Here is a 112,250-nt window from a genome sequence, read left to right as displayed (position 1 = left end):
CCAGCTCGCTTCGGTCGCGATCGAGAACGCGCGCCTTTTCGGGCAGATTCGCGAACTGAATGCGAACCTCGAATCGCGCATCGCCGAACGCACGGCCGAACTCGTGCGTCAGAGCAGGCTCTACCGCACGCTCGCCGAGCAGGCGCCCGAGGTCGTGTGGAACACCGATGCGACCGGCACCAAGCTCACCTTTCTCAATCGCGCGTGGTACGACCTCGTGGGCGGCTGCGAGGGCGACTGGATCGGCCGCAGCGGCCTGCCGGCGGTCCACCCCGAGGATCGCGACGAGGTGGCCGCCAACTGGAAGCGTTCGCGCGAGACCCTCTCGACCTTCATGGGCGTGCGCCGCATGCGCGCGAAGGACGGCAGCTGGCACACCATGTCGTACAAGGGCGTGCCGGTATTCGACGAGAACGGCGAGGTCGCCTCCTGGGTCGGCATCGACTCCGACATCACCGGCTTCAAGGCGATCGAGGAGGCGCTGCGATCGTCCAACCAGGAACTCGAGGCGTTTTCCTATTCCGTGTCGCACGACCTGCGCGCGCCGCTCGGCGCCATCGACGGCTTCAGCAAGGCGCTCGCGAACAAGCTCGCGAGCGACGCCGACGAGAAGGCGAGGCACTACCTCGTTCGCATCCAGGCGGGCGTCGGCAAGATGGAGCAGCTCATCGACGCGCTGCTCGGCCTCGCGCGCGTGGCGCGCGAGCCGCTGCGCCTCGCGCAGGTGGACCTGGGCGCCATCGCGCGGGAGACGCTCGAAGGCCTGCAAGTCGCACATCCGCAGCGGCGTGTCGCAACGCACGTGCAGGAGGGGCTCGTGGTCGAGGGCGACTCGCGGCTGCTGCGCAACGTGATGGAAAACCTGCTTGGCAACGCGTGGAAGTTCACTTCGAAAGTCGCCGACGCGCGGATCGATGTCGGGCGCGACGAGGCGACGGGCGCGATCTTCGTGCGCGACAACGGCGTGGGCTTTGACATGAACTACGCGGGCAAGCTCTTTTCCGCGTTCCAGCGTCTGCATACCGAAGCGGAGTTCCCGGGCACGGGCATCGGGCTCGCGACGGTGCGGCGCATCATTTCGCGCCACCAGGGGCGCGTGTGGGCCGAGTCGCAGCCCGGCCAGGGCACGACTTTCCACTTCACGGTGAACGGATAGCTCACTCTCTGCGGCTGAAACGCCACACACCGTCGCTGCCCAGCGCGCGTGCGAGCTTGCCCTGGTGCCACAGCATGTGCAGGTGCGCCACCGATTCACCCATCGCGAAGGTGGTCTGGTGCAGGTCCAGCTCGCGCTTGAAGAGGATCGGCATCAGGTCGCGCGCCGAGCAGGCTTTCTCGCCGCAGGCCTGCATCACCTCGGCGAGCCGGTCGCGGTGGTGGTCGTGCAGCTGGCGGATGCGCGTATGCAGTCCGAAAAAGGGTTTGCCGTGCGCGGGCAGGGTGAGCGTGTCGGGCGAAAGCGCCTCGAACCGGTCGATGGATTCGAGAAAGAGGGCGAGCGAGTCGGCTTCGGGCTCGACGTCGTACACGGCCACGTTGGTGGAAATGCGCGGCAGCATCATGTCGCCGGAGATGAGCACCTTCAGCTCGTCGCAGTAGAGCGAAATGTGCTCGGGCGCATGTCCGTAGCCCACGATGCAGCGCCAGGCGCGGCCGCCGATCGCGATGCGGTCGCCATCCTGCATGCGGCGAAAGCTCTGCGGCACCGCGGGCACCATGCCCGGGTAGTAGTTGGCCCGCGCCCGGATGCGTTCCAGCGACTCGGGATCGTTCAGCCCGTGCGAGGCGAAGAATTGCGCCGCATGTTCGCCGCCGAAGGCGGTGGTGCTGTGCGAGGCGACGCGCGCGGCGTTGTAGTCCGTGGCGCTGATCCACAGGCGGCAGTCGTGCTGCGGCGTGCTGAAGCGCTCGCACAGCCAGTGTGCGAGGCCGATGTGGTCCGGGTGCATGTGCGTCACGACGACCCGCAGGATGGGCAGCCCCCGCAGTTCGTGTTCGATCACCTGGTCCCATTGCGCCTTGGCTTCGTCGCGCGTGATGCAGCAGTCGACAATGGTCCAGCCGGCGCGGCCGTCGAGTTCGTCGGCGAGCAGCCACAGGTTGATGTGGTCGAGCGCGAAGGGCAGCGCCATGCGTATCCACTTCACCCCGGGCGCCACTTCCAGCGCGCGGCCGGGCGCGGGCAGGGTGTCGCCGAAGGGGTAGTTCAGTTCGCGTTCGAGAGCATTCATTCGGAAGGGCGGGCGAGAGTGTGGAAAGGGAGTGCGGAAAGGGAGTGCGGAAAGGGAGTGCGGAAGGGATTACGGAAAGGAGTGCGGGATTGACGTTAACGTAAACGTCAGATGTAATCCGGCCATTCTAGGCAGGACGGCATGCCCCCGCAGTCTCCTGCGCTTCACGCGAACTTATGGCTGCGAGCTCCACCACTTACACGATCGGCGACCTGGCGCGCGAATTCGACCTCACGACGCGCGCCATCCGCTTCTACGAGGACATGGGGCTGCTGCAGCCGGAGCGATCCGGCCCGGGCGGGCGCAACCGCGTCTACAGCAGCCGCGACCGCACGCGCCTGAAGCTCACGCTGCGCGCCAAGCGGCTCGGCCTGTCGCTCACCGAGGCGCGGGACATCATCGACATGTACGACAGCCCGCGCGACACCGGCCCGCAGCTGCGCAAGTTCCTCTCCGTGCTGTCGGAACACCGCAAGCAGCTGGAAGAGCAGATGGCCGAGCTGCAGGCGAACCTGGACGAGGTGAAGACCCACGAGCGCGAAGCGAAGGCGCTGCTCACGCGCTTCGCCAAGAATCCCCGCGCCGAGTGACGCGTCGGATCGACGCTCGGTTGACGCTCGGTCAATTGACGTTTACGTAAACGTCAATTAAACTTTCGGCTTCCATCCAGATACCGGACGCTTTCTTGCCTGCGTTGCCTTCGCCCGCTTTCCAGCCTGCCGATGCCGCCTACGCGCAGCGCGTGCGCGCGAGTTTCGATCGCCAGGAGGCGATGCGCACCCTCGGCGCCACGCTCACGGCCGTGGAACCCGGCCGCGCGATCATCGAGCTGCCCTGGGCGCGCGCCCTGACGCAGCAGCACGGTTTCCTGCACGCGGGCATGGTGGCCGCCGCGCTCGACTCGGCCTGCGGCTACGCCGCTTTCAGCCTGATGCCGGCCGACGCGGCCGTGCTCACCATCGAGTACAAGATCAACCTCATGGCGCCGGCCGAGGGCGAACGCTTCCGCATGGAAGGCCTCGTCGTGAAGCCGGGCCGCACCATCACCGTCGCCGATGGCCGCGCCTATGCGGTTCAGGCCGGCCGAGAGAAACTCGTCGCCACCATGACCGCCACTTTGATGGCCGTGATCGGCCGCGACATCCAGCACTAGGAGATACCCCCATGCAACTACCCGGCCTGAACTTCCAGCTCGGCGAAGACATCGACGCGCTGCGCGACACCGTGGCCGCGTTCGCGGCCGCGGAAATCGCGCCGCGCGCCGCGCAGATCGACGCGACCGACCGTTTCCCGATGGACCTCTGGCGCAAGATGGGCGAGCTCGGCGTGCTGGGCATCACCGTGCCCGAGGAATACGGCGGCGCGAACATGGGCTATCTCGCGCACATGGTGGCGATGGAGGAGATATCGCGCGCGTCCGCCTCGGTGGGTCTCTCGTACGGCGCGCACTCCAACCTGTGCGTGAACCAGATCAGGCGCAACGGCAGCGAAGCGCAGAAGAAGAAGTACCTGCCGAAGCTGATTTCCGGCGAGCACGTGGGCGCGCTCGCGATGAGCGAGTCGGGCGCCGGCTCCGACGTGATCTCGATGAAGCTCAAGGCCGAGGAGAAGGGCGGGGGCTACGTGCTGAACGGCACGAAGATGTGGATCACCAACGGGCCCGATGCCGACACGCTCGTCGTGTACGCGAAGACCGAGCCCGAACTCGGCGCGCGCGGCGTCACGGCCTTCCTGATCGAAAAGGGCATGAAGGGCTTTTCCATCGCGCAAAAGCTCGACAAGCTGGGCATGCGCGGCAGCCACACGGGTGAACTCGTGTTCGAGAACGTCGAGGTGCCCGCGGACAACGTGCTGGGCGCACTGAACGGCGGCGCGAAGGTGCTGATGTCGGGCCTCGACTACGAGCGCGCGGTGCTGGCCGCGGGGCCCATCGGGATCATGCAGGCCGTGATGGACAACGTGATCCCGTACATCCACGACAGGAAGCAGTTCGGCCAGTCGATCGGCGAATTCCAGCTGATCCAGGGCAAGGTCGCCGACATGTACACGGTGCTGCAGGCCGCGCGCGCGTTCTGCTACACGGTGGGCAAGAACCTGGACATGCTGGGAACCGAGCATGTGCGCCAGGTCCGCAAGGACTGCGCATCCGTCATCCTCTGGTGCGCCGAGAAGGCGACGTGGATGGCGGGCGAAGGCATCCAGATCTTCGGCGGCAACGGCTACATCAACGAGTACCCGCTCGGGCGCCTCTGGCGCGACGCGAAGCTCTACGAGATCGGCGCGGGGACGTCCGAGGTTCGCCGGATGCTCATCGGCCGGGAGCTGTTCGCGCAAACGTCGTGAGCCGCTGTTGCATAGCACAATGGCGCTCATGGCCGACATCCAAGACCTCTTTTCGCACAACCGTGCCTGGGCCGCCGAGATGGAGCGCGCCCGGCCGGGCTTCTTCTCGAGCCTCGTGAAGCAGCAGAAGCCGAAATTCATGTGGATCGGCTGCAGCGACTCGCGCGTGCCGGCCAACCAGATCACCGGGCTCGAGCCGGGCGAGGTATTCGTGCACCGCAACGTCGCCAACGTCGTCGTGCACTCGGACCTCAACGCCCTCTCGGCGATCCAGTTCGCGGTGGAGATGCTGAAGGTCGAACACATCATCGTGGTCGGCCACTACGGCTGCGGCGGCGTCATGGCGGCGCTGAACAACCAGCGTGTCGGCCTCGCGGACAACTGGATTCGCCACATCCAGGACGTGCGCGACCGCCATCGCGGCATCCTCGAGGGCGTCTCCCCCGAACAACGTGGAGACGTCCTCGTCGACCTCAACGTGATCGAGCAGGTCGTGAACGTCTGCGTGAGCACGGTGCTCACCGATGCGTGGGCCAAGGGCCAGAAAGTCTCGGTCCACGGCTGGGCCTTCGGCGTGCACGACGGCCTCCTGCAGGACCTGCACATGACGGTCTCCAGCACGGATTCGATCGAGCCGCTTTACCGGGCGGCGATCGCGGGCGTCATCGACGCGAGAAGGTAAGGCGTGTTCCCGGCCCGTCTCGACTCCCCGCTTGCGTACGACATCGCCCGCGCGATGCGCGACGGGTTCGACCGGCACTACCAGCTCTTCCGTGCCGAGTCGGCTCGGGCCAAGCACCGCTTCGAGACGGCCGACTGGCACGGCCAGCAGCGCGCCCAGCGCGAGCGCATCGAGTTCTACGACCTGCGCGTGAAGGAGGCCGTGCTGCGGCTCGAAAAGGAATTCAAGGCGGGCGAGCAGCCGATGGAAGTGTGGCAGCAGGTGAAGCTGCACTACATCGGCCTTCTCATCGACCACCATCAGCCCGAACTCGCCGAGACCTTCTTCAATTCGGTCACGACGAAAATCCTGCACCGCACGTACTTCCACAACGACTTCATCTTCGTGCGGCCGGCGGTGAGCACCGAGTACATCGAATACGACGAGCCGGCCGCCAAGCCGACCTACCGCTCCTACTACCCGACGCGCGAGACGCTGCACGAGAACATCGTGCGGCTCGTCGACAACTTCCAGCTCGGCCGCCCCTTCGACGACCTGGAGCGCGACGCGCACTTCGTGCTGGAGGCGATGAGCGGCCGTCTCGCGCACGTGAAGCTGCGCGCGAACTTCCAGATCCAGGTGCTCTCGTCGCTATTCTTCCGCAACAAGGGCTGCTACGTGGTCGGCAGGATCATCAACGGCTTCAACGAACTGCCGTTCGCGCTGCCCATCCTGCACGGCAGGAACGGCAAGCTCGTGATCGACACGTGCCTCTTCGGCGAGGACGACCTGCAGATGCTCTTCTCGTTCGCGCGGGCCTACTTCATGGTCGACATGGAAGTGCCGAGCGCCTACGTGCAGTTCCTGCGCTCGCTCATGCCGCGCAAGCCCCGAGCGGAAATCTACAACGCGCTCGGCCTCGCCAAGCAGGGCAAGACGCTCTTCTACCGCGACTTCCTCTACCACCTGAAGCACAGCAGCGACAGGTTCCGCATCGCCCCCGGCATCAAGGGCATGGTGATGCTCGTCTTCGACCTGCCCTCGTTTCCCTTCGTCTTCAAATTGATCAAGGACAAGGAGTCGTACCCGCCGCAGAAGGACACTACGCGCGAGCAGATCCAGGAAAAGTACCACCTCGTGAAGTCGCATGACCGCGTCGGCCGCATGGCCGATACGCTGGAGTACAGTGAGGTCGCATTCCCCCGGGAGCGGTTCGAGGAAGACCTGATCGCGGAAATCCGCAAGTGCGCGCCGAGCCAGCTCGAGATCTCCGACCGCGACGGCGACGGCAACGAGGAAGTGATCATCAAGCACCTGTACATCGAGCGGCGCATGATCCCTCTGAACATCTACCTGCAAGAAGCGTTCGACGCGCTCAACGGCCCCGACGAGGCGGCCGCGCATGCGGCAAGCGAGCAGATCGAGCGCGCCGTGATCGAGTACGGCAATGCGATCAAGGACCTCGTCTCGGCCAATATCTTTCCCGGCGACATGCTCTGGAAGAACTTCGGCGTGACGCGCAACGGCAAGGTCGTGTTCTACGACTACGACGAGATCGAATACATCACCACCTGCAACTTCAGGAAGGTCCCCGAGGCGCGCACCGAGGAGGAGGAAATGTCGGGCGACGTCTGGTACTCGGTCGGGCCGCACGACGTGTTCCCCGAGACCTTCGGCCCCTTCCTGCTCGGCAACGCCGCGGTGCGCGACGTGTTCCTGAAGCATCACGCCGACCTGCTCGATCCCGCGTTCTGGCACATGCACAAGGAACGCATCCGCGCGGGCCACGTGAACGACGTGTTCCCCTACGAGCGCGAGCGGCGCTTCGCTCGCAGGATTCATCCTTTCTCGTCGGCCGAGACGCGGCCGCAGCCCGCGACGGCATGAGCGCGAACGGTGAGCGAAATGCGAATCGTGGGAACTGGCGAGCCTCATCGTGACCCCCCATACGCCGTGTCGCCGAAGAGGAGCACGGTCCCCTCATCATCCAGTCCACCTCAAGGAGAACCATCATGGCTGAATCGATCGTCATCGTCGGCGCCGCGCGCACCCCGATGGGCGCTTTCCAGGGCGACTTCGCGCCGCTTGCCGCGCACGATCTCGGCGGCGCCGCGATCCGCGCCGCGGTCGAGCGCGCCCGCATCCCCGCCGACTCCGTGGGCGAAGTGATCTTCGGCAACTGCCTCATGGCCGGGCAAGGGCAGGCGCCCGCGCGCCAGGCCCTTTTCAAGGCGGGGCTTCCCAAGAGCACGGGCGCCGTCACGATGTCGAAGATGTGCGGCTCCGGCATGAAGGCCGCGATGTTCGCGCACGACATGCTGCTCGCGGGCACGCACGAGATCATGGTCGCGGGCGGCATGGAAAGCATGACCAACGCGCCGTACCTCCTGCTGAAAGGCCGCGGCGGCTATCGCATGGGCCACGACAAGGTCTACGACCACATGATGCTCGACGGGCTGGAAGACGCCTACGAGCCGGGCCGCGCGATGGGCACCTTCGGCGAGGACTGCGCGGCGAAGTACAAGTTCTCGCGCGAGGCGCAGGACGCGTTCGCGACGGCATCCGTCACTCGCGCGAAGAAGGCGACCGAGTCGGGCGCGTTCGCGGCCGAGATCACGCCCGTAACCGTCAAGGACCGCGCCGGCGAGCGCGTCGTGTCGATCGACGAAGGCCCGGGCAAGGTGAAGCTGGACAAGATCTCGCAGCTGCGCCCCGCCTTCAAGAAGGACGGCACGATCACGGCCGCGTCTTCCTCTTCGATCAACGACGGTGCGGCGGCGCTCGTGCTGATGACCGAGTCGACCGCGAAGCGCCTCGGGGTGAAGCCGCTCGCGCGCATCGTGGGCCACGCCACGCACGCCCAGGAGCCCGAGTGGTTCACGACCGCTCCGGTCGGCGCCACGCAGAAGCTGCTCGCGAAGACCGGCTGGAAGGTGAGCGACGTCGACCTGTGGGAAGTGAACGAGGCGTTCGCCGTGGTGCCGATGGCGCTCATGGAAGAGCTGAAGGTGTCGCACGACATCGTCAACGTGAACGGCGGCGCCTGCGCGCTCGGCCACCCGATCGGTGCGAGCGGCGCGCGCATCATGGTGACGCTGCTGAATGCGCTTTCCCTGCGCGGCGGCAAGCGCGGCATCGCCACGCTGTGCATCGGCGGTGGTGAGGGAACGGCCGTCGCGCTCGAGCTCGTTTGACCGTCCTTGTCCTCGGCGCCTCGCGCGGCATCGGCTTCGAATTCGCGCGCCAGTACCGCGCGGCGGGCGAACGCGTGATCGCGACCGCGCGCGACGACGCGGGCCTGAAGCGCCTGCAGTCGCTCGGCGCGGAGCCGCTGCGCCTGGACGTCACCGACGTGGAGAGCGCAAGCGGCCTCGGCGGGCAGCTCGCGGGCGAGCCGCTCGGCGTCGCGATCTACGTGGCGGGCATCATGTCGCGCGGCGGCGCGCGCCAGGCACCGGCGCCCGAGGACTTCGACCGGGTGATGCACACCAACGTGCTGGGCGCGATGATCGCCATTCCCCAGGTCGCGCCGCTCGTCGCGGCCGCGAGCGGGAAGTTCGTGTTCATCTCGAGCCAGATGGGCCAGATCGGCGGCGCGTCGTCCAGCTACAGCTGGCTGTACCGGACGAGCAAGGCGGCGCTCAACATGGCGGTGGTGGCCGCGCAGGCCGACCATCCCGGTGCGATCATGGTGGCGATGAGCCCCGGCTGGGTCGCGACCGACATGGGCGGGCCGAGCGCGCCGCTGAAGGCGCAAGACAGCGTCTCGGCGATGCGCGCCGCGATCGCCGGCCTCACGCGCCGGCACCAGGCGGCATTTCTCGACTACGACGGCCAGCGGATGAAGAGCTGGTGAAGCGAAGATGATCCTCACGCAAGACCAGACGATGATCCGCGACGCGGTGCGGGATTTCGCGCGCCAGGAACTGTGGCCCCATGCGCCGCGGTGGGACCGCGAGAAGATCTTTCCGCGCGAGGCGCACCGGGGACTTGCCGCGCTCGGCGCCTACGGCATCTGCGTGCCGGAGGAATACGGCGGCGCGGGCCTCGACTACCTCACGCTCGCCGTCGTGCTCGAAGAAATCGCGGCCGGCGACGGCGGCACGAGCACCGCCATCGGCGTCACCAACTGCCCGGTCAACGCGATCCTCATGCGGTATGGCAGCGACGCGCAGAAGCGCAAGTGGCTCACGAAGCTCGCCTCGGGCGAGATGCTCGGCGTGTTCTGCCTCACCGAGCCGCACGTGGGCAGCGATGCCTCCGCGTTGAAGACGACCGCGCGGCGCGAGGGCGATGCGTACGTGCTGAATGGGGTGAAGCAGTTCATCACCAGCGGCCGCAACGGCCATCTCGCCGTCGTCATCGCCGTCACGGACAAGGGCGCGGGCAAGCGCGGCATGAGCGCCTTTCTCGTGCCGACCGACACGCCCGGCTACGTCGTCGCGCGGCTGGAGGACAAAGTCGGCCAGCACTCGAGCGACACCGCGCAGATCGGCTTCGAGGACTGCCGCATCCCGGTGGAGAACCGCATCGGCGAAGAAGGCGAGGGCTACCGGATCGCCCTGTCGGCGCTCGAGGGCGGGCGCATCGGCATCGGCGCGCAGGCCGTGGGCATGGCGCGCAGCGCGTTCGAAGCCGCGCTCGACTACAGCAAGCAGCGCGAGAGCTTCGGCACCGCGATCTTCAACCATCAGGCCGTGGGATTCCGGCTCGCGGAATGCGCGACGAAGATCGAGGTCGCGCGGCAGATGATCTGGCACGCCGCGGCGCTGCGCGACGCGGGCCTGCCCTGCCTGAAGGAAGCCGCGATGGCGAAGCTCTTCGCCACCGAGATGGCCGAAGAGGTGTGCAGCGCGGCGATCCAGACGCTCGGCGGCTACGGCTACGTGAGCGACTTCCCGGTGGAGCGCATCTGGCGCGACGTGCGCGTGTGCCAGATCTACGAGGGCACGAGCGACGTGCAGAAGATGATCATCCAGCGGGCGCTGTAGCTTTTCGCGAGCCTACGCGCGAAAGTGCAGGGTGAACGTCGCTCCCTGGCCGGGCGACGACTCCGCCGCGATCGAGCCGCCGTGCCGCTCCATGATCCGGCGCACGTTGGCAAGCCCCATGCCGGTCCCTTCGAATTCGCTCGCGCTGTGCAGCCGCTCGAAGGGGTTGAAGAGGTGCCCCGCGTGCGCCATGTCGAAGCCGACGCCGTTGTCGCGAACCCGCACCGTGTGGCCGCTTCCCACGTCGGTTTCCGCTTCGATCGTGATCGCCGCCTGGGCGGTCTTGCGCGAATACTTGATGGCGTTGGACAGCAGGTTGACGAACGCGAGCAGCAGCAGGGACGGGTCGCCCCGCACGGTCGGCAGCGCCGCTACCGACCAGGAGATCGTGCGTCCCGCCGACTGGGCACCGAGCGCGTTGCGCGCTTCCTGCACCACTTCGTTCAGGTTCACCGGCACGGTCTCGATCGTCTTCTGCCCGAGCCTCGCGAATTCGAGCAGGCCGCGGATCATCCGGTCGGCGCTGCCGGCGGCCGCCAGGATGCGCGTGAGGTGCGTCGCGTTGTCGGGCGAGAGCTGGTGGCCGCTTGCGCGCTGGATGATCTGCGCGAAGGCCGCGATGCTCGTGATCGGCTGCTGCAGGTCGTGGGCGAGGCCGCCCGCGAACGCGTCGAGGTCGCGATTGGCCGATTCGAGCTGCGCCACCGCGCGCGCCAGCGCGTCGCCCGCGCGCTTCAGGTCGGTGAGGTTGCGAACCCGGATGAGGAGCTCGGAGCGGTCGACGGGTTTGGTGAGGAAGTCGCGCGCGCCCGCCGCGAGCCCCCGCAGCCGCGCGTCGCGGTCGTCGATGCCCGTCACGACGATCACGGGCACCTCCGGCGCGATGTCCCTCAGCAGCTCCAGCATCTCGAAGCCGTTGAGCACCGGCATCATCAGATCGAGCAGGATCAGGTCGGGCGGGCTTTCTTCCACCAGCTTCAGCGCTTGCTGCGGGTCGGCGCACGTCACGACGTCGTAGGCTTCCGTGCGCAGGTAGGTGCGCATCAGCTTCAGGTTGACTTCCTGATCGTCGACGACGAGGACGCTTGCGCGCGCAGCGTGCGGAGGCTCACCGTTCATGGCATCGCGACCGGCTTCATGTTGACCGGGGTGCCTTCCACCGACAGCACGGCGGCCATCATGCGGGGATCCTCTGGCGCGAGACGGCGCGGCGCACTTCGGCCAGGAACTGGCCTTGGTCGAAGTCGGCCTTGTGCAAGACCACGGCCACGAGGCCGTTGAGCGTTGCGCGATCGTCGGCGTCGAGGGTCCTGGAAGTGAGCACGATGATCGGAGTGGCCGCGGTCTCGGCCCGATTCCTCAGGTCCTCCACCACGTCGAAGCCGCTTACCTCCGGCATCGTCAGATCCAGCACGATCAGGTCGGGCCGCTCGCGCACCGCGCACTCGATCGCTTCGCGCCCGCCGTGCGCGCGCAGTACGGTCCACCGGGGCCGGTCGAGATAGGTGGCGAGCAGTTCCACCGCCTTCGGATCGTCGTCGACGACAAGAACCTTCGTCTGCCGTTCGCCGCTCAGCACACCCACCTCCTCGAAGGCTGCGAGCAGGTCGTCGCGGCTGACCGGCTTTTGCAGCACCGCTCCCGCGCCGAGCGCGATGCCCTTCTGGGCGTCGGCCACGATCGAGACGATCACCACCGGGATGTGCGCGCTGCGGGAGCCGGGCTGCTTCAGCCGCGCGAGGAGGTCCCAGCCGTCCATGTCCGGCAGGATCAGGTCGAGGATGACGACCGCGGGCCGCAGCGCGGCGAGCAGGTCGAGCGCGAGCCGCGCCGTGCCCGCGCGCACGACCTCGAAGCCCTCCGGCTCGAGCTGCACGCGGATCAGCTCGCCGGCGCGCTCGTTGTCCTCGATCACGAGCGCGATGGGGCGGTCGGGCTCCTCCAGGCCATCGGCCGCGCGTGCCGCGCCGCCTGCGACCGGCGCGCAGGCCGTGATCGTCCCGGCTTCGCGCCAGGGCAGCCACGCGATGAAGTCGCTGCCCGAGCCGGGGGTGCTCGCGAGCGCCACCGTGCCGCCGTGCAGCCGCGCGAGACGTTCCACCAGCGCGAGCCCGAGGCCCGTGCCTTCGGCTTCCTTGCCGAGCGACGAGTCGAGCTGCGAGAACATCCTGAACAGCTTGGACGCATCGTCCGGCGCGATGCCGATGCCCGTGTCCTCCACTTCGATCTGCAGGTATTCGTCGCAGTCGACGGAGGGCTCGGCCATGCGCAGCAGCGTGGGCGTCGCGGCCGTCCAGGCGCGCATGGCCTCGCGGCTCACGCGGCGAGCCCGCAGCGTGACTTCGCCGCCTTCGCGCGTGAATTTCACCGCGTTGGACAGGAGGTTGTAGACGATCTGCTTCGTCTTGCGCGGATCGACCTGCAGCGAGCCGAGCCCGGTGGGCACGTCGAGCGCCAGCGTGAGGCGGCGGCGCGCCGCGCGTTCCTTCACGATCGAGAGGCTGTGCTCGAAGAGCGCCGAAGCGGCGGTCGGCTCGAGGTCGAGCGTCATCTGGCCGGCCTCGATCTTCGAGAGGTCGAGGATGTCGTTGATGAGCGAGAGCAGGTGCTGCCCGCCGTTGTAGATGTCGGTGATGTATTCGCGCTGCTCGGGCGAGAGCTCGCCGATCAGGCCGTCCTTCAGCACTTCGGAGAAGCCGATCACGGCGTTGAGCGGCGTGCGCAGCTCGTGCGACATGTTGGCGAGGAATTCCGACTTGAGACGGCTCGCCTCCTGCAGCTGCAGGTTCTTCTCGCCGAGAAGATCGTTGGCCGAGCGCAGCTGCGTGCTGAGCTCCTGCAACTGCCTCGCGCGTCGCCGCTCGGCTTCCCTCGCATGCGCGAGCCGCGCATAGAGCATCCCGTTTTCGAGCAGCAAGACGGCGAGCACGAAGCTGCCGGCGGCCAGCCCGTACACGCGTCCGAAATACCAGCCGACGTCGAATCGCGCATGATTCAGCACGGCGGAAAGCGCGGTGTCGGCGGTCCACACGACCAGCACCACCATCAGCCAGAGATCCAGCACCGAATGGGGCTTGCGCCGCCAGAGCACCGCCAGCGCCAGGACGCTCGCAAGCCAGGTGGCCGTGGCCACTGCCACCTTCATCGGCGCATCGGTGTCGCCCGCCATGAGAGGCGGCAGCGTCGCGGGCGCATGCACCGCGAAGAATGTGAGCAGCGCCGCGATCGCAAGCGCGGAGACCGAGCTTGTCGCGAAGCCGTGCGATGCGCTCTCGCGCATCTGCGGGGACGGCGCCGCTTCGTTCTTGAGCGAGGCATAGGCGATCACGAAGAGCGGAAAGCCGCCGTGCCACAGGAAGTAGATCCAGGCCGTGGTCTGCGGCCCCGCGCCCAGGAGCCCGCCGGGCGCGAAGAGGCCGGGAAAGCTCAGGGCATGCGCCACGGCCATCATCGCGCTGAAGATGTAGCCCGTGGCGAGCACGAGCAGCGCCCGATTTCGCACGATGCCGTATTGGCCGAGCAGCAGGACTGCGGTGACGAGGTCGCACACCACCAGCGCGGATTCGTATGCCGGCAGGAAGGCCGCGACCGGGGCGAGCGGCGTCCTCGCGAACGGCGCCAGCACGAAAAAAGCCGCGCCGCATGCGAGCGCGACCATGAGAGCCAGACGCCGCTCGGCGGCGCCCGGCTGAAGAACGGAGAGGAACAACGAGCGGCTCGGCATGCAACGCCTTTCCGACAGTTCACCGAAAGCCTCCCGCGCTCTCGGGGGCTCCGAAAACTATAGCTGCATTCGTGCAAACCGTGTGGCGCGCGGCTATCGAGCCTGCGGGGGCGGTTGAACTTTTCGAGAAGGACTTCGCTTAAATCCAACGGTCCGACGAACGGCGAATCCGACCAACTAATGATGTCGTTTCAGTTCACTTGTGTCACGGCGCGCGAATAGACTTGGCCGTCGATGCCCAAACATGCGCCCAAAAGTTTTCCCGTCTCCGCGGCAGCGGGCATGCCGGCGTGCCCTTGCGGCCGCGTCGATGCGAAAGGACGTGTACTCGACTTCGCGCGGTGCTGCGGGCGCTACATCGGCCACTTCGAGCAGTGCGCCGCGCCCGATGCGGAATCGCTGATGCGTTCGCGCTACAGCGCTTTCGTGCTGCATGACGAAGCCTACCTGCTCGCGACCTGGCATCGCGACACGCGGCCGCCGTCGATCGCGTTCGATGCGGCGGCGCGCTGGCTCGGCCTCGAGGTGCGCGAGCATCGCGTCGTCGGCGACGCGCATGCGGCGGTCGAATTCGTCGCGCGGCTTCGCGCCCGCGGCCGCGGCGAGCGGCTGCACGAGCGCAGCCGTTTCGTCCGCGAGGGGCTTCGGTGGTACTACGTGGACGGCGACTTGGGGCTATAGTGGCGGCCTGCCGGGCGGGCGCCCTCAGGAGAAGCGTGTGGCGGCTAACCAGATCATCTTCGAAGACGGCGCGGGCTACGAGCGCATGATGGGCGTGTGGAGCCGGCTCGCGGGCGAGCGGTTCCTCGACTGGCTCGCTCCCGAGCGGGGCTGGCGCTGGGTCGATGTCGGCTGCGGCAACGGCGCCTTCACCGAACTGCTCGTCGAGCGATGCGCACCCACCGAGGTGCAGGGCGTCGACCCGTCCGAGGCGCAGCTTGCGTACGCGCGCGGGCGCACAGCGGGGCGCGTCGCGAAGTTCCTGCAAGGCGGTGCCGAGGCGCTGCCCTTTGCCGGCGAACACTTCGACGCGGCGGTGATGGCGCTCGTCATCTTCTTCGTCGCCGATCCGGCAGCGGGCGTCTCGGAGATGGTCCGTGTGGTGCGACCCGGCGGCAGCGTGAGCGCCTACGCCTGGGACATCACCGAGGGCGGCTTTCCGCTCGCGTCCCTGCAGCAGGCGATGAAAGCGATGGACATCGAGCCCGCGAAGCCGCCGAGCGCCGATGCGGCGCGCCTGGACAACCTGCGGCAACTGTGGACGGATGCGGGGCTGCGCGATGTGGAGACGACGCAGATCACCGTGCAACGCGAATTTGCGGGATTCGACGAGTTCTGGGACATCGCGATGCTGAGCGCGAGCACGCGCTCGCGCCTGGCCGGGCTCGCGCCGGCGGTGCTCGAAGCCTTGCGCGAGCGGCTGCGCGATCAGTTGTCGCCGGGTGCGGTCGGGCCGCTCACCATGAGCGCGCGGGCCAACGCGGTGAAGGGACAGGTGCCGCACTAGCAGCCAACAGTTTGCCGTGGCAAAAGGGGATGTTTCTCCCTCTCCAGAGGGAGAGGGAGAAAGACAGAAACTTGCCGCGCAAACCGCGCTCACGCCATCCGTCGCCGGATTCTGCGGAAAAAGCGGCTCCAGGCGCGGTTCGTCGCATCCGGCAGCTGCATACGGCCGGGCTTGGTACCATCCGTTTCCCCACAAGGGAACTCGCTGACCCTCTTTCGGGGACAGCACGAGGAAAACGGCACACCATGCTCAACAATCCACAGGGACATCTCCGAGCGCGGCTTCTGCTGGCTGCCGCCGCGCTGGCGAGCATCGCCTCGCTCGCGGGCTGCGGCGGAGAAGCCGCCAGCGCCAGCGCCGCGAGCGCGGCGACCCAGCCGCTTCTCATCGCGCCCGAAGACGTGCTGGTGGTCCGGTCCACCCGCATGGCGGCCGGTCCGCTCATCACCGGCAGCATCCAGCCCGACCGCAAAGCCGACCTGCGTGCCGAAGTCCAGGCCGTCGTCATGGCCGTGCTGAAGGAAAACGGCGACGCGGTGAAGAAGGGCGACCTGCTCGTGCGCCTGGACGACACGGCGATCCGCGACTCGCTCGTGTCCGCCCAGGAAGCCGAGCGCGTGGGCGTGCAGGCCTACGACCAGGCGGAGCGCCAGCTGCAGCGCCTGAAGACGCTGCGCGAATCGGGCATGGCGTCCGCGCAGGCGCTCGAAGACGCCGAAATCCGCCGCAACGCGACGCAAAGCGACCTCTCGGCCGCCAAGGCCCGCGTGGTGCAGGCGCGCCAGCAGTTGCAGCGCACCGAAGTGCGCGCGCCGTTCGAGGGCATCGTGGCCGAGCGCAAGGCGTCCGCCGGCGACACGGCGCAGATCGGCAAGGAACTCCTGAAGGTGATCGATCCGACGAGCCTGCGCTTCGAAGGACTCATCTCCTCCGATGCGATCCAGTCCGTCGGCACGGGCCAGCGCGTCGGCTTTCGCGTGAACGGCTATGGCGAGCGCGAATTCGCGGGCCGCATCCGCCGCGTGAGCCCGACCGCGAACGCCATGACGCGCCAGGTCGAAGTGCTGGTGGACATCGAAGGCGAAGTGCCTGCGCGGCTCGCCGGCCTGTACGCCGAAGGCCGCGTCGAGTCGTCCAGCACCAACGCGCTCGTCGTGCCGGCGTCCGCCATCGTGCGCGAGGGCGACCGGGCATGGGTCTGGCGCATCCACGGCGGCGCGATCCAGAAAGTGGCGCTCGGCCTCGGCGAGCGCGACACGCGGCGCGGCGACTACGTCGTTCGCACCGGCGTTACGGAAGGAGACCGCTTGCTGCGCCATCCGATCGGCACGCTGAAGGACGCCCAGGCGGTGCGGGAAACGACGTCCGCCTCTTCCGCGGCCACGGCCGCCGCATCGAACCCCGCGATCGCGCGCTGAGGCGCGAGGAGGGCTTTCTGCCATGTTCCTGTCGGACTTCAGCATCAGGAAGCCGCTCGTCACGGTGGTGATCATCATCATGCTCATGGCGCTCGGAATCCTCGCGCTCGGCAAGCTGCGCGTGAACGAGATTCCGGACGTCGAGCAGCCGGTGCTCTCGGTGGAAATCGCCTACCCGGGCGCCGCACCCGAGACGGTGGAGCGCGAGGTGATCAACCGCATCGAGAAGGCGCTGCAAAGCATCACCGGCGTCTACGAGCTGCGCTCCACGGCCAAGGATTCGAACGCCACGCTCATCATCATCTTCAACTTCAACAAGAACATGGTGGAGGCGGCCGAGGAGGTGCGCAACGCGATCTCCACCGTGCGCTACAAGCTGCCCGCGGAAATGCGCGAACCGGTGATCCGCCGCCGCGATCCGAACGCCTGGCCGATCATGGAGCTCGCGCTCTCCTCCACGCGCCAGAGCCACGCGGAAATCTCGCGCTTCGCGGAAGACGTGCTTGCCGACAAGTTCCGCGCGCTCGACGGCGTGTCCATCGTGAACGTCACGGGGTCGCTCAAGCGCGAGCTTTCGGTGCTGCTGAAGGCCGAGCGCCTGCGCGAATACAACATCTCGGTGGCCGAGGTGGTCGCCGCGCTGCAAAACGAGAACACGAACGCGCCGGTCGGGCGCATCGTCGGGCCGCTGAAGGACCAGAGCATCCGCCTCATCGGCCGCATCGAGAACCCGGCGGATTTCGGCCAGATCATCGTGCGCCGCCGCGGCGACGAGGTGGTGCGGCTCGGCCAGCTCGCGAGCACGATCGACGGCTTCGCCGAGCTCGACAGCTACAGCGTGCGCAGCGCTCACCCGAACGTGAGCATCTCCATCACGCGCTCGCGCGAGGCGAGCACCGTGAGCGTCGCGAGGGATGTGCGCAAGCTCGTGGACGAGATCAACAAGACACTCCCCGAAGGCACGCACCTGGAAGTCACGCGCGACGGCGGCGAGGATGCGCAGGACAACCTGAACAACGTGATCCACGCGCTCACGCTCGGCGCGGGGCTCACGATCTTCGTGGTCTACCTCTTCCTCAATTCGTGGCGCTCCACGCTCATCACGGCGCTGTCGCTGCCGACTTCGGCCGTCGCGGCCTTCATCGCGGTGTGGCTGTGCGGCTTTACGCTGAACCTCATGACGCTGCTCGGCCTGTCGCTCGCGATCGGCGTGCTGATCGACGATGCCATCGTCGTGCGGGAAAACATCGTGCGCCACATGGAGCGCGGCGCGGACCGCCGCACGGCCGCGAGCCGCGGCACCGCGGAAATCGGCATGGCGGTGGCGGCCACGACGTTTTCGATCATCGCGATCTTCATCCCCGTCGCCTTCATGCCGGGCGTGGCGGGCGAGTGGTTCCGGCCGTTCGCGCTCACGGTGGCGTGCTCGGTGCTCGTGAGTCTTTTCATCTCCTTCACGCTCGACCCGATGCTCTCGGCCTACTGGGGCGATCCGCCCGGGCTGCACAAGATGGAGCGCAAGGGTTTCTCGCGCTACCTGAAGCGCTTCAACGAATGGTTCGACCACCAGTCGGACCGTTACGGCCTCGCGATCGCGTGGTCGCTGAAGCACAAGAAGTGGATGCTCGTCGCCGCCATCGCGAGCTTCGCGGGCGCGCTCGGACTGCACGCGTGGCTCGGCGGCTCGAGCTTCCTGCCCGTGCAGGACGCGGGCATGATCGCGGTGGAAGTGCGAACTCCCTCGTCGGCGAGCCTCGAGTACACGCGCATGAAGATCGAGAAGGCGGCCGAACTCGCGCGCACGCTGCCGGAGACCGTCGCGACCAACAGCGTGGTGAACATGGGCGGCGGCCGCGTCTACGTCGACCTGGGCAAGACGACGCAGAGAAAGCGCCGCGCCGCGGAGATCGCGGTGGACCTGCGCAAGCTCATGGCGCAGCTGGTGGGCGCCGAATACACGGTGATGGACGACCTCAACAACGGCACGCAAAAGCCCGTGCAGATCCGCTTCTACGGGCAAGACGCGCGCACGCTCCTGAACATCACCAACGACTACATGGCCCGCATGCGCGCGATCCCGGGCGCGGTGGACGTGGGCCTGTCGGAAATGTCGCCGAAAGACGAGCTGAAGATCGAGCTCAACCGCGGGCTCGCGAGTTCGCTCGGCATCTCGGTGAACGACGCGGCGCAGGCGCTTCGCGTGGCGTTCGCGGGGCTGGAGGTGGGCGACTGGATCGACCCGACGGGCCAGTCGCGCGACGTGGCGGTGCGGCTCGACCCCGCCGACCGCGTGGACGCGGAAAACATCGAGCGGCTGCCGATCGCGGTGGGCACGACCGGCATGGTGGTGCCGCTCAACCAGATCGCGCGAGTCTCGATGGGCGAGGGCCCGGCGCAGATTCAGCACCTGAACGGCCACCGCACGATCACGGTTTCCGCGAACGCGCAGGGCCGCTCGTCCGGCGAGGTGACCAAGGATGCGCTCGCGCTCGCGCAGCAGCAGTCGTACCCCGAAGGCTACGGCGTGGAGCTGGGCGGCGCGGGCAAGGACCAGAAGGAAGTGTTCGGCGCGATGCTCACGGCGCTCGTGATGGGCGTGGGGCTCATGTACCTGATTCTCGTCGTGCAGTTCCATTCGTTCACCGCGCCGGTGAGCGTGATGCTGTCGCTGCCGCTGTCGCTGATCGGCGTCGTGCTGGCGCTGCTCGCGACGCACGCGACGCTCAATCTCATGAGCTTCATCGGCATCATCATGCTGTGCGGCCTGGTGGCGAAGAACGCGATCTTGCTGCTGGAAGCCGCTCGCAAGCGCGAGCACGCGGGCATGGAGCGCGAAGAAGCGCTGATGGCCGCGGGCCGCTCGCGACTGAGGCCGATCCTCATGACGACCTTCGCGCTCATCGCCGGCATGATGCCGGTGGCGATCGGGCTGGGCGAGGGCGGCGACTTCTACCGGCCGCTCGCCATCGCGATCATCGGCGGCACGATCACCTCGACCATCCTCACGCTGCTCGTGATCCCGGCGTTCTACGACGGCATCGAGATCGGGCGCGACTGGTGCATGCGCAAGGTGCGCGCGTGGACGGGGCGCGCGGAAGAAGTACGCAGAGAAGGGCGCGCAGAAGAAGGACGCGGCGAATCGCCCGCCGCCGTGGCTGGCGCGGAATGAGCCTCGGCGCGCCGGCCGGCCGCCATGCCGCCCCGCCCGGGCCCGTCAACTCCCCGCCGGCTCCACGATCTTCTCGCGCCCGCCGGCCATCGCTTCTCCGTCGCCTGGCCGAAGCTTCCAGAACGACAGCGACGACAGCACCGTGATCGCCGCGAGCGTCGCGAAGGCCTTGTGCAGCGCGGCGGTCACGTGCGCGTGATCGGACTGCGGCAGCCCGTTCAGGAAGAACCCGGCCACGAGCGAGCCCGTCGCGAGCCCGAAGCTCATCGAGAGCTGCTGCATCGAACTGGCAAGCGTGCTGGCCATGCTCGTGTCCGGCCCCTCGATGTCGGCATAAGCGAGCGTGTTCATCGAGGAGAACTGAAGCGAGTTGAAAAAGCCGAGCGCGAGCGACAGCGGCACGATCGCGAACCACGGCGTGCCGGGCGCGACGAGCGTATAGAGGCCGATCATCGAGCCGATCATCACGGTGTTCACGGTGAGGACCCGCTTGTAGCCGAAGGTGGCGAGGATCGGCTTCGTGAAGGTCTTCATCGTGATCGCGGCCGCGGCCGTGGGCATCATGAGCAGGCCCGATTCCCAGGCGGGCAGGCCGAGGCCGAGCTGATAGAGCAGCGGCAGCAGGAACGGCATGCCGCCCATGCCGATGCGGGTGACGAAGCCGCCCACCACCGAAATGCGGAAGGTGCGCACGCGCAGCAGCGCCAGGCGCAGCAGCGGATAGGCCAGGCGCGATGCGTGCAGCCCGTAGGTGAAGAGCAGCGCGAGCGAAAGGCCGAAGAGCAGCGTGACCGTGGTCGGCTCGAACCGGTGTTCGCCGAAGATCTCGAGCAGCCACGAAAGCAATGCCACGCCCGAGCCGAAGAGCACGAAGCCCACCACGTCGAGCGGCCGCCTGCTCTGGGCGCGGTAGTCGGGCAGATAGCGCAGGATCATGGTCATCGCGAGCAGCCCGACCGGCAAGTTCACGAGGAAGATGAAGCGCCACGACACCACGTGCACGATGAGGCCGCCCAGCGTGGGGCCGAGCAGCGGGCCGACGAGTCCCGGCATCACGACGAAGTTCATGGTGGTGATGAGCTCCGCCTTGCTGAAGGTGCGGATGATCACGAGGCGTCCCACCGGCATCATCATGGCCGCGCCGAGCCCCTGCAGCAGGCGCGCGCCGACGAGCATCGGCACGTTCAGCGACAGGCCGCAGAGCACGGAAGACGCCGTGAACACGGCCACCGCCGAGAGGAACACGCGCCGCGTGCCGAAGCGGTCGGCCATCCAGCCGCTCACCGGAATGAACACGGCCAGGCTCAGGATGTAGCTTGCCACCACCGCCTTCAGGCTGAGCGGCGGCACCTGCAGGCTCGCGGCCATCGAGGGCACGGCCGTGTTGACGATCGTCGTGTCGAGCGTCTCCATGAAGAGCACGATCGCGACCACCCAGGGCAGGTAGCGGCGCGATGCGGCGGGATCGGGTGCGTTCTTCATGTGCGCCGGACGAAATCGATGAGCTTGCGAAGGATGGGATGCATGGGAGGCGGCCCGGAGGGAACGCCGCATGATGCACCGGATTCGCACGCGCGCTGTCGGCGCCGGCTGACGAAGCCGTGCTTCGCATTCCTACGGCTCAGCCTGGGGCTCGCGCGTTGATCATGTACCCCCATTTCAACGAAAGGTACCCGCCATGAAACTGCACATGATCTCGCTCGCCGTCGCGGCGGCATTCGCCTTCACGGGCACGTCGGCGCTCGCCGCGATGGGCAAGGCCGAATACAAGGCCGAGAAGGACAAAGTCAGCGCGGCCTACAAGGCCGACAAGAAAGCCTGCGACAGCCAGAACGGCAACGCCAAGGACATCTGCAAGGCGGAAGCGAAAGGCAAGGAGAAGGTCGCCAAGGCCGAGCTGGAAGCCCAGTACAAGCCGAGCCCGGCCAACGATGCCAAGGTCGCCAAGGCGAAGGCCGACGCCGAATACGACGTGGCCAAGCAGAAGTGCGAGGACATGAAGGGCAACGATCGGGACGTGTGCAAGAAAGACGCCAAGGCGAAGCACACGGCCGCCAAGGGCGAGGCGAAGGCCGAGAAGGCCGCCGCCGAGAAGGGGGCCGATTCGAAGGCCGCCATGAACAAGGCGAAGGACGCGAAGGAAGACACGAACGACGCGCAGTACGCGGCCGCCAAGGAGCGCTGCGACGCCATGAAGGGCGGCGACAAGGACAAGTGCATCGCCGACGTGAAGAAGCGCTTCGGCAAGAGCTGAGCATCGTTCAGCCGGGCACGGGCGGCTCGGCGCCGGGCCGATCCGGCGCCGAGGCGCTGTCCTCGCCCGGCAGCGGTTTCGCAGGCGCCTGCGTCCCGCGCAGGAGGAGCGCCCTCGGAGCGGCGAAGGAGCGTTCGCTCACGGCAAGCAGAGCCACGCCGTCGCAGCTGATTTCGCCCGAGAACAACGCCGGACCGTCGACATGCAGGCACCGGTCGAGCGAATCGGTCGCCTCGATGCGGACGCGGCCGAGCGACAGCGTGAGAGACACACGCAGCTCGAGCGTCCCGACGAATTGGCCGGCCGCGAGCACGTCCAGGCCCGGTCGCTGGACGCCTTCGATCTGCAATGCATCGCTTCGCGCAACGAAGATTCCAGCGCAGGCATCCTCGATGATTTCCCGCAGGCCCGAGTTGAATGCCGCGGGCAACTGATCCTGGATCGAACGGGCGACCTTCGGCCACGGCACGCCCGGTGCCATCCGGCGCAGCTCGTCCTTGATGCGGCCGATGGACTCGGACTCGATCGAAGCGAGGCGCCCCGGTGCAATCCGGTCGAACGGAAAGAGACTGGCCACAGTCGCGGCGCCCGTCACCGCTCATCCCCATCGGGTCCCGCCCGTGCGCTCAGTTCCCAGGCCGCGTGCCGCGCACGGACCTGGATGGCCAAGGTGGCGTGAACCGCTGGCGCTTCCACGGGCGCGAGCTCCGGTTCCTCCTGCGCGGGCGGCGTCGGCCGGCGGCCGATGCGGATCATCGAAGCGGCCAGGGCGCCGGCGGCCAGTCCGCCGATGAGCGCGGCCGGCGCGGGAATCGAAGAGGGTGCGGCAGCAGTCGTCTGCGAATCGATCGATACGAACTGGATCGAGCCCGGCGGCGCGACGCACGATGCGCACCGGGGCGATTCGGGCGTGCTTGCGGGTGCCGCCGCCGACGAGGCAGTGGCAGTGCCCGCCGGCGGCGTTCCCACGATGTAGACGGTGCTGTCGCGCGGAACCACCGTGCGGCCGGCCGGCCCCATGCCCGCGAAGCGCCAGGCATCGCCACCGCCGCCGAGCTGCACCGCGCGCAGTCCAGCCTGGATCAGGCGCGTTCTCGCCTCCGACAAGGTCATCGTGTTGCTCAGATCGGGGACTGTCGTCGTCGATGTCGATGTCGGTGTCGATGTCGCGCCGGGACAAGCCGGGGTCCGATCGATCGCACGCTCCGGCTCGCCTTTCTCGTCGCCGGAGTGAGGCTTCTCGCCGCCGGAGTTTCCATTCGGGGCCGGAGGATCGCGCCGCACCGTATACACGCGCACCTGCGTGCCGCGCCACAGGGCAGTGCCCGGCTCATAGGATTGCGCCGCGACGATGTCTTCCTGCCCTGGAGACTGTTGCGCAGGCATGGGCCCGATTGCCAGTCCTTCCTTCGCGAGCTGGCGTCCCGCCTCCGCGTAGGTGCTGCGAACCAGATCGGGCACCTGCGATACGGTGCAGGCTTCGGGCAGCGCCGAGCCGCCGCCTGCGCTCACGCAGTGCCCGCTCGCGGGCTCCACCAGAGCACAGGACGACGTCATCAGATAGCCCCTCGTCGGCCGTTCGCGCTCGGGGGACTGGGCGAGCGCCACCGAAGCGGCGAGCGCCGTCGCGACAGCGACCAGGGAAGCGGCGGATGACGCCATGCGATGCGCTACTTGGCGGGCTTGTCGCCCGAACCGCGCAGGTTCAGGAACTTGTTGATCAGGTCGAACCAGAAGGGTGCGCCAAAGGACACCGCCAGCGCCGTGATGAGCAGGCCCAGGAACTTCGCGACGTACGGCGGCTCTCCGGTCTGCAGCCAGAAGCCCTGGCGCAACTCGATCCAGTCGCTGCCGCCGCGCGAACAGTCCGAGGTCACGAGCGCCGCTGCCGGCGCCTGCGAGAGTGGAGCCGCCATCGCCGCGGAAAGAAGGCCGGCGGTGGGAGGCGCTTCATGGGCCGGCTTGGCCGTGACCGTCTGGGTTGCCGGCGCCGGGCGCAGCGAGGGGCAGGTGTTCCAGCCGATCGGGAGGCCCTCCGATTGCAGCAGCTTCAGTTGCGCATCGATGCTGACGAGTCTTGCCTCGACCTCCGCGAGATGCTTTGTGCAATCCTCCGACTTCGGATCGCACCGCGTCTTGTCGAGCGTGTAGAGATTGCGCGCGCTGCCCTGGGCCGAGGCAACGAGCGCGCTGCGAAGCTGCGGCGATTTCCAGAGCGCGGCCGCGATTTGCGCCGTGTCCACATTCAGGATGAGGGTCGCGAGCAGGCCCAGCCCGAGCAGAATCCATTGGATCCTGCGCTTGTACCAGCCCGACACGCGTTCCATCGAGTTGTCGAACCACTGCTCCACGTTGCGGCGCGCCTGATCGAGGTCGTAGTTCGCGGCGTCGAAGCACACGAGGAGTGCGCGGCGCAGCTCCGCCTCGGGAATCGGCAGCGCGGCGATCGCGGCGCGCACTTCGTCGAATGTGAGCACCGGCCTGGCGGCTGCCGCGCCCTGAACCGGTTCTCCGGCGGGCGCGACCGTGTCCAGCAACGCGAGCGAAAACGCCCGGGAGGGCACGTAGGAGGGGTGCAAGCTCGCGCCCGCCGTGGGCTTCAGCGCGGCGGCGATCCGCCCCCACCACCCCGTGGGCGCGATCTTGCCCAGGCTGCTGATGTGAGGATGCTCATAGAATTCGTCGAGCCTTGCGCCAAGCAGTGTTTGCAACCCCGCCCGAAGGTACCTCGCCCTGAGTCCGAGCAGCTGGGCGACGAATTCGCTGATCGAGGAACAGACGAGCGCGAGAATGAAATAGACGAGCGCCAGGCCGATGGCAACGTCGACGATGCTGGATCCGACCATGCACAGCCCTCCGAAGCACCCATGCTTCCCAGACGCTCTTGTAGTACGGAGCGTGCGGCTCGGCATCCCAAACATTGAGGAGAAAGCGCCGCTCGATGCGTTCGGTGCCGCGCGGCGGCAATCGGCACGGAAGCAAACCCGATGACGCATGCCAGCCTTCTCGCCGTCGAAACGGCGGAGCACCGCGCCGCCGCCGAAGCGCTCGTGGCCGAGTACCTGCGGTGGGTGGGTCACCTCGCGAAATCGGAATACGGTCTCGAGTTCGACATCGATGCCATGGTCCGCTCCGACATCGACGACCCGGCGAAGTTCTATCCGCCCACCGGCCGCTTCTACCTCGTGCGCTCGGACGGCCAATTCGTGGGCATCGGCTGCCTGAAGCAGCTTTCGCCCGGCGTGGGCGAAGTGCAGCGGATGTACGTGCGCCCGCAGGCGCGCGGTGCCGGTGCGGGGCGCCTCGTCGTGAACCGGCTGCTGGAGGATGCGCGCGCGCTCGGCTATCGCACGGTGCGGCTCGAAAGCCTGCGTGCCCTGCAGGCGGCGCACCGCCTCTATCGCTCGGTCGGGTTTGTCGAGATCGATCCGTATGCCGGCAACAGCATGAGCGGCTACCAGGACACGTCGGCGCACGCCGCCTATCGCGCGAGTGCCGTGTTCATGGAACTGCGAACCAGTTGACGCCCGGCCTGAGTTCCTCGAAGACGAAGTAGCGCTGCTCCTGCATGCCGAGCGCGCGGTAGGTCGCCTGCGCCGCGGCGTTCTCCCGTTCGACGTAAAGGCGCAATCCGCACACGCCCGGGTCGCCGAAGGCCATGGCCTTCAGCGATTCGTAGAGCGCGCGGAATACGCCCTGCCGGCGCGCCTCGGGCTTCACGTACACGCTCTGGATCCACCAGAACTGCGCGTTTCGCCAGTCGCTCCATTCGCTCGTCACCATGAGGCACGCGACCACTTCGCCCGCGCGCTCGGCGACGAGATAGAAGCCAAGGGAGGGTTCCCCGATGAGCCGCAGCACGCCGTCGCGCGCGCGCCCGGCATCGAGCCGCTTGCCCTCGGTCTCGAAAGCCATCGCGGTGTTGAATGCGCTGATGACCGCGGCGTCGCGCGCCTCGCCCTTGCGGATGTCGATGTTCATCGTCGTTCAGTACGGAGGCGCGAAGCCGTTGCGGCCGGCGGTGATGCGCGTGACGGTCGGCACGCCCTCGATCGCCTGCGCGGTGAGCGATACCTGCGCGCCGACCGTGAGCAGCTCGCGCGTGGCCGGCCGCAAGCTCACCACGGGCGCCTCCGCGGGCACGACGACGGTCTTCTCGCCGTCGCCGTAGCGCAGCTGCATGCGGCGTCCCTCGGGCGCACTCGCAAGGCCCGCGACGGTCGCGTTGGTCATCGTGCTCTGCGGCAGGAAGCTGAAGGGGCGATGCCCCTCGTTCGTGCCGCGCATCGATTCGGGAAACACCGTCACCGCGATGGCGCGCAGCGTCCCGTCGGGCTGCGGCATCGCGCCGACGCCGACGAAGCTGCCCGACTGCACCGTCTCGAACGACACGGGATAGACCTCGGTCACCGTCAGGTCGCGCGCGAGCGTGAGCTCGATACGCCGGCCGTCGCGTCCGCGAAGGCTCAGCCGATCGCCCAGGAGGGCTTCGATGGTGCCGCGCAGCCGCACGGTCTCGCCCGACGGTGCGAGGGCCTGCGCGGAGGCCTGTGCGGAGGACGGCACCCGGGATTGCGCGCGGGCCGTCGGCGCCGCGAGGGCGAAGCCAAGTGCCTCGAGAAACGTTCGACGTCCGAGCATCGCGGGGTCTCCTTCGCCGTGCGGCCGTCGAGGATAGCGCAGTTCGGGGTTGGTCATCGGTGGGCCGCTTTGGTAGGCTTTCGGGTTGAAATCCGGCATTCGAGGAGACGACCATGATCTCATCGGCTCGGCGCCAGACGATCGCCGACTTGCTGCATCGCACGGCCAGGCGCTACCCCGACAAGCCCGGGCTTCTGTGCGGCGTCGATACGCGCTGGAGCTTCGCGCGCTTCGACGCCGTCGTGGACCACGTCGCCGCGGGCCTCGCTCAGCACGGCGTGGGCCACGGCAGCCGCGTGGCGGTGCTCGCGCGCAATTCGCACGCGTTCGCCGCGCTGCGCTTCGCGCTGGCGCGCATCGGGGCGGTGCTGGTGCCGATCAACTTCATGCTGAAGCCCGAGGAGGTTGCGTTCATCCTGCGGCACTCCGAGGCGCAGATGCTAGCGACCGATTCCGGCCTCGCGGACACCGCGCGGCAGGCGGCGGCCATGGACACCCCGGTGAAACAGTTCGTCTGGCTGCCCTCGGAGGAGCTCTCGCACCCGGTGCAGGACATGATCCCGTTCGGCGAACTCGCGAGCGCGCGGGGCACCGCGGGCGCCGCGGCGCTATCGAGCACCGATCTCGCGCAGATCGTCTATACGAGCGGCACCGAGTCCAGCCCCAAGGGCGCGATGCTCACGCACGACGCGGTGATCTCGCAGTACGCGAGCTGCGCGGTGGATGCGGGCATCGCCACGGGCGACGTCATGCTGCATGCGCTGCCGCTTTACCACTGCGCGCAGCTCGACGTCTTCCTCGGCCCCGCGATCTACGTCGGCGCGACGAGCATCGTGACGGCCCGGCCCACGCCGGACAACCTGCTGCCCCTGATCGAGCGGCATCGCATCACGAGCTTCTTCGCCCCGCCCACGGTGTGGATCGCACTGCTGCGCTCGGCTCTTTTCGACAAGACCGATCTCTCGTCGCTGCGCAAGGGCTACTACGGCGCATCCATCATGCCGGTGGAGGTGCTGCGCGAGTTGAAGCGACGGCTGCCCGATGTGAGTTTCTGGAACCTGTACGGGCAAACCGAGATCGCGCCGCTCGCGACCCTGCTCGGCCCGGAGGATCAGTTGCGCAAGCCCGGCTCGTGCGGGCGTGCGGTGCTCAACGTCGAGACGCGCGTGGTCGACGACGACATGAACGACGTGCGGCCGGGCGAGGTGGGCGAGATCGTGCATCGCAGCCCGCATCTCATGCTCGGCTACTTCCATGACGAGGAGAAGACGCGCGCGGCTTTCGCGGGCGGCTGGTTCCACTCGGGCGACCTCGCCACCATCGACGACGAAGGCTTCATCACCGTCGTCGACCGCAAGAAGGACATGATCAAGACCGGCGGCGAAAATGTCGCGAGCCGCGAAGTCGAAGAGACGATCTATGCACTGCCCGGGGTGAGCGAGGTGGCGGTGATCGGCGTGCCGCATCCGAAGTGGGTGGAGGCGGTGGTCGCGGTCGTCGTCGTGAAAGAGGGGCAGCGGCTCACCGAAGCCGACGTGATGGACCACTGCAGTGCCCGCATCGCGCACTTCAAGGTGCCCAAGGCCGTCCTCTTCGTGGAGGCGCTGCCGAAGAATCCGAGCGGCAAGCTGCTGAAGCGCGAGCTGAGGTCGCGGCATCGGGCGACATTCGGCTGACTTTGCGCAAGGCCTGGGAGTTCAGTCTTCGAGGCCGATGAAGTGTTCGTGCGTTGCCTGCGCGATGAGGTTGTGTGCCTCATCCCCGGAGGATGCTGCTTTCGCCGCTGGCGTGGCTGCCGTTCGGCGGCGCGTGGGAACCTTGTGCGCGTTCGGAGTCAATAGAGGACATGGCACACATTCCGATCATCCCGCTGGCCGTGAGTGCGGACGGCACCGTGAGCGCCAGCACGCAGTCGGGCACGCTCGTCGTCGAACTGCGGCGTCGCGCGGGCGCCACGCCCGAGATCGTCACGCGACTGCAACAAAGCCTTGCAAGCCGGCCGGCCGAGGTCGCGCGCTATCCATTGCGAACGCTGCTCGCGCTCGCGTTGCGCGCGATGCGTGCAAGCCGCGGGACGCAGCCTTCGCCGCTCACGGTGTCGCTGCAGAAGGTGCCGCGTGCCTTGCAGTCCGCGCACGCGGCCGCGCTGTCGAAGTTCCTGTCGCTCAACTTCAGGAAGCTGTTGCGGATCGCGCGCGCGGCCCATCGCCCGCCGAGGCGCTGGCCGCAGCTGCTGCCGGACCGCGCCTGACGGCGAGCCCATCGCCGTACCCGCGAGCGGGCACGCTCGCGCGGCGCCGCCCGCCGAACGCTACCATGCGGGCCATGCTCCAACTGAACGGCCTGCGGCACCTCGAAGTCGGTCCTGTCGATCTGCGCGTCGAGGACAGCGAATGCGTCGCAATCGAAGGCCGTTCGGGCTCGGGCAAGAGCGTGCTGCTGCGAACCATCGCCGATCTCGACCCGCACACGGGCGATGCCTCGCTCGATGGCGTCGCCTGTTCGGCCATGCCCGCGCCGCGCTGGCGACAGCAGGTGACCTACGTCGCGGCGGATTCGGGATGGTGGGCCGACCGTGTGGAGGACCACTTCGTCGCCGGCGACGGCCTTCAGGCATTGCTCGCGCGCGTGGGTCTCCCCTCGGAGGCCGCGCAGTGGCCGGTGTCGCGCCTTTCGACCGGTGAGCGCCAGCGCGCGGCACTGCTGCGCGCACTCACACCCGCGAATCGCGTGCTCCTGCTGGACGAGCCCACGTCCGGCCTCGACCTCGAAACGCGCGAACAGGTCGAAGCGCTCCTGCGCGAGCGCATGGGGCAGGGCGCGTCCGTCCTTCTCGTCACGCACGACGCCGACCTGGCCAAGCGGCTCGCGCATCGGCGCTTCGAGATGGATCGCGGGCAGCTTCGCGAGATGAATCCGCACGACGGCCGGGCCATCCGCGGCGACCCGCGCAAAGAGCCCGGCAACGACGGCATGCAGCGCGATGCATGAGCAAACCGTCTCCGCGGCGAGCCTCGCGATCGTCGGCATGCTCGTGCTGCTGAACGGCGCGCTGTCGCTCTGGCTCGGCCTGGGCATCGCTCGCTCGCTCGTGATCGCGGGCGCGCGGATGGTCGTGCAGCTCCTTCTCGTCGGCCTGGTGCTTGGGACGGTCTTCGAGCTCGGCTCGCCCTGGCTCGTGGCCGCGGTGCTGGGCGCCATGCTCGCGAGCGCCGCGTGGGAAACCCGCTCCCGCCAGCAACTGCGCTTCGCCGGCCACTGGGGCTACTCGCTCGGCGCGGGCACCATCGTGATCGCGACGGTTCCCGTGACGGGCCTCGCGGTCGCGCTGCTGCATCCCGATCCGTGGTTCGCGCCGCAGTTCTCGGTGCCGATGTTCGGCATCATCCTCGGCAACGCGATGAGCGGCATCAGCGTGAGCCTCGATGCATTCAACACGGCGATCGCGCGCGAGCGGCGCTCGATCGAGGCGCGGCTCGCCCTCGGCGCGAGCCGCCATGAGGCGCTCGCGGGGATCCGGCGCGCGGCGCTGAAAAGCGGCATCATCCCGCTCGTGAATCAGATGTCCGCCGCGGGCATCATCACGCTGCCGGGCATGATGACGGGCCAGATCCTCGCCGGCATGCCGCCTTCGGACGCGGCGAAGTACCAGATCTTCGTGCTGTTCCTGATCGCGGGCGCGACCGGGCTTGGCGCAACCGCGGCGGTGCTGGGCGCGAGCTGGCGCGCCACCGACGCGCGCCACCGCCTGCGGCTCGACCGGCTTCAGGCGTCGTGGCGCGAGGCGAGGTAGTCGGCGACGGCCGCCCGCAGATCGCCGCATCCCTCGCGAAAGCGCAGCGCGACCCCGCTGCGGTCGAGGTGGCGTCGCGGGTCGTAGCCGCGCGAGGCGAGGATGTCCATGCGCTTGCCGTACTGCCGATCCTCGAGCAAGCCGTGCCACAGATGCAGGATGCGGTTGGCCGCCCAGCCGAGTCCGGCGGGCGCGGGCAGTGAGCGCTTCGTCCACGCAAGCATGTCCGCCTGGTGCGGCAGGGAGAAGTTGCGGTACCGGAAGAGCGCGTCCAGTTCGCCCGAGCAGGCGGCCGTGAGCACGGTGTCGCCTCCGCCCACGATGTTGTTCTCGTAGTGTTCGAAATGCGGCAGCGCATCCAGGCGGAAGGCCGTGGCCATGCCCGGATTGCCGGAGAAAGGCGGCAGCATCCCGACGGCCATGAGTTGTGCGAGGTCGGAATCCATCGAGAACAACGGCCGGCCTTCCCAGAGCGCGAAGGCCCGCGAGGGCAGCGACCTTTCGGCCGCGACCGCCGCGAGCGCCGATCGCGAGCAGCCTTCCAGCGGCACCTCGGGCAGGTAGTCGAGCCGCGAGTAGCACTGCACCACGGCGCAGGAGTCGAGCGCCTCCACCACGCGCTCGGCCCAGGCGTCCTCGGCGAACACCGTGTCCGCATCGAGGACGGCCACGCACGGAGCGAACTGCTCGCGGCGCATGCGCGCGAGCCCGAGATTGAGCAGGCGCTCTTTCTGCCACATCAGGTCGCCGCCTTCCACGCGGATCATGAGATCGGCATCCTCGGGCGAGAGATCGAACCGGCCGTCGCGCGACCATTCGACGGTCACGAGCGGCACGCCGAGCAGGCGGCGAAAAACCCGGTAGTTGCGAAGCCGCCGATTCCCGTGAAACGGATTGAAGTAGCAAGTGAGCGCTGCGAGCGCGGCGGCCATTTCAGGGGACTGCCCGTGCGATCGCTGTCTCTCCTGCATCCCGTGCGGGCGCGAGGCGAGACTCGAGCCGGCTCAGAACGCCCATCGGCCGCAGCTGCCGGGTCGTCTGCGCATCGAGCACCACTGAACCCTCGACGTGCGGCGCGAGCATGTCGAGGCACGCGGCGAGCGACGCCACATCGAACGGCCCGGGCCCACGCAGCACGTGGACCTCGTCCAGGTACAGCCACGGCAGCCCTTGTTTGAGCAGCGGCCCGGGCGTGAACGCGGCCACCACGGCGGTGGCTTCGCGTTCAGCCTCGGCGCCCGAGGCCGCGCGGTGCGGGTCGGCGGCCGGCGGCGCGTAACGCTCGTCGCCGAGCCGGCAGCCGTCGCTGCGCACCGCGAGCACCCGCTCGCCCGAGCGCGCGAGCCGGGCGGCGATCTCGGCAACGGCCGCGTCGCCGTCACGGTGGCCCGCCACCTCGATCAGCAGCACCGTGCGCATGCGCCCCGGCGCGGGGACCATGCGGCGCAGCAGGTCGCGGTAGACCTCCGGGGCGAATTCGGTGCTGATCTGCGGCTGGGCGTTCACTTCGCAGATCGCGGACTTGCAGTCGAGCCACGACACGGAGATGTCGGGGATGAGGAAGTCGATGCCCGCGAGGTCCAGGCGCAGCGCGCGCGCCGCGCGCACCGCGAGCCGGGCGTTGTCGGGGTGGAGCAGGTGCATGACGTCCTGGGCGGTGCCGCCGGTGGACATGTTCGCGCGCCGCCTGAGCGCGACGAACTCGCCTTCGGCCGGCACGCTTTCGGGCGTCATTGCGCGCTCGGCGAGCAGTTCGATCGCCTCGCCGTCCAGCGTGACGACGTTGGCGGCGAGCCGTCTGGACGCGGCGATCCCGTCCACGAGTTCCTTCACGCTGCGCTGTCCGTCGCCGAGCACGCCGCCCGGCACGCGCCGGATCGCCTTCACGACCCGGCCGTTGTCGACCGTGATGCGGTGGTCTTCGCCTTCCACGTGCGTTTCCACGAGCACCTTGCGCGACAGCGCGGCCGCGAGCCGATAGCACTGCCGCACCTGCTGCGCCGTGCGCAGCCCCGCATGCACGCCCTCGCCCTGGTCGCGGTCGTCCGGCTTCACGACGACGGGGTAGCCGAGCGCATCGGCCACCTGCGCGGCCTCGTCCTCGGAGGCGACGAGCCTGTGCCGGGGCACCGGCAGGCCCTGCTCGCCGAGTATCTGCACCGTGAGGGATTTCGAGCGCGCGAGATAGGTCGAGATCACCGGCGTCTGCTCGGTCATCGTGCTGAGGAACATGCGCCCGCAGTGGCCGGTGCCGGCCTGAAGGAACCCGCCGGGCAGCCACTTCGCCGGCAGGCCCAGTTCGGCGCACGCGCGGGCGATGCGCACGGTGTTGGCGCCGAACACCTTGGCCTGGTTCTTCAGGTCCTCATGGGCCTGCTTCAGCCGGGCGGGCATGGCCGCATCCAGCGCCTGCTGCTGCTCGGGGGGCAGGCCGCCCTGAGCGCTGTTGATGGCGCTCGCGAGGCATTCCGTGAGCGCGATGGTCACGTTCGTCTGGTAGCTCGGGATCGCGACGATGTGGAACTGCCAGCCGTTGCGCACGGCCGCCGGGCCGAGCTGCATGCCGGCCTGGATCACCGGGGTTTGCGCGCTCATCTCGAGCAGCCTCAGGATGGCGAGAAACGCATCGATGCGAAAGCCGCCCGACAGGCACCGATCCACCTCCTCGCGCGACAGGCGCAACGCGCGCACGACCGTGTCGGCGATGCGGCCCGTGTCGAACTTCGCCTTCGCGGGCCACCGCACGGAGCCGCGCAGCACCGGCCCGCGCAATCCGTGCGCGTGACCGGGGATCACTTCCCAGGGGGCGCCGAGCAGCACGGCCGGGCGGAGCGTCTCAGCCACGGGGCAATCCCGAGTAGTGCCACCAGTCGCCCAGCAGCGCGTCCCACTCGGGCGGGTCGAACGTGAGCCGGCCTGCGCACGGCGTGAACGTGAGCTCGCCGAAGCGCACGCCCTGCGTGCAGCAGTAGAGGTCGACCCGCACGAAATCGAACGGCGCGGACAGGCGCGCGGCGATGTCGAGCATCTCTTCGAGACGCCCGGGCCGCGGCATCTCCGGGGCTTCGTAGCGTTCGCGATAGGTGAGCCGCACGGGCTCCCAGCCGGGCGTGAAGAAGCGGTGGATCGTGTGCGAGCGGCTTCCGATCTGCACGAGGCGCGGCACGCCGTCGAAGCAGAAGAAGATGTAGTCGATCGGCCCGTCGGGGTGGCCGTCCGCGAGGCGTTCTTCCACGAGCAGCCGCCGGCGCACGGGCCAGTACTGGTATTCGCGCCGCCGCCAGTAGTAGGACTCGGCGAGCCACTGCGCCGCGCGCTCCCCGGCCGCGGCGCGGTCCTCGGGGCCGAGCAGGAGCGCGCCCTTGCCCGAGCCCTCGTTGCACTTCAGAAGGCATTCGCGCGGCAGGCGGTCCCAGGGGACCGCGAGTGGATCGTCGCCCGACCAGAGCACGGGCGTGAGGTAGCGCTCGCCGATGCGATCGGCGACGTATTCCTGCACCTGGAGCTTGTCCGAAAGGCGTGTGTAGGTGGCGCAGCCTTGCTCGTGCATGTCGAGCATGCGGCAGTAGAGCTTCTCGGTGAAAGTGCGCGGGTTCGCGCGGGGAAGCGGGCGGCCCTGTTCGTATTCGAAATAGGCGTTCAGGATCGCGGGGCCGCAGGCCAAGGCATCGGCTTCGTAGCCCGTGGCGCGAAAGCCCGCCGCGCGGCCGATCCAGTGGAGCAGCCGCGCGCACGACCCGGCGTGGCCGCTCGGGCCGCCGGACGGATCGGGTTGTCTGTCATTGGCGTTCACGGCCTGGCTGCGGATGCGCGAAGTCCCTTTGCTCGCTCGGCATCATAGACGAGCGGCCGGCCTCGCCACCGGACGGGCGGCGGCGCGCGCCCGCCGGGCGCGGGAGCGGTTCACACCGGCTCACACCGGCTCACACCGGTTCGCAGCGGTTCAATGCGCGTGGCGCGCGGGAGATTCGACGCCCTTGCGAAGCGCGAGCTTGTGCAGGTAGACCACCGGGTCGACGAAATACGGGTTCTCGTGCACGCGGCCGTTGATGATCACGTGCGAATGCGTGGCGAGCACGTCCGCGATCGTGCGGCCGCTGAAGCGGCTCACGTCGTAGGCGCACAGCAGCGTGCAGTCGTGATGCGGCGTGAGCTGGTTCACGCGCGCTTCGTAGACCATCAGCTCGTCCGTGCCCGGGAGGTTCTTCAGCGCCCACTCCATGTCGCCCATCGTGCGTACCGATTTGTAGGGGCCCGCGAGGGCGTTCTCGAGCACCTGCTCGAGCATCGCGTACATGCGTTCGACGACGAACACGCTGTCCTGGATGTACGTTTCCTCCGAAGAGAGCACCTTCAGCTGGCCCGACCCCATGCCGCGCGCCACGGCCACGCCGCCCTCGGTCATGCGCCGCATGTGCTCGCCGTGGTAGCTCGACTCGACGATGGTCACCACCTCGTCGCCCGTGTCGAGGCCTTCCTGGAAATACGGGTTGAGGATGTCGTACTGCTCTTCGCGCGAGTCGAAGAATGCACAGATGTGCTGCAGGCCGTGCAGCGGCTCACCGCAGAGGGTGACGGTTCTTCGGCGGGCGCTCATGGGTCTTTCCTTGTGGACAACGGGACAAGCGGCCCACTGTAGCGGGCGACCCGAGAGCGCGTGCGCGGCTGTAAGTCTTTGTGTAGAAGCGGATGAGAAGCGGGATGCCGACAAGGGCGCCGATCGCAGCCTCAGGCGGCGGCGCGACCGGCGCAGTGATTGAACTCGCGCACGAACTCGATGAACGAATTGCGCGTCTGCGTGACGCCGTCGAGCACGATCACCGTGTTGGGATGCTCCATCGCGCGGTTGTAAAAGCGGCGCAGCGCGTCGCCGAACTCGCTGTCCGGAACGTTCTCGTACGCCACCGGCACGCCGTACGGGTTGGCGATGCTGATCGAGTGGCCGTTGGATTCGCTTCGCTTGCTTCGCACGCTGGATTCGCTTCGCATGGAGTGCCCTTTTGCATCGTTGCCTCACACAATGCGCTCTCGCGAAGCCTTCCCACTACGGCCGGCGGCCCGAAAGCGCGACGGACCGCGCCCACAGGCTCAGCGATTGCGGCCGACGCACGCCTCGGCGCTTGGACTTCAACCCTTCTTCGGCGCGGCGCCACGCCGGGCCACGATTTCCACCATCGGCAGCGTGACGTGGCGTGCCTGCGTGAAACTGGCCGAAGCGCTTCGCACGGCCTCGTGGCTCGCCCAGCCGGAAGCGAGCCAGGCGGTCGCCACGGCCGCCGCGGCGACCGCCGCGGTGAAGCCGCGAAGCTGAGGGGTGAGAAGCGGTTGCGGTGCGGCGACATACATGGCGGGTTGCTCCGGATCGGTTGAAGTCTCTCGTGGTCGATGCACGCACTGTAGGCGGCCGATCCGGGCGCCGCGAGCGCGTTGCGATGAACTGCAGCCGGCCGCGACGAACCGCCGCCATGGCGGGCTGGCCGGTCGCCTGCGTGCCGCGTGCCGATGGTGCGATGATCGGCCGGATGCAGGACTCCATGCCCAGCCGCACGGCGATCGCCACGTCGCTCATGCGCGCGAGCCACACGCGGTGCGACCCGCACCGCATCTTCACCGACGACTGGGGCGACCGGCTGGTTCCCTCTCATGTGCGCGAGCGCATCGCGCAGGCCGTACGCGCCGACTCCCGGCCCCCGCCGCCGCCTGGCGCCTCGGTCGACGAGCTGATCCACCTGTGGGCGCGCCACAACCCGGCCTATGCGAACGTGATCACGCGCTCGCGCTATGCCGAGGACCGGTTGCACGAAGCCGTCGCGCGCGGCGTGCGGCAGTACGTGCTCGTGGGCGCGGGCTTCGACAGCTACTCGCTGCGCCGCCCGGCCGAGGGGCAGGACTTGCGCATCTTCGAGGTCGACCATCGCGCGACCCAGTCGTTCAAGCTCGAACGCATCGCGGCCTGCGGCGCCGCGGTGTCCGATGCCGTGACTTTCACGACCGCCGACTTGTCGAGCGAAAGCCTCGCCGACGCGCTCGGGCGCTCAGGCTTCGAGTTCGGCCGGGCCACATTGTTTTCGTGGCTGGGCGTCACGGTCTATCTCACGCGTGAGGCGAATTTCGCGGCGCTCGCGGGCATGGCGCGCTGTTCGGCGCCCGGCAGCGAACTCGTGTTCACGTATGCGGACCAGCGCGTGTTCGAGAGCGACCCGCGGGCCGGCGGGCAGTTCGCGAGGATGCAGAAAGAGGTCACGGCGATCGGCGAGCCGTTTCTCTCCGGGTTCGCACCGCAGACGCTGGCGCGGGACCTGGCGAGCGTGGGCTTCGAGCTGCTGGAGGACCGCGGCGATGACGAACTGCTCGCGCGCTACGACCCCCGGGGCGTGAACGGCCTGCGCGCCGGAGGCTACGGCCGGATCGCGCATGCCCGGGCGATGGGAAGCGGCGTGAAGACTTGACCTTCGACAACCTTTCGCGCGCCCGCGGCGCGCGGCCCGCGCGGCCTTGACTCCGGTCACGGCGCGCCGCGGCCCTCCAGGCGTCCAATGAGTCTCATGGAAGACTGCTTCGCCTGGACCGATGAAGGACGCCGCGTGGCCGCGGCCTTCGAACCCCTGCACCGGCAATGGTGGCAGGTTTGCGAGCAGGCGTGCCATGCCGAATCGGCCCTGGCCGTGGCGTGGGCCGTGCATCTGCATGCCGGGGGGCCGCGTCCCACGCAGGAGCAGGCCGACGAGGCGGATCGGCTGCGCGCCGTGGCGACGTCGCGGTTCAACGCCGCGATGGCGTATCTGCGATCCAACCCGATCTAGCCTGACGTCCGCGCTCCGCCCTGCGCAATGGCTCCTGGGCCACGCCGTCACTTCGAAGGTTCTCATCCATTGCCGGTAATGGGATGCCCGGTATTGCCGCCTCGCGGCCGATGCTCTAATGGGCGGGCCACCCGCAGGCGCGAGGAGTCATCCATGCCCGACCAGGCCGTCCACCCAAGTTCCATCGCCACCTTGATCGACGAAGCGGCGCGCGCGCTCGAGCCGCGGATGCTCGCCTGGCGGCGCGACATCCATGCGAATCCGGAACTGGGAAACCGCGAGGCGCGCACCGCCGCGCTGGTGGCCGAGCACCTGCGCGCCCTCGGACTCGACGACATCCGCACAGGCGTCGCGCACACGGGCGTGGTGGGCGTGCTGAAGGGCGCATTGGCGGGCCCGGTGGTGGCACTGCGGGCCGACATGGATGCACTTCCGGTGACGGAGCAAGTCGACGTGCCCTTCGCATCGAAGGTGCGCACGCAGTGGAACGGAGAAGAAGTCGGCGTGATGCACGCGTGCGGGCACGATTGCCACGTCGCGATCCTGATGGGGGTGGCCGAAATCCTCGCGGGCCTGCGGGCGCAGCTTCGGGGCACGGTGAAATTCATCTTCCAGCCCGCCGAGGAAATGCCGCCCGAAGGCGAGGATGGCGGCGCGAAGATGATGATCGCCGAAGGCGCGCTCGAAAACCCGGTGCCGAATGCGATCTTCGGGCTGCACGTGAGCTCGAAGTGGCACACCGGCACGCTCGCGTATCGGCCCGGGCCGGCGATGGCGAGTTCCGACCGCTTTCGCATCACCGTGCAAGGCCGGCAGACGCACGGCGCGGAGCCCTGGCGCGGAATCGATCCGATCGTGACTTCGGCGCAGATCGTGCTGGGGCTGCAGACCATCGTGTCGCGCAGCCTCGACATCACGAAGGAGCCCGCGGTCGTGACGGTCGGTGCGATCAAGGGCGGCGTGCGGGAGAACATCATCCCCGACGAAGTGCAGATGCGCGGCACGATCCGCGCGTTCGACGAAGGCATGCGCGACCAGATGCACGAACAGGTGAAGAACCTCGCCGAGGCGATCGCGCGCGGGGCGCGCGCCGGCTGCGAGGTGTGCCTGCACAAGGGCTATCCGGTGACGATCAACGATCCCGCGCTCACCGCGAGGATGGTGCCGACGCTCGAACGCGTTGCGGGTGCGGACAAGGCGATCCTCGTGGACAAGCTCACGGGGGCGGAAGACTTCTCGTACTTCCAGCGGGTGGTGCCGGGGTTCTTCTTCTTCGTCGGCGTCACACCGCCAACGGTCGCGGTGGCCAAGGAGGCGCCTGCGAATCATTCGCCGAAGTTCTTCGTCGACGAGACGGGGTTGCTGCTCGGGCTGCGCGCGCTCGCGCAGGTGGCTTGCGACTATCTCGAGGCGCGGTGATCAAGGAGGAATGCTATGTACTTGCGCGTACCCGTCGCAGCGCATCTGGCGAACGTTCTTCGCCTGGTTTTCGCAGCTGTCACCCTCGGCGCTGCGGCGATGTGCTGGGCGCAGATGCCGCAGTCGCAGCAGGATGCCGCTGCGCAGTTGCGTGCCCTTCCATGGGTTACGGCGCCCACAGCGGGAAACATCGCCGGGAAAGCCACGGTGGACCTCACCGGGATGCGGTTTCTGGACCCCGACGGCACGAATCGATTCATGACGCTCACGGGAAATCTTCCCCGCGCGAATTCCTATGTTCTGGGACGAACCGATCTTGGATGGTGGGCGGTCCTGGATTTCCTCCCCGAGGGGCTCGTGAAGGATGACGAAGAGATCGATGCCCCGGAACTGATGAAGGTCCTGAAGGATGGAAACGCGCGAGCCGCCGAGGAGCGCAAGCAGCGCGGCCTTCCGGCGTTGACGCTGGATGGCTGGGAACTCGCGCCGCGATATGACCGGGAGAACAAGCGCCTCGAGTGGGCGACGCTGTTGCACGACGGATCGGGCCAGCAGGTCGTCAACTACACGACGAAGCTGCTTGGCCGCAGCGGCTATACGACGGCGACGTTGGTGACCGAGCCCGCGACCTTTTCCAATGACGTCGCGGAATTCAAGCAGACCCTTCGTCACGTCGAGTATGTTCCCGGTGAACGGTACTCGGAATGGAAGGAAGGCGACAAGGTCGCGGCCTACGGCCTAGGCGCACTGATCGTTGGTGGCGCCGCTGCCGTTGCCACGAAGAAGGGCCTCTGGGCCGTGCTGGGCGGTCTGCTGGCGGCCGGCTGGAAACTGATTGCAGGTGTCGCCGTCGCGGCAGTGGCGGGTCTGCGGGGATTATTCGGTCGCAAGAAGAATGATCCTGTCTGAAGCATGGCTTCTGGCCATTCTGCTTCTTGCGCTCTACATCCACGATGCTGTGGTCCTCACGGGGCCTGCCGCGGCGTTTCTGGTGCGCTTGCCGGGCGGCACGTGGTCGGTCGCATTTCCCACCGCGCGGTTCACGCTCGCAGGGCGCCACCTGTTCTTCCCGTCCCAGATGCCTCCCGCGACGCCGGTCTTCGCATTGAACTGGGACGGACGCGAAAACGACGACGGGCTCTGGCAGCCTGAACTCGATGCATCGAGGCTGAAGCCGCTGTCCCTGATCAGCGGCTTTAGCTTCTTGCTCGTGCTCGTCGCGCTGCCACTGGCTCTCCTGACTCACCAGGCTACGTTTGTGGTTGTGCTGGCGATTGGGTGCGCGTATCTCTCGGTATTCGCAAGCATCACCGTTTTGTGGCTGGCCAGGAGCCGACTCGGGCTTTCGCAGAGATTCTGCGCGAACCTCACATTCGAGATGCTTCTATGCCCGCCTGTCGCCGCGAATCTGGTTCGGCGGGTTTCACTCTCGCTCGCCATCGAGTCCCACTTCATCACCCTCGCCCGGCGGCTTGCGGCTCCCGGTCGCTGGAGCGAAGCGCGTGACGAACTGGCTCGACGAATCGATATCCAGCTCGAGGCAGTCGAGCCTGGGTCCGTTGAAGACAGTTCCCTGAGGCGAGTGCGAGAACAGCTGATATGACATCCATCGAGATATTCGCCATCTTGTTCTTCGGGGTCATGGGGTATCTCGCGGTCAGTCACTTCCTGGACCGCCCGGCAAGTCGCAAGCCTTCACGGGGACGGGCGAACTCGGGGGCGGATGATGGAAGAGGCGAGCACGACAGCGCGAAACCCGAAGGCGATGCACCGCGCAGCTGGTGGGAGGTGCTCGCCATCCCGCCGAACGCGTCCGTCGACAACATCCGGCAGGCGTACCGGATTCAAGTGAGCAAGTATCACCCCGATAAGGTTTCCCATCTTGGGGAAGAGTTCAAGGCGATCGCTGAGCGCCGCGCCAAGGAGATCAATGCCGCCTACGATGAGGCAATGCGCAGCCGTGGCGCCGCGACTTGACTTGGGGTGGCGCGTCAAGTCGGCGGGCGCGTGTTCAAGGCACTCTGGCGTCTACCAGTAGCGCATGCTGCGTCGCCGTGTGATAGTCACGCCACACGCGATTGACGTCGGTGCGGGCGTCGGCGGCCCGCAGTCCGCACCAGGGATAGAGGCCATCGACCACCGAGCGTGATGCGGCAACGAGATCGAGCGAGGCCGCGTCGAGCGCGCTGCTCTCGCGGTCGGGCAGCGTTGCATCCGCTTCCACATGCGCCCACGCCGCGTCGAGCGTTGCAAGGAAGCGCTCGCGCGTCGACCCGAGATCGCCCTCGATCCGCTCCAGCAGAGCGCGCACCTTCGGCAAGTCGCCGAACGTGCCCGTGCTGCCGTGGCGCCGATGCGCAACGATCGGCCCAGCCAGTTCCAGAAAGTGCCGTGCCATGCCGCACAGATTGGCCGCGAGCGTGACGTACGCCAGCGTGAGAAACGGGAATCGGTAGAGCGGCCCCTGGGCAGTGGCCTTCGCCGCATCGATATCGAACGCATGGTCCAGAGGCAGCCACGCTTCGTCGATGCGAAAGGAATGCGATGCGGTGGCCCGCAGCCCGATGGCATGCCACGACTCGACGACCCGCACCTGGCTGGAGGGCGCGATGAACGCACGAATGCGTGGGCGGCCCTGTTCATCCGTGAGCGGCTCGTCGCCTTCCTGCAGCACGGCGTTGAACGTGAAGTGCGTGGCCAGGGGCGCGCCACTGGCATGGTCCCAGCGGCCCGTGATGCGCCACCCATCGCGCGCGCGCCGCGCGATGCCGGCCGGGGCGCCGCTGCCGGCGAGGCACACGCGCTTCGTGCAAATCACCTCCTTGGCCAGCACCGGCGGCAGGAAGCCTGCGAACCAGCCCGCGCCGGCGCAGAGCGTCACGACCCAGCCGCAGCTGCCGTCGGCGTGCGCGATGGCCTCTTCCAGCCGCACGGCCTCGGGCAGCGGCAACTGCCTGCCGCTCGCTTCGCGCGGAGCGAGCATCTTCAGCCAGCCGCGGTGGTGAATGAGCGCCCGCTGCGAGGGATGCAGCGTGCCGGCCGCGTCGGCGTCGGCCGCGTGGCTGCGCAAGCGCTCGACGTCGCGGCGGGACAGTGCGAAGGAGAGGGGAGCCGCCGAGGTCACGGCTTCGCGCCGGACCTGTTCAGTGGACTCGGCGATTTCTCACTCTTCATGGCACTCTTCATGGCACTCTTCATGGCACGAATGTAGCGCACGCACGAGAGACAATCCCCCAATGACCGACCCCGCACCCCGCCCCGAACTCCCCGATCACCTGAGTGTCGATCCGCGCAGCCCGCATCACGTCGCGGCGATCTTCGAGCACGAGATCGGCATCCGCTTCAACGGCCGGGAACGGCATGACGTGGAGGAGTACTGCATCAGCGAAGGCTGGATTCGCGTGCCCGCCGGCAAGACCGTCGACCGCAAGGGCCAGCCGTTCATGCTGAAGCTGAAGGGGCGGGTCGAGGCCTTCTACAAGTGAGGCGCGCGAGCGCCGCTCAGCCGACGCATTCGTACTTCGCGCGCACCACCCGGTCCATGTTCGTGCCTTCGATGCGGATGAGGCGCGTCGGGCCGGTGCGGCTCGGCGCGTGCAGATCGCCCTCGTTGTAGACGTGCGCATCGCCCGGTGCGAGCGCGTAGGTCCGCACCGCGCGCACCTGCCCCGGCCGCTCGGGCGTCGCGGGTTCGACCAGCGAGTAGTCGGTCATCCGCGTTTCCCCCGCCGCCTGTCCATAGATGGCCCAGGAGTGCGCGTGGTCGTGCGGGCTGCTCGACTTCTCGCCGCGGTACTCGTGCGCGAGGATGCAAAAGCCGAGCTCGGGGTCTTCGTAGAGCAGCCGGCGTTCGGGCGGCGCATCGCTGAATTGCGCGGCGACGAACTGTGGATCCTTCAAGGCATCGCGCAGCAGCGCCGCGACCTGCTCGCGCCCTTGCGGATCGTCGGCCTTCGAGAGAATGTCGCGGCAGGCCCGTGCGAACGAATCGAGCGTGTACGTCATTCCGCCGATCATAGGCGCGTCGTCGATTCGCGTTCCACGAGTTGCGGCGCCGCCCCGGGGCGCATCCGGTCGCTCGTGCTGCCGCGCAGATGATCGAAGAGCAGCTCGACGGCGGTCTGCGCGGTCTCGTCGAGATGCATGTTGACGGCGGTGAGCGGCGGCTGGCAGGTGCGCGCGCGCAGCCCGTCGTAGCGCGTGATGAGCATCACGTCACCCGGAATGCGGCGGCCGCTTTCTGTCACCGCGCGCGCCGCGCCGCTTGCGAAGGCGTCCACCGGCACGCACAGCGCATCGAGTTCCGGCCGCCGCGCGAGCAGCGCCCGAGCCGCCTGGTAGCCGCCTTCCTCGCCCTGGCCTTCCACCACGCGCACGACTTCGCTTCGCATGCGCCTGCGCCTCGCGAACGCGGCATAGGCCGCCTCGGACTCGACGTGAGAATTGCGCTGCTCGTCGCCGATCACGAGGGCGATGCGTCTCGCACCGCGCACCCACAGATGATCGAGCATCAGGTCCGTCGTCTCCGCCGAGCGCAGGTCCACGTAGGGCGCGGGTTGCCGCACGCCGGGCTGCCGCCCGATCGTGACCACCGGCAATCCGCGCTTGCGGAAATGCTCGACACTCGCGTCCTTGGCCGACGGCTCGACGACGAGCCCCGCGTCCACGTCGAGCATGTCGAGCCGCAGGCTTCCGGATTCCACCGGCGGCACCAGCACGAGAGCGAGGCCCCGGGTGAGCGCCGCCGAAGCGGCCACCGCCGCGATCTCCATCAGGAAGCCGAGGCGCGACGGCCCGCCCGCGACGCCGAAGGGCATCGACGATATCAGCGCGATCATGTGCGCCTCGCCCGTGCGCAGACGCTGCGCATGACGGTTCGGCCGGTAGCCGAGCCGGCGCGCGGTCTCCTTCACGCGCTCGCGCGTGAGCGGGTCCACCTGGCCGCGGTCGTTGAGCGCGTGCGACACCGTGGTGGGCGAAACGCCCGCCGCCTTCGCAACGTCCTTGATGGTCACGTGCGCTGCCGCGCTCGCCTTGCTGCTCGCCAAATTGCCCGCCTCCTCGGTGATTACCCGAATGACCTTGACAGCCCCGGTGGCCCCAACTATTCTCCCAAAACGATTTGGGCCTTCCCGGCCAGTGTAGCAGCGCCTCGAGGCGCTTTTTCCGGGTCGGCTCCCAAATCGATTTGGGCAGGGCGGCTTTCTTTCTTTTCGTTTACTGGAAAGGTGCGCGATGGCGACTCGAGATTTCCCGTTACCCGTCGACGAGCGGCTGCCCTGGGGGCAACTGCTCGCGTTCGGGCTGCAGCACGTGCTGGCGATGGCGGCCGTGCCGATCACGTCGGTGTTCCTCGTGAGCAAGGCGCTCGGGCTGCCCGCCGACCTCACGATCAACCTGATCAGCGCCACCTTCCTGGTGTGCGGCCTCGGCTCCATCCTGCAGGCCTTCGGGCCGCTCGGGTTCGGCGCGCGCTTGCCCTTCGTCATGGTGCCGGGCGGCGCGCCCATCGTCATGTTCGTCACGCTCGCGCAGCAGCGCGACCTTGCGACGGCGAGCGGCGCGGTGATCCTCACGGCGCTCTTCTATTTCCTGATCCTGCCCGTCTTTGCGCGCTGCATGAAGTTCTTTCCGCGCATCGTGATCGGCACGCTGCTGCTGCTCGTGTCGGTGAACCTCGTGAAGGTGTATGGCGGCATCATCGTCGGCAAGCCCGGCGCGGCCGACTTCGCGGCGCCCGTCAACATCTTCCTCGCCTTGGCGACCGTCGGCTTCACGATCGTCTTCGCGCGCGCGTTCAAGGGCATGCTCGGGCAACTCTCCGTGCTGCTCGGACTCGTGGCCGGCACCGTCGTCGCGGCCGCCCTCGGCATGATGAGCTTCGCGAACGTCGCGCAGGGCCCCCTCGTGAGCCTGCCCACGCTGCTGCCGTTCGGCATGCCCAACTTCGACATCTTCGCGGCCGTGCCTCTTCTCATCTTCAGCGTGATCTCGATGGTGGAGGCGACCGGCCAGACGGTCGCGGTGGCCGAGATCGCCGGGAGGGACATCGTGATGCGCGAAGACGTGCCGAAGACGATCCGCGGCGATGCGCTCATGTCGCTTCTCGGCGGCGTGCTGGGCACCTCGATGATCATCACGAGCGGCGAGAACATCGGCATCGTGCGCGCCACCGGCGTGCGTTCGCGCTACGTCACGGCCACCGCGGGCGCGATCCTCGTGCTCGTCGCGCTCGCGGCGCCGCTCGGGCGGCTCGGCGCGGCGATCCCCGCGCCGGTCGTCGGAGGCACCGCGATGGTCGTGTTCGCGATCATCGGCACGATGGGCATCGACATGCTGCGCCAAGTCGACCTGCGCGATCGCGGCCACATGTTCACGCTGGCCGCCGGCCTCGTGATGGGGCTGCTGCCGATCCTCGTGCCGGGCCTCTATTCGAAGTTCCCGCCGAACGCGCAAGTGATCCTCGGCAACGGCCTCGCGATGGGCTCGATCACCGCCGTCCTCATGAACCTGCTGTTCCAGATGAAGCCCCAGCCGAGAACGGACGCGCCATCCGCTGGTGCGCCGGTGGACGTGGCGGAAGCACGCGCGCAATGACTTCAGGCGACATGAACACCGCCCCCGCTCAGCTGCAAGCGTCCGAGCTGCTGCTCGTTCCCGAGCAGGCGATGCTGCGCGACGGGCCGGTGACGGACTGCGCCGTGGTCGTGGCGAAGGGCGCCTTCGCGGACGTGGGTCCGCGCGCGCAAGTGCAGCAGCGTCATCCGCATCTGAAGGCGGTGGAGCTGCCCGGGCGCGCGCTGATGCCGGGGTTCGTCGATGCGCACCATCACCTCACGCAGTCGTTCGGCAAGTCGCTCGCCTACGGCGAGCCCTCCGAGATCTTCCGCCGCGTGTGGGTGCCGCTGGAGGCTAGCCTGGACGACGCGTTCCTGCACGATGCCGGCAAGCTGGCCGCGCTCGAGTCGCTGCGCGGGGGCTTCACGACCGTCTGCGACGCGGGCACGCGAGCCAAAGGAGACATCGCATCGCTTGCGGATGCGACGCGCGAAGCGGGCCTGCGCTGCGTGCTCGGGCTCGTGTGCAACGACGGCGGCAACGAGAGCACGGCGCAGGAGCGGCGAGCGGTGCTGGATCGCGCGGCGGGCCACCTGGCCCGCTTCGAAGGCGATCGGCTGGTGCACGCGTCGCTTGCGATTTCGGTGCCCGAAGCCGCGTCGGACGACGTGCTGAAGGCTGTCTCTTCGATGTGCCGCGACGCGAGCGCGATCTTCCAGACGCACGTCAACGAACATCTCGCGTCGGTGGAGCGATCCATCGTCGCGCGCGGAAGGCGCCCGCTCGAACTGCTCGGCGATCTCGGCGCGCTCGGGCCGCAGATGCTGATCGCGCACGGCGCGCTGCTCACGGCCTGCGAGATCCGTCTGCTCGCCGACACCGGCACGGGCGTGAGCTACAACCCCGTCGCGAGCCAGTGGAAGGGCAACGCCGTCGCGCCCGCGTATCTCTTTCGCGAGTTCGGCGTGCGCTTCGGACTCGGTACGGATGCGACGCGCAGCGACGCCTTCCGCCTGATGGACGCGGCCGAGGCGGCACAGAAGATCGCGTATTCGCTGCAGGCCGGCGACGCATCCGCGGGCGGCGGATGGACGTGGTTCGATCACGCGAGCTTCGGCGGCGCGGACGTCGCCGGGATCGGGCATCTCACAGGCGAGATCGCAGTGGGCAAGCGCGCGGACTTCCTCCTCGTCGACGTCGACACGCCGGAGATGTGCACGACTTTCGACACCACTTGGGATCTCGTGCGCATCGCCAACCGGGACCAGATCGAGGCCGTGTACGTCGACGGGGTGATGCGGCTGTGGCAAGGCTGGCCCGTCGACTGGGACGCGCGATCCCTTATGCGAAAGGTCCGCGAACGCGCGCACACCGCCGTCGCGAATGCGCCGATCCAGCGGCTGCATCTGCCCGCCGCGCAGGATCGCCTGCGCGTGAAGCAGGAAAGGCGCGCGTGAGCCTCGAAGTCCTCTTCGGCCTGTCGATGGCCGTGGTGCTGGGCGGCTTCGTGCAGGGCGCCACCGGCGTGGGCTTCGCGCTCGTGGTCGCGCCCGTGATGAGCTTCATCGCGCCCGACCTGTTGCCCGTGTGCCTGCTCGCGCTCATGATCCCGCTCAACTTCTTCGTGCTCTGGCGCGAGCGCGCGCAAGTCGACCGGCCCGGCGCGAGCTGGATCACGGCGGGGCGGCTCGCGGGCACGGTCGGCGGCCTCTGGGTGCTGGCGGCGCTGAGTGCGTCGCAGCTCGCGGTGTTCGTCGGCGCGGCGACGGCGCTGGCCGCGCTCGCGAGTATCTTCATGCCCGCCTTTTCGCCGACGACGCCGGCGTATCTCTGTGCCGGCGTGGTCACGGGAATCACGGAGACCGCGACCGGCATCGGCGGGCCGCCGCTCGCGCTCGTGTACCAGCATCAGCTGCCGCCCCGTGCCCGCTCGACCATCGCGCTGTGCTTCCTGCTCGGCGAGCTGGTCTCGCTCGCACTGCTCGCGGCGATGGGCTCGGTGCATCGCGAGCATCTGGTCGCAACCGCCGAACTGATCCCCGCGCTGGCAGCGGGCGGGCTGCTGAGCCACGCGGTGCACAGGCGCGTCGATGCGCGATTCCTGCGCGGCTTCGTGATCGTGTTCGCGCTCGTGTCGGGCGGGGTGCTCATCCTGCGGTGACCGATCCCTCTCGATCGTCTTAAGCCAGACTTAAGCGCCAGCCTGCAAAATCCGGAGAATGCGAATTCTCCTCGTCGAAGACGACGCCATGATCGGCGACGCGGTGCGCAATGCGCTTCGCGCCGAACACTACGCCGTCGACTGGGTGCGCGACGGCGAAATGGCGGACACGGCGTTGCGCACCGGGACCTACGACCTCGTGCTGCTCGACCTGGGGCTGCCGAAGCGCGACGGGCTCGAAGTCTTGCGCGCGCTGCGATCGCGTCACGTCAACGTACCGGTGCTCGTCGCCACGGCCCGCGATGCGGTGCGCGACCGCATCGCCGGGCTCGACGCGGGCGCGGACGACTACGTCGTGAAGCCGTACGACACCGACGAGCTGCTCGCGCGCATCCGCGCGCTGGTTCGCCGCAGCGCGGGCCGCGCCGAACCCGTCTTCGAACACAACGGCGTGACGCTCGATCCGGCGACGCGCGAAGCCACCGTCAACGGCGAGCCGGTGAACCTCTCCTCGCGCGAATGGGCCGTGCTGGAACCCATGCTCCTGCGCCCGGGCGTCGTCTTCTCGCGCGCGCAGCTCGAGGAGAAGCTCTACGGCTGGAAGGAAGACATCAGCAGCAACGCGGTGGAAGTCTACGTGCACGGCCTGCGCAGGAAGCTCGGCGCCGACCTCATCCAGACCGTGCGCGGGCTCGGCTACGTGATACCGAAGCGATGAAGCCGCGCGAAGACAGTCATCATTCGCTGCGCCGGCGGCTCCTGTGGCTGATCCTCGCCGCGATTGCCGCCGCATCGCTCGTGCAGGGCGCGAGCGCCTATCGCACCGCGGTGCGGCAGGCCGATGCGATGTTCGACTATCACCTGGAGGAACTCGCGCGCTCCGTGCATGCCGGCGTGATCGTGGCTCCCGACCCCACGCGGTCCTACGATCTGCTCGTGCAGGTGTGGGGGCCCGACGGCGTGCAGCAGTTCCGCTCGAGCGGCATCGAGTTGCCGCCGCAGGCCGTGCTCGGCTTTTCGGACGCGCAGGTGAACGGAGTGCGCTATCGCCTCTATTCGCTGCAGACGCCGCAGCACACGATCCGTATCGCCCAGAACCTCGATGCGCGCCGCGCGCAGGGCCGCGCGATGGCGATCCAGGCGGTGCTGCCCATCGCACTGCTCGCTCCCATCCTGATGCTGGCCGTCGGCTGGCTCATCAACCGGTCCCTCGCGCCCGTGGAGCGCATGCGCAGGCAGGTGGCCCATCGCGCGGCCGACGACTTGTCGCCCCTGCCCGACGAAGGCATGCCGCTCGAAGTGCTGCCCCTCGTGCGTGAGCTGAACCTGCTCTTCGCCCGCGTCGGGGACGCCTTCGCGCAGCAGCAGACATTCGTCGACGATGCGGCGCACGAGCTGCGCTCGCCGCTCACGGCGCTCAAGCTGCAGGCGCAGGCCCTGAAACGCGCGCAGGACCCGGCCGAGCGCGAAGCGGCCATCGCAAGCCTGAACGAGGGCATCGAACGCGCGATCCAGCTCGTCGCCCAGCTGCTCGCGCTCGCGCGCGAGCAGGGCCGGGAAGGCGGGCGGCGAGCGGCCGAAGCGCCGCGGCGCGTGGACCTGCAGGACGTCGCGCGGCAGGCCGCCGCCGACGTGCTGCCGCATGCGACCGAGCGGCGCATCGACGTCGGACTCGTGACCGATGAGCCGGTGCAAGTGAGCGGCGATGCGGACGCGCTGCGCATCCTGCTGCGCAATCTTCTCGACAACGCGGTGAAGTATTCGCCCGCGGGCGGGCGCGTGGACATCTCGCTCGGCCACACGAAGGCTCGGCCGTGGCTCGTGGTGGAGGACTCGGGGCCCGGCATTGCCGCCGAGCAGCGCGAACGCGTCTTCGACCGCTTCTACCGTGTCGCGGGCGGCGACGTCGCGGGCAGCGGCCTCGGCCTGGCCATCGTGAAGACGATCGCCGAGCGCTACGGCGCAACCGTCGAGCTTGGCCGCTCGGAACGGCTCGGTGGATTGCGAGTCGAACTGACTTTCCCCGCCTCGCCCCCGGGCGAGGCCGAGGCCCGGCCTTAAGCGAGGCCTAAGGGGCGAGCCGCAACATTGCACGCATCCCTATCCCATTGAACGAGGACCGACGAATCATGAACAAGCCGACATTCAAATCCGTGCCGCTCGTGCTGGCCCTGCTCGGCGCAGGCGTGCTCGGCGGTGCCGGCGTCGAGGCGCTGCACCGGACCGAGCCCGCGCACGCGGCACTGTCGAGCCAGGTGAGCCAGCCGTTCGCCCAGCCGCACAACCCGGCGCAGGTCATGGGCGCGCCGCCCGCGCCCGTCACCGCCACCGTGGGCACGCCCGATTTCGTGGCCATCACGAAGCGCAACGGCCCCGCCGTCGTGAACATCAGCGTCGTGGGCACGCGCAAGGGCGTGGCCATGGACTCCGAAGACATGTTCGATCCGTTCGGCATCTTCGGCCAGCTGCAGCGGCACCAGCAGCGCAACATTCCGATGCGCGGCCTCGGCTCGGGCTTCATCGTGAGCCCCGACGGCGTCATCCTCACCAACGCGCACGTGGTGAAGGACGCGGACGAAGTGACCGTGAAGCTCACCGACCGGCGCGAGTTCCGCGCCAAGGTGCTCGGCAGCGACCCGAAGACCGACATCGCGGTGCTGAAGATCAACGCGCGCAACCTTCCGATCGTGGCGATCGGCTCCGCGCGGGAGCTTCAGCCCGGCGAATGGGTGCTCGCGATCGGCTCGCCCTTCGGCTTCGAGAACACGGTGACGGCCGGCGTCGTGAGCGCCAAGGGACGCACGCTGCCCGACGATTCGAGCGTGCCCTTCATCCAGACCGACGTGGCCGTGAACCCCGGCAACTCGGGTGGCCCGCTCTTCAATTCGCGCGGCGAAGTGGTCGGCATCAACTCGCAGATCTACAGCCAAAGCGGCGGCTACCAGGGCGTTTCGTTCGCGGTCCCGATCGATGTCGCGAGCAAGGTGCGCGACCAGATCGTGGCGCACGGCAAGGCGAGCCATGCGCGGCTGGGCGTCACGGTGCAGGAAGTGAACCAGGCGCTGGCCGATTCCTTCAACCTCGAGTCGCCGGAAGGCGCGCTCGTGGCCAACGTCGAGAAGGGCAGCCCGGCCGACAAGGCGGGCCTGAAGACGGGCGACGTGATTCGCCGTGTCGACGGCCAGACCATCGTGGCCTCGGGCGACCTCTCGGCCATCGTCTCCGGCGACGAGCCCGGCCAGCGGGTGACGCTCGAAGTCGTGCGCGGCGGCCATCGCGAGAACATCGCCGCGACGCTCGGCGATGCGGCCGACAAGAAGGCGACTGTCGCTTCCAGCGACGACCAGGCGGCCGAGAAGGGCAAGCTCGGGCTCGCGCTCCGGCCGCTCGAGCCGCGCGAACAGCGCGAAGCGGGCGTGTCCGGTCTCGTGGTGGAACAGGTGAGCGGCCCGGCGGCACGCGCGGGCGTTCAGCCCGGCGACGTGGTGACCGCCGTGAACGGCACGCCGGTCACGAGCATCGCGCAGGTGAAGCGCGCGGTGGAGAAGTCCGACAAGTCGATCGCGCTGCTCATCGTGCGCGACGGCGAGAAGATCTTCGTGCCGGTGCGGGTGGGGTAAAGCTTCCGGGTGCCTCGCCAATGACAAGGGCGGCCGAGGAGGGGCCGCCCTTCCTTTCTGGCCGTCCGGGTGGAGTGGACTGGCGAAGAGAGATGCTCAGTGCAGCGCGGTCCGCTCCACGTCCGGCACCGCCAATTCGCGTCCGACCATGGCGCGGGCATAGAAGTAGTTGTTGCGAGCGCGTTCGCTGAGCGTATCGAGGTCCACGTGGCCTTGCCGATCGCACGGAAACGCGTAACCGCGGCCGCTGTCGAACAGGTTCCTGAAGCGCAGCTGGAATTCGTTGGTGCTCATGTCGCGGCTCCTTCTCGATTTCAGTTCCGGTTTCGTCTGGATCGCTTTTCAGCTTGGCTTCACTATGGTCGCCAGACCGTCTTGCCGCCATCAGCCCTTGCCGAATCGGGGCATCAGTCCCTGCCGAAACGCAGGCTCGGCCGAGTCCGATGACGAGGCGGCGCGCGCGCCGACGAGCCATAGGAATCGTCCGACCGGCGGACGGGGCCGTGAAGAAGTGGCGCCTCGCGTCTAGAAGCGCAGGCCCGCCTGCAGCCGCAGCATGTCCCGGGGTGTGAAGTTCACGCGAGGATCCCACACGATGCGCGCGAAGACGCGCGGCCAGGCGTAGCCGACCGAGAGGCCCACCTTGTGGATCATCTGGCCGCTCACGAGCCCGCGTTTGGCGAGCACGTCGACCGTGAGGCGCTCTCCCTCGGCAGACGGCGTGCGCCACAGCACATGCAAGTGGCGCTCATCGGGGTTCTGGCGGTTGTCGCCGATGAGCGTGAGCGACAGTTCATGGGCCTCCGTCCAACGGTAGCCGCCGGAAAGTGTCCACGCGTCGTTGGGATCGAAATTCAGGTCCTGATACGGCCGCAGATTGGTCCGTCCGATGCCCGCACCGGCGAACCACGTGTCCCCTGTTTCCAGATACAGGTTGCCGCCGAGGAAGCCGCGGGAAGCGATCTGCAAAGTGGGTTGCACGCGAATCGCCCCGAGCTCGAACGTGCGAACCCAGCCCGCGCGCAACAGACTCATGCCGAATGCCCGGTCGCGATACGCGCCGATCCACGCTTCGCCGGCATCGGACCGGTACCGCAGGTCGACGTCGTAGGCGGTGGCCGATGGAGTGCCTGCGCCTCCCACCGAGTAGATGCCGGTGGTGAGCTGCAACGGCGGTTCTTCTTCGTCCGCGTGCGCGGCCAGGGCGAACGCGAGCAGACAGAGAGCGGTGAATCGTGGCAGAGTGTCCATACGTGTGGCGCGATGATGGCATGCGCAATTCAGGTGCCCGCCCGTCGCGCTCGCGAGGGCCCGCGAGCCGGCCGGCCTGCCGCTGCCCTTTGAGCAGGCACCGAGACGAAACGCGATGTCCCGCGCCAACTTGGGCTGCCCCTCCGATGGAAATCCACAAAGATTTCCACAGGAACGGGGGATGACTCGGCGTTGCAATTCGAGCGATTTTCCCTCTGAAAAAGCGCTCGGCGGGCTTGCGCGCCGCGATCAGCCGATGTAGGCGATATCCCGCAGGTCGTGGCGGATGTCGGCGGGGCTCGCGCCTTGCAGCGGCAAGTGCGCAAGCAGTTCCAGCCGTCGCCGCAAGCCGTGCAACATGACCATCGTTCGTTCGGCCAGCTCCCCCGGAGGCGGAGCCCCATCCAGCGCATCGGGCAGGGTCCAGACCGCGGTCTCGGGCTGGTCGGGCCAGGAGGGCTGACGCTGCGCCACGCCGGCATCGAGCAGGATCACGAAGTCCATGCGCGGCGAATCCATGCGGCGAAACGTGTCCCAGGCCGCGGGCTGCGGCACGGGCGCCCGCATGCTGGCGCGGCGCAGGGTAGCGAGGGCGACGGGGTCGACTTCACGAGCGGTCTCGCCGGGCTCGCCGCAGGCATACGGAATGAAGCGGTCTCCGGCGATGTGCTTCAGGCAGGCACAGGCCATGGCGCTGCGCAGATTCCCCCGTCTCGAGACGAACAGAACTCGTATTTTTCGGCTCACGGCCTCACGATAGCCCAATGCGCGCGCGAGCGCCAGAGAGGGGCCCCGCCCGCGACACATGTTGCGGTGAAAATCGCCGCGGCGACAACGCCCCGAGGAGCCTTCCCATGTCCCATGCATTCGATGCGGCGCGTGCCGCGGCCGACGACAGCGGTCTCATCTGCGGCTATCGGTTCGAGCCCGGCGCGCCGGCGCGCGAGATCACGCTGGGCGCCGCCTCGGAACTCATCGCATCCGTCGCGGCGGAGCGCGAGACAGCGGACTTCCTGTGGCTGCACTTCAACCTCGCGCACATGGGCGCTCGCCGCTGGCTGGAACGCGCGGACCTCCCGGCCGCCTTTCACGATGCGCTGAAGGAGCAGTCGCCCACCACACGCGTGGAGCGCGACGAGAACGCGCTCGTGGCGATCCTGAACGACGTGCACTTTCACTTCGGCTACGAAGCTTCCGAGATCGCGACGCTCTGGATCTGCGTGAACCGCCGCCTGGTGGTGACGGCGCGCCAGTCGCCGCTGCGCTCGACCGACCGGCTGCGCGTGGCGATCCGCGCCGGCGAAGCGATCGGCTCCAGCGTCGAACTGCTCGAGCGGCTGATGCGCGCGCAGGCGGACGTGCTGATCGACATCCTTCGCAACGTCACGCGCGAAGTGGACCGCATCGAAGACGAGATGCTCACCGGGCGCCTGAAGGTGAAGCGCGTGGAGCTCGGCGTGCGGCGGCGGCTGCTCGTGCGATTGCAGCGGCTGCTCGCGCCCGAGCCGGCGTCGCTCTACCGGCTGCTGCAGCATCCGCCGAGATGGATGGCCGAGGGGGAGGCGCAGCTGCTGCGCTCCGCGTCCGAGGAATTTTCCGTGGCGCTGCAGGACCTCGCGGGCGTTCAGGAACGCATCAAGCTGCTGCAGGAGGAGCTGAGCGCGCTCATGAACGAGCGCACGGCCAACACGCTCTTCGTGCTGACGGTGGTGACCGTGGTGTTGCTGCCCGTGAACCTGATTTCGGGGCTTTTCGGCATGAACGTGGGCGGCATGCCGCTGCAGCAGGACCCGCAGGGATTCTGGACGATCACCGCGATCATCCTCACGATCACCGGCGGGTGCGCATTCTTCGCGTTGCGCCGCCGGCCGGATTGAATGCTTCTGCCGTCACCGAATTCGCCCCTATCAGATGGGCAAACCGTTCTTCCAGTCGATCTGCCGGCCGTAGCGTCGGCGAACGCACGCATCGCCGGCCAGCGCCAACCCGGTCACCGCGCCGACCCCCAGCATGCCGACGCCAAGCGACGTCAGCACATCGCGTTGAGTCGTTCCCTCGGAGACGGGCAACACCGGAGCCTGAGACACCGGCATCGGAGAGAGCGTGAGCGATCGCGCATCCGCAGCAGGCCGGGCGGCATCGCCCGAATCCGCTGCGAGCGCCGCGCCGACAAAGAGTGCCTTGGCGCCGGTCTTGAGGTTCATTGTGTGCTCCTGGCAAATCCTCGTTTGTACGAAATTGGAGTCGGACTTGCTTCCTCCTTCGGTATGGGACACCGGCAGCGAATGGGACCGACGGATGTGCGCCACAATCTGGGCCCATGGAACTGAACCCCGTCGATGCGGCCGAACCCGAAACGAGGCCCTCGCGGCTCAATGCCGCCGTTGCGATCGCGGTCGCCCTGCTAAGCACGGTGATGGGCGTGTGCAAAGTGAAGGACGACAACATCGTGCAGGCCATGCAGCAGGCGCAGGCCGACAAGATCGATCACTGGGCGTTCTATCAGGCGCGCAACCTGCGCGAGGAAGTGGCGAAGGCCGCGCTCGCGCAACTCAGGCTGCAAGCAGCGGCGGCGAACGCTTCGCAAAAGGCCGACTACGACACGGCGCTCGCGCAATACCAGGCACTGGCCGACGAGCAGCACCAGAAGAAGGCCGAGCTGCAGAAGCAGGCCGAGGCCGACCAGCAGACCTACGACACCCTCAACTATCGCGACGACCAGTTCGACCTGGCCGATGCCTCCATCGCCATCGCGATCGCGCTGCTGGCCGTCGCCTCGCTCACCCAGTTCTGGTGGCTGTTCGGCGTTGCGATGGTCCCTTCCGCCTTCGGCACGCTGATGGGGATGGCCGGGCTCGCCGGCTGGAAAATCCATCCGCAGCTGCTCGCCTCGCTCCTCAGCTGAACCCCACACAAAGGAAGTTCCTCATGCAGTATCGCCCTCTCGGCCGCTCGGGCCTCATGGTCTCGCCGCTTTGCCTCGGCGGCAATGTCTTCGGCTGGACGGCCGACGAAGCCACGTCCTTTTCGCTGCTCGATGCGTGGATCGATGCAGGATTCAATTTCGTCGACACCGCCGACGTGTATTCACGATGGGTGCCCGGCCACACCGGAGGCGAGTCCGAAAGCGTGATCGGCCGGTGGCTTGGCGGGCGGCCTTCGATGCGCGACAAGGTCGTGATCGCGACCAAGGTCGGGATGGACATGGGCGAGGGCAGGATCGGCCTCGCTCCGGCGCGCATCCGCGAGGCCGTGGAGGCGTCGCTTCGGCGGCTGAACGTCGAGCGCATCGACCTGTACCAGGCCCATACGGACGATGCCGCGACGCCGCTCGAGGCGACGCTCGAAGCGTTCGCGAAGCTGATCGACGAAGGCAAGGTGCGCGCGATCGGCGCGTCGAACTACACGGCCGAGCGCCTGGCGCAGGCACTCGCCGTGAGCGCGCGGCTCGGGCTGCCGCGCTATGAATCGCTGCAGCCGCTCTACAACCTGCATGACCGGGCTGCTTTCGAAGGGGCACTGCAGCCGCTTTGCCTGAAGGAAGAGATCGGCGTCATCGGCTACTACGCGCTCGCCGCTGGGTTCCTGAGCGGCAAGTACCGCAGCGAGGAAGACGCTCTCAAGAGTCCGCGCGGCAAGCGGATCGTGTCGACCTATCTCGACCGGCGCGGCCTTGCGATTCTCTCCGCGCTCGACGAGGCGGCGGCGCGCACGGGCGCCACGCCCGCGAGCGTGGCGCTGGCGTGGGTGATGACGCGCCCGGGCGTCACGTCACCGATCGCGAGCGCGACCTCGCTCGCGCAGCTGGGGGAGCTGCGCGAGGCGGCGTCGCTCGTGCTGGATGCGCAGACGACCGCGCTGCTGGACGCGGCGAGCGCCGGTTAGACGAGAGTCTGCGGTTGTCTAACGGAGTTCAAAGCTCCCGACGTGATCGGGCAGGTGCGCACGATCGAGCGCAACGATCCTGTTCGAGTCAAGCAGGTGGTGGAAGAGCTCAAGGCGCGCGGCGTGAAGGGCAATGCGCGCGCTCGCCGGGACCGCGAAGAACGAAGTGAAGCCCGTCACAAAGAAGGTAGCCAAGTCATCCCAGAGTGGAGTGCGCGGTCCGTGGACGCGGCCGAAGATCGCACGGCGTCTGCGCGCGATCTGTCGCACCAAGCACCGGACAGCGTGAGCGTGTTCCCCGCACCGCCGATTTGCTCGAAGCCTTCAAAGTGATCAAGATAGCTGACACGCCTCCGGGAGATGCGTGGCTTAGACGCAAATTCCTCACACTAGTAAAAGGTAAAAGGCAAATCTGCTGGGGCCTTCGCCTATCTTTGACACGACACAGAGACGGGGCAGACTACGATCTGGTTACGGCATCTAGAAGATCAATCGGGATAATGAAAAGTCGCCATCGGGCAGCTTCTCCGCTGTCGCGATTATTCGGTCTTAACAATTCCGGCCCTCAAGAGAATGCACATGGCAAGCTGTGGTTTGCCATCAATGATTCCCACAACCTGTTCGACACCTATGTATACCCGCACGATCGTTGTAGCTCTTGCTATTGCAATTTGGTGTCTCGTGGGGTTCCTGTGGTTGCTACCGAGGAAGCTGCGCTTGCTCAAGAAGTATGGATATGACAAGACCGCGTGGGACATCCTGGCGCACAAGAAAGAGGACGCAGACCTGCGAAAGCTACTTCGCGACACTTGGATCTGGCTACCCATCGGGATAGTCGGTGGTCTCATCATCGTTTTCACTAAGTAGCGATCCAATCATCTCACTCAAACATAGCTTAGGGAACGAAAAATGCCAGGTGTGCAAGGTGGGAGCGCATCCTCTGTGTTGCAGCATGAAGGAATGGCCCCGAATTCCAAGGGAAAAGTACATGATTCGAGTGCTAATGACCTGCCCCTTGCCGGCGTACCAATCAAACTTGAGAAGTCCGCGTCAAGGGTCGCTGACTTTTCCCAGTCGTGGTCGTTCAAATTTCCTCGCCCGGGTTGGTTGACTCGAGCACGACGGAGTACTTGCGTAGTAGTTCGCGCGCGGGCGTCAACGCCGGGTTGCGAGCGCAACTGGCTCGCCCGGCGCAGCGAGATGAGGAGGCGCGTATGGCCTGCAATGGACGGTCAGATGGCCGCCACGGGTCGAGACTCGGTCGGCCTCGGCTGGAGACCGACCGAGGGCCGGGCCGGAGGCCGCCCGAGAACCGTGCCTCCGAACCGCGGCTTCAGCCGCGGCGCACGTAGTCGTGATGCACGTAGGCGTAATGCCTGTGATGATGCGGGCCGTAGACGTAGTGCCTGTGATGGTGCGGAACGTAGACGTAGTGGCGATGCACCACCGGCGCGCGATGGATCACGATCTTCTTCACGTAGTGGCGGCGCGGATGCACGCGCACGATGTGCTTGGTGACGGTGCCGTGCGGCGTCTGGCGCACGACGGTCGTCTCGGTGGCTTGCTGCGCGAATGCAGAGCCGGCGACGGCCAGGACGGCCGCGAGGGCCAGGTGGCGAAACTTCATGAGTGCACTCCTTCGATGGTTCGACAGACTTCGCCGGCCGGCTGCGGACGGCTTATCTGATTGACGCACGCGGCGGCGATCCGGCTGAAGGCCGCAGCCCCGCCTTCGCGTACGCATTCATCCGACGGCACGCACACGCCTCGGCAGTGCGGCCACGGGCACGACGCGTAGCGCCGCAAGACCTTTATCGGCGCGGGGCCGGGCTGTCTTTCTGCTTTACCGGCGAATCGCTTGGTGAGCTCCCGGGCCTTCACTTATGATCGTTCATTCTCCCCCGCAGTCCCCCGAGATGTCGCTCGTCCAGCTGGCGTTGAAGCGTCCCTACACGTTCATCGTGATGGCGATGCTCGTGGTGCTCGCGACGCCGCTCGTGCTGCGCAACATGGCCACCGACATCTTCCCGGAGATCAACATCCCGGTGGTGAGCATCATCTGGAACTACAACGGCCTGCCCGCGCAGGAGATGGGCCAGCGCATCGCCTCTTCCAGCGAACGCAGCCTCACCACGCTCGTGAGCGACATCGAACACATCGAGTCCACGTCGCTGCCCGGCATCACGGTGATCAAGGTGTTCTTCCAGCCGAACGCCAACATCCAGACCGCCATCGCGCAGGTCGTGGCCGGCGTGCAGGTGCAGGTGCGGTCGCTGCCGCCCGGCATCACGCCGCCGCTCGTGATCAAGTATTCGGCCTCCAGCATTCCGGTGGTGCAGCTCGCGATGTCGTCGGGCACGCTGCCCGAGCAGACCGTGTTCGACAACGCCGTGAATGTGCTCAGGCCGCAGCTCGTGACCATCCCGGGCGTGGCCATTCCCTTTCCCTACGGCGGCAAGGTGAAGGTGATCTCGGTCGATCTCGACACGCAGGCGCTGCAGGCACGCGGCCTCTCGCCCGCGGACGTCGTGAACGCGATCAACACGCAGAACCTGATCCTGCCCTCGGGCACGGCCAAGCTCGGCGGCACGGAATTCACGGTGCGCATGAACGGCTCGCCCGCGGCGCTCGCGGGGCTCAACGACCTGCCGGTGCGCACCACCAACGGAGCGACCACGTACATCCGCGACGTCGCCTACGTGCGCGACGGCTTCCAGCCGCAGACCAACATCGTGCGCCAGGACGGCGAGCGCGGCGTCCTGCTTTCCATCCTGAAGAACGGCGGCGCCTCCACGCTCGACATCGTCCGCAACCTGAAGGAGATGCTGCCGCGCGCGGCGCAGCAGCTGCCCGCCGACATCAAGATCGCGCCGCTTTTCGACCAGTCCCTCTTCGTGAAGGCGGCGATCAAGGGCGTGGTGGTCGAAGCCGTGATCGCCGCGGGACTCACGGCGCTCATGGTGCTGCTCTTTCTCGGCAACTGGCGCAGCACGCTCATCATCGGCCTCACGATTCCCCTTTCGATCCTCGTGTCGATCCTCTGTCTCTTCGCGCTCGGCGAGACGCTCAACATCATGACGCTGGGCGGCCTCGCGCTGTCCGTCGGGATACTCGTGGACCAGGCGATCGTCACGATCGAGAACATCGAGCGGCACATGCACGAAGGCCAGCCGCTCATCGCGGCCATCGAGATCGGCGCGGGCGAAATCGGCGTGCCCGCCTTCGTCTCGACGCTGTGCATCTGCATCGTGTTCGTGCCGATGTTTTTCCTCTCGGGCGTGGCGCGCTTTCTTTTCGTGCCGCTCGCCGAAGCCGTGGTGTTCGCGATGATCGCCTCGTACTTCCTCTCGCGCAGCCTCGTGCCCACGCTCGTGATGCTGATGATGGGCCGCGCCCACGAGCGGCATGCGAGCAGCAGCCTCCTGCAGCGGCTCTATCGCGCGTTCGACGCGCAGTTCGAACGCATGCGCCGCGGCTATGCCATCGTGCTCGCGAGCCTTCTCGCGCACCGCATGCGCTTCGGCACGGTGTTCCTCGCTTTCTGCCTGCTGTCGTGCCTGCTCGCGCCGGTGCTCGGGCGCGATTTCTTCCCGAGCGTGGATGCGGGGCAGATCCGGCTGCACATGCGCGCACCGACGGGCACGCGCATCGAGGAGACCGCGCGCATCGCCGACCGCGTCGAAGCGGCGATCCGCTCGCTCGTGCCGCCCACGGAACTCCAGACGGTGCTCGACAACCTCGGCATTCCCAATAGCGGCATCAACCTCTCGTACAGCAATGCGGGCACCATCGGCACGCTCGACGGCGAAATCCTGCTGTCGCTGAAGGAAGGCCACCAGCCCACGTCGCACTGGGTGTCGGTGCTGCGCGCGGAGCTGCCCAGGCGCTTCCCCGGCATCGAATTCTTCTTCCAGCCGGCCGACATCGTCACGCAGATCCTCAACTTCGGGCTTCCGGCGGCGATCGACGTGCAGTTCACGGGCAACGATCTCGAGGGCAACACGCAGCTCGCGGCGGAGCTCGTGAAGAAGATTCGCGAGATCCCCGGCGCGGTGGACGCGCACGTGCACCAGCGGCTGGACGGCCCCGCGGTCAATCTGCAGATGGACCGCACGCGGCTGCAGCAGATGGGACTTGCCGCGTCCAACGTCGGGCAGAACGTGCTGATCGCGCTTTCGGGCAGTTCGCAGACCGCGCCCGCGTTCTGGCTGAATCCGGCCAACGGCGTCGTCTACAACATCGTGGTGCAAAGCCCGCAGTACAACGTCGACTCGATCGATTCGCTCCTGAACATCCCGATCGGCGCGGCGGGCAGCTCGGGGCCGCCGCAGCTCCTCGGCAACGTCGTGGAAGCACAGCCCGCGCGGCAGCTGCCCATCGTCTCGCGCTACAACATCCGCCCGGCCGTGGACGTGTTCGTGAGCGTGCAGGGCACCGACCTCGCGAGCGTGGCCGCCGAAGTACGCAGGCTCGTGGCCGAGGTCGAACCCAGGCTCAAGCGCGGCAGCGAAGTGACGCTGCGCGGCCAGGTGGAGACGATGCAGACCTCCTTCCAGGGGCTCGGGCTCGGCCTTGCGATGGCGATCGTCCTCGTGTACCTGCTCGTCGTCGTGAACTTCCAGTCGTGGATCGACGCGGCGATCATCATCGCGGCATTGCCCGCCGCGCTCGCCGGCATCGCGTGGATGCTCTTCATCACCGGCACGACGCTCAGCGTGCCGGCGCTCACCGGCGCGATCATGACGATGGGCGTGGCGACGGCCAACAGCATCCTCGTGATCGCCTTCGCGCGCCAGCAGCGCGACGCGGGCCTCGGCCCCGTGGATGCGGCCGAGGCCGCCGGCGCGACGCGGATCCGGCCCGTGCTCATGACGGCGCTCGCGATGATCATCGGCATGATCCCGATGGCGCTGGGCCTCGGCGAAGGCGGCGAGCAGAACGCGCCGCTCGGCCGCGCGGTGATCGGCGGGCTTCTCTTTGCCACCGTCTCGACGCTGCTTTTCGTGCCGGTGGTGTATGCGGAGGTTCACGAGCGGATCACGCGCCGGCTTGCCGAGCGTGAGCCGCTGCTGCTGCCCGATGCGGCCGAACGGCTGGCGGGTGAGAGCGGCACGTGAGGGCCCGGGACAGACGAATGACGGACGAACAGAACCTCCCACTCACCGCCGACTCCGGGCAGAAGAGGCGCGCGGCACGCTGGACGCGCAACGCGGCCATCGTGGTGCTCGTGATCCTCGCGCTCGGTGCGGCGCGCACGGTGGTGAGCCGCATCGGCAACGCCCGCGCGCTGGAGGAAGACGCCGCCCGCGGCGCCGTGCAGTACGTGCGCGTGACGACGGTGCGTGCTGCCGGCTCGGCCGAGACACTGAATCTCGCGGGCACGCTGCAAGGCTACGTGCAGGCGCCGGTCGCGGCGCGCGCCGGCGGCTACCTGCGCCGGTGGACGCGCGACATCGGCAGCCGCGTCGCCAAGGGCGAGCTCCTCGCGGAAATCGAAACGCCCGAGCTCGACCAGCAGCTGTCGCAGGCCGTCGCCGCGCGCAACCAGCAGGCCGCGAGCCTGGAGCTTGCGAAAAGCACGGTGGAACGCTGGGAGGCGCTGCGCCAGCGGGACGCCGTTTCGCAGCAGGAGCTGGAAGAAAAGCGCAGCGGCTACGCGCAGGCGAAGGCGAACCTCGCCGGCGCGGATGCGAACGTCGAGCGGCTGCGCCAGCTCGAAAGCTTCAAGCGCGTGGTCGCGCCCTTCGCGGGCGTCATCACGAAGCGCAACGTCGACATCGGCGACCTGATCGACGGCAACCGGCCGCTCTTTCTGCTTTCGCAGACCGATCCGCTGCGCGTCTACGTGAACGTGCCGCAGGCGTATGCGCAGCTCGTTCGCACCGGCATGCCCGCGGTCGTGACGCAGGCCGAGCTGCGCGGCCGCGAGTTCAGGGGCGAAGTGGCCCGCACGGCCGGATCGATCGACAGCGCAACGCGCACGATGCAGGTGGAAATCGCGCTGGCCAACCGCGACGGCGCGTTGCTGCCGGGCGCGTTCGTGAACGTGGAGCTCTCCGCCGCGCCGAGCGGCATGCTCAGCGTTCCCTCGAACGTCCTCCTGTTCCGCGGGCAGGGCGTGCTGGTCGCGCGGGTGGATGCGAGCGGCACCGTGAGCCTGCAGGCGGTGCGGCTCGGGCGCAACTTCGGCGAGAGCATCGAGATCATCGACGGCCTGAAGGGCAACGAAGCGCTGGTGCTCAACCCCTCCGACTCCATCGCCGCGGGCGACAAGGTGCAGGTCGTGACCGATCCCGCGGCGCCCGCGACGAACACCGCTTCGGCGCGCAAGACTTCGTGAACGTGCGCATCGCCTTGTCGTTGCTGGTTGCGGTGCTTGCGGGTTGCGCGACGCCGAAGGGTGCGGACACCGGGCTTGCGGTGGAGGTGCCCGCCGCGTGGAAGATCGAGGCGCCCTTCAAGACGGCGCTGCCGGCGGATGCCGCGCCGCGCGGCGCCTGGTGGCGCGTGTTCGGCGATCCGCATCTGAACGCGCTCGAAGAGCAGGCGCAAAGCGCGAGTCCGACGCTCGCTGCCGCCGCGGCCCGGCTCGCGCAGGCGCGTGCCGCGGTGGACGTGGCGCGCGCCGGGCTCTTTCCCCAGCTCAATGCGGGCACGCGAGTGTCGCGCCAGGAAATCTCGGCGAACCGGCCGCTGTCGAACTACGCGTCGCCGAATTCCTCGACAGTGCAAAACGAGTTCGCGCTCTCCTTCAGCGTCGCCTATGAAGCCGACCTCTTCGGTCGCGTGCGCGGCACGGTGGCCGCGGCACGCGCTTCGGCCGAACAATCCGAAGCGGATTTCCAGAACGTGCGGCTCGTGCTCGCTTCGGACCTCGCGGCCGCGTACTTCAATCTGCGCGAGCTCGACATCGAACTCGACGTGCTCGCGCAATCGATCGCGCTGCAGCGGCGCGCGCTGGAGCTCGTGACGGCGCGCCACCAGCTCGGCGCGACCTCGGGGCTCGAAGTCGCGCAGCAGCAGGCGCTGCTCGATTCAACGCTCACGCAGGTGGACGTGCTGAGGCGCCAGCGCTCGCAGTTCGAAACCGCCATTGCGGCGCTCGTGGGGCGGCCCGCGCCGCTTTTCACGCTGGCGCCGGAGGTGAAGCCACGGATCGCGCCCGCGATCGAGGTGGGCATTCCCGCCGACCTCATGCAGCGGCGTCCGGACATCGCCTCGGCCGAGCGCGCGATGGCCGCGGCCAACGCGCAGATCGGCGTCGCGCGCGCCGCGTACTTCCCGAGCGTCACGTTCAATCCGACCGGGGGTCTGGACAGCCGCATGCTGTCGACGCTCTTCGACGGCCCGAGTCTCTTGTGGTCGCTCGGCGTGTCGGTGCTGCAGCCTGTGTTCGACGCCGGGCGCACCGACGCGAACGTGGCGATCGCCGAGGCCGGGTACCAGCTCGCCTCGGCCAACTACCGGCGCGTCGTGCTCACGGCGCTGCAGGAAGTGCAGGACGGCATCACGGGCAGTGCCGCGCTCGACCGCGCGCTCGCGCAGGCGCGGCTTGCGCAGCAGAGCGCCGAGCGCGTGCTGCAGCTCGCCAACGATCGCTATCAGGGCGGCGCGGCGACCTATCTCGAAGTGATTTCGGCGCAGCAGGCGCTGCTCGATCGCCAGCGGCAAGTGGCGCAGCTGCTCGGCCAGCGGCTGCTCGTTTCGGTGCTGCTCGTGAAGGCCCTCGGTGGCGGATGGGAGAACGGTCATGGCGCGTGAGGTTCATTCGGCGGCGCAGCAGGGCTATACGCGCGAAGCCGCGACGTATTCGCGCGGGCGGCCGGGCTATCCGTCAGAACTGCAGGAGTGGCTGCGCGGCACGCTCGGGCTCGGCCCCGGCAAGCGCGTGGCCGACGTCGGCGCAGGCACGGGCAAGTTCTCGAAGCTCGTGCTGGCCACCGGCGCCGAAGTGGTCGCGGTGGAACCCGTGGCGTCGATGCGGCGCGAGGCTGCCGGCGTGGCGGGCTTGCAGGTGGTGGAGGGCACCGCGCAGCATCTGCCCTTTGCCGATGCATCGCTCGATGCGATCGTGTGCGCCCAGGCGTTCCACTGGTTCGCATCGGCCGAGGTGCTGGACGAATTCGCGCGCGTGCTCGAGGCGGGCGGCAAGCTCGGCCTGATATGGAACGTGCGCGACGAATCGGTGGACTGGGTGCGGCGCCTCACGGACATCATGTCGCCGCACGAGGGCGACGCGCCGCGCTACTGGAAGGGCGAGTGGCGCGATGCATTCCCGCACGCGGGCTTCAGCGCGCTCGAGAAGACGGCGTTCGCGTACGAACACACCGGGTCGCCGCAGCAAGTCGTGATCGATCGCGTGATGAGCGTGAGCTTCATCGCGTCGCTGGACGAGGCAGGGCAGGCGGGCGTGCGGCAGCAGCTCGAGGAGCTGCTCGCGACGCACCCCGAGTTGCGCGGGCGAGAGACCTTGCGCTTTCCTTATCGCACGGATGCATTCGCTTGCGAGCGGGTGGGCCGGGTGGCGTGAACAAGCGAAGGGGCGGCTCGCGAGCCCCCCTCACCCCAACCCTCTCCCCCAAGGGGGAGAGGGAGTAATCCACCGCTGATCGGCCGAATCGAACCTGTCCATCGTCACTCGGCGGCGCCCGACGCCGCGCGAAACTGCGCGGGCGTCATCCCGGTCCATTTCGCGAACGCGCGCACGAAGCTCCTCTCGCTGCGAAAGCCGCTTGCCGACGCGACCTGCTTGACGGCCTTGCCGGTGCGCAGAAGCAGTTCGCGCGCGCGGCCGCTTCGCACCTCGTCCTTCAGCTCCTGCAGGCTCGCGCCTTCTTCCTTCAGGTGCCGGTGCAGCGTGCGCGTCGACATGTGCAGCAGGCGCGCGAGGCCGTCCGCGCCGTGCGCCTCCGCCGGGTGCGACCGCAGCGCCATGCGCACCTGCTCCACGATCAGCCGGTCGCGCCGGTACTGCAGCACCGTGAGCGGCAGCGCGCGCTCGAGCATCTGGCCGAGTGCCTTCTCGTCGCGCTTGAGCGGCAACGCCAGATAGCGCGCGTCGAAGCGGATCCGCGCCCCGTCCGCGTCGAACCCGAGCGGCCCCGGGAACATGAAGCGATACGCGTCGGCATGCGGGGGCGCGCGGAACGGAAAGCTCGCCCCCGCGAGCGGAATGCGCGAATCGATGTACCAGCAGGCGAGCCCGTGGACGTTGCGCAGCACGTGGACCATGCAGAACTCGCGATGCTCGGACGCGAGCCGCCGCCGCTCGCGCAGCGCGATCGCGGCCTCGCTGCCTGTCGCGGTGAGCGCGAGCGCGATGTCGTCGGCAACGAGCGCGTGATGGCGGCACCAGCGCTTGAGCGCGACACCGAGCGTCGGCGAGGTGAGCGAAGCGCGCGCGAGCATCCCGTAGGTGCCCCACGGCAGCCGCCGCGAAAAGGCACCCAGCCCTTCGTCGTCGAGTTCCTGCATCGCAGCGTACGAAAGCTCCTCGAGCTGGCGCGCGGTGATGCGCGCCTCCGGAATCTGCAGCCGCGCTGGCGCGATCTGTGCCAGCTTCAGCACGCGTGCGGGGTCGCGGCCGGCGCGTCTGTAAGCGGAAACGATCGAGCGAGCGAAGGCCATGGGTGTGACCGACGCGGGATGCTTCATGCGCAGAGTTTGGCACGATTTGTTCCAAAGATGGCAATGCCGCCGCTGTGCTTCGAACGGCGCGGCGCGAGACGCGCGGTAGGATTCCCCCACCCGTTGCCCCCACCCCGGCCCTGTCCCCAAGAGGGGGAGGGAGAAAGTCCCGAAGCATGGCGATCCTGGAGACGAACCTCAACCCGCGCTCGGCCGAGTTCCAGGCCAACGCGGCCGCGATGCGCGCGCTGGTGGAAGACCTCGCCGTGCAGGTCGCCCATGCGGCGCAAGGCGGCGGTGCCGCCGCGCGCGACAAGCACACCGCGCGCGGCAAGCTGCTGCCGCGCGAGCGCGTGCAGATGCTGCTCGACCCCGGCACGCCGTTCCTCGAGCTGGCGCCGCTCGCCGCCCACGGCATGTACGGCGGCGACGCGCCCTGCGCGGGGCTCGTGGCGGGCATCGGCCGCGTGAGCGGAGCCGATTGCATGATCGTCTGCAACGACGCCACGGTGAAGGGCGGCACCTACTATCCCATCACCGTGAAGAAGCACCTGCGCGCGCAGGAGATCGCGCGCGAGAACCGGCTTGCGTGCATCTATCTCGTCGACTCGGGCGGCGCCAACCTGCCGAATCAGGACGACGTGTTCCCCGACCGCGAGCACTTCGGCCGCATCTTTTACAACCAGGCGACGCTGTCGGCGCAGGGCATCGCGCAGATCGCGGTGGTGATGGGCTCGTGCACGGCCGGCGGCGCCTACGTGCCCGCGATGAGCGACGAGACGATCATCGTGAAGAACCAGGGCACGATCTTTCTCGGCGGCCCGCCGCTCGTGAAGGCCGCGACGGGCGAGGTGGTCACGGTGGAAGACCTGGGCGGCGGCGACGTGCACACGCGCCTGTCGGGCGTCGCAGACCACCTCGCGCAGAACGACATGCATGCGCTCGCGCTCGCGCGGCAGGCGGTGGCATCGCTCAATGCGCGCAAGGTGCCGCCGATCGCGCTGCGCGAGCCGCGCGCGCCGAAGTACGCGGGAGAAGATCTGTACGGTGTCGTGCCGACCGACACGCGCAAGCCTTACGACGTGCGCGAGATCATCGCGCGCATCGTGGACGCGGGCGAGTTCGACGAGTTCAAGGCGCGCTATGGCACGACGCTCGTGTGCGGCTTCGCGCACGTCGAGGGCATGCAGGTGGGCATCGTCGCCAACAACGGCATTCTCTTTTCCGAAAGCGCGCAAAAGGGCGCGCATTTCATCGAGCTGTGCTGCCAGCGCAAGGTGCCGCTCGTGTTCCTGCAGAACATCACGGGCTTCATGGTGGGACGCAAGTACGAGAACGAAGGCATCGCGCGGCACGGCGCGAAGATGGTGACGGCGGTCGCCTGCGCGCAGGTGCCGAAGTTCACGATCATCATCGGCGGCAGCTTCGGCGCGGGCAACTACGGCATGTGCGGCCGCGCCTACTCGCCGCGGTTCCTCTGGATGTGGCCCAACGCGCGCATCAGCGTGATGGGGGGCGAGCAGGCCGCGAGCGTGCTCGCCACCGTGAAGCGCGACGGCATCGAGTCGCGCGGCGGCACCTGGTCGCAGGAAGACGAAGAAGCTTTCAAGACGCCGATCCGCGAGCAGTACGAGGCGCAGGGGCACCCCTACTACGCGACGGCGCGCCTCTGGGACGACGGCGTGATCGATCCGGCCGATACTCGCCGAGTGCTGGCGCTCGGGCTGTCCACGGCCATGAACGCGCCCATTGCCGAGACGAAATTCGGCGTGTTCCGGATGTAGCGGCATCCGCCTGCGAGCCCCGCCCACCTGCAAGGAGTTCATCGATCATGCTGGATGTCACCGTCGACCATGCCGTCGCCATCGCCACCGTCACGCTCGACCGGCCGGACATGCGCAACGCCTTCAACGAAGAGCTGATCGCCCAGCTTGCGGAAGCCTTTCGCACGCTGGGCGCTCGCGACGACGTGCGCTGCATCGTGCTCGCCGCCAACGGCCCCGCGTTCTGCGCGGGCGCCGACCTGAACTGGATGCGCCGCATGGCGGGCTATTCGCGCGAGGAGAATCTCGCGGATGCGGGCGCGCTCGCGCAGATGCTGCAGGCGCTGTATGCGTGTCCCAAGCCCACGATCGCGAAGGTGCACGGCGATGCGTATGCCGGCGGCGTGGGGCTGGTCGCGGCCTGCGACATCGCCGTGGCCGCGGACAGCGCGAACTTCTGCCTCACCGAAGTGAGGCTCGGGCTCATCCCTGCCACGATCAGCCCGTACGTGATTCGCGCGATGGGCGCGCGCGCGGCGCACCGCCTCTTCCTCACGGCCGAGCGTTTCGTCGCGCGCGAAGCGCACCGCATCGGCCTCGTGCATGAAGTGACCGCGGCGGGCGGGCTGGATGCGAGGGTGCGCGAGATTGCCCAGGCGCTGTGTGCCGGAAGTCCCGAGGCGATGAAGGCGTGCAAGCGCCTCGTGCTGGATGTGGCGGGCGAGGAAATCACGCCCGCACTGGTCGCGCGCACGGTGGAGGGCATCGCCGACGCCCGTGCGAGCGCCGAAGGCAGGGAGGGCGTGCAGGCCTTCCTCGAAAAGCGCAAGCCGGCCTGGCTCGGCTGACGCGGCCAACCGACGCGAAGGAATCAGGTCGATGTTCCAGAAGATCCTCATAGCCAACCGCGGCGAGATCGCCTGCCGCGTCGCGGCGACCGCCCGCCGCATGGGCGTGAAGACCGTCGCGGTCTACTCCGACGCGGATGCGAACGCGAAGCACGTCGCCGCCTGCGACGAGGCCGTCCACATCGGCGGCAGCGCGCCGAAGGAAAGCTACCTTCGGTGGGAACGCATCATCGAAGCGGCCCGCGCCACCGGCGCGCAGGCGGTCCATCCGGGCTACGGTTTCCTCTCGGAAAACGAAGGCTTCGCCGCCGCGTGCGCCGAAGCCGGCATCGTCTTCATCGGCCCGCCCCCTTCGGCCATCCAGGCGATGGGCCTGAAGGCGGAGTCGAAGCAGCTCATGGAACGCGCCGGCGTGCCGCTGGTTCCGGGCTACCACGCCGCCGACCAGAACGACGAGTTGCTGAAGCACGAGGCCAACCGCATCGGCTACCCCGTGCTCATCAAGGCGAGCGCGGGCGGCGGCGGCAAGGGGATGCGCGCGGTGGAGAAGCCCGAGGATTTCGATGCGGCGCTCGCTTCGTGCCGGCGCGAAGCGAAGAACAGCTTCGGCGACGACGCCGTGCTCATCGAGAAGTACGTGCAGCGTCCGCGCCACGTCGAAATCCAGGTGTTCGGCGACACGCAGGGCAACTACGTGTACCTGTTCGAGCGCGACTGCTCGGTGCAGCGGCGCCACCAGAAGGTGCTGGAGGAAGCGCCCGCGCCGGGGCTGGACGAACACATGCGCCGCCAGATGGGCGAAGCGGCCGTCGCCGCCGCGCGGGCGGTGAAGTACGTCGGCGCGGGCACGGTGGAATTCATCGTCGAGCAGCGCGCGGGCGAGATGAACTTCTTCTTCATGGAGATGAACACTCGCCTGCAGGTGGAGCATCCCGTGACGGAAGCGATCACGGGACTCGACCTCGTCGAGTGGCAGCTGCGCGTCGCCGCGGGCGAGCCGTTGCCGCTGAAGCAGGACGAACTGCGCGTGACGGGCCATGCGATCGAGGCGCGCATCTGCGCCGAGAACCCGGACAAGAACTTCCTGCCCGCGACCGGAACGCTGCGCGTGTACCGCAAGCCCGAATGCGTGGCATTCGAACGCGGCGCGGTCCGCGTGGACGACGGCGTGCGCGAGGGCGACGCGATCTCGCCCTTCTACGACTCGATGATCGCCAAGCTCATCGTGCATGGCGACACGCGCGAGCAGGCGCTGGCGCGCCTCGACGAGGCGCTTGCGAACACGCACATCGTCGGTCTGAACACGAACGTGCAGTTCCTGCGGCTGGTCGTGCAGAGTCCGTCTTTCGCGCAGGCCGATCTCGACACGGCACTGATCCCGCGCGAATCGGCGCGGCTGTTCAGGCAGGAGAAGGTCGGCGTGCAGCTTGCCGCGGCCGCCGCGGTCGCCAAGACCCTGCTCGACGAAAGGAAGGACGAAGGCGCCGACCCGTTCAGCCGCCGCGACGGCTGGCGTTCGCACGGCATCGCGACGCGCCGGTTCGAATTCGACTTCAAGGGCGAGCATGTGCTGGCCGAGCTCGCGTATCGCCACGACGGTTCGTTGCAGCTCGAAGTCGCGGATGCGAAGTCTGCGCTCGCCTTCTCGCAGGAGGGCGACGCGATCGAGCTGCGGTTCGCCGGGCGGCGCGAGCGCGTCAGGGTCTACACGCAAGGCGAAACCGATCACGTCTTCACCCGCGAGGGCGCGACGCAGATCGTCTCCATCGACCTCCTCGCGCACGCGGGCGACGTGCAGGCAGACGGCGGGCGGCTCACGGCGCCGATGCCGGGCAAGGTGATCTCGTTCGCGGTGAAGCCCGGGGACGCGGTGAAGAAGGGCCAGGCACTCGCCGTCATGGAGGCGATGAAGATGGAGCACACTATCGCCGCGCCGGGCGACGGCACCGTGGCCGAGCTGCTCTTCGCGCCCGGCGATCAGGTCGCCGAAGGGGCCGAGCTGCTGCGTCTCGCCTGAACGGCCGGCGGATGACAATCGCGCCCATGCGCATCGTCTTTCACGCCGACAACACGAAGGTCCAGCCCTGGCTGGATGCACTGCGGCAGGCCCTGCCCGATGCCGTCGTCGAGCAATGGCGGCCCGGCGCCGCGCAAGCGGACTACGCGGTGGTATGGACGCCGCCTCAGCAGTTGTTCGACGAGCAGCCCGCACTCAAGGGCGTGTTCAACATGGGCGCGGGCGTCGATGCATTCCTCGGGCTCAGGCTCCCCGCCAATGTGCCTCTCGTGCGGCTCGACGATGCGGGCATGTCGGTGCAGATGGCCGAGTACGTCTGCCATGCGGTCATCCGCCATTTCCGCGAGTTCGATGTTTACGATCGCGAGAGGGATGCGGGCCGCTGGGCGTTCCGCCGGCCGCGCGTGCGTGCCGAATTTCCCGTCGGCGTGATGGGACTCGGCGTGCTCGGCACGCGCGTTGCGCAGGCCGTGGCGCAGTTCGAGTTTCCCGTGCTCGGCTGGACCCGTTCGCCGAAGGACATCCCGGGCGTGCGCTGCTACGCGGGCGAGGCCGGATTCGATGCCTTCCTCGCGGCCACGCGCGTCCTGGTGTGCCTGCTGCCCCTCACGCCCGAGACCGAGGGCATCATGAACCGGCGCACGCTTTCTCTGCTGAAGCCGGGCGGCTACGTGATCAATGTCGCGCGCGGCGCGCATCTGGTCGACGAGGACCTGTTGAGCTTGCTGGACGAGGGCCATCTTGCCGGCGCCATGCTCGACGTGTTCCGCACCGAGCCGCTGCCGGCCGAGCATGCGTTCTGGAAGCATCCGCTGGTGACCGTGACGCCGCACACCTCCGCGCGGACGCTGAGGGAGGAGACGGTGGCGCAGATCGCGGGGAAGATTCTCGCGGTTGAACGCGGAGAGCCCATTGCGGGCGTGGTCGATCGCAAGCGGGGATACTAGAGGCCACAGAATCGAGAGACTCCCGATGAAATACCCGAGCAAAGTGAAGCTGGTCGACGTCGGCCCGCGCGACGGCCTGCAAAACGAAAAGGGCGAAGTGCCCGCCGCGGTGAAGATCGAACTCATCCATCGCCTGCAGGACGCCGGCCTCACCGAGATCGAAGTGACGAGCTTCGTCTCACCGAAGTGGGTGCCGCAGATGGCCGACAACGCGGAGGTGATGGCGGGCATCCATCGCAAGCCCGGCGTGCGCTATTCGGTGCTCGTGCCCAACATGAAGGGGCTCGAAGCCGCGCTCGCATCGAAGCCCGACGAGATCGTGGTGTTCGGTGCGGCGAGCGAGAAGTTCAGCCAGCGCAACATCAACTGCTCCATCGCCGAAAGCATCGAGCGCTTCGCGCCGGTGGTGGAGGCAGCGCGCGCGAAGGGCGTCTTCGTGCGCAGCGCGATCTCCACCGCCGTGGGCTGCCCCTACGAAGGCGACGTCGCGCCCGAGCGGGTGGAAATGGTCGCGCGCCTTTTCAAGGAGATCGGCGTGCAGCATTGCGGTGTGGCCGACACGATCGGCGTGGGCACGCCGCGCCGGGTGCAGGCCGCGATGGAAGCGGCGCTGAAGCACTTCGCGATCGACGACGTCTCGGGGCATTTCCACGACACCTACGGCCAGGCGCTGCCCAACACGCTCGCCTGCCTCGAGATGGGCATCTGGCAGTTCGATTCGTCGGTGGCGGGTCTCGGCGGCTGTCCTTACGCGAAGGGCGCGACCGGCAACGTCGCGACCGAGGACGTCGTCTACATGCTGCACGGCATGGGCATCGACACAGGGATCGATCTGGACCGGCTCATCGACGCCGGCAAATTCATCAGCGACTTCTTGCAGCGCAAGCCGAATTCGCGCGCGGCGACGGCGATCCTGAACAAGCGGGCGGGCTAGGCGCAACGCTTGCCTGCGGCACAATCGTTCCGAAAGGACGGATGAGACCGATGGGCGCAGCCGACACCAACCCCCTCCCCGAAGGCGTGCAGCGCGTCGCGCGCGCGCTGCAGGAAAAGGGCCACCCTCATATGCCGCGCATGCTGGACGACGCCGCGCGCACGGCGCAGCAGGCGGCCGATCAGCTCGGGATCGCAATCGGCCAGATCGCCAAGAGCATCATCTTCCGTCGCAAGTCGGACGATGCGGCCGTGCTCGTGATCACCTCGGGCGACCGGCGCGTGGACGAGAAGAAGGTCGACGCGATCGTCGGCAAGACCGGCCGCGCCGATGCGGACTTCGTGAAGAGCCGCACGGGCTTTTCCATCGGCGGGGTCTCGCCGGTGGCCCACGCGACCCCGCCCGTCACGCTCATCGACCGCGAACTCTTCCGCTTCGAGGAAGTCTGGGCGGCGGCGGGCCACCCGCACGGTGTCTTCAAGCTGCGGCCCGACGACCTCGTGGCGCTCACCGGCGCGCCCGTGGCCGACGTCGTGGTGGCGGCGGCAAGCGGCGCGGGATGAATTCGGTCACGAAGCTCCTGCTCGCACGCGCACGCACCGTGCGGCCCGATGGCGACGTGCCATCGCCGTGCATGTCGGTGTGCCGTATGAATGCCGCCACAGGCTGGTGCGAGGGCTGCCTGCGAACCCTTGACGAGATCGCCGCGTGGAGCACACTGGACGATGAAGGCAAGCGCTGTGTCTGGCGCAGCATCGAGCAAAGGGCCGCGGCGTGAAGAAGATCACCTTCTACCTGGACTTCATCTCCCCTTACGCATACCTCGCGTTCGAACGCCTGCCCGAGGCCCTCATGGGATGCACGTACTCGGTGGAGTACAAGCCGGTGCTCTTCGCGGCCTTCCTGAAGAAGAACGGCAACCTCGGCCCCGCCGAAATCCCCGGCAAGCGCGAGTGGACGTATCGCCAGGTGGCGTGGCTTGCGCAGCACCACGGCATCGAGATGCGCATGCCCGCGCAGCACCCCTTCAATCCGCTGCCGCTCCTGCGGCTCGCGCTCGCCTGCGGCACCGACGGACTCGTGAATCGCTACGTCTCGGAGACGCTCTTTCGCCACGTGTGGCGCGGCGGCGCCGACGCGGGCGATGCGGCCCGCCTCGAGGAGCTGAAGCACCGGCTCATTCCGCAGCGCGACCCGGCGAGCGACGCCGTGAAGGCGGAACTGAAGGCCAACACCGACGAAGCCATGGCGCGCGGCGTCTTCGGCGTGCCGAGCACCGTCGTCGACGACAAGGTGTTCTGGGGCTTCGATGCGCTCACGATGCTGCGCGAATGCCTCGACAACGGGCCGTGGTTCGAGGGGCCCGACTGGGACCGGGCGGCCAGGCTGCCCGCCGGAATCGCGCGTAACCCCGCATCGTGAAACGGCGGCTGCGGGTTTGCCCGTAACCGGTAAGGCCCCCGAAAGTTTCGCGCAAGCCAGCGTTGGTTTCGCGTCAGAGGCGGGTCAGAGCGCTCCTGAACAATCGGTCTCCACGCGCTCGCGACGGGCGTGCAACTCCTGGAGACTCTTCATGTCAACTGCAGCTGCCGACCGCCCGATGACGGGCGAGGAGAAGAAGGTCATCTTCGCCTCGAGCCTGGGCACCGTGTTCGAGTGGTACGACTTCTATCTGTACGGCTCGCTCGCCGCGATCATCGCCAGACAATTCTTCTCGGCGCTCGATGCGGGCTCGGCCTTCATCTTCGCGCTGCTCGCGTTCGCGGCGGGCTTCATCGTGCGGCCGTTCGGCGCGATCGTGTTCGGGCGCCTGGGCGACATGATCGGGCGCAAGTACACCTTCCTCGTCACGATCCTCATCATGGGCATGTCGACCTTCATCGTCGGCGTGCTGCCTTCGTACGCGAGCATCGGCGTCGCCGCGCCCATCATCCTGATCGGGCTGCGCCTCTTGCAGGGCCTGGCACTCGGCGGCGAGTACGGCGGCGCGGCCACCTACGTGGCCGAACATGCGCCGCACGGCAAGCGCGGTGCGTACACCGCATGGATCCAGACGACCGCCACGATGGGGCTCTTCCTGTCGTTGCTCGTGATCCTGGGCACGCGCACCGCGATGGGCGAAGCCGCATTCGCCGAGTGGGGCTGGCGCGTGCCCTTCGTCGTGTCGATCGCGCTGCTGGCCGTGTCGGTGTGGATACGTCTCTCGATGAACGAATCGCCCGCGTTCCAGCGGATGAAGGCCGAGGGCAAGACTTCCAAGGCGCCGCTCACCGAATCGTTCGGGCAGTGGAAGAACCTGAAGATCGTGATCCTCGCGCTCGTCGGCCTCACCGCGGGCCAGGCGGTCGTTTGGTATTCGGGGCAGTTCTACGCGCTCTTCTTCCTCACGCAGGCGCTGAAGGTCGACGCATCCACCGCGAACCTGCTCGTGGCCGCATCGCTTGTGATCGGCACGCCGTTTTTCATCGTGTTCGGCGCGCTGTCCGACCGCATCGGCCGCAAGCCGATCATCATGGCGGGCTGCCTTCTGGCCGCGATCACGTATTTCCCGATCTTCGGCGCGCTCACGAAGGCCGCGAATCCGGACCTCGCCGCCGCGCAGGCGAAGAACAAGGTCGTCGTGACGGCGGCCGCCGACGAATGCTCGTTCCAGTTCAACCCGACGGGCACGGCGAAGTTCACGAGTTCGTGCGACATCGCAAAGCAGGTGCTCGCGGGCGCTTCGGTGAGCTACGAAAATGTCGCGGCGCCGGCGGGCACGGTGGCGACCATCAAGATCGGCGAGACGGCGATTCCGAGCTACAGCGCAAAGGGCCTTTCCGCGGATGAAGCGAAGCGCAAGGACGCCGAGCTGAAGAAGCTCGTGGCCGCCGACCTGAAGGCCGCGGGCTACCCGACGCGCGCGGACCCGGACAAGATCGACGTGCTCGAGGTCACGCTGATCCTCACCTACCTCGTGATCCTGGTGACGATGGTGTACGGCCCGATCGCCGCGATGCTCGTGGAGCTCTTCCCGACGCGCATCCGCTACACATCGATGAGCTTGCCCTACCACATCGGCAACGGCTGGTTCGGCGGGCTTCTGCCCACCACGGCGTTCGCGATCGTCGCGCAGACGGGCAACATGTACGACGGCCTGTGGTACCCCGTCGTGATCGCCGCCGTCACGTTCGTGATCGGCACGCTCTTCGTGAAGGAGACGAAGGACGTGGACATCTACGCGCACGACTGATGCCGTGGCGCGCCGGGCGCCCACCCGCCCGGTGACAAGTGCGCGGCGGGAGGCGAGAATCGCGGCACCCTGAAGAGAGAGGAGCCCCCGATGCGTACGATCCGTTCACTGCTCGCCCCCGTGCTCGTTTGCGCCGTGCTCGCGACTGTCGCGGTCCCCGCCGCCGCGCAGCGCGGCGGCGAGATTCACGCCCGCATGGATCAGATCGCCATGCGCATCGACCGCAACGAAGCGCGCGGAAGGCTCTCGCACCGGGAGGCGCGGCGCCTGCGCGACGAGCTGGGCAGCATCCGGCAGCAGGAAGAAAGAATGCGCCGCGACGGCCGCCTGGAAGGCCGCGAGCGCCAGATGCTCGAGCGGCGGCTCAGCCGGCTCGACGAGCGCGTGTCCGACGCTCGCCGTTAGGGGCTCGCAAAGCGTGGGGTGGCCTGCGGCGGAGCCACCCCGAGCCACCCCCTCTTCGTGACAGGCATGCGGCCTTGCGCGCCGTCCCGCGCGCGCGAAAGGCCACATGACAAGTCCTGACATCGAGGGCTCTCTAGAATGTTTGGCCTTCTCTGGAGAGACCCCACCGAATGACACAGGGCCTGATCCGCATCCGCGGTGCGCGGCAGCACAATCTGAAGAACGTCGACCTCGACCTGCGCACGGGCGAGATGACCGTCGTGACCGGCCCGAGCGGCTCGGGCAAGTCGAGCCTCGTGTTCGACACGCTCTACGCTGAAGGGCAGCGTCGCTACGTGGAGACTTTCTCCGCCTACGCGCGCCAGTTCCTCGAGCGCATGGACAAGCCCGCCGTGGACCGCGTGGAGGGCGTGCCGCCCGCCATCGCCATCGACCAGACGAATCCGGTGCGTTCCTCGCGCTCGACCGTGGGCACGATGACGGAACTGAACGACCATCTGAAGCTGCTCTTCGCTCGCGCGGCGCAGCTCTTCGATCGCGAGACGGCTGTGCTCGTGCGGCACGATTCACCCGAAAGCATCTATGCGCAACTGCTGGCGCGCACGATGGACGACGATCCTCGCCTCGTGGTGACATTTCCCGTGGAGCTGCCTTCGATCGCGACGCCCGAGGAAGTGTCGCAGTGGCTCGCCGCGAGCGGCTTCACGCGCGTGCAGGCGCAGCGCGAAGTCGCGACGCCGACGGGGGCGCGCAAGGTGCTCGACGTGGTGGCGGACCGGTTTCGCATCCAGGGCGTGGAGAAGGCGCGGGCGATCGAGGCGATCGAAGTCGCGCTGAAGCGCGGCAGCGGGCGGCTGAACGTGTATGTGGCCAACAGCGACCGCCGTCCGCGCGCAGGCGAAGACTGTCATTCCCGCGCACGCGGGAATCCAGAGACCTCGGTGGAGAAGCCCCTGGATCCCCGCTTTCGCGGGGATGACGGCAGCTCCCTTCCGCGCGGGGATGACGACAATTCCCTCCCACGCGGGGATGGCGGCACCTCTCTCCCTCGCAGCGACGACGCACCGGTATGGAAATTCTCCACCGGCCTGCATTGCCCCGACACCGACATCCGCTACGGCGATCCGGTGCCGTCGATGTTCTCGTTCAATTCGCCCGTCGGAGCCTGTCCCACCTGCCGCGGCTTCGGGCGTGTGATCGGCGTCGACTACGGCCTCGTCATTCCCAACGACAAGCTCACGCTGCGCGCGGGCGCCGTGAAGACCTTCCAGACGCCCGCCTGGTCCGAGTGCCAGGACGACCTGATGAAGTACGCGGAGGCCGCGGGCATTCCGCGCGACACGCCCTGGTACAAGCTCACCGCGGAGCAGAAGCAGTGGGTGATCCAGGGCACGCCGGGCTACAAGGAGGGCAACTGGAACAAGCAGTGGTATGGCGTGAAGCGCTTCTTCGAGTACCTCGAATCGAAGGCGTACAAGATGCACATCCGCGTGCTCCTGTCCAAGTACCGCAGCTACACACCGTGCGAAGCCTGCGGCGGCGCGCGGCTGAAGCTCGAGTCGCTCCTGTGGCGGCTGGGCGGCAAGGAGGATGCCGACGCGGTGCTGCCGCCCGGGCAGCGCTTCATGCCCGTGGGCGTGAAGTGGACCCGCGAACAGCTCGAGGCGCTGCCGGGCCTCGGCGTGCACGACCTCATGCTGATGCCCATCGAGCGGCTGCGGCGTTTCTTCGAGCGGCTCGAGCCGCAGGCGCAGGCGCATGCGGGTGCCGGCGAATTTCAGGCGCTGAAGCTGCTCTTCGATGAGATCCACACCCGCCTGCGCTATCTGGTCGACGTCGGCATCGGCTACCTCACGCTCGACCGCCAGAGCCGCACGCTGTCGGGCGGCGAAGTGCAGCGCATCAACCTCACGACCGCGCTCGGCACGTCGCTCGTGAACACGCTCTTCGTGCTCGACGAGCCGAGCATCGGCCTGCACCCGCGCGACATGGGCCGCATCACGCAGGCCATGCACCGCCTGCGCGACGCGGGCAACACGCTCGTGGTGGTGGAACACGACCCGGCGGTGATGCTCGCGGCCGACCGCATCCTCGACATGGGTCCGGGGCCGGGGGAGCGCGGCGGGCAGATCGTTTTCGACGGCACGACGGAGCAACTGCGCAAGGCGGATACGTTGACCGGCGCCTACCTCGGTGCGCGCAAGCATGTGGGGATGGGCTTCAAGCGCGCGGTGACGGAGTCGACGCCGCGGCTCGTGCTCGAAGGCGCGAGCGAGCACAACCTGAAGAATCTCGACGTCGAGCTCCCGCTGCAACGCATGGTGGTGGTGACAGGTGTCTCCGGCTCGGGCAAGTCGACGCTCGTGCAGGACATCCTCGCGCCCGCGCTGCTGCGGCACTTCGGGCGCGCGACCGAGGGCGCGGGCGCGCACCGGCGCCTGCTCGGCGCGGACCAGCTGAGCGACGTCGTGTTCGTGGATCAATCGCCGATCGGCAAGACGGCGCGCTCCAACCCGGTGAGCTACGTGGGCGCGTGGGATTCGGTCCGCGAGATCTTCGCGAACGCACCGCTTGCCAGACAGCGCGGCTACACCGCGGCCAAGTTCTCGTTCAACTCCGGCGACGGCCGTTGCCCGACGTGCGGCGGCTCGGGCTTCGAGCACGTGGAGATGCAGTTTCTCTCCGACGTGTACCTGCGCTGCCCCGATTGCGACGGCAAGCGCTACCGCCCCGAAATTCTCGAAGTGACCATCGAAAGAAAATCGGGGTCAGATTCCAATTCTTCCGGCGCGCGCCGCATGAACGTGGCCGACGTGCTGGCGCTCACCGTGACCGAGGCCGCGGCTCTGTTCGCGAACGACCGCGACGTGATCCGCGCGCTGCAGCCGATCGCCGACGTGGGCCTCGAATACGTGAAGCTCGGCCAGCCCGTGCCGACGCTCTCGGGCGGCGAATCGCAGCGTCTGAAGCTCGCGGGCTTTCTTGCCGAGGCGGCGCGCTCGCAAAGCGCGAGCCGCCAGGCGAAGGCGACCAAGGGCACGCTCTTTCTCTTCGACGAGCCGACCACCGGCTTGCATTTCGACGACATCGCGAAGCTGATGCGGGCGCTGCGCAAGCTGCTGGAAGGCGGCAACTCGCTCGTCATCATCGAACACAACCTCGACGTGATCCGCGCGGCCGACTGGCTGATCGATCTCGGTCCCGAAGGCGGAGACGCGGGCGGGCTTGTCGTTTGCGAAGGTCCGCCGGAAGAAGTGAAGCAGCATCTCACGTCCCACACGGCGAAGGCGCTGCGCGAGTACGACTCGGCGCTCGGCACGGTGCACCGCGTCGAGGAAGGCCGTCCGCTCCAGGAGATCGTGCGCGAGCGCCGTTCGGACGCGATCGAGATCGTCAATGCCCGCGAGCACAACCTGAAGTCGCTGTCCGTCGCGATCCCGCACAACCGCTTCAGCGTGATCACCGGCGTGTCGGGCTCGGGCAAATCGACGCTCGCCTTCGACATCCTCTTCAACGAGGGCCAGCGGCGCTACCTCGAGTCGCTCAACGCCTACGCTCGCAGCATCGTGCAGCCCGCGGGTCGGCCGGAGGTGGATGCGGTGTACGGCATTCCGCCCACCGTCGCGATCGAGCAGCGCCTCTCGCGCGGCGGGCGCAAGTCGACGGTCGGCACGACGACCGAGGTGTGGCACTTCCTGCGCCTGCTTTACGTGAAGCTCGGCGTGCAGCATTGCGTGAACGACGGCGCCGAGGTGCGTCCCCAGACGGCCGACATCATCTTCGCGCAGATCATGAAGCGCTATCGCGGGCAGCACATCGGGCTGCTTGCGCCGCTCGTGGTGAACCGCAAGGGCGTCTATACCGAGATCGCGGAATGGGCCCGCGCGCGCAAGTACACCCACCTGCGCGTCGACGGCAACTTCCTGCCGACCACGGGCTTTCCGCGCATCGACCGCTTCAAGGAACACACGATCGAACTGCCGGTGTGCGATCTCGACATCCGCCCCGAAAACGAGCACCTGCTGCGCGAGCATCTCGCGAAAGCGCTCGAATACGGCAAGGGCGTGCTGCACGTGCTGGCCCCGCTCGACGGCCTGCGCCATGCGATGGGCAATGGCGGCCGCCACGACCACGTGGGCAAGGTGGAAGTGTTCTCGACCCTGCGCGCATGCCCGGTGTGCGGCACGAGCTACCCCGAACTCGATCCCCGGCTTTTCTCGTACAACAGCAAGCATGGCTGGTGCCCGGATTGCGTGGGCACCGGCGTGAAGCTCACGCGCGAGCAGCGAAAGGCGTTCGACGACACGCTTGTCGTGAACGGCGACGACAAGGGCCGCGAGCAGACGTTCGCCGCGGAGGCCGAAGTCGAGGATTTGGCGGACGAAGCGTGCCCGACCTGCCACGGCACGCGCCTGAACCCGCAGGCGCGCAACGTGAAGTTCGACCGCGTGGGCATCGCGGAAATCGCCGCGCTTTCGGTGCGCGACGTGCGGCGCTGGATCGAAGGGCTGAAGGTCGAAGGCGTGCTCACCACGCGCGAGCAGGGCATCGCCCGCGACCTGATCCCCGAAATCCGCTCGCGGCTCGAATTCCTCGAGGAAGTCGGCCTCGGCTATCTCACGCTCGACCGGGGCGCACCGACGCTTTCGGGCGGCGAGGCGCAGCGCATCCGGCTCGCGGCGCAGCTCGGCTCCAACCTGCAGGGCGTGTGCTACGTGCTGGACGAGCCCACGATCGGCCTGCACGCGCGCGACAACCAGATCCTGCTCGATGCGCTGCACCAGCTCGGCAGCAAGGGCAACACGCTCGTGGTGGTGGAGCACGACGAGGACACGATCCGGCGGGCCGACCACATCATCGACATCGGCCCGAGCGCCGGCAAGCGCGGCGGACGGGTTGTCGCGCAGGGGAGCGCGGCGGAAGTGTCGGCGAACGCGGAGTCGGTGACGGGCCGCTATCTGCTGCATGCGATGCGGCATCCGGTGCAGGCGAGGCGCGCGGTGAATGGCATGAACGGCGGCTTGAAGCTGCGCGGCGCGGACCTGCACAACCTCGATGCCATCGACGTCGACATTCCGCTGAAGCGCCTCGTCGCGGTGACGGGCGTGTCGGGTTCCGGCAAGTCGACGCTCGCGCGCGACGTGCTGCTGCACAACGTGCAGGCGGCCGTGCAGAAGCGCTCGACCAAGGCCGGCCGCGATGCCGACGACGCCGGCAAGCACCCGGCATGGAGCGGCTGCAAGTCGCTCGAGGGCTATCAGGCGATCGACCGCGTGCTCGAAGTCGATCAGACACCCATCGGCAAGACGCCGCGCTCCTGCCCCGCGACCTACATCGGATTCTGGGACACGATCCGCAAGCTCTTCGCCGATACGCTGGAGGCACGCGCGCGCGGCTACTCGCCCGGGCGGTTTTCGTTCAACACGGGCGAAGGCCGCTGCGCGTCGTGCGAAGGGCAGGGCGTGCGCACGATCGCGATGAGCTTCCTGCCGGACGTGAAGGTGCCCTGCGAAGCGTGCCACGGCGCGCGCTTCAATCCGGAGACGCTTGCCGTCACGTGGCGCGGCAAGAACATCGGTGACGTGCTTCGGATGGAAGTGGACGAGGCCGTGGAGTTCTTCGCCTCGATGCCCAACATCAGCCATCCGCTGCAGCTGCTGCGCGACGTCGGGCTTGGCTATCTCACATTGGGTCAGCCGTCGCCGACGCTTTCGGGCGGCGAAGCGCAGCGCATCAAGCTCGTGACCGAGTTGAGCAAGGTGCGCGACGACGTCACGCGCCGCGGGCAGAAGGCGCCGCACACGCTTTACGTGCTCGACGAGCCCACCGTGGGGCTGCACATGGCCGACGTCGAGAAGCTCGTGCGCGTGCTGCATCGCCTGGTGGACGGCGGCCACAGCGTGATCGTGATCGAGCACGACCTCGACGTGATCGCCGAAGCCGACTGGATCGTGGACCTCGGCCCCGAAGGCGGCGCCGAGGGCGGCAAGGTGGTGGCGTCGGCGTCGCCGGAAGATGTCGTGGCGCAGGGCACGCATACGGGGGTGGCGCTCGCGCCGGTGCTCGCGCGATAGAAGCCCAGAGAAGACTGCGGGCTGTTTCTCCCTCTCCCACCGGGAGAGGGCCGGGGTGGAGGGCACTCGCGGCTCCGGGCGGCCCGCCCACCGCCGCTTCAACCGAGCCATGCGCAGTCGGCGCATTCCGACGTCATCTGTCGAACCCGCGAGCCGCTGTCGCGCCACGACACTCGTCAATATGGGCCTCATGGCCAAGCACAAGCCCCTCGTGTGGCTGCCGGCATGCCACCGCAACCTCGACTTGTCCGATCCGGGCGGCTACTCGGTTCTCGCCGATCGCTATGCCGTCGCGGTGACGGCGCTCGGGCTGCAGCCGGTGCTGTTCCCGATGGCGGGCGCGGGGGACGTGCCCGATCTGCTGCCGCTCGTCGATGGCGTGCTGCTCACCGGGTCGCCTTCCAATGTCGAGGCGTCGCACTTCGGTGCAAGCTCGCTGGAAACCGACCTGCTCGATCCGAGGCGGGATGCGCTCACGATGGCGCTCGTGCGCGTGTCGGTCGAGGAAGGCCTGCCGCTCTTCGGCGTGTGCCGCGGCCTGCAGGAGATGAACGTCGCGCTCGGCGGCACGCTTCACCAGCGCGTGCATGAGCTGGAAGGCATGCTCGACCATCGCGAGCCCGCGAGCGACGATCTCGAGGAACAGTTCGCCGAGCGCCACGAGGTGCTGCTCGAACCCGGCAGCTCGTTCGCCGAATGGGCCGGCGGCACGCGTGCGCGAGTGAATTCGCTGCATGGCCAGGGCATCGGGCAGCTCGGGCGCAAGCTCGTCGCGGAAGCGCGCGCACCGGACGGACTCGTGGAAGGCGTCCGCGTCGAAGGCGCGCGCGGCTTCGCCTTCGGCGTGCAATGGCATCCGGAATGGCACCACGAAAAGAATCGGTTCTACGAACGCACGCTGAAGGCTTTCGCCCGCGCGTGCGAGAAGCATCGCAAGCTGAAAGAGGAGGCGGCTCTCGCATGAAGCGCGACGATCCCTTGCGAGTCCCCTGCGTCTGGGTCGTGGCGAGCCACAGGACGCTCGGCAACGAGCTGGGCCAGCCGCAGTGCTACACGGTGATGGACGAAGCCGGCACGCGCACGCTCATCAACATGGGCCTGCAGCCGGTGTGCTTTCCTCGTGTGCCGCCGCAGCGCATCGCGCTCATGCTCGAAGCGGTGGACGGCGTGCTGCTCGGCGGTTCGGCCACCAACGTGCATCCGGCTCTCTTCGGCGAACGGCCGATCGATCCGGAGATGGCGTTCGACGAGTGCCGCGATGCGCTCGTGCAGCCGCTCGTGCGCCTCGCGCTCGCGCGGCGCGTGCCGGTCATCTCGTTTTGCCGCGGCTCGCACGACTTCAACGTGGCGATGGGCGGCACCATGTACCAGTCGCTCGAAGCCGAAGGCCGCTTCATGCGGCACTGGGAGGATGCGAGCGAGTCGGTGGAGGAGCAGTACATCGAGCGCCACTTCGTCACCTGCGAGCCGCAGGGCGAGCTCGTGAAGATCACCGGCATGGGCCGCTTCCCGGTGAGCTCGCTGCATCACCAGGGCGTGAGAGAGCTCGCACCCGAGCTCGTAGCCGAAGCGCACGCGGACGACGGGCTCGTCGAGGCGTTCCGCTCGCGCGATCCCTCGCTCTTCGCGTGGGGCTTTCAGTTCCATCCCGAATGGGGCTGGCGCTGGCACCCGGCGTACGGGCGCATCATGAATGCTTTCGTGCGGGCGTGCTGGGAGCATTTCGCGCGCAGGAGCGGCGCCGCGATTCCCGCTCGCGAGCTCGTGGCCTGAAGCAAGGCGCGGCTCGACATCAGCCGGACGTCGGCGCGCGAGGCGGGGGATACGCGTCGCGGCGCAGGTAATGCTCGTGCCAGGACGGCCCCAGCCGATCCAGCACGCTGCGCTCGTGGCGCGCGGCCATCGCGCGTGCCAGCTTCTCCATCGACGGGTCGCGCAGCCAGTGTGCGTTGGGCACGAGCACCGGCTCGAACCCGCGCTTCGGCTTGTGCGGACCCCAGATGCCGCAGTCCAGCCACTGGAGGCCGAGCTCGATCGCGAGTTCGGCCGGGCGGTACATGGCGGCCTCGAACACGGCGCCCGGCGTATGCGCGAGTTCGGACCAGCTGCGACTGTAGAGCGTGTCGCTGCCGGCGATCATGAATGTGCCCGCCCGGAACTCGTCGCCCGCGAACACGCCCATGAGGCAGATGGCGTCCCCAAGCGGCGCCAGCTGATCGAAGAAGCGGCGATTCAGCAGAACGGGGCCGCGCTTTCTCACGCAGACGGCTTCGTAGCCGGCGAAGAAAGCGTCCCAATGCGCCGCCGTGATCTCTCGGCCGCGCAGCAATTGGACTTTCAGGCCGTGACTGTGAAAGTCCTTTCGCTCCCGCCGGATCGCGTAGCGGTATTCGCCTTTCAGACGCGCGAGGAATTCGTCGTAGCTGCGATAGCCCTCGTTGCGCCAGCGCGTTCCGATTTCGCTGCTCGCGGCAAGCCCGCGCGCGCGCAGGGCGTCCTGGTCCTGCTTCGTCATGCGCACGATCGACAGTGCGCTCAACGAGCCGCGCGCCGCCGAATCCATCATGGCCTGGAACAGCACACGCACGAGTTCGGCGCGATCCCAGCCCGGCCGCACCAGAAACTTGGGTGAGGCGACGGGCGTGAGGGGCACTTCGATCTGCAGCTTGGGCAGCAGCCGGATGCCTCGCCGCGCGGCGTCGTGCAGCCAGGCGTATTCGGGGCCGTATTCGCCGAGCGGCTCGCGCTTCATGACGCCGGGCGCCGCCGCGACCAGTGTCCCCGAGCTGTCCACGAGCGCCGGGATGCAGTATTCGATCGCCCGGCCCGGCCCGACCAGTCCGCTCGCCTCGAAAGCGGAGAGCCACGCATGAGTCGTGAAGACGTGGGCCGGCGCCAGCGCATCCCATTGGGCGGGCGGCACCTCCTTCATGCTCCTGAAATAGCGGAACCTGAGGGTGCTGCTCATGGCCGTGGCTTCAGCGCGCGGCCGTCACGGCGCGGGCGAATTCCGCGAAGCCTGCGCCGCGCTCGGCATCGGTCACGTATTTCGGACGGTGTGCGAGCAGATGCTCGAAGCGCCGGATGTTCGCGACGCCGATGCTGTGGGCGAAGCGCTCGAACATCAGCACGTCGTTCGTCGAGTCGCCGACGTAGGCCCAGCGCGCGATCTCGCCCAGCAGCTCGCGGCCGAAGCGTTCGCGCACGATCCATCGGGCGCCTTCGAACTTGTCGTGACGGCCGTACCAGGCGTTCACGTGGATGGAGCTCACGGTGGCCGTCATTGCCTCGGCGCGCATGAGCGCCACGACCTGCTCGATCGCGGCTTGCGGCAGATGCGCGAATTCGCTGTGGTCGATGGCGATGTCGGTCTCGCGACCGGCGCTGTCGCGCGCAAGCGAAGTCCCCGGGATCTCGCGCAGGATCCGTTGCGCGACGCGCTGCATGCGTTCGAAGTTGGCCGCGCGTTCGCCGGGCGATTGCTGATAGAGCTTGCGGCCGTCCGCGAGCACGGCCACCGCGCCGTTCTCGGCGACGATCGCATCGACCGGCCACTGCGTGGCGAAAGGTGCGCTCCATCCGACCGGCCGCCCGGTGATCGGGATCACGTGCACGCCGCTGGCGTGGAGTTGTGCGAGGGCCTGCAGCGCGTCGGGCGTGATCGCGCCATCGGTGGTGAGCGTGTCGTCGATGTCGGTGAAGACGCCGATGAGGTGGCGGCGGTCCGGTGCGGGCCAGTCTTGCAGCGGCAGCATCAGTTGGCAGTGTGCAACGCCAGCCCCGCATGCTCGCGCAAGGGGTGGAAGTGGATCTTCGGGAACCGCTCCTGGGCGAGGCGCACGTCGTAGGGCGACGTGCAGAGGAAAGCGAGCGTGTCCGCCGCATCGAACGCGAGCCGCTGCGGATACGCGTCGGTGAACGCCTTCAGCTCCGGCGCCGAATCGGCCGTGATCCAGCGCGCGCCGGTGTAGGGAGAGCTTTCGAGCCGCACGTCGCAGTCGTATTCGGTCTTCAGGCGATGCTGCACCACCTCGAACTGCAGCTGACCCACCGCGCCCAGCAGCATCGGCCCGCCCACGTGCGGACGGAACACCTGGATCGCGCCTTCTTCCCCGAGCTGCGCGAGCCCTTGTTGCAACTGCTTCGTGCGCAGCGGATTCTTCAGCACCACGACCTGGAAGAGTTCGGGCGCGAAGAACGGCAGCCCGGTGTACTGCAGGTTCACCGACCCGTCCGTGATCGTGTCGCCGAGCTGCACGCCGCCATGCGTGGTGAAGCCAATGATGTCGCCCGCGTAGGCTTCCTCCACCGCTTCGCGCCGCTGCGACATGAAAGTCACGACGGAAGTTGGGCGCAGCTCCTTGCCCGTGCGCTGCACCTTCAGCTTCATGCCCGGCGCGAAGCGGCCCGAGGCCACGCGCACGAACGCGATGCGGTCGCGGTGCGAAGGGTCCATGTTCGCCTGCACCTTGAACACGACCCCCGAGAAGGATGCGTCCTCGGGCTGCATCACCTGTTCCACCGGCTGCCTGCCGGCGCCGAGTGCGAAGCTCTTGCGCGCCTGAGGCGGCGGCGCGAGGTCCACCAGTGCATCCAGCACTTCCATCACGCCGAAGTTGTTGACCGCGGAGCCGAAGAATACGGGCGTCTGCTTCGCGGCGAGAAACGCTTCCCGATTCCATTCGGGCGATGCGCCCACGGCGAGCTCCATGCCTTCGGCGGCGTGCTCGTACTCGGTGCCGAAACGCTTCTTCAGTTCATCGGCATCCGCGAGCGCAATCGTGTCGAAGTCCTGCGGCCGCCTTTCGCTGCCGGACTCGAACACCGTCATCGCCTGCGTGCGCAGGTTCATGATGCCGCCGAACGTCTTGCCCTTGCCCACGGGCCATGTCATCGGTACGCACGGCATGCCCAGTTCGCGTTCGACTTCGTCGAGGATGTCGAGCGGCTCGCGCACCTCGCGGTCCATCTTGTTCACGAAGGTGATGATGGGCGTGTCGCGCTGGCGGCAGACTTCGATCAGGCGCCGCGTCTGCGCTTCCACGCCGTTGGCCGCGTCGATCACCATCAGCGCGGAGTCCACGGCGGTGAGCACGCGATAGGTGTCTTCCGAGAAGTCCTTGTGGCCCGGCGTGTCGAGCAGGTTCACGACATGGTCGCGGTAGAGCATCTGCATCACGGACGAAGCGACCGAGATGCCGCGCTGCTTTTCGATCTCCATCCAGTCCGACGTCGCGTGGCGAGACGCCTTGCGGCCTTTCACGGCGCCGGCGATCTGGATCGCCCCGGAGAAAAGCAGCAGCTTTTCGGTGAGCGTGGTCTTGCCCGCGTCGGGGTGGGAGATGATGGCGAAGGTGCGGCGGCGCTGTGTTTCAGGGGCGTAGGACAAGGCAGGGTTCCGGGTGACGCGCAACGGCACAGCTGTGCTGTTGCAGCGAACCCGGTATTTTGCCGCGCCGCCGGATTCCTTGCGCGGCTACATTTTGCAAACGAAGTTCGCCGCGTCGTTCACGTCGCCCGATCCCTTGTACGAGGCGTACTGCGGCCACGGGCAGATCGGCCGGCTGCGTCCGGGGACGGCCGTGCCGGTCGCGACCATGCTGTCGGGCGCGACACCCTTCTCGACCCACTGCATGAGCGCGTCGAGCGCCGGGAAGTTGTCCAGGCCCGGGCCGCCGCCGCAATGTCCCACGCCGGGCGCCGCGAACACGCGCGCATACGTATCGGCGGCGCCGGCGCTGTGCGTGGCCGCGGCCATGCGGGTGTAGTAGCGGATCACGTCGGTGATCGGCGTCGACGGATCGGCCATGCCGTGCCACCACATGATCTTTCCGCCGTGCGCGACGAAGGGGCTCAGGTCGGGATTGTCCGCATCGAGCAGCGGGCCCGTCATCGCGAGGCGCTGCGGGTCGGTGTCGAAGTTGAAGTTGAGCGCCTTGAAGTTCGGATCGGGCGGATCGAGGTACAGGTAGCCGATCGACGTGTCCGCGAAGGCCGCCTTGATCGAATTCGGCACCGGCGTCTGCGATGTGCCGAGCTTCCATGAAATCCATTGCGAGCCGCTCAGGCCCGGGTCCCACGGCCAGCTGCTGTAGAGCGACTGCCCCGCGGAATTCTTCGCGCCCGAGAAGAGCGCGCGCATGGCGCCCACCTGCGCGGACGTGAGGCACTGCGGTGTCTTGTCACCCGTGCACTGCAGGCGGCCCGGGTCGTAAGTCGAGAAGCCCGACGCCGCGACGTTCGACACGACGCCGTCGACGAGTCCGTCCTTGCCGTCGAGCACGGAGAGCAGGTCCGCCGCGACGAGGTTCAGGTCGGCCTGCGAGAACGCGTTCGCGTCGATGTGATTGCCCTGCGAGTCCGTCGGCGCCGCGTTGTGCACGGCCTGGATGCCCCATGCCGCATCCACGTAGGAGACCGACAGGCGATACGTCGCCGAGCCGGCGAGGATGCCGTCGAAGTAGTTCGGGAAGCGCTGTGCGAGCTCCATCATCTGCCGCCCTCCGTTGGAGCAGCCGACCGCGTACGAATACGCGGGCGCCTGGCCGTAGTAGGAGTTGACGATGCTCTTCGCGGCGACGGTTGCGATGTCCATCGAGTGATAGGCGAAGTCGTACACGGCCTTCGGATCGAGCCCGAACACGGGCGTGCTGCCCGAGTGGCCGCCGTCGAAGCTCACGACCGCGAAGCCCTTGCTGAGCGCGGGCGCCTGTCCCGTGGGCTGGTTCGTGCCGTAGGCGGCGACTACCGATCCGCCGGTGCCGCCTTGCCCCTGCAGGTAGAAGCGGCGGTTCCACGTCGTCGGCAGACGCACTTCGAAGTTCGTGGCGTACGCAACGTTGTTCACGCCGATGCGCGCTTCGAGCTTGCCCGTCACCTTGCAGTTCTCGGGCAGGCTCACGCCGCCGGACTGTTCACCCGAGACGATCGCCGCGGAGGTGATGGAACCATCGACGAGCGGCTTGCCCGCGAGCGCCGTGCACGCGGCCGCCACTGCCGCTGCCGACCCCGGCACCGTGAACGTGTCGGACACCGGCGCGGGCGGGTCGTCTCCGCCGCCGCAGCCGGCCACTTGCCACGAAGCCAGCGCCACCGCCAACACCTTGAATCCCTTCGCACGGATCGCCATGTGGTGTCTCCTTGTCGTGATGATGCGTGGGCATGATAGGACCCGGCCGCGAGCGCGACATGCCACGGAAGGGCTAGCTGCTATGAGAGAGCGCTCATCGCGTCGGGTCTGCCATCACGCGAATCACATAGCAGACTTTCCGCATCCGGCCGGTCGGTGAAGTGCATGCGCCGCTATGCTCCGTGCACGGAGGTTTGGCGATGCCGAGGATCTCTTTGCCGACACTGGAGGACATGACACCGGCGCAGCGCGCGGTCTACGACAAGGTCGTGTCCGGCCCGAGAGGGTCGCTGCGCGGGCCGCTGCGCGCGGCGTTGCACAACCCCGAGCTCGCCGACCGTTGGCAGGCGCTCGGCGAACTGCTTCGCTACAGGACGACCCTCGCCCCGAGGCTCTCGGAGCTCGCGATCCTCGTGACGGCGCGGCATTGCCGTTCGCCCTTCGAGTGGTATGCGCATCGCCCGGAAGCGCAGAAGGCGGGCGTGCCCGCCGCGGTGATCGACGCCGTCCTCGCGGGCTCGCGGCCCGAAGGACTGCGCGACGATGAAGCGGCGGCCTACGAATACGCCTCGCAGCTCAATGCGTCCAATTCGGTTTCGGCGTCGGTGCACCGGCAAGCCGTGGCGCAATTCGGCGAGCGCGGCACTGTCGAACTCACGGCACTCGTCGGCTACTACACCATGGTGGCGATGACGCTCAACGCTCATGAGATTCCGATGCCCGAAGGCGTGGCGCCGGCATTCAGGTCGCCGCAGGAAGAAGAGCTGCGGTGAGCGGGTGGGACTGCCACGCGCACCTGTTCGGTCCCTACGCGAAGTTCCCGCTCGCGCCCGATCGCAGCTACACGCCGCCCGAAGCGACGCGCGATCGGTATCTCGCCCACCTCGCCCGGCTGGGTCTTTCGAACGGCGTCCTGGTTCATCCGAGCGCCTACGGCGATGACTATTCCCTGCTGCTCGACGCGCTGGGTGCCTGCGCGCAGCTGCGCGGTGTGATCGTGACGAACCGGGCGTCCGTCGCGCAACTCGAGGCGTGGCGTGCGCAAGGCGTGCGCGCCGCCCGCTTCAGTCACCGCAGCGGCGCGGGCGCCAACTTCGCCGGCAGCGCGTCCCTCGACGATTTGAGGCGCATGGCGCCGCTGCTGGCCGAAGCGGGACTGCACGCGGAGCTCTGGACCGATTGCCGGGCCTTGCCCGAGGTCGTGTCTTCGCTCGACGGCACACCGGTGCCCGTGGTGATCGACCACATGGGCGGGTTCGACGTACAGGCCAGCGTCGACGACCCCGGGTTCAAGGCGCTGCTGCGATGGCTGGAGCGCGGCGGCGCGTGGGTGAAGTTGTGCGCGTATCGCAACCTGCCGGGCGACACCGATCCTCAGGCGGGGCTGCCCTTTCACCGCCTGCTGCTCGAGGCCAATCCGCGGCAACTCGTGTGGGGCAGCGACTGGCCGCATCTTCGCGTCGACCCGGCGCCGTCGGCGGATGCGCTGCTCGCGATGTTCCGGCTCTGGACTTCGGACGCGAGCCTGGAGCACGCCATCCTCGTGGACAACCCCGCTCGCCTGTATGCGTGAGGCGCCGGCGCTTGGGACAACGGTCGTATTCCGCTAGACTGAACCCGTCCAAGGCGGCTATCCGAAGTCAGGAATGGCACACACCGTCACTCACACGCAAGAGGCCGGTTCGCTGGTCGATCTGCCGCGGCTGCGGCGCTTCCTCATGGTGGCGGAGATGGGAAGCCTCACGCGCGCCGCCGTGATGCTCGACAGCACGCAGTCGGCGCTCAGCCTGCAGATGGGCGCTCTCGAGCGCGAATGCGGAGGACGCCTCTTCCACCGCACGGGCCGCGGCGTCACGCTCACCGAGCTGGGCGAACGTCTTCTGCCGCGCGCTCGCTCGCTCGTGCGCGATGCCGACCAGTTGCAGCAGGACATGCGTTCGGCCGCGGGCATCCCGCACGGTGACGTGGTGCTGGGCATCCTGCCGTCCACCGCGCTCACGCTCGTGCCGCACCTCCTGCGCAAGATCGCGAAGCACTACCCGAACATCCGCCTGCGCGTGCTCGAAGGCTCCAACGGGCAGATCGACGAATGGCTCGCGCAGGGGCGGCTCGACATCGCGCTGCTCTATCGCTACGGCAGGAGCAAGGCCCCGAACGAGGAGGCGCTCACCGAGATGGATTCCTGGCTCGTCGGCAAGCGCGGCGATGCGCTCACGCGCAATCCCACCGTGCCCTTCATCCGCCTGGACCGGCTGCCGCTCGTGCTGCCGAATCTGCCCAACGGACTTCGTGTCACGCTCGACCAGCAGGCGAGGAGGAAGAACATCACGCTTGCGATCGCGGTCGAGGTCGATTCGATCCCGATACAGAAGGAACTCGCGATCCAGGGCTTCGGCTACGGCGTGCTGGCATTGCATGCCGTGCAGCGCGAACTGGAAGCCGGCGCCCTGCAGGCCTCCCGCATCGTGTCGCCGGGCATCGACCGGTACGTAACGCTCGCCAGCACGACCCGGCATCCGGGCACGCTCGCCGGCCGCGTCGTCATCAAGCTGCTGCGCGAAGCGATGTCGCAGAACGTGCTGAATCCGGCGATGAGCGCGGCGAAGGTGGCCTAGCGCCGGGGGCGCGTCCCGCGCTCACCCGGCGAGCGTGGGCACGGTGGATGCGAAGGAAGGCCGCGCATGCACGGCTTCGCCCCACCCGGCCAGGCGCGGGGCGTGCGTTCGCCAGCCGAGCGAATCGAAACGAAAGTCGAGATATCCCAATGCGCAACCGAGCGCCACGTGCCCGATCCCGAACGGCGCGGACTGCAGCGCCTGCGCCTCTTCGTCGAGCCAGTGCAGCGAGGCGATCGTCTTGCGCTCGAAGGCGTTCATCAGCCGTTCGGACCGCGATGCGTCGGGGCGATCGCGTTCGTTGCGCCAGAGAATCAGCGCATCGAGCAGCCCGTCGCCGAATGCGTGCCAGCGCAGCGCCCGCCATTTCGCCGCGCCCGCCTCGGGAAAGAGGCTCGCACCCGCGAGGTCGTTCAGGTACTCGCAGATCACGACCGAGTCGAAGAGCGTGGTGCCGTCATCCAGCACCAGCGTCGGGATCTTGCTCAAGGGGTTGTCCCGCATGAGGCGGTCGTTGGGCTCGAGCATCGCCGCGACCGAGCGCACGCGCTCCAGCCGTTCGACGAGGCCGGTCTCGTGCGCCACGACCATGACCTTGCGCACGTAAGGCGATTTGGGGGACCAGTGCAGCTTCATGGAGGCCGCCTCGTCGCTCAGCGGCCCTTGAACACGGGCGCGCGCTTTTCTGCGAACGCGGCGCGCGCCTCCTGTGCGTCCTCGGTCTTCGCGATCGCCGCGGTCATGTCCTGTTCGTAGCGGTAGCCGTCGCGCAGGCTCATGTCCTCGATCGTGTTGAGCGTGTGCTTGATCATGCGCGTGGAGACGGGACTTTTCGACGCGATCGTCGCGGCCAGCTCCATCGCCGCGGGCATCAGTTCCTCCGGCGCGGTGCACGCTTCCACCACGCCGAGCCGGTACAGCTCCGGGCCCGGCACGCGATAGCCCGTGAGCATCATGCGGCGCAGGCGCGAATGGCTGAACAGGCGCATCGCATGGCGCCCGCCGCCGAGCAGCCCCACGTCGACCTCGGGCGCGCCGATGGAAGCCTTCTCGCTCGCGATGAGAATGTCGCACGACGCTGCCATCGCGAGCCCCGAGCCGAGCGCCGCGCCATTGAGCGCGCCGATCACCGGCTTCGCGCATTCGCGGATCGCGTGGAAGCACTCGCGAGTACGGCGCGAGTGCGCGAGGAGCCCGCCGGGCTGCGCGAGGATCGCGGAGCGGCCCTTCAGGTCGGCGCCCGCGCAGAAGACCTTTCCCTCGCCCGTCAGCACGACGCAGCGCACGTCGTCGCGCTCGGAGAGGGTGTCGAGGGCGAGCGTGAGCTCGTCGTTGAGCACGCGCGTGAGCGCGTTCACGGGCGGACTCGCCAGCGTGACCGTGGCGACGAAATTGCCGATGACCACCTTCAGTTCTGCGAATGGCTCCACGTGCCTCCTTCGGATCGTTGTGCCAGGGGCCCTAGATGACGCCCGCCTCGCGCAAGCCGGCGATGCGGGCGTCGTCGTAGCCGAGTGTGCGCAATATTTCGTCGGAATGCTGGCCGAGCGTCGGCGGAGGCAGTCCGTACCGCACGGGCTCCTCGCGAAAGCGGATCGGGCTCGCCACCTGCGGCACGTCCACGCCGCTCGCGTGGGCGAGATGCATCGCCATGCCGCGATGCATCACCTGCGGGTCCGCGAACACCTCGGCCACCGAATTGATCGGCCCGCACGGCACGCCGACCTTGTCCAGCGCGGCGAGGAGCGGGCCGCGCTGCCACTCGGCGAACGCCTCGCGCAGCAGCGGACCGAGCTCCTCGATGCGATCCACCCGCTGCGCGTTCCGCGCGTAATGCGTCTCGGCGCTCCATTCGGTGCGCCCCAGCACTTCGCACAGGCGCGCGAACTGGCCGTCGTTGCCGACCACCAGGATCACATCGCCGTCGGCGCACGCGTACACGTCCTGCGGCTGGATGTTGGGATGCGCGTTGCCGCCGCGCACGGGCACGTTGCCGGACATGAGGAAATTCATCGCCTGGTTCGCGAGCGTCGCTACCTGCACGTCGAGCATCGCGATGTCGATCGACTCGCCGCGGCCCGTCTCGTTGCGGCGCGCCAGCGCCGCAAGCACGGAGACGGTGGCATACATGCCGGTCATGAGATCGACGATCGGCACGCCCACCTTCTGCGGCCCCGCGCCGGGCAGGCCGTCGCGCTCGCCGGTCACGCTCATGAGGCCGCCCATTGCCTGGATCAGGAAATCGTAGGCGGGCTGATCGCGCCGCGGCCCGGTCTGCCCGAAGCCGGTCACGGAGCAGTAGATGAGGCGGGGATTCGCCGCGCGCAGCGTCTCGGCGTCGAGCCCGTAGCGCGCGAGCGTGCCGGCCTTGTAGTTCTCCAGCACGACGTCGCACCGCTCGGCGAGCTCGCGCACGATGCGCTGGCCTTCGGGCTTGTCGATGCTCACGGTGATGGAGCGCTTGCCGCGGTTCACGGCCAGGAAGTAGCCCGCCTCGCTCGTTTCGTTGCCCTCGGCATCCTTCAGGAAGGGCGGTCCCCAGGTCCGCGTGTCATCGCCCGTGCCGGGGCGCTCGACCTTGATGACTTCCGCGCCAAGATCGGCCAGCACCTGTCCCGCCCAGGGCGCAGCCAGGATGCGGCTCAGATCCAGCACCCGCAGGTTGCAAAGGGGACCGCGGCGTTCGTTCATCGACGGACTGCTCCGGTGGAAAGTGGTCGCACCGACTTTAAGCGGCGAAAGCCGCCTGCTGTAGCCGATGACGGGAATAGCTGCCATGCGCCGCAAGGCATTGGACGAGGCCCGGCGGTTCCCTATCCTTGCCCGGCGTGCTGCGGACACGCGGTTTCACATCCCGAGGAGCAAGATCATGATGGCACTCGCGCGTTTCTTCACGGCTGCCGCCTGCGCCGCGTGCGCGCTGGCGGCGTCCGCCCAGACGGCCGACTTCCCGAGCAAGCCAGTGCACCTCGTCGTGCCCTTCGCCGCGGGCGGCCCGATCGACGTGCTCGCGCGGATCATCGGCGCCAAGCTCGCGACGGCGACAGGCCAGCAGTTCATCGTGGAAAACAAGGCCGGTGGCAATTCGGTCATCGCGTGGGACTATGTGGCGCGGGCCAACCCGGACGGCTACACGCTGCTCGTGTCGGGCATCGGCAGCCGCACCATCCTGCCCTACGTCGCGACGATCCCGTTCGATCCGGCGCGGGATCTCGTGGGCGTGACGCGGCTCGCGGATGCGGCGACCATCTTCGTGGCGAACCCGAAGGCCGGAATGAAGAACCTCGGCGAACTCGTGACCCAGGCCAGGGCGTCGCCGGGCAAGATCAACGTCGCGATTCCCGCGCCCGCCACGATCACGCATTTCGCGGCCACCGTCTTGCAGCGCGATGCGGCGATCAAGCTCACGGAAGTCCCGTACAAGGGCGGCGCGCCGGCCATGAACGCGGTCGTCGGCGGCGAGGTCGAGGTGATGACGGCCGATATCGGCGCGGTGATGCCGCAGATCCAGGCCGGCACGCTGGTCCCGCTCGTCGTGGGAAGCCCGTCTCGCCTGCCGATGCTGCCGCAGGTGCCGACTGGCGTCGAGGCGGGCTATCCCAATCTCGTCGCGGTCAACGTGTACGGGCTCTTCGCGCCCGCTCGCACGCCGAAGGAGGTCGTCGTGCGGCTCAACGGCCTGGTCGCCGAAGCACTGCGCGCCGCCGATGCGCGCGAGCAGCTTGCCAGGCTGGGCATGGTGGCCGAAACGAGCAGTGCCGATGCCTTCGAGGCTTTCATGCAGGACCAGACTGCCAAGTGGTCGCCGATCGCGAAGGCGAGCGGCATCCGCCTGAACTGAGGCCGCGCGCTCAACTCACCAGCCGGCCGTCGACGGTGAGCATGCTCTGCGCCACGAAGGACGCGCTGCGGCGTTGCTGGTCGTAGGCGACGCGAAATCCACCCACGTCCATCACTTCGCGCTTCTGGAAAGCGGCGAGCACCGAAGCGCGGGTGAAGACGCTGGCTTCCATCGCCGAGAGCACTTCGTAGGTGTACTGGGCGGCGATGAATCCCGCGAGGCTGAGCGGCGTGGGCGGCTCGTCGAAGAGCCTGGCGAGCACGGTCTTGAACTGCCGCACCACGACAAGCGGACTGGAGAGCACCGGCACGACCTGCGTTCCCACCACGGGCGCCTTGCGCGCGTTGCCGAGCTGCAGGAGCGCCTGCAGGTTCACGTCGGCGAGCGCCACGAGGTAGCGCTGGCGCTGGCTCGTCTCGAGGCCCTGCATGAACGCGATGATCTCGGGCGTCCCGCCCACGAAGACCAGGATGGCCGGCGTGTCCGGCGTGAGCTGGCGCGCGAAGTGCGCGATGTCCTCCGTCGGAGCAAAAGTGCGCAGCCGCATCTTCAGGTTCTGCGCGATCCGCTCCAGGTCCGTGCGATAGAACGCGAAGTCCGGCTCCGTCGCATACACCACGCCGATCTCCTGCACGCCCTGCTCGGTGAGCACGCGCAGCGCATGCGAAAGCTGTTCCTGGCGCCCCGCGAAGATCGGGAACGTGCGCTCGTCCACCTGCAGCGTGGAGTTCTGCAGCCAGGGCGCGACGTGGGCGATCGGCGCCTTGATCTCGCGCAGCCGGTTCACCGCCTGCAACGCGACCCGTTCGCCGGCCGTGGCGCAAAGCGCCACGCAGGCGTTGTCCGCGAGGATTTTCTCGATCGCCGCATTCGTTCCCGCCTGCGTGCCGTCCACCTCGAAGGTCGCGTGCTTCACGGAAACGCCGCGGATGCCCTGCTTCGCATCGATGCTCTGCCAGGCCGCCCGGGTGCCGATCAGGATGTCCTTGAAGACGTCCTGCTGCGCGGCCGACACGTCGGCGATGTGCGCGATCGTGATCTCGCCCTTGCCCTTGGACGTGGCAGCGAGAACGGGAAAGGCGATCGCGGCCGCGGCCGCGCCCCCAGCGAGCAGCGCATGCCGCAGCGCGTGCCTGCGCGAGGCCCGGGATGGTTTCATGAGGTTCCTCCGTACTGGTTGCTCTGGTACTGTTGCGAGCCGTCGCTCGCGCGGCAGGCGCGCGCGGCCAGCGCCAGGAAAGCGTCAGAGGCTATGTGCGTGCAATGACATGGACGTGAACACGCGATGTCGTTCGCGCGTCATGCTCCACGCGAAACGCATGGCGCCCGTTTGCAATTGTTGACGTTAGGGGAATGACTGCCCATCCGCGGCTTTCGCTACAGTACGCTCGCGAGGATGCCCATGAATGCCGCTGAAGGTCGCCGGATTGCGCTGGTCGAGGACGACGGGGCGCAGCTCGACTTGCTGCAGCACATCGTGCGTTTCCTCGGGGCGTCGTGCGTTCCTTTCCCATCGGGGGAAAAGCTGCTGAAGGTGCTCGAACGCGAGTCGTTCGACCTGCTCGTCGTGGACTGGAACCTCCCCGGGATCCAGGGTCCCGAGATCGTGGCCAGGGTGCGCGAGCTGCTGGGCCCCGCCTTTCCCATCGTCTTCGTGACGAGCCGTGCCCTCGAATCCGACATCGTCGCCGGCCTGCGGGCGGGCGCCGACGACTACGTCACCAAACCCGTGCGGCCGCTCGAACTCGGCGTGCGCATCCAGGCGCTGCTGAGGCGCGCCTACCCGCCGCCCAGGTCGGAGCGCATCTCGTTCGGCCCCTTCGTCTTCGACCTCGCGCAGCGCAAGGCGGAAGTCCAGGGCAAGGCGGTGGAGCTGCAGCCGCGAGAATTCGATCTTGCCGTGTTCCTGTTCACCAATTCCGGCCGCCTGCTGTCGCGCGCCCACCTGATGCAGTCCGTCATGCATGCGAGCCCGGACGTCGCGTCGCGCACGCTGGACACCCACGTGTCGCGGCTGCGCGCCAAGCTCGGCATCCTGCCGGAGAACGGCTTTCGCCTCTCGAGCGTGTACGGCGTCGGCTACCGGCTCGACGAGGTGACCGAATGAAGCACCGGCTGGCCCGCGCGGCCGCGCTCGCACTGCTCGCCTGCCTGCCGGCCGCCCACGCGCAGCAGCCGACGCGCCACACCGTCGTGGCCGGCGACACGCTGATGGGCATTTCGCAGCGCTATCTCGGCGACCCTTCGCTCTGGCACGAGGTGCAGCAGGCGAATCCGTCGATCCACGACGAGCGCAAGCTGCGCGTGGGCAGCGTCGTGGTCGTGCCCGCGCTGCCGCCGGGACCGGTTGCGATCCACGTGAACGGCAAGGCCACGTTCACGAGAAACGGCCAGACGCGGCCCCTCGCGCCCGGCGTTCAGCTTCAGGAGAAGGACGCGGTCGACGTGCAGGCCGCAAGCTACGTGACGCTGCGCTGGCCCGAGGGCATCGTGACGCACCTGCTTCCCGGCAGCAGCCTGCGGCTCGTGCGGCCCGAGGGAGTCGGCACGCTGCAGTCGCGGATGCTGGAGCTGAAGGCGGGCACCGCGGAGTCGCAGGTGCCGCCGGGCCAGGGGCAGCGCTTTCAGATTCGCACGCGGCTCGGCACGGCCGCGGTACGCGGCACCGGCTTCGGCGTCCGCCTCGCGGGGACGATGGTGACGGACGTGACGGAGGGCACCGTGCGGCTGGGCGGGTCGGGGTTCCAGCCGGTGGAACTCCCGGCGGGCTCGGGTGCGGTCGCCGATGCTTCGGGCAGTCAGCCGCGCGCCGTGCCGCTGCTGCCGGCGCCGCAGATCGAGGTGGATCCCATCGTCACGATCGATGGGGCGGTGCGGGCGCAGCCGGTGCCCGGCGCGGTGAAGTACGAGTTCGAGCTCGCGCCCGCGGCGCAGCCGGATGCCACCTTGCGACGGATGACGACCGAGTCGCCCGTCTTCCCCTTGCAGCCGCTGCAGGAAGGCGGCTGGCGCGTTCGCGTGCGCGCGATCGACGCGCAGGGCCTGCCGGGCCTGCCGGCCGTGCGAGTGATTTCGGCTGTCGACTTCCCGCCCCCCGTCCCCGGCACGCCGGCCGATGGCGCCTCGGTGGCGCAGGATCTGCCGGGCCGCTTCGTGTGCTCGGAGGTGGCCGGCGCCACGCGCTACGAAATCGAGATCCAGAGCCTCGATGCGCAGCGCGACCCGGTGCGTCTCACGGCCGCGCCGTATTGCGAAGGCGCGTTGCCGCAACTGCCGCCCGGGCGCTATGGCTGGCGGGCCTTCGCCGTGCGCGAATTGCCCGGCGGCGGCTTGCTTCGCACGCAGCCTGGTCCCGCGAGCCGCTTCGCCGTGGTTCCACGCCCTTCCACGCCGGCGCCGCAGCCGCTTCCGGGCAATGCCGTGCAGCGGACGATCTCCTGGCAGGCGGTGCCGGGTGCGCGCTATGTCGTGCAGGTCGCGCTCGACGCCGGCTTCAACCGCGTGGTGTCCGAGAGCACCGTCGACGCACCGGAGGCGGCGGTCGCCGTGCCGCCCGGCAGCACCTTCTACGTGCGGATCCGAACGCTCTCGAGCACCGGTGTGGCGTCGGAATTCTCCGCGCCCATCGTCCTGCGCGGCACGCAATGATCGGCATCCGGGGCGGCGGCGCATGGCTCGCCGCCGCGGTTCTGGTCGCGCTCGCGGCCGCGCTGGGGAGCCTGCAAGGGCTCGGCTCGCTCGACCTCGCGCTGGCGGACCTGCTGAGGCCCGCCGCCCCGCCGGTGGCAAGCCGCATCGTCATCGTCGCCATCGACGACGCGAGCCTCGCGAGCGTGGGCCGCTGGCCCTGGCCCCGGCTGCGTCACGCCGAACTCATCGAACAGCTGATCCCGTGCGCGCCGCGCGCCATCGGCTTCGACGTGCTGCTCTCCGAACCCGGCGGTGCGGCGGATGCGGTGCTCGAGGACGTGATGCGGCGCAGCGGCCACGTGGTGCTGCCCGTGTCGTCGCAGCCCGGCGGCGCGGACCTGAGGCCGCTGCCCGCCTTCGAGCGCGTGGCAACGCTCGGCCGCGCGGACATCGCGATCGATGAGGACGGCGTGGTGCGGGGCGTGCCGCTCGGCGTGCGGGACCCGGAACACTTCGCTCTCGCGCTCGTGCGCGCCGCCGGCGACCGGGCGGTGTTCGCGGGCTGGCAGTCGTCCGAGGTGTCGCTCATCGACTTCCGCGCGCCCGGTGCGGGCATCCGGCAGATTTCGGCGGCCGACGTGCTGTCGGGCGGATTCGATCGATCGATCTTTCGCGATGCCTACGTGCTCGTCGGCGCGACGGCCACGGGCGTGGGCGATGCGTACCCGACGCCCGCCTTGCCGGAACGCGGCCTGAGGCCCGGCGTGGACGTGCTCGCCACGGCGCTCGATGCGGTGCTGCAAGGCACGGCCGCGCGCCGCGCGCCGCCCTGGGTGAACGCGCTCGCGAATGCGCTGGCGGTCCTGGTGGCCTGCGTGCTGCTCGCGCGAGTGCGCGCCGACCGCGCGTGGCTGGCGGTGCTGTGCGTCATCGCGGGCTACGCGCTGACGGTGTGGATGGTGAGGCAAGCCGCGGGGCTGCAGCTGCTGCCGCTCGCGGGCGGGGGACTGGTCGCTGTGGCCTACATCGCCTCGAGCACGGGGTGGCTGCACCGCACGATCGCCTACGTGCGCGCGGAAATCTCGCGGCTGCGCAGCGTGAGCCCGGTCCAGACGCGGCTCACCGGCAGCGGCCTGGCCGATGGCTTGAAAGCCCTGCAGGAGCAGTCGGCGGCGATGTTCCAGGCGAAGACCGCACTCGAGGAGAGCCTGGACCGGCTGCCGGACTGCGTGTTCATCGTGGACCAGAAGCATTCGCTCCTGCTTGCGAATTCGCCGGCGCGAAGGGCCTTTTCCATTGCCGATCCGCGTGCGATCGGCGACTTTCAGGCGTTCCTGGACGAGCATCTCGATTTTGCGGCGCAGGCGGACCGTTCCAACGTTCTCGCGCGCGGCGCGGAACTCGTCGAATGCACGGCCGGCACGGGCAAGCGCTTCCTGTTGCGCTCGGTGCCTCGCACGGGGGCCGCGGGAGAAGCGCTGGGCTGGGTCGTGACGCTGGTCGACGGTGCCGCGCCGCGGCCGCGCGGCGCGCTCAGCGACGAGGCCCTCGGCTATCTGTCGCACGACATGCGCTCGCCCCAGGTGTCGATCCTGAGTCTCCTCACGCTCAGGCGCGAGGGCGCGCTCGCCGGAGGCGACGAGGAATTCCTCGACCGAGTCGGCCGGCTCGCGGAGACCACGCTCGACTATGCCGACGCATTCATCCAGTTCGCGCGAGCCGAATCCGCGGCCTATGCGCGCGAGCCGCAGTTCCTGCTCGAAATCCTGGGTGAGGTGGCCGACGAACTGTGGTCCAAGGCGCATGCCGCGGGCGTGGCGATCTCGGTGGAGGGCGACGACGGCGTCGTGTGCTTCGGCGACCGGATGCTGCTGCACCGCGCGATGCAGAACCTCCTGGACAACGCGATCCGGTTCTCGCCCGCGGGCACCTCGGTGGAGTGCCGGCTGCGACGCGACGACCGGGAGGCCGTGCTCACCGTGCGCGATCATGGCGCGGGGTTCGAAGGCGACCCCTCGGCGCTCTTCGAGCCCTACCGGCAGGGCCGCGACGCCCGGCAGGGCGCGGGGCTCGGCCTCGCGTTCGTGCGCACGGTCGTGCAGCGCCATGGCGGGCGCATCACCGCGGCCAATGCCCCCGGCGGCGGAGCGCTGTTTCGGATCGTGCTGCCCGCCACGCAGGCGGCGCTCTGAGCGTCCGCGGCCCCTTCGGGGCGGCCGTGCCGTCTCTCTTTCCTTTTCCAATGTGAACAATTTTCAACGCGGTCGACTTCCGCGCGGCCGCTCCTAGGATTCGATACCTGAGTGCGGCGCGAATGAAGCGCCGCGAGGAAAGGGGATCGATGTTGAACACTGCCGCATCCACATCGCGCCGGTCCGCGCCGGTGCAGTCCCGCGACCCCGCATTGCAATGCGACGTGCAGGAGCTGGCCGGCGATTCGGGCTGGGACCGCTGGCAGGAACTCGCGGCCCGCCAGGACGCCGGGTTCGCGCCGACGCTGCCGGGTTCGTTCCTGGGCGTTCCCGCCCCCGCTCCCGCCCCCACCCCGCGGCCGCGCGTCCCCGCGCAGCGCCTGCAGGGACCCACCGTGGACGACGTGCTGCTCATCGCCCGCCGGCAGGGCCGTGTCTGTCCGCTGCCGGTGCACTGGTGGAGCATCTTCGAACGCCTGCCCGACCGTCCGGCCGGGCTCACGCCGCCGCTCGAAGGCCGCGCGTGGACGAGGACGGGGTCGCTCGCCAAGCGCATCGTGCTGCGCGAGCAGATCGAATGGGCCGCGACGACGGGCACGCTCGGGTTGCTGCGCGACCTGCTCGCGGCCCTGCCCGAAGCGGCGTGGCATCACATGGGCGATTGAGCCGGGAAGGGAGACCATCATGTCGCTGTTGTCCAATGTTCGCCGCTGGATCGGTCCTTCCCAGCCCGGAGCCGAAGTGGCCGCCGCCGGTGGCGCGCCTGCATCCATTCCGTTCGCCGATTCGCTCGACGACAGTGCGATCCGCAACGTGCGGCCGCAGGTGCTGCGCGTGATCCTCGGGGTGGTGCTGCGCGACGTGCAGTTGCGTGCCGCGCTCAGCACGGACTGGCTCGAGCTCGAGGTGCTGGACTGCGAGGGCCCGTTGCCGGGAACGCGCGGCCTGCATGCACGCCTCGTGCTGAAGGTCTGGGCGCCGCGCGTGCTCGCCAGCGCCGCGCAGCTGGAACGCCTCTTCATCGACCGGCTCTGCGAAATGGACCCCGATGCGCTGCGGTGGTTCCGCGGCCTGTCATGGCGGCTCGAGCTGCCGGCCGGCCAGGCGCTGGACGCGCTGCCGGGGCCCTACGAATGGTCGTCGGCCGCGCAATCGGCGCCGGGCGAGGATACCCTCGGCTTCGCCGCCGTCGGTTCGGCGCGCGTTCCATCCGGGATGCGCCACTAGCGCAGTCGAAGGCGGCAGCGGAGCACTCTGTGGTCATGCGCACGCTCACGGTCCGGGCACTGCGCGCGAGATGGGCCATGTGGCGCACGCGGCTGCGCGATGCCTTCGCGCTGCGCGCGGCGGCGGCCCGCGGCGACGAAGACGAGGACTCGCAGGAGATCGCCCGTGTGCGTCTGACCGCGGAGCTCGCGGCGGATCGCCTTGTGCACGGCCAGATCCTCTTCGTCGCCAATCCGTGGAAGGTGGGCACCCGCTACTTCGTGCTGTGGGAAACCTCGTTTCACGCGCGCCTCATGCAAAGCGAGTTCGACGACACGTCGCCCGAGGTGACGTGGCACGCGCCTCGCGCCGACCTGGCGGCGCTCATGGCCTGACGCCGAAGACTTTCGCGAGCTCCAGCGGCGCGGCCACTTCCAGCTGGTCGTAGCGGCAGTCCCCGGGCGGCTTGTCCGGCCGCCATCGCAGGAACACCGCGGCGTGGCGAAAGCGGTTGCCCTGCAGGTGGTCGTACTTCACTTCCGCCACGCGTTCGGGCCGCACGGGCTCCCAGCTCAGGTCCTTGCCGCCGCTCCATCGGCTCGACGCGCCGGGCATGCGGTGCGTCTGGTTGTCCTCGCCGGGCATGCGGCGCGTCTGGCTGTCCTCGCCGGGCATGCGGCGCTCGTCGCCCACGGCCGCCCCGGCCCAGTCCCGCCAAGGATGATCATTCAGGGCGTCCTTGCGCAGAGGCTCCAGTTCCACCAGCAGCGCCTGTCGCATCTCCATGGTGAACGACGAAGCAACGCCCACGTGTTGCAGCACCCCGTTGCCGTCGTACAGGCCGAGCAGCAGCGAACCGATCGCGTCGCGCCGGTCCTTGTACCAGCGAAAGCCCCCCACCACGCAGTCGGCGGTGCGCGCGTGCTTGATCTTCAGCATCGCGCGCCTGGCGGGCTGGTAGGCGGCCGATTCGAGCTTGGCCACGACGCCGTCGAGTCCCGCGCCCTCGAACCGCTCCAGCCATTGCACGGCTTCGTCGCGGTCGCGCGTCGCGGGGGTCAGGTAAAGCGGGGGCAACGCCTTGCCGAGCAGCCGCTCGAGCCGCACGCGGCGCTCCGATTGCGGCAGCGCCATCGTGGACTTGCCACCGGCCGCAAGGAGATCGAACGCGACGAACGAAGCCGGCGTCTCCCGCGCGAGCCGCGCGATGCGCGAGGCAGCGGGATGAATGCGCTGCTGCAAAGCATCGAAGTCGAGCCCGTGCGCGTCGGCAACGACGATCTCGCCGTCGAGCACGCAGCCTCGCGGCAGGGCTTCGTGCAGCGCCTTCTCGAGTTCAGGGAAATAGCGGTTGAGCGGCTTCAGGTCGCGGCTTTGCAGGTAAGTGCTGTCGTTGCCGCGGAAGACGAGCGCCCGAAAGCCGTCCCACTTCGGCTCGAAGAGGAAACCCGGCTCGCGCGGCAGCTCCGTCGCGATCTTCGCGAGCATCGGCTCGATGGGTGGCCGCAGGGCGCTCAATCGACGCAGACGCTACCCGCGATGCGGCCCTTCTCGACCATCGAGAAGCAGCCTCGCTGTCGCGGATTGGCGCGGCAGCGCCCGAGCACGTTGGTGCCCTCGGCCGCGGGCGGGCCGCGATACACGCAGCCGAGTGCGCAGTCGGTCTGGCTGTCGCAGGCCTTGTCGGCATCGGGCGCGTCGCGCACAGCGGCGGTCGCGGGCTTGGCCGTGCCCGGCTGGCAAAGCGGCATCGGCGAGCCGGGCGGGCCCCAGGTGCCGCCGGAATCCGTGCACTGTCTCTGCGTGGCTCGTAGCGAGACGGCCGCCATGCAGATACCGTCGAACGGGGCGCCCACGAGCGGCGTCCATGCGCCCCCGAGCTTGAGACAGTCCTCGCGGACCCACGGTGCCTGGCAGGCGAACTGCCAGGCGCCGCGGGCGATCCAGGCGCCGCCGAAGGCCTTGCATTCGGCCGGGGTGTCGATCAGGGCGGAGCTCCCGGACGCGGCCGGCTGCGAGGCGGCGGTCCCGCATGCGAGCCCCCAGCACAGCAGCAGGAGGGAGAAGCTCGGCGTGAACCTCGGCGGCGTCATTCCCGCAGTCTAGCGTCAGGATCGCGCGGATTGCTAGAATTCGCCTCACCGAGGAGCGTTGCAGCGCCCGTCATTCCCGATCGACCGGATCGAACCGATCGGCCAGATCGAATGCGGCGCGAGGCTCGGAACCCACTAAGCAACGACGCTCACCCACGCTCCGTGCGGTGAGTTCATTTGGCTCCCCCCTGAAGCGTGGTCCATCCAACCGAAGGACCTGGAGCCACGATGAACGCCGTTTTGAAACCCTCCGCCGATTTCCTGATCGCGGACGCATCGCTTGCCGAGTGGGGCCGCAAGGAAATCCGCATCGCCGAAACCGAGATGCCCGGCCTCATGGCGATCCGCGATGAATTTGCCCGGGCGAAGCCGCTCGAAGGCGCGCGCATCGCCGGCTCGCTGCACATGACGATTCAGACGGCGGTGCTGATCGAGACGCTGCAGGCGCTCGGCGCGCAGGTGCGCTGGGCATCGTGCAACATCTTTTCCACACAGGACCACGCGGCTGCCGCCATCGCCGCGAGCGGCACGCCCGTCTTCGCCGTGAAGGGCGAGTCGCTCGCCGACTACTGGGATTACACGCACCGCATCTTCGAGTTCGGTGCGAAGGGCAGCGACCGCGAAGGGCCGAACATGATCCTGGACGACGGAGGCGACGCGACGCTGCTCATGCATCTGGGCAAGCGCGCGGAGAAGGACGCTTCCGTGCTCGCCGATCCGCACGGCGAGGAAGAGCGCGTCCTCTTCGCCGCGATCAAGGCGAAGCTCGCGCAGGACGCGACCTGGTACTCGCGCAAGAGCGCGCAGATTCTCGGCGTGACCGAGGAGACGACCACCGGCGTGAACCGCCTGAAGCAGATGGCGCAGCGCGGCGAGCTCATGTTCCGCGCGATCAACGTGAACGACTCGGTCACCAAGAGCAAGTTCGACAACCTCTATGGCTGCCGCGAGTCGCTCGTGGACGGCATCAAGCGCGCCACGGACGTGATGATCGCGGGCAAGGTCGCGCTCGTGTGCGGCTACGGCGACGTGGGCAAGGGCAGCGCCCAGGCACTGCGCGCGCTCTCCGCGCAGGTGTGGGTGACCGAGATCGACCCGATCAACGCGCTGCAGGCCGCCATGGAAGGCTACCGCGTCGTCACGATGGACTACGCGTGCGACAAGGCCGACATCTTCGTCACCGCCACCGGCAACAAGGACGTGATCACGCACGCGCACATGTCGAAGATGAAGGACCAGGCGATCGTCTGCAACATCGGCCACTTCGACAACGAGATCGACGTCGCCTCGCTCGAGCAGTACGCGTGGGAAGAGATCAAGCCGCAGGTGGACCACGTGATCTTTCCGGACGGCAAGCGGATCATCCTGCTTGCGAAGGGGCGGCTCGTGAACCTCGGCTGCGCGACCGGTCATCCGAGCTACGTGATGTCCTCTTCTTTCGCGAACCAGACCCTCGCCCAGATCGAGCTCTTCTCGCACCGCGACTCCTACGAGGTGGGCAAGGTCTACACGCTGCCCAAGCACCTCGACGAGAAGGTGGCGCGGCTGCAGCTGAAGAAGCTGGGGGCGATGCTCACACAGCTCTCGACGCAGCAGGCCGCCTACCTCGGGGTGCCCGTGGAAGGGCCGTACAAGCCGGATACGTATCGCTACTAGGTTCGCCCGTCCCCGCGAAGGCGGCGACGACGGGCCCATCATGCGCGCCGACCAGCTTCTCGTCTCACACGGCCTCGCCGCGACCCGCTCGCAGGCGCAGCGGCTCATCGCGGCCGGCGTGCGCTGGTTCGATGGAGCGTGCTGGCACGACGTTGCCAAGAACGGCGACGAGCTGCCCGAGGGCGCGAAGTTCGAGCTGCTGGACGCGAGCGAAACCAAGTACGTGTCGCGCGGCGGGCTGAAGCTCGAAGGTGCGTTGCGCACCGCGCGCCTCGACGTGCGCGGCAAGCGATGCCTCGACGTCGGTCAGTCCACGGGCGGCTTCACCGATTGCCTGCTCGCGCACGGCGCCGCGCACGTGACGGGCGTGGACGTAGGCCACGGCCAACTGCAAGAACGGCTGCGCGGCGACCCGCGCGTGACGGTTTTCGAGAAGCTCAACGCGCGCGATCTGACAGCGCAACAAGTGGGAGGGCCCTTCGACGCGATCGCGGGCGACCTCTCGTTCATCTCGCTCACGCTCGTGTTGCCCGCGCTGGTGCCGATGCTCCGGGCAACGGGCGACCTGCTTTTGCTCGTGAAGCCGCAGTTCGAGCTCGATTGCTCTCGCATCGGCAAACGGGGGGTCGTGCGCGACCCCGCGGACTACGCCCAGGTCGAGGGGCGATTGCGCGATTGCTGCGCCGCGTCGGGACTGTGCGTAGCCGCCTGGTTCGAAAGCGGCATTGCCGGGGGCGACGGCAATCGCGAGTTCTTCATTCATGCAAGGAGGAGCGCATGACGATCCCCGTCAGTCTCGAATTCTTTCCGCCCAAGACGCCCGAGGGCGCGGCGAAGCTGCGAGACGCGCGCAGGCTGCTGTACGCGCTGAAGCCCGAGTTCTGCTCCGTCACCTTCGGCGCGGGCGGCTCCACGCAGGAAGGCACGCTGCAGGCCGTGACCGAAATCATGGCCGAGGGCTGGCCCGCCGCGCCGCACCTGTCATGCATCGGGCAGACCAGAGAATCGATCCGCGAGCGTCTCGCCGCCTATTCGGCAGCGGGCGTGAAGCGCATCGTCGCGCTGCGCGGCGACCTGCCGAGCGGCTACGGCCCGGGCGGTGAATTCCGCTACGCGAGCGAGCTCGTGGCGTTCATCCGCAGCGAGACGGGCCGGCAATTCCACATCGAAGTGGCTGCCTATCCGGAAATGCATCCGCAATCGAAATCGCCGATGGCCGACATCGATGCGTTCGCCGCGAAGATCGAGGCCGGCGCGGATTCGGGCATCACGCAGTACTTCTTCAACGCGGACGCGTACCTGCACTACGTGGATACGCTCGCGCGGCGCGGCATCCGGGCACCCATCGTGCCGGGGATCATGCCGATCACGAGTTCCACGCAGCTGATGCGCTTCTCCGACAGCTGCGGCGCCGAGATTCCGCGCTGGATTCGCATGCGGCTCGCGAGCTTCGGTGACGATTCCGCTTCGATCCGGGCCTTCGGGCTCGACGTGGTGACGATGCTGTGCGAGCGGCTGAAGGCAGGCGGGGCGCCCGGCTTTCACTTCTACACGATGAATCAGGCGAAGGCGACCGTCGAAATCTGCGGGCGGCTGCGCTGAGGCGCTCAGGCGGTCGCTTCCGTCGAGGCGTCATTGCCGCTCTCGCGCCTCGCCTTGCGGCGTGAAGATCTGCTTGAAGGTGAAGGCTTCCGGCCCCGGCCCCTCTCGGCCCAGCAGCTTCAGCTTTGCGATCCCTTCCGCCGCGGTCGGAACATGACCCGCGGGCACCCACCAGAGCGCGATGAAAGGCATTCCTGCACCGAGTTCCGGCAGCTTTCCCACGTGATCGCTCCAATCGGCGAACCACTTCTTGCGCGCGGCGAACACCTGGGCGTGCGCGGTCCGGTACGTGAAAGAGTGCAAAGCCTCCACGCTCTGCCACAGCGTCATGTTGAAAAGCACGAGCGGATCGGCGAATTCACGCTGGGCCGGATCGCGCGTATCGCTCAGGTAGCGCCAGACGAAGCCGGGGCTGCGCTGCGCGAGCTCGTTGATCTCATCCAGGCGCGCGATGAACTCTGCCATGACCTCGTCGTCTTGCGCGCCGCGGGCGTAAGCGACATTGACTTGCGCGAGGTGGAAAGTGCTCACTCGTTGCAGTATAGGTAGCCGCGAACGCAGCCTTGGGTCCTCGGCCGTGCCGAATATCACGCGGGGCCTCTTCACGCAATGTCTTACAGGAACCCCGGCGCCTCTCCTACATCCGATGCAGGATGCGTCCTACGAACACCGCCAAAACCCTTGCCCGCAGCTCGGCCGTCATCGCCGCCGCTGTCCTCGTCCACTCTTTCGCGGCTGCCGCGACGTTCAAGGCATCGCCCTGCAGCGTGCCGGGCATGCGCGAAGCGATCGTGCAGCAGGTGAACGCGGTTCGCGCCCGGGGCGGCAACTGCGGCGGCGATGCGTTCGGGCCCGCGCAGCCGGTGGCGTGGAACCAGCAGCTCGTCTCGGCGGCGAGCGGTCACTCGGCCGACATGGCCGAGAACAACTACTTCGATCACGTGAGCCGGGCCGGCTCGCACCCGGCTGACCGCGTGGAGGCCGCCGGCTATCACTGGCGCAGCGTGGCGGAGAACATCGCCGCGGGCCAGTTCGACACCAACGGCGTGATGAAGGCGTGGATGGAAAGCCCCGGCCACTGCAGCAACATCATGGACCCGAAGTACAGCGAAATCGGTGTGGCCTGCGTGCAGAATCCCGGGTCGTACTACGGCGGCTACTGGACGATGGTGCTCGGACGCAGAATGGGACGCGTGTGAGCTGTGGCCGATCAGGCAGGAGGTGGCCGGCCCACCCGGCTATGACGCTTCCAGCGTCTGCCCCTTGCCCCTGCCGCGGCCGAGCGCGTCCACGAGTTGCGGCAGCGCCTCGCGCAGCGCCGGCTTCAGCGTGTGCGGCGGGTTCACGAGGAACACGCCGCTCGCCGTGAGGCCCTGCCTTTGCTTCGCCTCGTCCTGTCCGATGGCGAGCGTCGCGTGCAGCCACGGCCGGCCGGCCTGGTTCGCGATCGTCTTCAGGCGGCGCGGCAGCTCGTGCGCTTCCGGCCGGGGGATGATCGGATACCACACCATGTACGTGCCGGTGGCGAAGCGCTTCAGGCCATCCTGCAGGGCCCGGACCACCTTGCCGTAGTCGCTCTTGATTTCGTAGCTGGGATCGATCAGCACGAGCGCGCGCCGCGAAGGCGGCGGCAGGTGCGCCTTCAGCTGCTCGAAGCCGTCCGCACGCTGCAGCCGGACTTGCCTGCCCGCATCGAGCTGCTCCACGTGCGCGGCGAGCGCCTTGCTGTCGGTGGGGTGCATTTCGAAGAGCCACAGCCGGTCCGGGACTTCCTGCCTGAGCAGGTGCTGCGCAACGAACGGCGAGCCGGGATAGATGCGCAGTTCCCCGGGCCGGTTGAAGCCCGCGACCAGTGCGAGGTAATCCTTCAGCAGCGGCGCCTCGGGATGGGTCTCGCGCAGTTTGAAGATGCCGTCGCGGGCCTCGCCGGAGGTGTCGGCGAAGTCGTCGTCCAGCCGGTAGAGCCCGGCGCCCGCATGCGTGTCCACCACCGTGATCGGTGTCGGCTTGGCCGTGAGATGCCTCACGACCGCGATCAACACCGCGTGTTTCAGGACGTCGGCGTGGTTGCCGGCGTGGAATCCGTGGCGGTAGCTGAACATCGGTCGATTTTCGTATAATGTGAGGCTTCGCAGCGCTTTCGAGGCTCCGCTCGCGAAATCCAGGTGGCATGTTCTCATGCCACCGGCGCCCCAGGCGCACGCCACCTAAGAGGTCCCCACCAGAGGGACACCGACCGTGGAATAGAGCCCGCCAAACCAGGAAATCTCATGACCACCACCGTCAGCGCCAAGCCCGCCGACGTGAAGCATGAATGGTTTGTGATTGACGCCACCGACAAGGTGCTCGGACGGGTAGCCAGCGAAGTTGCCCTCCGTCTGCGCGGCAAGCACAAGGCCATTTATACGCCTCACGTCGATACCGGCGACTTCATCGTCGTCGTCAACGCAGCCAGGCTGCGCGTCACCGGCGCGAAGGAGACCGACAAGGTCTACTACCGCCATACCGGCTATCCCGGCGGCATCCGCTCGGCCACCTTCAAGGAAATGCAGGCCAAGCATCCCGGCCGCGCCCTGGAGAAGGCCGTGAAGGGCATGCTCCCGAAGGGTCCGCTCGGCTACGCCATGATCAAGAAGCTCAAGGTGTACGGCGGCGCCGAACATCCGCATACCGCGCAGCAACCGAAGCCCCTGGAGGTTCGAGCATGATCGGCGAATGGAACAACGGCACCGGACGCCGCAAGTCGAGCGTCGCGCGTGTCTTCCTGAAGAAGGGCACGGGCAAGATCACGGTCAACGGCCGGGACATCGAACAGTTCTTCGGCCGCCAGACTTCGATCATGATCGCGAAGCAGCCGCTCGTCCTCACCAACAACGTCGAGGCGTTCGACATCCAGGTGAACGTCCACGGCGGCGGCGAATCCGGCCAGGCCGGCGCGGTGCGCCACGGCATCACCCGCGCGCTCATCGACTACGACGCGGCCCTGAAGCCGCAGCTCTCCGCGGCCGGCTACGTGACGCGCGATGCGCGCGAAGTCGAACGCAAGAAGGTGGGCCTGCACTCCGCACGCCGCCGCAAGCAATTCAGCAAGCGTTGACCCCCCTCGAGTAAGCCGCAAGCGTTACGCGCGCTCGCGTCCGACACAAAGCCGCACAAGTTTCCCGCTTGCTGCGGCTTTGTTGTCTGGGCAGTATCCGAAGCCTATGCGATTCAAGCTCCTGAGGCGAAGGCTCACCATCAGCGCGCCGCGCATGGCGGTGAGGAGCGCCTTGCCCTGGCCGCTGCGCTGGGCGGGCATCGCCCTCGTGCTCGGCTTTTGCGGTGCGATCGGCCTGTGGGCCTTCGAGCTCGGCAAGGGCATCGCCGGTCTCGAAGGGGGTGCCAAGGAAGAACTGGTGCGCCTGCGCGCCGAGAACACCCGCCTGCGCGAGGAGCGCGATCAGGCGCAGTCCGTGATGAACACATCCGGCAGCCTGATGACGGCCGAAAAGGCCGCCCAGACGAAACTCGCGAGCCAGATCAAGGCGCTCGAGGCCGAAAACCAGTCGCTGCGCGACGATCTCGGCTTCTTCGAGAAGCTGATCCCGTCCACCGGGACGGAAGCCGTCGCGATCCGCGGGCTGCAGGCCGAAGTCCTTCCCGCGGGCGCCCAGCTGAAGTGGCAGGTGCTCGTCATCCAGCCCGTGAAGAATGCGCCCGAATTCAAGGGGCGGCTGGAACTCGTGATCGCAGGCACCGTGAACGGCAAGTCCTGGTCCACCCAGTTGCCCGGCGGTGGCACGCCTCTGCAGTTCCGCCAGTACCGCCGGGTGGAAGGCATGGTCGACCTGCCCCCCCAGGCAGTGGTAAAAAGTGTCTCGGCCAAGGTGGTCGACGGCCAGGCGACTCGTGCCATGCAGACGATATCGCTGTGATGCATCCGGTGTTTTTGCTTCGCTAGGTAACCGTTGAGGAGCTCTCCATGTTCGGCAAGAAGGCACAGCCACCCATCAAGAGCCTGATCGCGCAGG

The 112,250-nt window shown here is 68.2% G+C and carries 107 protein-coding genes and 1 riboswitch (2 of these 108 cut by a window edge); of the genes, 71 read left to right on the top strand and 36 right to left on the bottom strand.

The features are described 5' to 3' along the window. Positions 1-1,156: the final stretch of a PAS domain S-box protein gene (locus tag VHA82_RS09755; protein ID WP_325542962.1), read on the top strand. Its footprint begins 2,204 nt before the window's first position; only the last 1,156 of its 3,360 coding nucleotides appear in the window; its start codon lies off the left edge, out of view; its stop codon occupies positions 1,154-1,156. 1 nt (position 1,157) lies between these two features. On the opposite strand, the gene VHA82_RS09750 is transcribed toward VHA82_RS09755, so the two are convergent. Beyond that, positions 1,158-2,231: an MBL fold metallo-hydrolase gene (locus tag VHA82_RS09750; protein ID WP_325542960.1), complete on the bottom strand. Its 1,074-nt coding sequence runs from the start codon at positions 2,229-2,231 to the stop codon at positions 1,158-1,160. A 176-nt stretch (positions 2,232-2,407) separates the two neighbouring features. Here VHA82_RS09750 and VHA82_RS09745 point away from each other — a divergent pair, with 176 nt between their 5' ends. From VHA82_RS09745 to VHA82_RS09710, 8 genes are all read left to right on the top strand, one after another. Continuing rightward, positions 2,408-2,821, top strand: a complete 414-nt coding sequence (locus VHA82_RS09745) for a MerR family DNA-binding transcriptional regulator (protein ID WP_325542958.1) — start codon at positions 2,408-2,410, stop codon at positions 2,819-2,821. A 182-nt stretch (positions 2,822-3,003) separates the two neighbouring features. Continuing rightward, entirely contained in the window at positions 3,004-3,384 is a 381-nt protein-coding gene (locus tag VHA82_RS09740; RefSeq protein ID WP_325543098.1) for a PaaI family thioesterase, read from the top strand. 11 nt (positions 3,385-3,395) lie between these two features. After that, positions 3,396-4,574 carry an isovaleryl-CoA dehydrogenase gene (locus tag VHA82_RS09735; protein WP_325542956.1) on the top strand — a complete coding sequence of 393 codons (1,179 nt, stop codon included), beginning with the start codon at positions 3,396-3,398 and terminating at the stop codon, positions 4,572-4,574. Between the two features lie 28 nt (positions 4,575-4,602). After that, on the top strand, positions 4,603-5,256 hold the full coding sequence (gene can, locus VHA82_RS09730; protein WP_325542954.1) for a carbonate dehydratase: 654 nt from the start codon (positions 4,603-4,605) through the stop codon (positions 5,254-5,256). Between the two features lie 3 nt (positions 5,257-5,259). Further along, positions 5,260-7,122, top strand: coding sequence for a bifunctional isocitrate dehydrogenase kinase/phosphatase (gene aceK, locus VHA82_RS09725; protein WP_325542952.1), 1,863 nt, complete (start codon positions 5,260-5,262; stop codon positions 7,120-7,122). 125 nt (positions 7,123-7,247) lie between these two features. Beyond that, positions 7,248-8,429, top strand: coding sequence for an acetyl-CoA C-acyltransferase (locus VHA82_RS09720; RefSeq protein ID WP_325542949.1), 1,182 nt, complete (start codon positions 7,248-7,250; stop codon positions 8,427-8,429). Continuing rightward, a complete protein-coding gene (locus VHA82_RS09715; RefSeq protein WP_325542947.1) occupies positions 8,426-9,091 on the top strand; it encodes an SDR family oxidoreductase in 666 nt (221 codons plus the stop codon). Before VHA82_RS09720 ends, VHA82_RS09715 begins: the two co-directional genes overlap by 4 nt. Before the next feature lie 7 nt (positions 9,092-9,098). Beyond that, the gene (locus VHA82_RS09710) at positions 9,099-10,226 is read left to right on the top strand and encodes an acyl-CoA dehydrogenase family protein (protein ID WP_325542945.1); all 1,128 of its coding nucleotides are present in this window, start codon (positions 9,099-9,101) and stop codon (positions 10,224-10,226) included. Positions 10,227-10,238: 12 nt separating this feature from the next. Here VHA82_RS09710 and VHA82_RS09705 read toward each other — a convergent pair whose 3' ends face one another. Next, positions 10,239-11,345, bottom strand: a complete 1,107-nt coding sequence (locus tag VHA82_RS09705) for a sensor histidine kinase (RefSeq protein ID WP_325542943.1) — start codon at positions 11,343-11,345, stop codon at positions 10,239-10,241. Between the two features lie 58 nt (positions 11,346-11,403). Further along, positions 11,404-13,950, bottom strand: a complete 2,547-nt coding sequence (locus VHA82_RS09700; protein ID WP_325542941.1) for a response regulator — start codon at positions 13,948-13,950, stop codon at positions 11,404-11,406. 234 nt (positions 13,951-14,184) lie between these two features. Between VHA82_RS09700 and VHA82_RS09695 the strand changes: the two genes are divergently transcribed. The 4 genes from VHA82_RS09695 (at position 14,185) to VHA82_RS09680 (ending at position 20,044) form a co-directional block, all read left to right on the top strand. Further along, positions 14,185-14,631 (top strand): YchJ family protein, encoded by a 447-nt coding sequence (locus tag VHA82_RS09695; protein ID WP_325542938.1) that lies wholly within the window; start codon positions 14,185-14,187, stop codon positions 14,629-14,631. Positions 14,632-14,668: 37 nt separating this feature from the next. Then, positions 14,669-15,457: a class I SAM-dependent methyltransferase gene (locus tag VHA82_RS09690; protein WP_325542936.1), complete on the top strand. Its 789-nt coding sequence runs from the start codon at positions 14,669-14,671 to the stop codon at positions 15,455-15,457. Positions 15,458-15,702: 245 nt separating this feature from the next. Then, entirely contained in the window at positions 15,703-16,875 is a 1,173-nt protein-coding gene (locus VHA82_RS09685) for an efflux RND transporter periplasmic adaptor subunit (RefSeq protein ID WP_325542934.1), read from the top strand. A gap of 22 nt (positions 16,876-16,897) precedes the next feature. Continuing rightward, positions 16,898-20,044: an efflux RND transporter permease subunit gene (locus VHA82_RS09680; RefSeq protein ID WP_325542932.1), complete on the top strand. Its 3,147-nt coding sequence runs from the start codon at positions 16,898-16,900 to the stop codon at positions 20,042-20,044. Between the two features lie 45 nt (positions 20,045-20,089). Here VHA82_RS09680 and VHA82_RS09675 read toward each other — a convergent pair whose 3' ends face one another. Continuing rightward, the gene (locus tag VHA82_RS09675; protein WP_325542930.1) at positions 20,090-21,526 is read right to left on the bottom strand and encodes an MFS transporter; all 1,437 of its coding nucleotides are present in this window, start codon (positions 21,524-21,526) and stop codon (positions 20,090-20,092) included. A gap of 196 nt (positions 21,527-21,722) precedes the next feature. On the opposite strand from VHA82_RS09675, the gene VHA82_RS09670 reads away from it, so the two are divergent. Continuing rightward, a complete protein-coding gene (locus tag VHA82_RS09670) occupies positions 21,723-22,298 on the top strand; it encodes a hypothetical protein (protein WP_325542928.1) in 576 nt (191 codons plus the stop codon). A 7-nt stretch (positions 22,299-22,305) separates the two neighbouring features. Here VHA82_RS09670 and VHA82_RS09665 read toward each other — a convergent pair whose 3' ends face one another. The 3 genes from VHA82_RS09665 to VHA82_RS09655 are packed head-to-tail and all read right to left on the bottom strand — an operon-like array spanning position 22,306 to position 25,144. Beyond that, positions 22,306-22,893: a hypothetical protein gene (locus tag VHA82_RS09665; RefSeq protein ID WP_325542926.1), complete on the bottom strand. Its 588-nt coding sequence runs from the start codon at positions 22,891-22,893 to the stop codon at positions 22,306-22,308. Further along, complete coding sequence (locus tag VHA82_RS09660) at positions 22,890-23,960, bottom strand: PASTA domain-containing protein (RefSeq protein ID WP_325542924.1); 1,071 nt, start codon at positions 23,958-23,960, stop codon at positions 22,890-22,892. The genes VHA82_RS09665 and VHA82_RS09660 overlap by 4 nt, the downstream gene beginning before the upstream one ends. 8 nt (positions 23,961-23,968) lie before the next feature. Next, positions 23,969-25,144 carry a hypothetical protein gene (locus tag VHA82_RS09655; RefSeq protein ID WP_325542922.1) on the bottom strand — a complete coding sequence of 392 codons (1,176 nt, stop codon included), beginning with the start codon at positions 25,142-25,144 and terminating at the stop codon, positions 23,969-23,971. A 141-nt stretch (positions 25,145-25,285) separates the two neighbouring features. On the opposite strand from VHA82_RS09655, the gene VHA82_RS09650 reads away from it, so the two are divergent. Continuing rightward, positions 25,286-25,822, top strand: a complete 537-nt coding sequence (locus tag VHA82_RS09650) for a GNAT family N-acetyltransferase (protein ID WP_325542920.1) — start codon at positions 25,286-25,288, stop codon at positions 25,820-25,822. Here the strand turns inward: VHA82_RS09650 and VHA82_RS09645 are convergent. Together VHA82_RS09645 and VHA82_RS09640 are read right to left on the bottom strand one after the other, a co-directional pair. Then, a complete protein-coding gene (locus VHA82_RS09645) occupies positions 25,800-26,279 on the bottom strand; it encodes an N-acetyltransferase (protein ID WP_325542918.1) in 480 nt (159 codons plus the stop codon). The two genes, VHA82_RS09650 and VHA82_RS09645, sit on opposite strands and share 23 nt — an antisense overlap. 6 nt (positions 26,280-26,285) lie before the next feature. Then, positions 26,286-26,996: a hypothetical protein gene (locus tag VHA82_RS09640; protein WP_325542916.1), complete on the bottom strand. Its 711-nt coding sequence runs from the start codon at positions 26,994-26,996 to the stop codon at positions 26,286-26,288. 56 nt (positions 26,997-27,052) lie between these two features. Here VHA82_RS09640 and VHA82_RS09635 point away from each other — a divergent pair, with 56 nt between their 5' ends. The 4 genes from VHA82_RS09635 (at position 27,053) to VHA82_RS09620 (ending at position 30,732) form a co-directional block, all read left to right on the top strand. After that, positions 27,053-28,615: an acyl-CoA synthetase gene (locus VHA82_RS09635; RefSeq protein WP_325542914.1), complete on the top strand. Its 1,563-nt coding sequence runs from the start codon at positions 27,053-27,055 to the stop codon at positions 28,613-28,615. 170 nt (positions 28,616-28,785) lie between these two features. Next, on the top strand, positions 28,786-29,190 hold the full coding sequence (locus VHA82_RS09630) for a hypothetical protein (protein WP_325542912.1): 405 nt from the start codon (positions 28,786-28,788) through the stop codon (positions 29,188-29,190). A 74-nt stretch (positions 29,191-29,264) separates the two neighbouring features. Then, entirely contained in the window at positions 29,265-29,930 is a 666-nt protein-coding gene (locus tag VHA82_RS09625) for an ABC transporter ATP-binding protein (protein ID WP_325542910.1), read from the top strand. Continuing rightward, positions 29,923-30,732, top strand: a complete 810-nt coding sequence (locus VHA82_RS09620) for an ABC transporter permease (protein WP_325542908.1) — start codon at positions 29,923-29,925, stop codon at positions 30,730-30,732. Before VHA82_RS09625 ends, VHA82_RS09620 begins: the two co-directional genes overlap by 8 nt. On the opposite strand, the gene VHA82_RS09615 is transcribed toward VHA82_RS09620, so the two are convergent. From VHA82_RS09615 to VHA82_RS09590, 6 genes are all read right to left on the bottom strand, one after another. After that, positions 30,705-31,664 (bottom strand): hypothetical protein, encoded by a 960-nt coding sequence (locus tag VHA82_RS09615; RefSeq protein WP_325542906.1) that lies wholly within the window; start codon positions 31,662-31,664, stop codon positions 30,705-30,707. The two genes, VHA82_RS09620 and VHA82_RS09615, sit on opposite strands and share 28 nt — an antisense overlap. A gap of 1 nt (position 31,665) precedes the next feature. Continuing rightward, positions 31,666-33,576, bottom strand: a complete 1,911-nt coding sequence (locus VHA82_RS09610) for an acetate--CoA ligase family protein (protein ID WP_325542904.1) — start codon at positions 33,574-33,576, stop codon at positions 31,666-31,668. Next, the gene (locus VHA82_RS09605) at positions 33,569-34,525 is read right to left on the bottom strand and encodes an ATP-grasp fold amidoligase family protein (RefSeq protein ID WP_325542902.1); all 957 of its coding nucleotides are present in this window, start codon (positions 34,523-34,525) and stop codon (positions 33,569-33,571) included. Before VHA82_RS09605 ends, VHA82_RS09610 begins: the two co-directional genes overlap by 8 nt. A gap of 150 nt (positions 34,526-34,675) precedes the next feature. Next, the gene (locus tag VHA82_RS09600) at positions 34,676-35,329 is read right to left on the bottom strand and encodes an MEDS domain-containing protein (protein WP_325542901.1); all 654 of its coding nucleotides are present in this window, start codon (positions 35,327-35,329) and stop codon (positions 34,676-34,678) included. Between the two features lie 131 nt (positions 35,330-35,460). Then, positions 35,461-35,721, bottom strand: a complete 261-nt coding sequence (locus VHA82_RS09595) for a hypothetical protein (RefSeq protein WP_325542899.1) — start codon at positions 35,719-35,721, stop codon at positions 35,461-35,463. Positions 35,722-35,859: 138 nt separating this feature from the next. Beyond that, positions 35,860-36,078, bottom strand: a complete 219-nt coding sequence (locus tag VHA82_RS09590) for a hypothetical protein (protein WP_325542897.1) — start codon at positions 36,076-36,078, stop codon at positions 35,860-35,862. Positions 36,079-36,197: 119 nt separating this feature from the next. Here VHA82_RS09590 and VHA82_RS09585 point away from each other — a divergent pair, with 119 nt between their 5' ends. The 6 genes from VHA82_RS09585 to VHA82_RS09560 all read left to right on the top strand — a co-directional run bounded on the left by VHA82_RS09585 (position 36,198) and on the right by VHA82_RS09560 (position 40,931). Next, positions 36,198-37,181, top strand: a complete 984-nt coding sequence (locus tag VHA82_RS09585; RefSeq protein ID WP_325542895.1) for an SAM-dependent methyltransferase — start codon at positions 36,198-36,200, stop codon at positions 37,179-37,181. Between the two features lie 87 nt (positions 37,182-37,268). Next, complete coding sequence (locus tag VHA82_RS09580) at positions 37,269-37,535, top strand: hypothetical protein (RefSeq protein WP_325542892.1); 267 nt, start codon at positions 37,269-37,271, stop codon at positions 37,533-37,535. A 153-nt stretch (positions 37,536-37,688) separates the two neighbouring features. After that, positions 37,689-38,954: an amidohydrolase gene (locus VHA82_RS09575; RefSeq protein ID WP_325542890.1), complete on the top strand. Its 1,266-nt coding sequence runs from the start codon at positions 37,689-37,691 to the stop codon at positions 38,952-38,954. A 15-nt stretch (positions 38,955-38,969) separates the two neighbouring features. Continuing rightward, positions 38,970-39,863 carry a DUF2167 domain-containing protein gene (locus tag VHA82_RS09570; RefSeq protein ID WP_325542888.1) on the top strand — a complete coding sequence of 298 codons (894 nt, stop codon included), beginning with the start codon at positions 38,970-38,972 and terminating at the stop codon, positions 39,861-39,863. Continuing rightward, positions 39,850-40,557 carry a hypothetical protein gene (locus VHA82_RS09565; protein ID WP_325542886.1) on the top strand — a complete coding sequence of 236 codons (708 nt, stop codon included), beginning with the start codon at positions 39,850-39,852 and terminating at the stop codon, positions 40,555-40,557. Before VHA82_RS09570 ends, VHA82_RS09565 begins: the two co-directional genes overlap by 14 nt. Beyond that, entirely contained in the window at positions 40,554-40,931 is a 378-nt protein-coding gene (locus tag VHA82_RS09560; RefSeq protein ID WP_325542884.1) for a J domain-containing protein, read from the top strand. Before VHA82_RS09565 ends, VHA82_RS09560 begins: the two co-directional genes overlap by 4 nt. A gap of 34 nt (positions 40,932-40,965) precedes the next feature. Here VHA82_RS09560 and VHA82_RS09555 read toward each other — a convergent pair whose 3' ends face one another. Further along, positions 40,966-42,078 carry an acyl-CoA dehydrogenase gene (locus VHA82_RS09555; RefSeq protein WP_325542882.1) on the bottom strand — a complete coding sequence of 371 codons (1,113 nt, stop codon included), beginning with the start codon at positions 42,076-42,078 and terminating at the stop codon, positions 40,966-40,968. A gap of 112 nt (positions 42,079-42,190) precedes the next feature. On the opposite strand from VHA82_RS09555, the gene VHA82_RS09550 reads away from it, so the two are divergent. Then, positions 42,191-42,439, top strand: a complete 249-nt coding sequence (locus tag VHA82_RS09550; RefSeq protein ID WP_325542880.1) for a DUF3297 family protein — start codon at positions 42,191-42,193, stop codon at positions 42,437-42,439. A gap of 16 nt (positions 42,440-42,455) precedes the next feature. Here the strand turns inward: VHA82_RS09550 and VHA82_RS09545 are convergent, their stop codons facing one another. Further along, positions 42,456-42,959 carry a hypothetical protein gene (locus VHA82_RS09545; protein ID WP_325542878.1) on the bottom strand — a complete coding sequence of 168 codons (504 nt, stop codon included), beginning with the start codon at positions 42,957-42,959 and terminating at the stop codon, positions 42,456-42,458. Positions 42,960-42,967: 8 nt separating this feature from the next. Then, positions 42,968-44,002 carry a LacI family DNA-binding transcriptional regulator gene (locus VHA82_RS09540; RefSeq protein WP_325542876.1) on the bottom strand — a complete coding sequence of 345 codons (1,035 nt, stop codon included), beginning with the start codon at positions 44,000-44,002 and terminating at the stop codon, positions 42,968-42,970. A 187-nt stretch (positions 44,003-44,189) separates the two neighbouring features. Here VHA82_RS09540 and VHA82_RS09535 point away from each other — a divergent pair, with 187 nt between their 5' ends. The 6 genes from VHA82_RS09535 (at position 44,190) to VHA82_RS09510 (ending at position 51,293) form a co-directional block, all read left to right on the top strand. Continuing rightward, entirely contained in the window at positions 44,190-45,551 is a 1,362-nt protein-coding gene (locus VHA82_RS09535; RefSeq protein WP_325542873.1) for a uracil-xanthine permease family protein, read from the top strand. 11 nt (positions 45,552-45,562) lie between these two features. Further along, on the top strand, positions 45,563-46,969 hold the full coding sequence (locus VHA82_RS09530) for an amidohydrolase family protein (protein WP_325542871.1): 1,407 nt from the start codon (positions 45,563-45,565) through the stop codon (positions 46,967-46,969). Beyond that, positions 46,966-47,673: a sulfite exporter TauE/SafE family protein gene (locus tag VHA82_RS09525; protein ID WP_325542869.1), complete on the top strand. Its 708-nt coding sequence runs from the start codon at positions 46,966-46,968 to the stop codon at positions 47,671-47,673. The genes VHA82_RS09530 and VHA82_RS09525 overlap by 4 nt, the downstream gene beginning before the upstream one ends. A 58-nt stretch (positions 47,674-47,731) precedes the next feature. Continuing rightward, positions 47,732-48,391, top strand: a complete 660-nt coding sequence (locus tag VHA82_RS09520; protein WP_325542867.1) for a response regulator transcription factor — start codon at positions 47,732-47,734, stop codon at positions 48,389-48,391. Continuing rightward, entirely contained in the window at positions 48,388-49,734 is a 1,347-nt protein-coding gene (locus VHA82_RS09515) for an ATP-binding protein (protein WP_325542865.1), read from the top strand. The genes VHA82_RS09520 and VHA82_RS09515 overlap by 4 nt, the downstream gene beginning before the upstream one ends. A 68-nt stretch (positions 49,735-49,802) precedes the next feature. Then, complete coding sequence (locus VHA82_RS09510) at positions 49,803-51,293, top strand: DegQ family serine endoprotease (RefSeq protein WP_325542863.1); 1,491 nt, start codon at positions 49,803-49,805, stop codon at positions 51,291-51,293. A gap of 96 nt (positions 51,294-51,389) precedes the next feature. On the opposite strand, the gene VHA82_RS09505 is transcribed toward VHA82_RS09510, so the two are convergent. The 3 genes from VHA82_RS09505 to VHA82_RS09495 form a co-directional block, all read right to left on the bottom strand. Continuing rightward, a complete protein-coding gene (locus tag VHA82_RS09505) occupies positions 51,390-51,587 on the bottom strand; it encodes a hypothetical protein (RefSeq protein WP_325542861.1) in 198 nt (65 codons plus the stop codon). Positions 51,588-51,818: 231 nt separating this feature from the next. Next, a complete protein-coding gene (locus tag VHA82_RS09500) occupies positions 51,819-52,544 on the bottom strand; it encodes a hypothetical protein (protein ID WP_325542859.1) in 726 nt (241 codons plus the stop codon). A 249-nt stretch (positions 52,545-52,793) separates the two neighbouring features. Continuing rightward, on the bottom strand, positions 52,794-53,234 hold the full coding sequence (locus VHA82_RS09495; protein ID WP_325542857.1) for a protein tyrosine phosphatase: 441 nt from the start codon (positions 53,232-53,234) through the stop codon (positions 52,794-52,796). A gap of 164 nt (positions 53,235-53,398) precedes the next feature. Between VHA82_RS09495 and VHA82_RS09490 the strand changes: the two genes are divergently transcribed. Further along, positions 53,399-54,421, top strand: a complete 1,023-nt coding sequence (locus VHA82_RS09490; RefSeq protein WP_325542855.1) for a CorA family divalent cation transporter — start codon at positions 53,399-53,401, stop codon at positions 54,419-54,421. Between the two features lie 30 nt (positions 54,422-54,451). On the opposite strand, the gene VHA82_RS09485 is transcribed toward VHA82_RS09490, so the two are convergent. Continuing rightward, positions 54,452-54,748: a hypothetical protein gene (locus VHA82_RS09485; protein WP_325542853.1), complete on the bottom strand. Its 297-nt coding sequence runs from the start codon at positions 54,746-54,748 to the stop codon at positions 54,452-54,454. 116 nt (positions 54,749-54,864) lie between these two features. On the opposite strand from VHA82_RS09485, the gene VHA82_RS09480 reads away from it, so the two are divergent. From VHA82_RS09480 to VHA82_RS09470, 3 genes are read left to right on the top strand one after another with little or no spacing between them, the layout of a single operon-like run. Continuing rightward, positions 54,865-55,449 carry a DUF4337 domain-containing protein gene (locus tag VHA82_RS09480; RefSeq protein WP_325542851.1) on the top strand — a complete coding sequence of 195 codons (585 nt, stop codon included), beginning with the start codon at positions 54,865-54,867 and terminating at the stop codon, positions 55,447-55,449. Between the two features lie 23 nt (positions 55,450-55,472). Next, complete coding sequence (locus VHA82_RS09475; RefSeq protein ID WP_325542849.1) at positions 55,473-56,429, top strand: aldo/keto reductase; 957 nt, start codon at positions 55,473-55,475, stop codon at positions 56,427-56,429. Between the two features lie 42 nt (positions 56,430-56,471). Continuing rightward, positions 56,472-56,762: a hypothetical protein gene (locus tag VHA82_RS09470; RefSeq protein WP_325542847.1), complete on the top strand. Its 291-nt coding sequence runs from the start codon at positions 56,472-56,474 to the stop codon at positions 56,760-56,762. A 1,000-nt stretch (positions 56,763-57,762) separates the two neighbouring features. Here VHA82_RS09470 and VHA82_RS09465 read toward each other — a convergent pair. After that, positions 57,763-58,056 carry a hypothetical protein gene (locus VHA82_RS09465; protein ID WP_325542845.1) on the bottom strand — a complete coding sequence of 98 codons (294 nt, stop codon included), beginning with the start codon at positions 58,054-58,056 and terminating at the stop codon, positions 57,763-57,765. Positions 58,057-58,345: 289 nt separating this feature from the next. Here VHA82_RS09465 and VHA82_RS09460 point away from each other — a divergent pair, with 289 nt between their 5' ends. Genes VHA82_RS09460 through VHA82_RS09445 form a run of 4 tightly spaced genes read left to right on the top strand, consistent with a single transcriptional unit; the run spans position 58,346 to position 64,959 of the window. Beyond that, positions 58,346-61,546: an efflux RND transporter permease subunit gene (locus tag VHA82_RS09460; RefSeq protein ID WP_325542843.1), complete on the top strand. Its 3,201-nt coding sequence runs from the start codon at positions 58,346-58,348 to the stop codon at positions 61,544-61,546. A gap of 17 nt (positions 61,547-61,563) precedes the next feature. Next, positions 61,564-62,769, top strand: a complete 1,206-nt coding sequence (locus VHA82_RS09455) for an efflux RND transporter periplasmic adaptor subunit (RefSeq protein ID WP_325542841.1) — start codon at positions 61,564-61,566, stop codon at positions 62,767-62,769. Continuing rightward, positions 62,766-64,190 (top strand): efflux transporter outer membrane subunit, encoded by a 1,425-nt coding sequence (locus VHA82_RS09450; RefSeq protein ID WP_325542839.1) that lies wholly within the window; start codon positions 62,766-62,768, stop codon positions 64,188-64,190. The genes VHA82_RS09455 and VHA82_RS09450 overlap by 4 nt, the downstream gene beginning before the upstream one ends. Further along, positions 64,180-64,959 (top strand): class I SAM-dependent methyltransferase, encoded by a 780-nt coding sequence (locus tag VHA82_RS09445; RefSeq protein ID WP_325542837.1) that lies wholly within the window; start codon positions 64,180-64,182, stop codon positions 64,957-64,959. The genes VHA82_RS09450 and VHA82_RS09445 overlap by 11 nt, the downstream gene beginning before the upstream one ends. Before the next feature lie 104 nt (positions 64,960-65,063). Here VHA82_RS09445 and VHA82_RS09440 read toward each other — a convergent pair whose 3' ends face one another. Then, positions 65,064-66,083 carry an AraC family transcriptional regulator gene (locus tag VHA82_RS09440; RefSeq protein WP_325542835.1) on the bottom strand — a complete coding sequence of 340 codons (1,020 nt, stop codon included), beginning with the start codon at positions 66,081-66,083 and terminating at the stop codon, positions 65,064-65,066. Positions 66,084-66,232: 149 nt separating this feature from the next. Between VHA82_RS09440 and VHA82_RS09435 the strand changes: the two genes are divergently transcribed. The 13 genes from VHA82_RS09435 to VHA82_RS09375 all read left to right on the top strand — a co-directional run bounded on the left by VHA82_RS09435 (position 66,233) and on the right by VHA82_RS09375 (position 84,049). After that, positions 66,233-67,840 (top strand): carboxyl transferase domain-containing protein, encoded by a 1,608-nt coding sequence (locus tag VHA82_RS09435; RefSeq protein WP_325542833.1) that lies wholly within the window; start codon positions 66,233-66,235, stop codon positions 67,838-67,840. Positions 67,841-67,887: 47 nt separating this feature from the next. Continuing rightward, complete coding sequence (locus VHA82_RS09430) at positions 67,888-68,667, top strand: enoyl-CoA hydratase/isomerase family protein (RefSeq protein ID WP_325542831.1); 780 nt, start codon at positions 67,888-67,890, stop codon at positions 68,665-68,667. Positions 68,668-68,698: 31 nt separating this feature from the next. After that, positions 68,699-70,684, top strand: a complete 1,986-nt coding sequence (locus VHA82_RS09425; RefSeq protein ID WP_325542829.1) for an acetyl/propionyl/methylcrotonyl-CoA carboxylase subunit alpha — start codon at positions 68,699-68,701, stop codon at positions 70,682-70,684. A gap of 26 nt (positions 70,685-70,710) precedes the next feature. Next, positions 70,711-71,631, top strand: a complete 921-nt coding sequence (locus tag VHA82_RS09420) for a glyoxylate/hydroxypyruvate reductase A (RefSeq protein WP_325543096.1) — start codon at positions 70,711-70,713, stop codon at positions 71,629-71,631. Positions 71,632-71,656: 25 nt separating this feature from the next. Continuing rightward, entirely contained in the window at positions 71,657-72,565 is a 909-nt protein-coding gene (locus VHA82_RS09415; protein WP_325542827.1) for a hydroxymethylglutaryl-CoA lyase, read from the top strand. Between the two features lie 50 nt (positions 72,566-72,615). Then, positions 72,616-73,128 carry a YbaK/EbsC family protein gene (locus tag VHA82_RS09410; protein WP_325542825.1) on the top strand — a complete coding sequence of 171 codons (513 nt, stop codon included), beginning with the start codon at positions 72,616-72,618 and terminating at the stop codon, positions 73,126-73,128. Further along, a complete protein-coding gene (locus tag VHA82_RS09405; protein ID WP_325542823.1) occupies positions 73,125-73,343 on the top strand; it encodes a DUF1289 domain-containing protein in 219 nt (72 codons plus the stop codon). The genes VHA82_RS09410 and VHA82_RS09405 overlap by 4 nt, the downstream gene beginning before the upstream one ends. Further along, complete coding sequence (locus VHA82_RS09400; RefSeq protein WP_325542821.1) at positions 73,340-73,987, top strand: 2-hydroxychromene-2-carboxylate isomerase; 648 nt, start codon at positions 73,340-73,342, stop codon at positions 73,985-73,987. Before VHA82_RS09405 ends, VHA82_RS09400 begins: the two co-directional genes overlap by 4 nt. Positions 73,988-74,138: 151 nt before the next feature. Next, positions 74,139-75,797: an MFS transporter gene (locus tag VHA82_RS09395; RefSeq protein WP_325542819.1), complete on the top strand. Its 1,659-nt coding sequence runs from the start codon at positions 74,139-74,141 to the stop codon at positions 75,795-75,797. A gap of 90 nt (positions 75,798-75,887) precedes the next feature. Further along, complete coding sequence (locus VHA82_RS09390; protein WP_325542816.1) at positions 75,888-76,202, top strand: hypothetical protein; 315 nt, start codon at positions 75,888-75,890, stop codon at positions 76,200-76,202. Positions 76,203-76,372: 170 nt separating this feature from the next. Further along, on the top strand, positions 76,373-82,276 hold the full coding sequence (gene uvrA, locus VHA82_RS09385) for an excinuclease ABC subunit UvrA (protein WP_325542813.1): 5,904 nt from the start codon (positions 76,373-76,375) through the stop codon (positions 82,274-82,276). Positions 82,277-82,466: 190 nt separating this feature from the next. Next, a complete protein-coding gene (locus tag VHA82_RS09380) occupies positions 82,467-83,240 on the top strand; it encodes a gamma-glutamyl-gamma-aminobutyrate hydrolase family protein (protein WP_325542810.1) in 774 nt (257 codons plus the stop codon). Continuing rightward, positions 83,237-84,049, top strand: coding sequence for a gamma-glutamyl-gamma-aminobutyrate hydrolase family protein (locus VHA82_RS09375; RefSeq protein ID WP_325542808.1), 813 nt, complete (start codon positions 83,237-83,239; stop codon positions 84,047-84,049). The genes VHA82_RS09380 and VHA82_RS09375 overlap by 4 nt, the downstream gene beginning before the upstream one ends. 19 nt (positions 84,050-84,068) lie before the next feature. On the opposite strand, the gene VHA82_RS09370 is transcribed toward VHA82_RS09375, so the two are convergent. From VHA82_RS09370 to VHA82_RS09355, 4 genes are all read right to left on the bottom strand, one after another. After that, entirely contained in the window at positions 84,069-85,244 is a 1,176-nt protein-coding gene (locus VHA82_RS09370) for a peptidogalycan biosysnthesis protein (RefSeq protein ID WP_325542806.1), read from the bottom strand. Positions 85,245-85,254: 10 nt separating this feature from the next. Then, on the bottom strand, positions 85,255-86,031 hold the full coding sequence (locus VHA82_RS09365) for an HAD-IIB family hydrolase (RefSeq protein WP_325542804.1): 777 nt from the start codon (positions 86,029-86,031) through the stop codon (positions 85,255-85,257). Further along, a complete protein-coding gene (locus tag VHA82_RS09360; RefSeq protein ID WP_325542802.1) occupies positions 86,031-87,665 on the bottom strand; it encodes a peptide chain release factor 3 in 1,635 nt (544 codons plus the stop codon). Before VHA82_RS09360 ends, VHA82_RS09365 begins: the two co-directional genes overlap by 1 nt. 87 nt (positions 87,666-87,752) lie before the next feature. Further along, the gene (locus VHA82_RS09355) at positions 87,753-89,405 is read right to left on the bottom strand and encodes a tannase/feruloyl esterase family alpha/beta hydrolase (RefSeq protein ID WP_325542800.1); all 1,653 of its coding nucleotides are present in this window, start codon (positions 89,403-89,405) and stop codon (positions 87,753-87,755) included. Between the two features lie 200 nt (positions 89,406-89,605). Between VHA82_RS09355 and VHA82_RS09350 the strand changes: the two genes are divergently transcribed. From VHA82_RS09350 to VHA82_RS09340, 3 genes are all read left to right on the top strand, one after another. After that, on the top strand, positions 89,606-90,178 hold the full coding sequence (locus tag VHA82_RS09350) for a carboxymuconolactone decarboxylase family protein (RefSeq protein ID WP_325542798.1): 573 nt from the start codon (positions 89,606-89,608) through the stop codon (positions 90,176-90,178). Then, positions 90,175-90,978 (top strand): amidohydrolase family protein, encoded by an 804-nt coding sequence (locus VHA82_RS09345; RefSeq protein WP_325542796.1) that lies wholly within the window; start codon positions 90,175-90,177, stop codon positions 90,976-90,978. The genes VHA82_RS09350 and VHA82_RS09345 overlap by 4 nt, the downstream gene beginning before the upstream one ends. 73 nt (positions 90,979-91,051) lie before the next feature. Further along, positions 91,052-92,020: a LysR family transcriptional regulator gene (locus VHA82_RS09340; protein WP_325542794.1), complete on the top strand. Its 969-nt coding sequence runs from the start codon at positions 91,052-91,054 to the stop codon at positions 92,018-92,020. A gap of 21 nt (positions 92,021-92,041) precedes the next feature. Here VHA82_RS09340 and VHA82_RS09335 read toward each other — a convergent pair whose 3' ends face one another. From VHA82_RS09335 to VHA82_RS09325, 3 genes are read right to left on the bottom strand one after another with little or no spacing between them, the layout of a single operon-like run. Continuing rightward, positions 92,042-92,656 (bottom strand): glutathione S-transferase, encoded by a 615-nt coding sequence (locus tag VHA82_RS09335; protein ID WP_325542792.1) that lies wholly within the window; start codon positions 92,654-92,656, stop codon positions 92,042-92,044. A 17-nt stretch (positions 92,657-92,673) separates the two neighbouring features. Further along, complete coding sequence (locus tag VHA82_RS09330; RefSeq protein ID WP_325542790.1) at positions 92,674-93,450, bottom strand: enoyl-CoA hydratase/isomerase family protein; 777 nt, start codon at positions 93,448-93,450, stop codon at positions 92,674-92,676. A gap of 31 nt (positions 93,451-93,481) precedes the next feature. Beyond that, positions 93,482-94,711 carry a CaiB/BaiF CoA-transferase family protein gene (locus VHA82_RS09325; RefSeq protein WP_325542788.1) on the bottom strand — a complete coding sequence of 410 codons (1,230 nt, stop codon included), beginning with the start codon at positions 94,709-94,711 and terminating at the stop codon, positions 93,482-93,484. A 178-nt stretch (positions 94,712-94,889) separates the two neighbouring features. Between VHA82_RS09325 and VHA82_RS09320 the strand changes: the two genes are divergently transcribed. Next, positions 94,890-95,861 carry a tripartite tricarboxylate transporter substrate binding protein gene (locus VHA82_RS09320; RefSeq protein ID WP_325542786.1) on the top strand — a complete coding sequence of 324 codons (972 nt, stop codon included), beginning with the start codon at positions 94,890-94,892 and terminating at the stop codon, positions 95,859-95,861. Between the two features lie 10 nt (positions 95,862-95,871). On the opposite strand, the gene VHA82_RS09315 is transcribed toward VHA82_RS09320, so the two are convergent. Beyond that, positions 95,872-97,020: an ABC transporter substrate-binding protein gene (locus tag VHA82_RS09315; protein ID WP_325542784.1), complete on the bottom strand. Its 1,149-nt coding sequence runs from the start codon at positions 97,018-97,020 to the stop codon at positions 95,872-95,874. A 243-nt stretch (positions 97,021-97,263) separates the two neighbouring features. Between VHA82_RS09315 and VHA82_RS09310 the strand changes: the two genes are divergently transcribed. From VHA82_RS09310 to VHA82_RS09285, 6 genes are all read left to right on the top strand, one after another. After that, complete coding sequence (locus VHA82_RS09310) at positions 97,264-97,968, top strand: response regulator transcription factor (protein ID WP_325542782.1); 705 nt, start codon at positions 97,264-97,266, stop codon at positions 97,966-97,968. Then, the gene (locus VHA82_RS09305) at positions 97,965-99,509 is read left to right on the top strand and encodes a FecR domain-containing protein (protein WP_325542780.1); all 1,545 of its coding nucleotides are present in this window, start codon (positions 97,965-97,967) and stop codon (positions 99,507-99,509) included. Before VHA82_RS09310 ends, VHA82_RS09305 begins: the two co-directional genes overlap by 4 nt. Then, positions 99,506-101,683: a CHASE2 domain-containing protein gene (locus VHA82_RS09300; protein ID WP_325542778.1), complete on the top strand. Its 2,178-nt coding sequence runs from the start codon at positions 99,506-99,508 to the stop codon at positions 101,681-101,683. The genes VHA82_RS09305 and VHA82_RS09300 overlap by 4 nt, the downstream gene beginning before the upstream one ends. A 149-nt stretch (positions 101,684-101,832) precedes the next feature. Beyond that, positions 101,833-102,348 (top strand): hypothetical protein, encoded by a 516-nt coding sequence (locus tag VHA82_RS09295; RefSeq protein WP_325542776.1) that lies wholly within the window; start codon positions 101,833-101,835, stop codon positions 102,346-102,348. Between the two features lie 19 nt (positions 102,349-102,367). After that, positions 102,368-102,910 (top strand): hypothetical protein, encoded by a 543-nt coding sequence (locus VHA82_RS09290; protein WP_325542774.1) that lies wholly within the window; start codon positions 102,368-102,370, stop codon positions 102,908-102,910. 29 nt (positions 102,911-102,939) lie between these two features. Then, positions 102,940-103,284: a hypothetical protein gene (locus VHA82_RS09285; RefSeq protein ID WP_325542772.1), complete on the top strand. Its 345-nt coding sequence runs from the start codon at positions 102,940-102,942 to the stop codon at positions 103,282-103,284. Here VHA82_RS09285 and VHA82_RS09280 read toward each other — a convergent pair. Further along, complete coding sequence (locus VHA82_RS09280; protein WP_325542770.1) at positions 103,274-104,407, bottom strand: ATP-dependent DNA ligase; 1,134 nt, start codon at positions 104,405-104,407, stop codon at positions 103,274-103,276. The genes VHA82_RS09285 and VHA82_RS09280 overlap by 11 nt on opposite strands. After that, positions 104,404-104,982: a hypothetical protein gene (locus tag VHA82_RS09275; RefSeq protein ID WP_325542768.1), complete on the bottom strand. Its 579-nt coding sequence runs from the start codon at positions 104,980-104,982 to the stop codon at positions 104,404-104,406. Before VHA82_RS09275 ends, VHA82_RS09280 begins: the two co-directional genes overlap by 4 nt. Before the next feature lie 44 nt (positions 104,983-105,026). Then, positions 105,027-105,140, top strand: a riboswitch (S-adenosyl-L-homocysteine riboswitch). 70 nt (positions 105,141-105,210) lie between these two features. Between VHA82_RS09275 and ahcY the strand changes: the two genes are divergently transcribed. From ahcY to metF, 3 genes are read left to right on the top strand one after another with little or no spacing between them, the layout of a single operon-like run. Next, a complete protein-coding gene (gene ahcY / locus VHA82_RS09270; RefSeq protein WP_325542766.1) occupies positions 105,211-106,638 on the top strand; it encodes an adenosylhomocysteinase in 1,428 nt (475 codons plus the stop codon). Between the two features lie 40 nt (positions 106,639-106,678). After that, on the top strand, positions 106,679-107,419 hold the full coding sequence (locus VHA82_RS09265; protein ID WP_325542764.1) for a TlyA family RNA methyltransferase: 741 nt from the start codon (positions 106,679-106,681) through the stop codon (positions 107,417-107,419). Further along, entirely contained in the window at positions 107,416-108,240 is an 825-nt protein-coding gene (gene metF / locus VHA82_RS09260; protein WP_325542762.1) for a methylenetetrahydrofolate reductase [NAD(P)H], read from the top strand. The genes VHA82_RS09265 and metF overlap by 4 nt, the downstream gene beginning before the upstream one ends. Positions 108,241-108,270: 30 nt before the next feature. Here metF and VHA82_RS09255 read toward each other — a convergent pair whose 3' ends face one another. Beyond that, the gene (locus VHA82_RS09255; RefSeq protein WP_325542760.1) at positions 108,271-108,771 is read right to left on the bottom strand and encodes a DUF3291 domain-containing protein; all 501 of its coding nucleotides are present in this window, start codon (positions 108,769-108,771) and stop codon (positions 108,271-108,273) included. Positions 108,772-108,893: 122 nt separating this feature from the next. On the opposite strand from VHA82_RS09255, the gene VHA82_RS09250 reads away from it, so the two are divergent. Then, entirely contained in the window at positions 108,894-109,439 is a 546-nt protein-coding gene (locus VHA82_RS09250; protein WP_325542758.1) for a CAP domain-containing protein, read from the top strand. A 39-nt stretch (positions 109,440-109,478) separates the two neighbouring features. Here VHA82_RS09250 and VHA82_RS09245 read toward each other — a convergent pair whose 3' ends face one another. Beyond that, positions 109,479-110,342 carry a 23S rRNA (adenine(2030)-N(6))-methyltransferase RlmJ gene (locus VHA82_RS09245; RefSeq protein WP_325542756.1) on the bottom strand — a complete coding sequence of 288 codons (864 nt, stop codon included), beginning with the start codon at positions 110,340-110,342 and terminating at the stop codon, positions 109,479-109,481. A 168-nt stretch (positions 110,343-110,510) separates the two neighbouring features. Here VHA82_RS09245 and rplM point away from each other — a divergent pair, with 168 nt between their 5' ends. From rplM to VHA82_RS09225, 4 genes are all read left to right on the top strand, one after another. Then, positions 110,511-110,948 carry a 50S ribosomal protein L13 gene (gene rplM, locus VHA82_RS09240; protein ID WP_325542753.1) on the top strand — a complete coding sequence of 146 codons (438 nt, stop codon included), beginning with the start codon at positions 110,511-110,513 and terminating at the stop codon, positions 110,946-110,948. Next, positions 110,945-111,337, top strand: a complete 393-nt coding sequence (gene rpsI, locus VHA82_RS09235) for a 30S ribosomal protein S9 (RefSeq protein WP_325542751.1) — start codon at positions 110,945-110,947, stop codon at positions 111,335-111,337. Before rplM ends, rpsI begins: the two co-directional genes overlap by 4 nt. A 106-nt stretch (positions 111,338-111,443) precedes the next feature. Continuing rightward, entirely contained in the window at positions 111,444-112,154 is a 711-nt protein-coding gene (locus VHA82_RS09230) for a DUF6776 family protein (RefSeq protein ID WP_325542749.1), read from the top strand. Between the two features lie 47 nt (positions 112,155-112,201). Continuing rightward, on the top strand, positions 112,202-112,250 hold the start of the coding sequence (locus VHA82_RS09225) for a polymer-forming cytoskeletal protein (RefSeq protein ID WP_325542747.1). Its footprint extends 356 nt past the window's final position; 49 of the gene's 405 nt are visible here — the first part of the coding sequence; the start codon lies at positions 112,202-112,204; the stop codon falls past the right edge of the window.

The organism is Ramlibacter sp. (assembly GCF_035548915.1).
In the GTDB taxonomy this organism is placed as follows: Bacteria; Pseudomonadota; Gammaproteobacteria; order Burkholderiales; family Burkholderiaceae_C; genus Ramlibacter.
This window is presented reverse-complemented; position numbering and strand designations above follow the sequence as displayed.

Coding starts and splice junctions, on each gene's coding strand:
- VHA82_RS09465 (WP_325542845.1), bottom strand. CDS start 58,056: ATGAAGTTTCGCCACCTGGCCCTCGCGGCCGTCCTGGCCGTCGCCGGC.
- VHA82_RS09615 (WP_325542906.1), bottom strand. CDS start 31,664: ATGGCCGCCGCGCTCGCAGCGCTCACTTGCTACTTCAATCCGTTTCAC.
- metF (WP_325542762.1), top strand. CDS start 107,416: ATGACGATCCCCGTCAGTCTCGAATTCTTTCCGCCCAAGACGCCCGAG.
- VHA82_RS09580 (WP_325542892.1), top strand. CDS start 37,269: ATGAGTCTCATGGAAGACTGCTTCGCCTGGACCGATGAAGGACGCCGC.
- VHA82_RS09670 (WP_325542928.1), top strand. CDS start 21,723: ATGAAACTGCACATGATCTCGCTCGCCGTCGCGGCGGCATTCGCCTTC.
- VHA82_RS09410 (WP_325542825.1), top strand. CDS start 72,616: ATGGGCGCAGCCGACACCAACCCCCTCCCCGAAGGCGTGCAGCGCGTC.
- VHA82_RS09415 (WP_325542827.1), top strand. CDS start 71,657: ATGAAATACCCGAGCAAAGTGAAGCTGGTCGACGTCGGCCCGCGCGAC.
- can (WP_325542954.1), top strand. CDS start 4,603: ATGGCCGACATCCAAGACCTCTTTTCGCACAACCGTGCCTGGGCCGCC.
- VHA82_RS09575 (WP_325542890.1), top strand. CDS start 37,689: ATGCCCGACCAGGCCGTCCACCCAAGTTCCATCGCCACCTTGATCGAC.
- VHA82_RS09335 (WP_325542792.1), bottom strand. CDS start 92,656: ATGAAGCTGCACTGGTCCCCCAAATCGCCTTACGTGCGCAAGGTCATG.
- VHA82_RS09535 (WP_325542873.1), top strand. CDS start 44,190: ATGGCGACTCGAGATTTCCCGTTACCCGTCGACGAGCGGCTGCCCTGG.
- VHA82_RS09460 (WP_325542843.1), top strand. CDS start 58,346: ATGTCGCTCGTCCAGCTGGCGTTGAAGCGTCCCTACACGTTCATCGTG.
- VHA82_RS09565 (WP_325542886.1), top strand. CDS start 39,850: ATGATCCTGTCTGAAGCATGGCTTCTGGCCATTCTGCTTCTTGCGCTC.
- VHA82_RS09290 (WP_325542774.1), top strand. CDS start 102,368: ATGTCGCTGTTGTCCAATGTTCGCCGCTGGATCGGTCCTTCCCAGCCC.
- uvrA (WP_325542813.1), top strand. CDS start 76,373: ATGACACAGGGCCTGATCCGCATCCGCGGTGCGCGGCAGCACAATCTG.
- VHA82_RS09445 (WP_325542837.1), top strand. CDS start 64,180: ATGGCGCGTGAGGTTCATTCGGCGGCGCAGCAGGGCTATACGCGCGAA.
- VHA82_RS09655 (WP_325542922.1), bottom strand. CDS start 25,144: ATGGTCGGATCCAGCATCGTCGACGTTGCCATCGGCCTGGCGCTCGTC.
- VHA82_RS09685 (WP_325542934.1), top strand. CDS start 15,703: ATGCTCAACAATCCACAGGGACATCTCCGAGCGCGGCTTCTGCTGGCT.
- VHA82_RS09365 (WP_325542804.1), bottom strand. CDS start 86,031: ATGCTGCCGCTGCAAGACTGGCCCGCACCGGACCGCCGCCACCTCATC.
- VHA82_RS09425 (WP_325542829.1), top strand. CDS start 68,699: ATGTTCCAGAAGATCCTCATAGCCAACCGCGGCGAGATCGCCTGCCGC.
- VHA82_RS09475 (WP_325542849.1), top strand. CDS start 55,473: ATGCAGTATCGCCCTCTCGGCCGCTCGGGCCTCATGGTCTCGCCGCTT.
- VHA82_RS09680 (WP_325542932.1), top strand. CDS start 16,898: ATGTTCCTGTCGGACTTCAGCATCAGGAAGCCGCTCGTCACGGTGGTG.
- VHA82_RS09750 (WP_325542960.1), bottom strand. CDS start 2,231: ATGAATGCTCTCGAACGCGAACTGAACTACCCCTTCGGCGACACCCTG.
- VHA82_RS09405 (WP_325542823.1), top strand. CDS start 73,125: ATGAATTCGGTCACGAAGCTCCTGCTCGCACGCGCACGCACCGTGCGG.
- VHA82_RS09420 (WP_325543096.1), top strand. CDS start 70,711: ATGCGCATCGTCTTTCACGCCGACAACACGAAGGTCCAGCCCTGGCTG.
- rpsI (WP_325542751.1), top strand. CDS start 110,945: ATGATCGGCGAATGGAACAACGGCACCGGACGCCGCAAGTCGAGCGTC.
- VHA82_RS09675 (WP_325542930.1), bottom strand. CDS start 21,526: ATGAAGAACGCACCCGATCCCGCCGCATCGCGCCGCTACCTGCCCTGG.
- VHA82_RS09700 (WP_325542941.1), bottom strand. CDS start 13,950: ATGCCGAGCCGCTCGTTGTTCCTCTCCGTTCTTCAGCCGGGCGCCGCC.
- VHA82_RS09395 (WP_325542819.1), top strand. CDS start 74,139: ATGTCAACTGCAGCTGCCGACCGCCCGATGACGGGCGAGGAGAAGAAG.
- VHA82_RS09705 (WP_325542943.1), bottom strand. CDS start 11,345: ATGAACGGTGAGCCTCCGCACGCTGCGCGCGCAAGCGTCCTCGTCGTC.
- VHA82_RS09510 (WP_325542863.1), top strand. CDS start 49,803: ATGAACAAGCCGACATTCAAATCCGTGCCGCTCGTGCTGGCCCTGCTC.
- VHA82_RS09325 (WP_325542788.1), bottom strand. CDS start 94,711: ATGAACGAACGCCGCGGTCCCCTTTGCAACCTGCGGGTGCTGGATCTG.
- VHA82_RS09625 (WP_325542910.1), top strand. CDS start 29,265: ATGCTCCAACTGAACGGCCTGCGGCACCTCGAAGTCGGTCCTGTCGAT.
- VHA82_RS09530 (WP_325542871.1), top strand. CDS start 45,563: ATGAACACCGCCCCCGCTCAGCTGCAAGCGTCCGAGCTGCTGCTCGTT.
- VHA82_RS09485 (WP_325542853.1), bottom strand. CDS start 54,748: ATGAACCTCAAGACCGGCGCCAAGGCACTCTTTGTCGGCGCGGCGCTC.
- VHA82_RS09340 (WP_325542794.1), top strand. CDS start 91,052: ATGGCACACACCGTCACTCACACGCAAGAGGCCGGTTCGCTGGTCGAT.
- VHA82_RS09375 (WP_325542808.1), top strand. CDS start 83,237: ATGAAGCGCGACGATCCCTTGCGAGTCCCCTGCGTCTGGGTCGTGGCG.
- VHA82_RS09390 (WP_325542816.1), top strand. CDS start 75,888: ATGCGTACGATCCGTTCACTGCTCGCCCCCGTGCTCGTTTGCGCCGTG.
- VHA82_RS09455 (WP_325542841.1), top strand. CDS start 61,564: ATGACGGACGAACAGAACCTCCCACTCACCGCCGACTCCGGGCAGAAG.
- VHA82_RS09495 (WP_325542857.1), bottom strand. CDS start 53,234: ATGGCCTGTGCCTGCCTGAAGCACATCGCCGGAGACCGCTTCATTCCG.
- VHA82_RS09740 (WP_325543098.1), top strand. CDS start 3,004: ATGCGCACCCTCGGCGCCACGCTCACGGCCGTGGAACCCGGCCGCGCG.
- VHA82_RS09515 (WP_325542865.1), top strand. CDS start 48,388: ATGAAGCCGCGCGAAGACAGTCATCATTCGCTGCGCCGGCGGCTCCTG.
- VHA82_RS09635 (WP_325542914.1), top strand. CDS start 27,053: ATGATCTCATCGGCTCGGCGCCAGACGATCGCCGACTTGCTGCATCGC.
- VHA82_RS09250 (WP_325542758.1), top strand. CDS start 108,894: ATGCGTCCTACGAACACCGCCAAAACCCTTGCCCGCAGCTCGGCCGTC.
- VHA82_RS09660 (WP_325542924.1), bottom strand. CDS start 23,960: ATGGCGTCATCCGCCGCTTCCCTGGTCGCTGTCGCGACGGCGCTCGCC.
- VHA82_RS09640 (WP_325542916.1), bottom strand. CDS start 26,996: ATGACCAACCCCGAACTGCGCTATCCTCGACGGCCGCACGGCGAAGGA.
- VHA82_RS09695 (WP_325542938.1), top strand. CDS start 14,185: ATGCCCAAACATGCGCCCAAAAGTTTTCCCGTCTCCGCGGCAGCGGGC.
- VHA82_RS09720 (WP_325542949.1), top strand. CDS start 7,248: ATGGCTGAATCGATCGTCATCGTCGGCGCCGCGCGCACCCCGATGGGC.
- VHA82_RS09320 (WP_325542786.1), top strand. CDS start 94,890: ATGATGGCACTCGCGCGTTTCTTCACGGCTGCCGCCTGCGCCGCGTGC.
- VHA82_RS09645 (WP_325542918.1), bottom strand. CDS start 26,279: ATGAACATCGACATCCGCAAGGGCGAGGCGCGCGACGCCGCGGTCATC.
- VHA82_RS09480 (WP_325542851.1), top strand. CDS start 54,865: ATGGAACTGAACCCCGTCGATGCGGCCGAACCCGAAACGAGGCCCTCG.
- VHA82_RS09600 (WP_325542901.1), bottom strand. CDS start 35,329: ATGAGCGCCCGCCGAAGAACCGTCACCCTCTGCGGTGAGCCGCTGCAC.
- VHA82_RS09560 (WP_325542884.1), top strand. CDS start 40,554: ATGACATCCATCGAGATATTCGCCATCTTGTTCTTCGGGGTCATGGGG.
- VHA82_RS09440 (WP_325542835.1), bottom strand. CDS start 66,083: ATGAAGCATCCCGCGTCGGTCACACCCATGGCCTTCGCTCGCTCGATC.
- VHA82_RS09230 (WP_325542749.1), top strand. CDS start 111,444: ATGCGATTCAAGCTCCTGAGGCGAAGGCTCACCATCAGCGCGCCGCGC.
- VHA82_RS09370 (WP_325542806.1), bottom strand. CDS start 85,244: ATGAGCAGCACCCTCAGGTTCCGCTATTTCAGGAGCATGAAGGAGGTG.
- VHA82_RS09520 (WP_325542867.1), top strand. CDS start 47,732: ATGCGAATTCTCCTCGTCGAAGACGACGCCATGATCGGCGACGCGGTG.
- VHA82_RS09570 (WP_325542888.1), top strand. CDS start 38,970: ATGTACTTGCGCGTACCCGTCGCAGCGCATCTGGCGAACGTTCTTCGC.
- VHA82_RS09550 (WP_325542880.1), top strand. CDS start 42,191: ATGACCGACCCCGCACCCCGCCCCGAACTCCCCGATCACCTGAGTGTC.
- VHA82_RS09275 (WP_325542768.1), bottom strand. CDS start 104,982: ATGACGCCGCCGAGGTTCACGCCGAGCTTCTCCCTCCTGCTGCTGTGC.
- VHA82_RS09545 (WP_325542878.1), bottom strand. CDS start 42,959: ATGACGTACACGCTCGATTCGTTCGCACGGGCCTGCCGCGACATTCTC.
- VHA82_RS09435 (WP_325542833.1), top strand. CDS start 66,233: ATGGCGATCCTGGAGACGAACCTCAACCCGCGCTCGGCCGAGTTCCAG.
- VHA82_RS09430 (WP_325542831.1), top strand. CDS start 67,888: ATGCTGGATGTCACCGTCGACCATGCCGTCGCCATCGCCACCGTCACG.
- VHA82_RS09630 (WP_325542912.1), top strand. CDS start 28,786: ATGGCACACATTCCGATCATCCCGCTGGCCGTGAGTGCGGACGGCACC.
- VHA82_RS09355 (WP_325542800.1), bottom strand. CDS start 89,405: ATGGCGATCCGTGCGAAGGGATTCAAGGTGTTGGCGGTGGCGCTGGCT.
- VHA82_RS09300 (WP_325542778.1), top strand. CDS start 99,506: ATGATCGGCATCCGGGGCGGCGGCGCATGGCTCGCCGCCGCGGTTCTG.
- VHA82_RS09500 (WP_325542859.1), bottom strand. CDS start 52,544: ATGGACACTCTGCCACGATTCACCGCTCTCTGTCTGCTCGCGTTCGCC.
- rplM (WP_325542753.1), top strand. CDS start 110,511: ATGACCACCACCGTCAGCGCCAAGCCCGCCGACGTGAAGCATGAATGG.
- VHA82_RS09310 (WP_325542782.1), top strand. CDS start 97,264: ATGAATGCCGCTGAAGGTCGCCGGATTGCGCTGGTCGAGGACGACGGG.
- VHA82_RS09305 (WP_325542780.1), top strand. CDS start 97,965: ATGAAGCACCGGCTGGCCCGCGCGGCCGCGCTCGCACTGCTCGCCTGC.
- VHA82_RS09505 (WP_325542861.1), bottom strand. CDS start 51,587: ATGAGCACCAACGAATTCCAGCTGCGCTTCAGGAACCTGTTCGACAGC.
- VHA82_RS09380 (WP_325542810.1), top strand. CDS start 82,467: ATGGCCAAGCACAAGCCCCTCGTGTGGCTGCCGGCATGCCACCGCAAC.
- VHA82_RS09245 (WP_325542756.1), bottom strand. CDS start 110,342: ATGTTCAGCTACCGCCACGGATTCCACGCCGGCAACCACGCCGACGTC.
- VHA82_RS09350 (WP_325542798.1), top strand. CDS start 89,606: ATGCCGAGGATCTCTTTGCCGACACTGGAGGACATGACACCGGCGCAG.
- VHA82_RS09745 (WP_325542958.1), top strand. CDS start 2,408: ATGGCTGCGAGCTCCACCACTTACACGATCGGCGACCTGGCGCGCGAA.
- VHA82_RS09735 (WP_325542956.1), top strand. CDS start 3,396: ATGCAACTACCCGGCCTGAACTTCCAGCTCGGCGAAGACATCGACGCG.
- VHA82_RS09585 (WP_325542895.1), top strand. CDS start 36,198: ATGGCGGGCTGGCCGGTCGCCTGCGTGCCGCGTGCCGATGGTGCGATG.
- VHA82_RS09265 (WP_325542764.1), top strand. CDS start 106,679: ATGCGCGCCGACCAGCTTCTCGTCTCACACGGCCTCGCCGCGACCCGC.
- VHA82_RS09315 (WP_325542784.1), bottom strand. CDS start 97,020: ATGAAACCATCCCGGGCCTCGCGCAGGCACGCGCTGCGGCATGCGCTG.
- VHA82_RS09295 (WP_325542776.1), top strand. CDS start 101,833: ATGTTGAACACTGCCGCATCCACATCGCGCCGGTCCGCGCCGGTGCAG.
- VHA82_RS09590 (WP_325542897.1), bottom strand. CDS start 36,078: ATGTATGTCGCCGCACCGCAACCGCTTCTCACCCCTCAGCTTCGCGGC.
- VHA82_RS09650 (WP_325542920.1), top strand. CDS start 25,286: ATGACGCATGCCAGCCTTCTCGCCGTCGAAACGGCGGAGCACCGCGCC.
- ahcY (WP_325542766.1), top strand. CDS start 105,211: ATGAACGCCGTTTTGAAACCCTCCGCCGATTTCCTGATCGCGGACGCA.
- VHA82_RS09490 (WP_325542855.1), top strand. CDS start 53,399: ATGTCCCATGCATTCGATGCGGCGCGTGCCGCGGCCGACGACAGCGGT.
- VHA82_RS09710 (WP_325542945.1), top strand. CDS start 9,099: ATGATCCTCACGCAAGACCAGACGATGATCCGCGACGCGGTGCGGGAT.
- VHA82_RS09595 (WP_325542899.1), bottom strand. CDS start 35,721: ATGCGAAGCGAATCCAGCGTGCGAAGCAAGCGAAGCGAATCCAACGGC.
- VHA82_RS09620 (WP_325542908.1), top strand. CDS start 29,923: ATGCATGAGCAAACCGTCTCCGCGGCGAGCCTCGCGATCGTCGGCATG.